General features: G+C 51.3%; 100 protein-coding genes, 3 tRNA genes, 1 rRNA gene and 9 pseudogenes (1 of these 113 running past the window's edge). 84 read left to right on the forward strand and 29 right to left on the reverse strand.

The window, feature by feature from the left end; genetic code table 11:
• The first annotated feature begins 249 nt into the window (after positions 1-249).
• The 3 genes from rrf to dkgB all read left to right on the forward strand — a co-directional run bounded on the left by rrf (position 250) and on the right by dkgB (position 1,464).
• Positions 250-365: ribosomal RNA gene (gene rrf, locus NA197_RS07950) — 5S ribosomal RNA — on the forward strand.
• A gap of 54 nt (positions 366-419) precedes the next feature.
• Positions 420-496: transfer RNA gene (locus tag NA197_RS07955), tRNA-Asp, on the forward strand.
• Positions 497-660: 164 nt separating this feature from the next.
• Positions 661-1,464 carry a 2,5-didehydrogluconate reductase DkgB gene (gene dkgB / locus NA197_RS07960; RefSeq protein ID WP_000154871.1) on the forward strand — a complete coding sequence of 268 codons (804 nt, stop codon included), beginning with the start codon at positions 661-663 and terminating at the stop codon, positions 1,462-1,464.
• Between the two features lie 20 nt (positions 1,465-1,484).
• Here dkgB and yafC read toward each other — a convergent pair whose 3' ends face one another.
• The gene (gene yafC / locus NA197_RS07965) at positions 1,485-2,399 is read right to left on the reverse strand and encodes a DNA-binding transcriptional regulator YafC (RefSeq protein WP_000648534.1); all 915 of its coding nucleotides are present in this window, start codon (positions 2,397-2,399) and stop codon (positions 1,485-1,487) included.
• A 104-nt stretch (positions 2,400-2,503) separates the two neighbouring features.
• Here yafC and NA197_RS07970 point away from each other — a divergent pair, with 104 nt between their 5' ends.
• The 3 genes from NA197_RS07970 (at position 2,504) to NA197_RS07980 (ending at position 5,459) form a co-directional block, all read left to right on the forward strand.
• The gene (locus tag NA197_RS07970) at positions 2,504-3,679 is read left to right on the forward strand and encodes an MFS transporter (protein ID WP_001127536.1); all 1,176 of its coding nucleotides are present in this window, start codon (positions 2,504-2,506) and stop codon (positions 3,677-3,679) included.
• 131 nt (positions 3,680-3,810) lie between these two features.
• Entirely contained in the window at positions 3,811-4,611 is an 801-nt protein-coding gene (locus tag NA197_RS07975) for an endonuclease/exonuclease/phosphatase family protein (RefSeq protein WP_064043495.1), read from the forward strand.
• Positions 4,612-4,688: 77 nt separating this feature from the next.
• Complete coding sequence (locus NA197_RS07980; protein WP_058115701.1) at positions 4,689-5,459, forward strand: class I SAM-dependent methyltransferase; 771 nt, start codon at positions 4,689-4,691, stop codon at positions 5,457-5,459.
• A gap of 55 nt (positions 5,460-5,514) precedes the next feature.
• Here the strand turns inward: NA197_RS07980 and mltD are convergent, their stop codons facing one another.
• Both mltD and gloB read right to left on the reverse strand, forming a co-directional pair.
• The gene (gene mltD / locus NA197_RS07985) at positions 5,515-6,882 is read right to left on the reverse strand and encodes a murein transglycosylase D (protein ID WP_000644706.1); all 1,368 of its coding nucleotides are present in this window, start codon (positions 6,880-6,882) and stop codon (positions 5,515-5,517) included.
• A 71-nt stretch (positions 6,883-6,953) separates the two neighbouring features.
• Positions 6,954-7,709: a hydroxyacylglutathione hydrolase gene (gene gloB / locus NA197_RS07990; protein ID WP_438796680.1), complete on the reverse strand. Its 756-nt coding sequence runs from the start codon at positions 7,707-7,709 to the stop codon at positions 6,954-6,956.
• A 34-nt stretch (positions 7,710-7,743) separates the two neighbouring features.
• Between gloB and NA197_RS07995 the strand changes: the two genes are divergently transcribed.
• Complete coding sequence (locus NA197_RS07995) at positions 7,744-8,466, forward strand: class I SAM-dependent methyltransferase (protein WP_000801238.1); 723 nt, start codon at positions 7,744-7,746, stop codon at positions 8,464-8,466.
• On the opposite strand, the gene rnhA is transcribed toward NA197_RS07995, so the two are convergent.
• A complete protein-coding gene (gene rnhA / locus NA197_RS08000) occupies positions 8,463-8,930 on the reverse strand; it encodes a ribonuclease HI (RefSeq protein ID WP_000917872.1) in 468 nt (155 codons plus the stop codon). The genes NA197_RS07995 and rnhA overlap by 4 nt on opposite strands.
• Before the next feature lie 63 nt (positions 8,931-8,993).
• Between rnhA and dnaQ the strand changes: the two genes are divergently transcribed.
• Both dnaQ and NA197_RS08010 read left to right on the forward strand, forming a co-directional pair.
• Positions 8,994-9,725 (forward strand): DNA polymerase III subunit epsilon, encoded by a 732-nt coding sequence (dnaQ, locus tag NA197_RS08005; protein ID WP_001670675.1) that lies wholly within the window; start codon positions 8,994-8,996, stop codon positions 9,723-9,725.
• A gap of 133 nt (positions 9,726-9,858) precedes the next feature.
• A tRNA-Asp gene (locus NA197_RS08010) sits at positions 9,859-9,935 on the forward strand.
• 320 nt (positions 9,936-10,255) lie between these two features.
• On the opposite strand, the gene NA197_RS08015 is transcribed toward NA197_RS08010, so the two are convergent.
• Genes NA197_RS08015 through tagK form a run of 6 tightly spaced genes read right to left on the reverse strand, consistent with a single transcriptional unit; the run spans position 10,256 to position 16,417 of the window.
• Entirely contained in the window at positions 10,256-11,311 is a 1,056-nt protein-coding gene (locus NA197_RS08015) for an ImpA family type VI secretion system protein (protein WP_064043071.1), read from the reverse strand.
• Between the two features lie 10 nt (positions 11,312-11,321).
• The gene (gene tssG / locus NA197_RS08020) at positions 11,322-12,317 is read right to left on the reverse strand and encodes a type VI secretion system baseplate subunit TssG (protein WP_024155099.1); all 996 of its coding nucleotides are present in this window, start codon (positions 12,315-12,317) and stop codon (positions 11,322-11,324) included.
• The gene (gene tssF / locus NA197_RS08025; RefSeq protein ID WP_438796681.1) at positions 12,314-14,197 is read right to left on the reverse strand and encodes a type VI secretion system baseplate subunit TssF; all 1,884 of its coding nucleotides are present in this window, start codon (positions 14,195-14,197) and stop codon (positions 12,314-12,316) included. The genes tssG and tssF overlap by 4 nt, the downstream gene beginning before the upstream one ends.
• Positions 14,198-14,212: 15 nt before the next feature.
• Positions 14,213-14,707: a type VI secretion system baseplate subunit TssE gene (gene tssE / locus NA197_RS08030; RefSeq protein ID WP_064043072.1), complete on the reverse strand. Its 495-nt coding sequence runs from the start codon at positions 14,705-14,707 to the stop codon at positions 14,213-14,215.
• On the reverse strand, positions 14,704-15,528 hold the full coding sequence (locus tag NA197_RS08035) for a type VI secretion system accessory protein TagJ (protein WP_064043073.1): 825 nt from the start codon (positions 15,526-15,528) through the stop codon (positions 14,704-14,706). The genes tssE and NA197_RS08035 overlap by 4 nt, the downstream gene beginning before the upstream one ends.
• Positions 15,515-16,417, reverse strand: coding sequence for a type VI secretion system-associated protein TagK (gene tagK / locus NA197_RS08040; RefSeq protein WP_064043074.1), 903 nt, complete (start codon positions 16,415-16,417; stop codon positions 15,515-15,517). The genes NA197_RS08035 and tagK overlap by 14 nt, the downstream gene beginning before the upstream one ends.
• 367 nt (positions 16,418-16,784) lie before the next feature.
• On the opposite strand from tagK, the gene tssH reads away from it, so the two are divergent.
• From tssH to NA197_RS08150, 22 genes and pseudogenes are all read left to right on the forward strand, one after another.
• A complete protein-coding gene (gene tssH / locus NA197_RS08045; RefSeq protein ID WP_064043075.1) occupies positions 16,785-19,424 on the forward strand; it encodes a type VI secretion system ATPase TssH in 2,640 nt (879 codons plus the stop codon).
• Between the two features lie 99 nt (positions 19,425-19,523).
• Entirely contained in the window at positions 19,524-20,066 is a 543-nt protein-coding gene (tssB, locus tag NA197_RS08050) for a type VI secretion system contractile sheath small subunit (protein ID WP_000996817.1), read from the forward strand.
• A 23-nt stretch (positions 20,067-20,089) separates the two neighbouring features.
• Complete coding sequence (tssC, locus tag NA197_RS08055; protein WP_000013881.1) at positions 20,090-21,598, forward strand: type VI secretion system contractile sheath large subunit; 1,509 nt, start codon at positions 20,090-20,092, stop codon at positions 21,596-21,598.
• A 16-nt stretch (positions 21,599-21,614) separates the two neighbouring features.
• On the forward strand, positions 21,615-21,773 hold the full coding sequence (locus NA197_RS08060; protein ID WP_001584850.1) for a BPSL0067 family protein: 159 nt from the start codon (positions 21,615-21,617) through the stop codon (positions 21,771-21,773).
• 12 nt (positions 21,774-21,785) lie between these two features.
• Positions 21,786-22,232 carry an STY0301 family protein gene (locus NA197_RS08065; RefSeq protein ID WP_001804665.1) on the forward strand — a complete coding sequence of 149 codons (447 nt, stop codon included), beginning with the start codon at positions 21,786-21,788 and terminating at the stop codon, positions 22,230-22,232.
• A 253-nt stretch (positions 22,233-22,485) separates the two neighbouring features.
• Positions 22,486-22,971, forward strand: coding sequence for an Hcp family type VI secretion system effector (locus NA197_RS08070; protein ID WP_000312802.1), 486 nt, complete (start codon positions 22,486-22,488; stop codon positions 22,969-22,971).
• A 67-nt stretch (positions 22,972-23,038) separates the two neighbouring features.
• Positions 23,039-23,575, forward strand: coding sequence for a type VI secretion system lipoprotein TssJ (tssJ, locus tag NA197_RS08075; protein WP_001007105.1), 537 nt, complete (start codon positions 23,039-23,041; stop codon positions 23,573-23,575).
• A gap of 3 nt (positions 23,576-23,578) precedes the next feature.
• The gene (tssK, locus tag NA197_RS08080; protein WP_000118732.1) at positions 23,579-24,922 is read left to right on the forward strand and encodes a type VI secretion system baseplate subunit TssK; all 1,344 of its coding nucleotides are present in this window, start codon (positions 23,579-23,581) and stop codon (positions 24,920-24,922) included.
• Positions 24,919-26,223, forward strand: coding sequence for a type VI secretion system protein TssL, long form (gene tssL / locus NA197_RS08085; protein WP_000132483.1), 1,305 nt, complete (start codon positions 24,919-24,921; stop codon positions 26,221-26,223). Before tssK ends, tssL begins: the two co-directional genes overlap by 4 nt.
• Positions 26,224-26,227: 4 nt before the next feature.
• The gene (locus tag NA197_RS08090) at positions 26,228-27,001 is read left to right on the forward strand and encodes a Rap1a/Tai family immunity protein (RefSeq protein ID WP_064043076.1); all 774 of its coding nucleotides are present in this window, start codon (positions 26,228-26,230) and stop codon (positions 26,999-27,001) included.
• 201 nt (positions 27,002-27,202) lie between these two features.
• The gene (gene sciR, locus NA197_RS08095; RefSeq protein ID WP_023166851.1) at positions 27,203-27,634 is read left to right on the forward strand and encodes a Shiga-like toxin A subunit SciR; all 432 of its coding nucleotides are present in this window, start codon (positions 27,203-27,205) and stop codon (positions 27,632-27,634) included.
• Positions 27,635-27,667: 33 nt separating this feature from the next.
• Entirely contained in the window at positions 27,668-31,537 is a 3,870-nt protein-coding gene (gene icmF / locus NA197_RS08100; protein ID WP_064043077.1) for a Type VI secretion protein IcmF, read from the forward strand.
• Positions 31,537-32,325, forward strand: a complete 789-nt coding sequence (locus tag NA197_RS08105; RefSeq protein WP_001254129.1) for a TagF domain-containing protein — start codon at positions 31,537-31,539, stop codon at positions 32,323-32,325. The genes icmF and NA197_RS08105 overlap by 1 nt, the downstream gene beginning before the upstream one ends.
• Positions 32,322-32,738 carry a DUF2195 family protein gene (locus NA197_RS08110; RefSeq protein WP_000759645.1) on the forward strand — a complete coding sequence of 139 codons (417 nt, stop codon included), beginning with the start codon at positions 32,322-32,324 and terminating at the stop codon, positions 32,736-32,738. Before NA197_RS08105 ends, NA197_RS08110 begins: the two co-directional genes overlap by 4 nt.
• A 23-nt stretch (positions 32,739-32,761) precedes the next feature.
• Complete coding sequence (locus tag NA197_RS08115) at positions 32,762-33,283, forward strand: DUF2778 domain-containing protein (protein WP_023994364.1); 522 nt, start codon at positions 32,762-32,764, stop codon at positions 33,281-33,283.
• Positions 33,284-33,679: 396 nt separating this feature from the next.
• Complete coding sequence (locus tag NA197_RS08120) at positions 33,680-35,914, forward strand: type VI secretion system Vgr family protein (RefSeq protein ID WP_064043078.1); 2,235 nt, start codon at positions 33,680-33,682, stop codon at positions 35,912-35,914.
• A gap of 59 nt (positions 35,915-35,973) precedes the next feature.
• Entirely contained in the window at positions 35,974-36,432 is a 459-nt protein-coding gene (locus NA197_RS08125; protein ID WP_064043079.1) for a DcrB-related protein, read from the forward strand.
• Positions 36,433-36,447: 15 nt separating this feature from the next.
• Positions 36,448-41,160, forward strand: coding sequence for an RHS repeat-associated core domain-containing protein (locus tag NA197_RS08130; RefSeq protein WP_064043080.1), 4,713 nt, complete (start codon positions 36,448-36,450; stop codon positions 41,158-41,160).
• A 19-nt stretch (positions 41,161-41,179) separates the two neighbouring features.
• Positions 41,180-41,491, forward strand: coding sequence for a DUF7716 domain-containing protein (locus NA197_RS08135; protein WP_001220174.1), 312 nt, complete (start codon positions 41,180-41,182; stop codon positions 41,489-41,491).
• A 266-nt stretch (positions 41,492-41,757) separates the two neighbouring features.
• Complete coding sequence (locus NA197_RS08140; RefSeq protein WP_023138333.1) at positions 41,758-42,096, forward strand: hypothetical protein; 339 nt, start codon at positions 41,758-41,760, stop codon at positions 42,094-42,096.
• A 169-nt stretch (positions 42,097-42,265) separates the two neighbouring features.
• A pseudogene (locus tag NA197_RS08145) lies at positions 42,266-42,778 on the forward strand (HNH endonuclease); the annotation flags it as partial.
• Between the two features lie 3 nt (positions 42,779-42,781).
• Positions 42,782-43,237: an SMI1/KNR4 family protein gene (locus NA197_RS08150; RefSeq protein ID WP_045900897.1), complete on the forward strand. Its 456-nt coding sequence runs from the start codon at positions 42,782-42,784 to the stop codon at positions 43,235-43,237.
• A gap of 32 nt (positions 43,238-43,269) precedes the next feature.
• Here NA197_RS08150 and NA197_RS08155 read toward each other — a convergent pair.
• Positions 43,270-43,516, reverse strand: a pseudogene (locus NA197_RS08155) (hypothetical protein).
• Between the two features lie 136 nt (positions 43,517-43,652).
• Here NA197_RS08155 and NA197_RS08160 point away from each other — a divergent pair.
• The 4 genes and pseudogenes from NA197_RS08160 to NA197_RS08175 all read left to right on the forward strand — a co-directional run.
• A pseudogene (locus tag NA197_RS08160) lies at positions 43,653-43,825 on the forward strand (RHS repeat-associated core domain-containing protein); the annotation flags it as partial.
• 1,126 nt (positions 43,826-44,951) lie between these two features.
• Entirely contained in the window at positions 44,952-45,419 is a 468-nt protein-coding gene (locus NA197_RS08165; RefSeq protein ID WP_000828178.1) for a sugar tyrosine-protein kinase, read from the forward strand.
• A 29-nt stretch (positions 45,420-45,448) separates the two neighbouring features.
• Positions 45,449-45,606 (forward strand): annotated as a pseudogene (locus NA197_RS08170) (RHS repeat-associated core domain-containing protein); the annotation flags it as partial.
• Positions 45,607-45,736: 130 nt separating this feature from the next.
• Positions 45,737-46,015, forward strand: a complete 279-nt coding sequence (locus tag NA197_RS08175; protein ID WP_077950661.1) for a hypothetical protein — start codon at positions 45,737-45,739, stop codon at positions 46,013-46,015.
• A gap of 66 nt (positions 46,016-46,081) precedes the next feature.
• Here NA197_RS08175 and NA197_RS08180 read toward each other — a convergent pair whose 3' ends face one another.
• Positions 46,082-46,396: a SymE family type I addiction module toxin gene (locus tag NA197_RS08180; protein ID WP_023892102.1), complete on the reverse strand. Its 315-nt coding sequence runs from the start codon at positions 46,394-46,396 to the stop codon at positions 46,082-46,084.
• Positions 46,397-46,487: 91 nt separating this feature from the next.
• On the opposite strand from NA197_RS08180, the gene NA197_RS08185 reads away from it, so the two are divergent.
• The 10 genes and pseudogenes from NA197_RS08185 to NA197_RS08230 all read left to right on the forward strand — a co-directional run bounded on the left by NA197_RS08185 (position 46,488) and on the right by NA197_RS08230 (position 55,582).
• Positions 46,488-46,646: a transposase gene (locus tag NA197_RS08185; protein ID WP_371063038.1), complete on the forward strand. Its 159-nt coding sequence runs from the start codon at positions 46,488-46,490 to the stop codon at positions 46,644-46,646.
• A pseudogene (locus tag NA197_RS08190) lies at positions 46,580-47,153 on the forward strand (integrase core domain-containing protein); the annotation flags it as partial. The gene NA197_RS08185 and the pseudogene NA197_RS08190, both read left to right, overlap by 67 nt.
• A 762-nt stretch (positions 47,154-47,915) precedes the next feature.
• A complete protein-coding gene (locus NA197_RS08195; RefSeq protein ID WP_064043453.1) occupies positions 47,916-48,413 on the forward strand; it encodes a Saf-pilin pilus formation protein SafA in 498 nt (165 codons plus the stop codon).
• A gap of 74 nt (positions 48,414-48,487) precedes the next feature.
• Complete coding sequence (gene safB, locus NA197_RS08200; RefSeq protein ID WP_024792644.1) at positions 48,488-49,228, forward strand: pili assembly chaperone SafB; 741 nt, start codon at positions 48,488-48,490, stop codon at positions 49,226-49,228.
• Between the two features lie 23 nt (positions 49,229-49,251).
• Positions 49,252-51,762 carry a fimbrial biogenesis outer membrane usher protein gene (locus NA197_RS08205; RefSeq protein ID WP_064043452.1) on the forward strand — a complete coding sequence of 837 codons (2,511 nt, stop codon included), beginning with the start codon at positions 49,252-49,254 and terminating at the stop codon, positions 51,760-51,762.
• Between the two features lie 21 nt (positions 51,763-51,783).
• On the forward strand, positions 51,784-52,254 hold the full coding sequence (gene afaD, locus NA197_RS08210; RefSeq protein ID WP_000266948.1) for an AfaD family invasin: 471 nt from the start codon (positions 51,784-51,786) through the stop codon (positions 52,252-52,254).
• Between the two features lie 407 nt (positions 52,255-52,661).
• Positions 52,662-53,483: a polysaccharide deacetylase family protein gene (locus NA197_RS08215; RefSeq protein WP_000119391.1), complete on the forward strand. Its 822-nt coding sequence runs from the start codon at positions 52,662-52,664 to the stop codon at positions 53,481-53,483.
• Between the two features lie 82 nt (positions 53,484-53,565).
• Positions 53,566-53,803: pseudogene (locus NA197_RS08220) on the forward strand (PerC family transcriptional regulator); the annotation flags it as partial.
• Positions 53,804-54,299: 496 nt separating this feature from the next.
• A complete protein-coding gene (locus tag NA197_RS08225; RefSeq protein WP_000970302.1) occupies positions 54,300-55,247 on the forward strand; it encodes a LysR family transcriptional regulator in 948 nt (315 codons plus the stop codon).
• A 119-nt stretch (positions 55,248-55,366) separates the two neighbouring features.
• Positions 55,367-55,582 (forward strand): hypothetical protein, encoded by a 216-nt coding sequence (locus NA197_RS08230; RefSeq protein WP_001575654.1) that lies wholly within the window; start codon positions 55,367-55,369, stop codon positions 55,580-55,582.
• A 3-nt stretch (positions 55,583-55,585) separates the two neighbouring features.
• Here NA197_RS08230 and pagN read toward each other — a convergent pair whose 3' ends face one another.
• The 4 genes from pagN to fadE all read right to left on the reverse strand — a co-directional run bounded on the left by pagN (position 55,586) and on the right by fadE (position 60,749).
• Positions 55,586-56,305, reverse strand: coding sequence for an adhesin/invasin protein PagN (gene pagN, locus NA197_RS08235; protein WP_000787603.1), 720 nt, complete (start codon positions 56,303-56,305; stop codon positions 55,586-55,588).
• A gap of 345 nt (positions 56,306-56,650) precedes the next feature.
• Positions 56,651-57,058, reverse strand: a complete 408-nt coding sequence (locus tag NA197_RS08240) for a Spy/CpxP family protein refolding chaperone (RefSeq protein ID WP_001622793.1) — start codon at positions 57,056-57,058, stop codon at positions 56,651-56,653.
• A gap of 370 nt (positions 57,059-57,428) precedes the next feature.
• Positions 57,429-58,196 (reverse strand): amidohydrolase, encoded by a 768-nt coding sequence (locus NA197_RS08245; protein ID WP_000015789.1) that lies wholly within the window; start codon positions 58,194-58,196, stop codon positions 57,429-57,431.
• A gap of 108 nt (positions 58,197-58,304) precedes the next feature.
• A complete protein-coding gene (fadE, locus tag NA197_RS08250; protein ID WP_000973040.1) occupies positions 58,305-60,749 on the reverse strand; it encodes an acyl-CoA dehydrogenase FadE in 2,445 nt (814 codons plus the stop codon).
• 239 nt (positions 60,750-60,988) lie between these two features.
• On the opposite strand from fadE, the gene lpcA reads away from it, so the two are divergent.
• A complete protein-coding gene (gene lpcA / locus NA197_RS08255; protein ID WP_000284051.1) occupies positions 60,989-61,567 on the forward strand; it encodes a D-sedoheptulose 7-phosphate isomerase in 579 nt (192 codons plus the stop codon).
• Positions 61,568-61,779: 212 nt separating this feature from the next.
• The gene (locus NA197_RS08260; RefSeq protein WP_000333387.1) at positions 61,780-62,547 is read left to right on the forward strand and encodes a class II glutamine amidotransferase; all 768 of its coding nucleotides are present in this window, start codon (positions 61,780-61,782) and stop codon (positions 62,545-62,547) included.
• Here the strand turns inward: NA197_RS08260 and dpaA are convergent.
• Positions 62,518-63,258 carry a peptidoglycan meso-diaminopimelic acid protein amidase gene (gene dpaA / locus NA197_RS08265; protein WP_001225658.1) on the reverse strand — a complete coding sequence of 247 codons (741 nt, stop codon included), beginning with the start codon at positions 63,256-63,258 and terminating at the stop codon, positions 62,518-62,520. The genes NA197_RS08260 and dpaA overlap by 30 nt on opposite strands.
• 249 nt (positions 63,259-63,507) lie before the next feature.
• On the opposite strand from dpaA, the gene dinB reads away from it, so the two are divergent.
• The 3 genes from dinB (at position 63,508) to prfH (ending at position 66,532) form a co-directional block, all read left to right on the forward strand.
• Positions 63,508-64,563 (forward strand): DNA polymerase IV, encoded by a 1,056-nt coding sequence (gene dinB, locus NA197_RS08270; RefSeq protein ID WP_001226200.1) that lies wholly within the window; start codon positions 63,508-63,510, stop codon positions 64,561-64,563.
• Positions 64,564-64,781: 218 nt separating this feature from the next.
• Complete coding sequence (locus NA197_RS08275) at positions 64,782-65,921, forward strand: RNA ligase RtcB family protein (RefSeq protein WP_000528898.1); 1,140 nt, start codon at positions 64,782-64,784, stop codon at positions 65,919-65,921.
• The gene (gene prfH / locus NA197_RS08280; RefSeq protein ID WP_000602086.1) at positions 65,918-66,532 is read left to right on the forward strand and encodes a peptide chain release factor H; all 615 of its coding nucleotides are present in this window, start codon (positions 65,918-65,920) and stop codon (positions 66,530-66,532) included. Before NA197_RS08275 ends, prfH begins: the two co-directional genes overlap by 4 nt.
• Before the next feature lie 155 nt (positions 66,533-66,687).
• On the opposite strand, the gene pepD is transcribed toward prfH, so the two are convergent.
• Entirely contained in the window at positions 66,688-68,145 is a 1,458-nt protein-coding gene (pepD, locus tag NA197_RS08285; protein ID WP_001292971.1) for a cytosol nonspecific dipeptidase, read from the reverse strand.
• A 248-nt stretch (positions 68,146-68,393) separates the two neighbouring features.
• Between pepD and gpt the strand changes: the two genes are divergently transcribed.
• From gpt to crl, 3 genes are all read left to right on the forward strand, one after another.
• On the forward strand, positions 68,394-68,852 hold the full coding sequence (gene gpt / locus NA197_RS08290; RefSeq protein WP_001292018.1) for a xanthine phosphoribosyltransferase: 459 nt from the start codon (positions 68,394-68,396) through the stop codon (positions 68,850-68,852).
• Positions 68,853-68,940: 88 nt separating this feature from the next.
• Positions 68,941-70,185, forward strand: a complete 1,245-nt coding sequence (gene frsA / locus NA197_RS08295; RefSeq protein ID WP_000189588.1) for an esterase FrsA — start codon at positions 68,941-68,943, stop codon at positions 70,183-70,185.
• Positions 70,186-70,242: 57 nt separating this feature from the next.
• A complete protein-coding gene (gene crl / locus NA197_RS08300) occupies positions 70,243-70,644 on the forward strand; it encodes a sigma factor-binding protein Crl (RefSeq protein WP_000174693.1) in 402 nt (133 codons plus the stop codon).
• 50 nt (positions 70,645-70,694) lie between these two features.
• Here crl and phoE read toward each other — a convergent pair whose 3' ends face one another.
• Positions 70,695-71,747 carry a phosphoporin PhoE gene (gene phoE, locus NA197_RS08305; RefSeq protein ID WP_023237819.1) on the reverse strand — a complete coding sequence of 351 codons (1,053 nt, stop codon included), beginning with the start codon at positions 71,745-71,747 and terminating at the stop codon, positions 70,695-70,697.
• Between the two features lie 282 nt (positions 71,748-72,029).
• Between phoE and proB the strand changes: the two genes are divergently transcribed.
• The 4 genes and pseudogenes from proB to NA197_RS08325 all read left to right on the forward strand — a co-directional run.
• Positions 72,030-73,133 carry a glutamate 5-kinase gene (gene proB, locus NA197_RS08310; protein ID WP_001285275.1) on the forward strand — a complete coding sequence of 368 codons (1,104 nt, stop codon included), beginning with the start codon at positions 72,030-72,032 and terminating at the stop codon, positions 73,131-73,133.
• A gap of 11 nt (positions 73,134-73,144) precedes the next feature.
• Complete coding sequence (proA, locus tag NA197_RS08315; RefSeq protein WP_064043183.1) at positions 73,145-74,395, forward strand: glutamate-5-semialdehyde dehydrogenase; 1,251 nt, start codon at positions 73,145-73,147, stop codon at positions 74,393-74,395.
• Positions 74,396-74,510: 115 nt separating this feature from the next.
• Positions 74,511-74,586: transfer RNA gene (locus NA197_RS08320), tRNA-Thr, on the forward strand.
• Positions 74,587-74,749: 163 nt separating this feature from the next.
• Positions 74,750-75,004 (forward strand): annotated as a pseudogene (locus NA197_RS08325) (Arm DNA-binding domain-containing protein); the annotation flags it as partial.
• Positions 75,005-75,021: 17 nt separating this feature from the next.
• On the opposite strand, the gene NA197_RS08330 reads toward NA197_RS08325, so the two are convergent.
• A protein-coding gene (locus NA197_RS08330) for an IS3 family transposase (RefSeq protein WP_139379246.1) occupies positions 75,022-76,184 on the reverse strand; the annotation gives its coding sequence in 2 pieces (ribosomal slippage) (positions 75,022-75,920 and positions 75,920-76,184; 1,164 coding nt in all).
• 60 nt (positions 76,185-76,244) lie between these two features.
• On the opposite strand from NA197_RS08330, the pseudogene NA197_RS08335 reads away from it, so the two are divergent.
• The 9 genes and pseudogenes from NA197_RS08335 to NA197_RS08375 form a co-directional block, all read left to right on the forward strand.
• Positions 76,245-76,616: pseudogene (locus tag NA197_RS08335) on the forward strand (diol dehydratase reactivase ATPase-like domain-containing protein); the annotation flags it as partial.
• Positions 76,585-76,692 carry a diol dehydratase reactivase ATPase-like domain-containing protein gene (locus NA197_RS08340; RefSeq protein WP_023262008.1) on the forward strand — a complete coding sequence of 36 codons (108 nt, stop codon included), beginning with the start codon at positions 76,585-76,587 and terminating at the stop codon, positions 76,690-76,692. The pseudogene NA197_RS08335 and the gene NA197_RS08340, both read left to right, overlap by 32 nt.
• Before the next feature lie 109 nt (positions 76,693-76,801).
• Positions 76,802-77,125 carry a DUF1889 family protein gene (locus NA197_RS08345; protein WP_001539227.1) on the forward strand — a complete coding sequence of 108 codons (324 nt, stop codon included), beginning with the start codon at positions 76,802-76,804 and terminating at the stop codon, positions 77,123-77,125.
• A 341-nt stretch (positions 77,126-77,466) separates the two neighbouring features.
• Positions 77,467-78,705 (forward strand): MFS transporter, encoded by a 1,239-nt coding sequence (locus NA197_RS08350; RefSeq protein WP_012543325.1) that lies wholly within the window; start codon positions 77,467-77,469, stop codon positions 78,703-78,705.
• Positions 78,706-78,836: 131 nt separating this feature from the next.
• Positions 78,837-80,258, forward strand: a complete 1,422-nt coding sequence (gene leuC, locus NA197_RS08355) for a 3-isopropylmalate dehydratase large subunit (RefSeq protein WP_001274854.1) — start codon at positions 78,837-78,839, stop codon at positions 80,256-80,258.
• A gap of 1 nt (position 80,259) precedes the next feature.
• Complete coding sequence (gene leuD, locus NA197_RS08360; RefSeq protein ID WP_000379343.1) at positions 80,260-80,886, forward strand: 3-isopropylmalate dehydratase small subunit; 627 nt, start codon at positions 80,260-80,262, stop codon at positions 80,884-80,886.
• 14 nt (positions 80,887-80,900) lie between these two features.
• Positions 80,901-81,779, forward strand: coding sequence for a fumarylacetoacetate hydrolase family protein (locus NA197_RS08365; protein ID WP_001577254.1), 879 nt, complete (start codon positions 80,901-80,903; stop codon positions 81,777-81,779).
• Entirely contained in the window at positions 81,779-82,693 is a 915-nt protein-coding gene (locus NA197_RS08370; protein ID WP_047373146.1) for an alpha/beta fold hydrolase, read from the forward strand. Before NA197_RS08365 ends, NA197_RS08370 begins: the two co-directional genes overlap by 1 nt.
• 33 nt (positions 82,694-82,726) lie before the next feature.
• On the forward strand, positions 82,727-83,692 hold the full coding sequence (locus NA197_RS08375; RefSeq protein ID WP_064043187.1) for a LysR family transcriptional regulator: 966 nt from the start codon (positions 82,727-82,729) through the stop codon (positions 83,690-83,692).
• Here the strand turns inward: NA197_RS08375 and NA197_RS08380 are convergent.
• The 6 genes from NA197_RS08380 to NA197_RS08405 all read right to left on the reverse strand — a co-directional run bounded on the left by NA197_RS08380 (position 83,637) and on the right by NA197_RS08405 (position 90,006).
• Positions 83,637-83,909 (reverse strand): hypothetical protein, encoded by a 273-nt coding sequence (locus tag NA197_RS08380; RefSeq protein ID WP_058115721.1) that lies wholly within the window; start codon positions 83,907-83,909, stop codon positions 83,637-83,639. The two genes, NA197_RS08375 and NA197_RS08380, sit on opposite strands and share 56 nt — an antisense overlap.
• 138 nt (positions 83,910-84,047) lie before the next feature.
• Entirely contained in the window at positions 84,048-84,806 is a 759-nt protein-coding gene (gene stbE / locus NA197_RS08385; RefSeq protein WP_023137643.1) for a fimbrial biogenesis chaperone StbE, read from the reverse strand.
• Positions 84,772-86,097: a fimbrial usher protein StbD gene (stbD, locus tag NA197_RS08390; RefSeq protein ID WP_064043189.1), complete on the reverse strand. Its 1,326-nt coding sequence runs from the start codon at positions 86,095-86,097 to the stop codon at positions 84,772-84,774. The genes stbE and stbD overlap by 35 nt, the downstream gene beginning before the upstream one ends.
• A gap of 4 nt (positions 86,098-86,101) precedes the next feature.
• A complete protein-coding gene (locus NA197_RS08395) occupies positions 86,102-88,663 on the reverse strand; it encodes a fimbrial outer membrane usher protein (RefSeq protein ID WP_064043190.1) in 2,562 nt (853 codons plus the stop codon).
• Positions 88,647-89,408, reverse strand: a complete 762-nt coding sequence (gene stbB / locus NA197_RS08400; RefSeq protein WP_000781486.1) for a fimbrial biogenesis chaperone StbB — start codon at positions 89,406-89,408, stop codon at positions 88,647-88,649. Before stbB ends, NA197_RS08395 begins: the two co-directional genes overlap by 17 nt.
• Before the next feature lie 61 nt (positions 89,409-89,469).
• Positions 89,470-90,006, reverse strand: coding sequence for a fimbrial protein (locus NA197_RS08405; RefSeq protein ID WP_000062033.1), 537 nt, complete (start codon positions 90,004-90,006; stop codon positions 89,470-89,472).
• Between the two features lie 663 nt (positions 90,007-90,669).
• Here NA197_RS08405 and NA197_RS08410 point away from each other — a divergent pair.
• The 9 genes and pseudogenes from NA197_RS08410 (at position 90,670) to NA197_RS08450 (ending at position 97,419) form a co-directional block, all read left to right on the forward strand.
• Positions 90,670-91,404, forward strand: coding sequence for a winged helix-turn-helix domain-containing protein (locus NA197_RS08410; RefSeq protein WP_001577310.1), 735 nt, complete (start codon positions 90,670-90,672; stop codon positions 91,402-91,404).
• Positions 91,377-91,677, forward strand: a pseudogene (locus tag NA197_RS08415) (hypothetical protein). The gene NA197_RS08410 and the pseudogene NA197_RS08415 overlap by 28 nt, the downstream one beginning before the upstream one ends.
• 501 nt (positions 91,678-92,178) lie before the next feature.
• The gene (locus NA197_RS08420; RefSeq protein ID WP_074181601.1) at positions 92,179-93,753 is read left to right on the forward strand and encodes an EAL domain-containing protein; all 1,575 of its coding nucleotides are present in this window, start codon (positions 92,179-92,181) and stop codon (positions 93,751-93,753) included.
• A 99-nt stretch (positions 93,754-93,852) separates the two neighbouring features.
• Positions 93,853-94,596: a winged helix-turn-helix domain-containing protein gene (locus tag NA197_RS08425; protein ID WP_064043192.1), complete on the forward strand. Its 744-nt coding sequence runs from the start codon at positions 93,853-93,855 to the stop codon at positions 94,594-94,596.
• The gene (locus NA197_RS08430) at positions 94,569-95,057 is read left to right on the forward strand and encodes a hypothetical protein (RefSeq protein WP_064043193.1); all 489 of its coding nucleotides are present in this window, start codon (positions 94,569-94,571) and stop codon (positions 95,055-95,057) included. Before NA197_RS08425 ends, NA197_RS08430 begins: the two co-directional genes overlap by 28 nt.
• A 400-nt stretch (positions 95,058-95,457) precedes the next feature.
• The gene (locus tag NA197_RS08435) at positions 95,458-95,982 is read left to right on the forward strand and encodes an Ail/Lom family outer membrane beta-barrel protein (RefSeq protein ID WP_064043194.1); all 525 of its coding nucleotides are present in this window, start codon (positions 95,458-95,460) and stop codon (positions 95,980-95,982) included.
• A gap of 143 nt (positions 95,983-96,125) precedes the next feature.
• Entirely contained in the window at positions 96,126-96,767 is a 642-nt protein-coding gene (locus tag NA197_RS08440) for a helix-turn-helix transcriptional regulator (protein ID WP_064043195.1), read from the forward strand.
• A gap of 10 nt (positions 96,768-96,777) precedes the next feature.
• On the forward strand, positions 96,778-97,002 hold the full coding sequence (locus tag NA197_RS08445; protein ID WP_000737127.1) for a membrane protein: 225 nt from the start codon (positions 96,778-96,780) through the stop codon (positions 97,000-97,002).
• Between the two features lie 57 nt (positions 97,003-97,059).
• Positions 97,060-97,419 carry a DUF4156 domain-containing protein gene (locus NA197_RS08450; RefSeq protein WP_000722978.1) on the forward strand — a complete coding sequence of 120 codons (360 nt, stop codon included), beginning with the start codon at positions 97,060-97,062 and terminating at the stop codon, positions 97,417-97,419.
• Positions 97,420-97,488: 69 nt separating this feature from the next.
• Here NA197_RS08450 and mdsC read toward each other — a convergent pair whose 3' ends face one another.
• From mdsC to mdsA, 3 genes are read right to left on the reverse strand one after another with little or no spacing between them, the layout of a single operon-like run.
• The gene (gene mdsC, locus NA197_RS08455) at positions 97,489-98,946 is read right to left on the reverse strand and encodes a multidrug efflux transporter outer membrane subunit MdsC (protein ID WP_001521068.1); all 1,458 of its coding nucleotides are present in this window, start codon (positions 98,944-98,946) and stop codon (positions 97,489-97,491) included.
• A gap of 16 nt (positions 98,947-98,962) precedes the next feature.
• On the reverse strand, positions 98,963-102,130 hold the full coding sequence (gene mdsB, locus NA197_RS08460; protein ID WP_000673153.1) for a multidrug efflux RND transporter permease subunit MdsB: 3,168 nt from the start codon (positions 102,128-102,130) through the stop codon (positions 98,963-98,965).
• Positions 102,127-103,353, reverse strand: a complete 1,227-nt coding sequence (mdsA, locus tag NA197_RS08465; protein ID WP_001254851.1) for a multidrug efflux RND transporter periplasmic adaptor subunit MdsA — start codon at positions 103,351-103,353, stop codon at positions 102,127-102,129. The genes mdsB and mdsA overlap by 4 nt, the downstream gene beginning before the upstream one ends.
• Positions 103,354-103,629: 276 nt before the next feature.
• Here mdsA and golT point away from each other — a divergent pair, with 276 nt between their 5' ends.
• The 9 genes from golT to cydB form a co-directional block, all read left to right on the forward strand.
• The gene (gene golT / locus NA197_RS08470) at positions 103,630-105,918 is read left to right on the forward strand and encodes a gold/copper-translocating P-type ATPase GolT (protein WP_064043196.1); all 2,289 of its coding nucleotides are present in this window, start codon (positions 103,630-103,632) and stop codon (positions 105,916-105,918) included.
• 11 nt (positions 105,919-105,929) lie between these two features.
• Entirely contained in the window at positions 105,930-106,394 is a 465-nt protein-coding gene (golS, locus tag NA197_RS08475; RefSeq protein ID WP_001020583.1) for an Au(I) sensor transcriptional regulator GolS, read from the forward strand.
• Between the two features lie 77 nt (positions 106,395-106,471).
• Positions 106,472-106,666, forward strand: a complete 195-nt coding sequence (gene golB / locus NA197_RS08480) for a gold resistance metallochaperone GolB (protein WP_001159469.1) — start codon at positions 106,472-106,474, stop codon at positions 106,664-106,666.
• A 290-nt stretch (positions 106,667-106,956) separates the two neighbouring features.
• On the forward strand, positions 106,957-108,210 hold the full coding sequence (locus NA197_RS08485; RefSeq protein ID WP_064043197.1) for an MFS transporter: 1,254 nt from the start codon (positions 106,957-106,959) through the stop codon (positions 108,208-108,210).
• A 188-nt stretch (positions 108,211-108,398) separates the two neighbouring features.
• Positions 108,399-110,357: a site-specific DNA-methyltransferase gene (locus NA197_RS08490; protein WP_023234266.1), complete on the forward strand. Its 1,959-nt coding sequence runs from the start codon at positions 108,399-108,401 to the stop codon at positions 110,355-110,357.
• A 9-nt stretch (positions 110,358-110,366) separates the two neighbouring features.
• A complete protein-coding gene (locus NA197_RS08495; RefSeq protein WP_077950666.1) occupies positions 110,367-113,339 on the forward strand; it encodes a type III restriction-modification system endonuclease in 2,973 nt (990 codons plus the stop codon).
• 276 nt (positions 113,340-113,615) lie between these two features.
• Positions 113,616-113,717, forward strand: coding sequence for a small effector SsaA (gene ssaA / locus NA197_RS08500; RefSeq protein ID WP_000934834.1), 102 nt, complete (start codon positions 113,616-113,618; stop codon positions 113,715-113,717).
• 116 nt (positions 113,718-113,833) lie between these two features.
• A complete protein-coding gene (locus NA197_RS08505) occupies positions 113,834-115,237 on the forward strand; it encodes a cytochrome ubiquinol oxidase subunit I (RefSeq protein WP_001749091.1) in 1,404 nt (467 codons plus the stop codon).
• A protein-coding gene (gene cydB / locus NA197_RS08510; RefSeq protein WP_000151049.1) for a cytochrome d ubiquinol oxidase subunit II crosses the window boundary here: on the forward strand, positions 115,234-115,343 show its 5' portion. It continues 901 nt past the right edge of the window; only the first 110 of its 1,011 coding nucleotides appear in the window; it begins with the start codon at positions 115,234-115,236; its stop codon lies beyond the right edge, outside the window. The genes NA197_RS08505 and cydB overlap by 4 nt, the downstream gene beginning before the upstream one ends.

A 115,343-nucleotide genomic window follows, 5' to 3' on the forward strand; every position in this document is an offset into this window, starting at 1 on the left:
CGCAGCGATGCGTTGAGCTAACCGGTACTAATGAACCGTGAGGCTTAACCTTACAACGCCGAAGATGTTTTGGCGGATGAGAAGACGATTTTCAGCAGTGATTCAGAGTTGAGTACGCAATAATTTGCGCAGCAGCAAGGCGGCAAGCGAAGGAAAGAAAGGAGCATACAGAAGTATGTGACTGAGTTTACGAGCGCAGGCAACGCCGCTGATGCGATAAAGAATTGCGTACAGAGCACAAAGAATTTGCCTGGCGGCACTAGCGCGGTGGTCCCACCTGACCCCATGCCGAACTCAGAAGTGAAACGCCGTAGCGCCGATGGTAGTGTGGGGTCTCCCCATGCGAGAGTAGGGAACTGCCAGGCATCAAATTAAGCAGTAAACTGATGTAAAAATCAGTGGTTGTAAAAGAATTCGGTGGAGCGGTAGTTCAGTTGGTTAGAATACCTGCCTGTCACGCAGGGGGTCGCGGGTTCGAGTCCCGTCCGTTCCGCCACTTATTAAGAGCCCTGAGCATTAGCTCAGGGCTTTTTCTTTGCCTGCGATTTAATTATTGCTCAATTCGCAAAAATCCTCTGCATTTCTCGCTCTTTTTCTACAAAGCGCTGAAGGTCATAATCCCCTCAGTTAACGAACATAGTGATTAAAAAGAGGAATTCTATGACTATCCCTGCATTCGGTTTAGGTACTTTTCGCCTGAAAGACGACGTGGTTATCGCTTCTGTTAAAACGGCGCTTGAACTAGGCTACCGTGCTGTCGACACTGCGCAAATCTATGATAATGAAGCGGCTGTTGGACAGGCGATTGCTGAGAGCGGCGTACCGCGTAATGAGCTGTACATCACCACCAAGATCTGGATTGAAAACCTTAGCAAAGACAAGCTAATCCCAAGCCTGAAAGAGAGCCTGAAAAAACTGCGTACCGATTATGTCGATCTGACGCTGATCCACTGGCCATCTCCGGGTGATGCCGTGTCTGTCGAAGAATTTATGCAGGCATTGCTGGAAGCTAAAAAACAAGGGCTGACTCGAGAAATTGGCATCTCAAACTTCACTATTCCGTTGATGGAAAAGGCTATTGCCGCGGTGGGCGCAGACAATATCGCCACCAACCAGATTGAGCTATCTCCGTATCTGCAGAATCGTAAGGTGGTTGACTGGGCGAAAGCGCACGGTATCCACATCACCTCTTATATGACGCTGGCATACGGTAAGGCGCTGAAAGATGAAGTGATTGCGCGCATTGCGGCTAAACATAATGCGACCCCGGCGCAGGTTATTCTGGCATGGGCAATGGGTGAAGGTTACTCCGTGATCCCTTCATCCACCAGGCGTGAAAATCTGGCAAGCAACCTGCTGGCGCAGGATCTGCATCTGGATGCCGAAGATAAAAATGCGATCGCGGCACTGGACTGCAACGATCGTCTGGTTAGCCCGGAAGGACTGGCTCCTGCCTGGGATTAATTACCCGATCCTTTGTACCTTTACCCCTCTTTCACAGCTCCTGCGGGAGCTGTTCTTATATATTCGCTCAAAAAGTCGATAAATGCCCGAATACGTGTGCTGACGGCGCGATCGCTGTAGTAAACGGCGCTGAAAGGCATTTCTACCGGCAGACGTTTATCGGCCAGCAGTTCCACCAGTTCTCCCCGCGCGATCTCTTTATCAATCATATAATCTGAAAGACATGCAATGCCGTTACCGTTCAGGCAAAGTTGTTTTAACGTTTCCCCGCTATTGGAAGAAATCCCACATTTGATCTCATGGAGCTGCCCGTCGCTACAGGCAATCGGCCAGGTATTGAGCGAAACAGGTTCTGAGAACCCCAGACACAGATGCCGTTTCAACTCTTCAACGGTCTCAGGCTTGCCAAAGCGGGCAATATAATCCGGCGAGGCGATAATCTTGCGATAGCTGGTAAATAACGGGCGCGCGCGCAGACTTGAATCTGTCAACGTGCCTGCGCGTATCGCAACATCCACTTTTCGTTCAATAAGATTGATGAACGTTTCTGAGGAGACAAGAGACAACGTTATTTCCGGATACCGTTCACGAAAAGGTTTAATCAGCGGCATCAGGAAATGCAGCATTACCGGCGTTGCCGCATCGATACGCAGTAAGCCGCGCGGGGTATTACGCGACTCCATGATTTCCGTTTCTGCGGCGGCCATTTCTTGCAGTATCTGCTGCACGCGCCTGAAGTATCGCTCTCCTTCTTCAGTCAGGCTCAGCTGTCGGGTCGTACGATTAAGCAGACTGACGCCGAGCTTCATCTCCAGCTTTTTAACTGCCCGGCTGACAGCGGAATTGGCCTGTCCAAGCTGCTCTGCCGCCCGGCTGAAGCTGCCGCTTTCCACGACAGCGACAAAAATTGCGAGTTCTTCGGAGGTGGCTTTCATTTTTGCTCCTGAAGCAAAATTAAATTGATATTTTGGCTATTTTTGTCATTAAAACATCCAGGCATACTGCGTGTCATCTGATTACTGCTGTTATGGAGTTATGTATGCCTCTCGCTTTATTTGCACTGACTATAAGTGCTTTCGCTATCGGTACGACTGAGTTTGTGATTGTCGGCCTGGTGCCGACCATTGCTCAACAACTGGCTATCTCGTTACCTTCCGCCGGAATGCTGGTTTCAATCTATGCGCTGGGTGTGGCTATTGGCGCGCCGGTGCTAACCGCGCTGACCGGACGCCTGCCGCGTAAACAGTTACTGGTCGCGCTGATGGTCTTGTTTACGGCGGGGAATTTGCTGGCATGGCAGGCACCGGGCTATATGACATTAATCGTCGCCCGTCTGCTGACGGGCCTGGCGCACGGCGTGTTCTTCTCGATTGGATCTACCATCGCGACAAGTCTGGTGCCAAAAGAGAAAGCGGCTTCTGCGATCGCTATTATGTTTGGTGGTTTAACGGTAGCTCTGGTCACGGGCGTGCCGCTGGGAACATTTATCGGTCAGCATTTTGGCTGGCGTGAGACCTTCCTTGCGGTATCACTGTTAGGCGTGATTGCGCTGATGAGCAGTCAACTGCTGATCCCGGCCAACATTCCCGGTCGGGCGGCCGCCAGCATTCGTGACCAGGTGAAAGTACTGACTCATCCTCGTCTGTTGCTGATTTACGCCGTTACGGCGCTTGGCTACGGCGGGGTATTCACGGCATTCACCTTCCTGGCGCCGATGATGCAGGATCTGGCGGGATTCTCCCCGGCAGCAGTAAGCTGGATCCTACTGGGTTATGGCGTATCTGTGGCTATCGGCAATATCTGGGGCGGTAAACTGGCGGATAAGCATGGTGCCGTGCCGGCTCTGAAATTCATTTTCGCCGCGCTGTTTGTTCTGCTGATGGTCTTCCAGGTGACGGCTTCCACGCAGTATGCCGCGCTGGCTACCATTCTGGTGATGGGGATCTTTGCTTTCGGTAACGTACCAGGGTTGCAGGTCTACGTGGTACAGAAAGCGGAACAATTCACGCCTAATGCGGTAGATGTGGCGTCAGGTCTGAACATTGCGGCGTTTAACATTGGTATTGCGCTGGGCTCCGTGATTGGCGGACAAACGGTGGAGCATTACGGTTTGGCGCAGACGCCGTGGATTGGCGCCCTCATTGTTCTGGTGGCTTTCCTGCTGATGGGTGTCAGCGGACGTCTTGATAAACCTGTACGCATTGCTCTGGAGTAAATTATTGATGTAAGCGCCTACTTACAAAACAAACTGCAATTGTTCGTTGAAAGTGAGTGCTAAAATCCCTATAACAGAAGAACCAGTCCGGTTGAGGACTGGTTGACGTTACAGAGGTTTGAAAGTCAAAAGTGCGAAAAAACACCTATGCGATGCGCTATGTTGCCGGACAGCCCGCCGAGCGGATTTTGCCGCCAGGGTCGTTTGCGAGCATTGGCCAGGCATTGCCCGCCGGGGAACCGCTAAGCAGTGAAGAGCGGATCCGTATCCTCGTGTGGAATATATTCAAGCAGCAGCGAGCCGAATGGTTATCGGTGCTGAAGAACTACGGCAAAGATGCGCATCTGGTCCTGTTGCAGGAGGCCCAGACGACGCCTGAACTGGTACAGTTTGCCACCGCTAACTATCTTGCCGCCGATCAGGTTCCCGCTTTTGTATTACCTCAGCATCCGTCTGGCGTCATGACGCTTTCTGCCGCCCATCCTGTTTACTGCTGCCCTTTACGGGAAAGAGAACCAATTTTACGTTTGGCGAAATCAGCCCTGGTGACGGTATATCCGTTGCCGGATACCCGTTTATTAATGGTAGTAAATGTTCATGCGGTAAATTTTAGTCTGGGCGTGGACGTGTACAGTAAGCAGTTACTTCCGATCGGCGACCAGATTGCGCACCATAGCGGCCCTGTCATTATGGCGGGGGATTTTAATGCCTGGAGCCGCCCACGTATGAATGCGTTGTACCGCTTTGCACGTGAGATGTCGCTGCGCCAGGTGCGTTTCACTGACGATCAGCGCCGTCGTGCGTTTGGACGACCGCTGGATTTTGTTTTTTATCGTGGTTTAAACGTAAATGAAGCCTCCGTACTGGTGACGCGCGCTTCCGATCACAATCCGCTACTCGTTGAATTCAGTTCCGGCAAACCTGAGCAATAAAGGTGCGTCAGGTCTGCCGTGGGGCAGGCCTCTGCGGGTGCTGCCCTCTATTTTTCTCATAACAGAAGGGCACTACCATGACAACGCATTCCCACCATGACAATGTTGAAAAGCAGTTTGGTTCACAGGCGAACGCCTATTTACATAGCGCCGTTCACGCAGCGGGTCGTGACTTAGCGCGGCTGGCGCAAAGGCTGTCTGATTTTTCCCACGCGAACGTACTGGATATGGGATGTGGGGCTGGACACGCGAGTTTTGTCGCTGCGCAACATGCCAACTCGGTCGTGGCATACGATTTATCCGCCAGCATGCTTGAGGTTGTCGCTGGAGCGGCGGAAGAAAGACATTTAAGTAATATTACTCTCCGCCAAGGCTATGCCGAAAAACTGCCCTTTGAAGATGCATCGTTTGAGGTGGTGATTAGCCGCTATTCCGCGCATCACTGGCACGACGTTGGTCAGGCATTGCGTGAGGTTTATCGTGTATTAAAACCCGGCGGCGTGCTGATTATCATGGATGTCATGTCGCCTGGACATCCTGTACGCGATATCTGGCTGCAAACGGTGGAGGCGTTACGCGACACGTCGCATGTCCGTAACTATTCCAGTGGCGAATGGCTGACGATGGTCAATAACGCGATGCTGGTAACGAATATCGTGATAACCGATCGTTTATCGCTGGAGTTTCGCTCATGGGTAACGCGGATGCGTACGCCAGCGCCGTTGGTTGAGGCGATTCGATTATATCAGGCGAGTGCCCCGGTAGAGGTGAAGCGTTATTTTGAGTTGCAGGATGACGGCTCGTTTAGCAGCGATACTATCATGCTGGAAGCGCATAAAGCGGTATAGCAATTTAAAAGGCGCCGGGGGAAGCGGCGCCTTTTGGCTTTTTCGTCGGACAATATCAGGAGTCTGGCGTGCTATTGTCCTTCACAAACAACGTAAGCTGATCGCCCGGTTGTAGATTATCCGTATCATGGTTCCAGCGCATCACATCTTTGATATTTACCCCGTGACGTCTGGCGATACTGGAAAGCGAATCGCCTTTACGGACACGATAGGTAATGCTATCGCTATTGTTTGCCAGTCGTTGTGCGCTGCTGCCAGCGCCTACGGTCAGGCTTTGCCCGATTTTCAGGCGCGAACCACGCAGGTTGTTCCACTGCTGCAAGTCCTTCGTGCTTACGCCAAGCCGCGAAGCAATACCGGAAAGCGTATCGCCAGATCGCACCTTATAGCTACGGCTATTCAACGGCGTATTGTCGGCGATCAGTTGGGACTGAACGGCGTCAATCTCACCGGAAGCCAGCGACTCACGCAACTGCTCGGCATGCTTTTTGGGCACCATAACATATTGCGGACCGCTTACGCCTAAGGTAGACCCTTTTACACCGGCATTAAACGTCTTCAGCTTGCTGATAGACATGCCCGCCATATCCGCAACCTGCGCCATTTCAACTGGACTGTTTAAACGAACTCGTGCCAGCGCTCGGCTTTCATCTGTTGTTGGCAGACGTACGCCGTAGCGTTTGCTGTTTTTGAGAATTTCACTCAATGCCAGCATCTTAGGTACGTAGAGTTTTGTTTCTCTGGGCAAAGAAAGCGACCAGAAATCCGTCGGTTTTCCACGCGCTTTGTTTGCTTTAATTGCCCGCATAACACGGCCTTCGCCGCTGTTATACGCTGCAACGGTTAACAGCCAGTCGCCGTCAAACATTTTGTTCAGACGCTGCATCATGTCTAACGCGGCGGTCGTAGAGGCTACAACATCGCGACGCGCGTCATAATTACGGGTCTGCTTTAAACCATAATTGCGCCCTGTGCTCGGTATGATCTGCCAGATGCCTGCGGCATTGGCGCCAGACGTTGCGTGAGGATCAAAAGCGCTCTCCACTATGGGTAGTAGTACCAGCTCCATAGGCATGTTACGTTTCTTAACCTGCCCCGCTATCCAGTACATATACGGCTCTGCCCGTAAAGTTACATCGTGGAGATAGCTCTTATTGCGTAAATACTTCTGTTTCTGTTCGCGAATCCGGCTGTTTTCCGGAATTCCCATCTTTAGCTCGTCGCCAATGAAAGCCCACAAGTCCTGATCTGGCGCGATAGACGTTCCGTCGTCCATCCATCGTGCCTGACTCGTAAACTTTCCTGCTTCCCCTTGACCAGCTGCAGAAAGGCTCTGTGCGTGCTGTTGGACGTTGCCAGTGTTCTGAGACGTCTGGCACCCCACAAGCAGGACAGAGGCGAGTAATATCGCTTTTGCCTTCATGTGTGTGTCAATAGTTGCTTAAAAGACGACCGATCATAACGGCGAAGTTAGCGAATGACAAGTAAGAATTATCAGAACGTGTCTTTCTTTGACCTTAACCATGCAAAACGCGCTTCTGGTTGTTGCAATATTGTTTCTTTGTTTATTTCGTTAATTAAATCAATACCTTCAGTTCTTAAAAAAAGATTAATCTTACGCTCATTTTTAAGAATAACGGGTAATGTCATTTGTTTTTTTACACGTAACTCTTTAACTTTACGATAATATTCATTTATGAACGAATCGTGCGGAAGTATGCTCAATGCGAACTTAATGTTAGCTAAAGTGTATTCGTGAGCGCAGCAAATGAGTGTGTCGTCAGGCAGAGAATTAATTTTCATAAGTGACTGATACATCTGTGATGGCGTGCCTTCAAACAGTCGACCACAGCCGCCAGAGAACAGCGTGTCGCCGCAGAATAAGTAAGGATGGCTAAAGTAACAGACGTGTCCTAACGTGTGGCCCGGCGTGGCAAAAAGAGTAAATTTCTCGCCTAAAACGCGAATAGTATCGCCATCGCCAACAAGATGGGTTGCTCCCTTGTCTTGCGTTTCCGCCGGTCCATAAACCGTCATTTGCGGGAAGTGTTGCAACAGCTCTTTGACTCCGCCAACATGGTCGTGATGGTGATGCGTCAGAAAAATCGCCTCCGGCATCCACTTATGTTCAGCAATGGCCTTTAAGACGGGGGCCGCTTCGCCGGGATCAACAATCACACAGCGGCTTTCATCATTGGTCAGCACCCAGATGTAATTATCCTGAAACGCGGGAATACTGTTAAGATTCATATATTACCTCTCAAATAATTAGCGGAAGGTTGCGATGAAACCGGCAAGGCTCTCTCAAACTGTCGTTGCGCCCGGATGTTGGGGTGAGTTGCCCTGGGGCAATTACTACCGTGAGGCGCTGGAACAGCAGCTCAATCCGTGGTTTGCAAAAATGTATGGTTTCCATTTGCTTAAAATCGGCAATTTAAGCGCAGAAATCAATTCCGAAGCGTGCGCGGTCTCCCATCAGGTGAATGTTTCGTCGCAGGGGTCGCCGATGCAGGTTCTGGCCGATCCGCTACACCTTCCTTTTGCGGATAAATCCGTCGATGTTTGTCTGCTGGCGCATACTTTGCCGTGGTGTACCGACCCGCACCGTTTATTGCGGGAAGCCGACCGCGTATTGATTGATGACGGTTGGCTGGTCATCAGTGGATTTAACCCGCTGAGTTTGATGGGGTTACGTAAACTGGTACCCGTTTTACGTAAAACACCGCCCTATAATAGTCGGATGTTTACCCTTATGCGGCAACTGGACTGGCTGTCTTTACTCAATTTCGAAGTGCTACATTATAGCCGTTTTCATGTCTTACCCTGGAAAAAACAGGGAGGGCGGCTTTTAAATACGCATATCCCGGCGCTGGGCTGTTTACAGCTTATTGTGGCCCGTAAGCGGACCATCCCGCTTACGCTTAATCCGCTGCGACATAATAAAAGTAAAACCCCTATCCGCCAGACCGTTGGCGCCACCCGGCAATATCGCAAACCGGATGGCTAAGCTTCCGCCTGGTAGCCACTATCTTCCTGCGTGGGATTCATTGCCGCGGCGCGCGCCAGTTCATCACAACGCTCGTTTTCGGGATGGCCTGCATGGCCTTTGACCCATACCCATTTGATCTGATGCTGACCTAACGCAGCATCGAGACGTTTCCAGAGATCGACATTTTTTACGGGTTTCTTTTCCGCTGTTTTCCAGCCGCGTTTCTTCCAGTTATGAATCCATTGGGTAATTCCTTGCCGCACATATTGGCTGTCGGTGCTCAATGTTACTTCGCAATGTTCTTTTAACGCTTCAAGCGCGACGATCGCCGCCATCAGTTCCATACGGTTATTGGTGGTCAGCGTGTAACCTTCACTAAACGTTTTTTCATGACCGCGATAGCGTAAGATAGCGCCATAACCACCAGGCCCTGGATTCCCCAGGCAAGAGCCATCGGTGAAAATTTCTACCTGTTTAAGCATCTCTGGTAGACTTCCTGTAATTGAAATCGATAACAAAACGCAAGTCTGACATAAATGACCGATATGAGCACTGCAATTACACGACAGATTGTCCTCGATACCGAAACCACCGGTATGAATCAGATAGGCGCGCACTATGAAGGTCACAAGATTATTGAGATCGGTGCGGTTGAGGTGATAAACCGTCGTCTGACCGGCAACAATTTTCATGTTTACCTGAAGCCGGATCGGCTGGTGGATCCGGAAGCGTTTGGCGTACACGGTATTGCCGATGAGTTTCTGCTGGATAAGCCGGTTTTTGCTGATGTGGTCGATGAGTTTCTTGATTATATCCGCGGCGCGGAGCTGGTCATCCATAACGCATCGTTCGATATCGGCTTTATGGATTATGAGTTTGGTCTGCTTAAACGCGATATTCCTAAAACCAATACTTTCTGCAAAGTTACCGACAGCCTGGCGTTGGCGCGGAAAATGTTCCCCGGCAAGCGTAACAGCCTTGATGCACTGTGTTCGCGTTATGAGATAGATAATAGCAAACGTACTTTGCACGGCGCATTGCTCGATGCCCAGATCCTTGCCGAAGTGTATCTGGCGATGACGGGCGGACAAACGTCCATGACGTTTGCGATGGAAGGAGAGACGCAACGGCAGCAAGGTGAAGCGACCATTCAGCGAATCGTTCGCCAGGCCAGCCGGTTACGGGTCGTTTTTGCCTCTGAGGAAGAGCTGGCTGCGCATGAATCGCGGCTTGATCTGGTGCAGAAAAAGGGCGGAAGTTGCCTTTGGCGGGCGTAATTTATTCCTTTTTAGGCTATAAAAATCATCCTTCGGGCGATTTTTGCAGCAACTGATTCAAAAGGTGAGAAAAAGCGTTGACGGGCGACACCGCAAACCGTAATATTCGCCTCGTTCCCAGCGGGAACATCACGGAGCGGTAGTTCAGTTGGTTAGAATACCTGCCTGTCACGCAGGGGGTCGCGGGTTCGAGTCCCGTCCGTTCCGCCAGATACAAATCTCAGGGTGTTTTTATACATCCTGTGAAGTAAAAAAACCGTATCACTGTAAAAGGGATACGGTTTTTTTTCGTCTTCAAGAAGTTCCACCGCCTATCGTGGAATCTAATGCAAATGGGCCTACGCCTGGATGACGAACAGGATATTACCGCCACTTCTTTCACTGTCATGGCTATTTTGATCCCACTGACATTTAAGGCGCGGCCTCATGGCGGTGCTTAACCGGGATCGGGACATGTTCAGCGCAGAAGCAGACTGCGTAATGTTGATATCACTCAGATAATCGCGGAGAACCGCCAGACATGCGCATCATCACTCCAGGGCATCCCACTTCTCCAGCAACTCCACCGGGATCTCATTGATCACCTCCGAGAACCGTTTTCCCACCAGTCTTTCAGCCTGGCGTAACAGTGGGATGGTCGGGCTACTGGGTTCACTGCTCTCAAACCAGCGACGAATGCACCGCAGGCGCTCCAGCGCATCATTACGATCGCGAATTGGCCCCGGTTCAGCATTGTGTGGGATAGATATACCGGGTGGCGCGTTGACAGGCGGCACATCCTCTGCCCGTGCCGGAACGGCATTATCCATAACCGTGCCTGCGGGGTCTGGCACTGGCGCTGGCGACGGAGGGATTTCCGGTGTGGTTGTCTGTACCACGTCAGGCAGCAGCGCTAACAACTGCCGCAGGCGTGAAAAATCTGGAGCCAGATCGCCTAATGTCTCACGCGCCCACACTTGCAGGCGTTCTGCGCTTTCCTGCGCTTCGCGAAACGCCGCCAGCGGTAATGCCCCACGGGCTTCGAGGTCGGCCAGTTGCTGGCGGACGGATTCGGGGGCCAGCGCATCAGCCGGGTGAGGGGCGGATAACGCTCGCTCCACATCCCGTACCTGCAGGCGCAGGGCGGCACTGTTTGACAGCGTGATACCGCGAATGTCTGCCATCACGCCTTCGTGATCCAGCAGCGCCGCCAGGGCATTACTGCGCGCCAGCGCCGCATCTTCAATAGATTCTGCGGATGCGCCTTCGCCGGTAAGCAGCTGTGGATGGAGTGCATCAGACCAGATTACGCTCAGTTCTGCCAGTTGTGTGAGCATTTCCGCCAGTCCCTGTGCGCCAGCCTGCTGGATGCGACTGCGCAGCAGCAGGATCAACACCCGGATATCCTTACTGCGCGTGAGCAGACGGCGCGCATCACGCTCAATTTCCGGCCAGTTCACGGCTTCCGGCGTACTGACAAAATCACCATATTGCGCCTCCGCCTGAGGGGCGGCGCGGCTGAACAGCAGCAGGTATTCCGGGTCGTACTCCGGATCGGGGCCGCAGGGTTGTTCCGCGCTTACCGGTTTAGTCAGGGACATATCCATATCATTACTCTCAGTGGGTTAAGCCGTGTTCAGGTTCAAAAATCATGCCGGTCACCGGACGGTCATGCATGGCTTTACCTGCCCAGGCCGTCCAGCCAAGCCGCTGCGCGCCGCCGATCACCGCAGGCGGTGCGGCATGAGGCTTCAACTGCAGCTCAATTTCCCAGCAATATTCAAAACCAATGAACGTACGCACCAGTTCTGTCAGCACGGGCAGATTGTTGCCGCCGGGCAGAAAACGCAGGTAATCCTCCAGCGTGAGCGGGCCGATAATTAGCCGGAATTTGTACTGCATATCCGGTACGGCCTGGCCGATAAGCGCCCCGTTGCCCAGCACCGAAGACTGCGCGGGCGTGCCCAGACGGGTGATTTCATCGTTCGCCACCGTTATCCAGTGCAGGGCGAACTCTTTCACCGCAAAAGGTACGCTGAAATAGTGCGCCAGCGTGGCGGCCAGCCCGTCAGGATTGCGCGATTCGCGTACCAGATGGGCGGAGGCTGCCAGGCGAACATGATCTGACAGCGGGCTTTCGGCGCTTTCCCGTAGATCCTGCCCGCTGAGACTGGCGATATAAAACGCAAAACGGTCGTGTTCCGGTTTGTCCAGCCCGCCACCAGCGGACTGGCCGCTGCGCCATGCCTGCCAGAACTGCGTCAGCCAGCGGTGGTGAAAAATATTGGAAAAATGAACCAGCGTCGGATCGTGACGACTCTCTGAGCGGTTCAGTGCCAGCTCGGTATAGTGCAGCGGCAACGGGCCGTTTGGCCCCCATAGTCCGAGGCTGTACAGGCTCAGGTGCAGGCGTCCATCCTGCCAGCTGACCTGGGCGATTTCCCGTGGCGCAAAGGTCATCGTCGGCGTCTGTCCCAGACGGAATTTTTCCATCCGTGGCTGCCAGATACTGCCTGCCGGAGTATCACAGAGCTGGGCATCCACGCGCCGCATCAGGTTCAGGAATCCGTAACGCCACGGGGTTTTCTGCGCCTGGTCGAGAGCGCCGGTCATACGCTCCCCCGTTGCCCGGTTCTGACCGGCCAGGTCATGACATGCCCGCGTTGCATCGAGTGCAGCGTCATCTGCGAGAAGGTATTAATGGAAACATGGCGGGCAATATAGTGTTCCAGCACCAGACCGAACAGGTAAGGACTGATACCGGAAAATCCTTCTTCGTCCACGGTCAGTTCGCAACTGACGCCCCGGCCATAGACCAACAGGCCGGAGCCGGGCAGGCGGCGGGTCACCGGGGTGGTTTTGCAGCCAATCAGGCTGCGCACCTGGCGCGACTGCGGGCTGTCGTGAGCCGGGATAAACAGATTCAGCAGATCGCGCAGCGCCTGGCCGCCGGTGCGGTGATCCAGATCGGCCAGCGGCAGATAATTAAACGACAACTGCCGGATCAGCCGCCAGGCCATTTCGCGTTCAGCCAGCGGCGGCTGCGGCGGGCGCGGCGGTCTGATAAGACCCACGCCCGCCACCGGAATCGCCGCATCTACGGTCAGATCATCCTGGCCATTACGTGGAATAAGGCAGGGCAGATCGCGGTTAGTCACCATTGCCGTGACGGTGATATGGCGCAGATTTTCCGGGTAGGGCGCTTCATGCTGATCAACCAGCGACAGGAAGACTTCCGAGCCGGTATAGGGGGTTCGGGTGCCATAGCGGCGGGCGTTTTCTGACGATCGGCGCGGCTCACGACGCAGTGAAAAATAACGCCCGTGGTTGCCTTCGTCATTATTACGGGTGTGATACAGCGGACGAAAAATCATCTTCCGTGTGGTTTCCGCTTCCAGGCCTTCGACTTCCTGAACAGAAAACACCTCGTAATCCAGCGGACGGGTACGATCCACCACCAGATGCTGTTCCGTCACGCTGTGAGTGACTTCAATCCGGGGGGGGGTGCGAGGAAACAGGTTGATCACCGGCGTACAGAACAGGCTGAACTGTGCAGCGTCCGTCTGATGAATCAGCCAGTCCGGCGGCAGGCGGTTAAGCAGTATGACAATTTCCGCCACATTGCCCTGCACCTTTTGTAACCCGGCAGACAATCCGGTCGGGGTGAAGAAGTAAAACCGTTCCGGACAGGCGAAAAATTCATGCAGCAGATTATGCCCATGAAACACGTTCCAGGCGAGCGGCAGCAGCCCCTGCCCTGGCTCCAGCCCTTCGTGCGCCACCGGGTGTTGAAGATTCACATTCAGTTCGCCGTCAAAGTGACCGGGTTCTCCGGCCAGTGTGGCGACGGCGCTGGTATGTAGCAGCTCAAACAGGTGTGACGCAATGCGTTCTTCGCCGCAGAGGTAAAAGGGCAGCCGTGCCGGACCGGCCAGCTCGCTGAAAGTCAGTTCCCCGAAGGTTCGCAGGGTGATGCGCAATGCCCCGGCGACATGAATATTAGGCGGCAGATAGCGGTGCAGGGCGGGCATATCCGGCGGCGCGGCGGTCAGGCGTACCTCCTCGATGGACAGCGGCCACAGCGTGACGTCCTGGCTGCTGCGAAACTGGCAGGCGGTATTTTCACCTTCCGGGATAGGGGAAACGAACGCGGTATCGCGCGGCACGGTGACCCCTTTCGCCAGGTCGCCTTCCTGCGTATCGGGATACAGCTTTACCACTGCCATCGATGGCGTGGGGGTGACGTAATTGGGGCTGACGACTTCCAGTAACCGCTGTGTGAAGCGGGGAAATTCGGCGTCAATTTTTAGCTGAGTGCGGGCGCTCAGAAAGCTGAACGCCTCGATCATGCGTTCCACATACGGGTCGGCAATATCGGTTCCCTGCATCCCCAGTCGGGCGGCAATTTTGGGATGGAGGGTGGCGAACTCAGCACCGGTCTCCCGCAGGTAGCTCAGTTCGCGGTTGTAATACTCCAGTAGCCGTGGATCCATGAATAATGCCCTGTATTAAAAGAACGTAATGCGGCTCAGCTCCATATCCAGCGCGCTGCGTACCAGAAACTCCGTGGGATACGGCTGCGTCAGAATTTGTCCGCGAATTTCAAACTGTAGCGTGTTATAGCTACCCTGCCGGGTTTTATCGAGTAATGGCGTGACCCTGAGTGTGGCGGCGTTCAGCCGGGGTTCGAAACGGATAATGGCGCGCCGGATCGCCTCGCTGATATCGTCCCACTTATGCTCATACATAAAGCTGCCCGCCAGCGGCGGCAGGCCATAGTTGAGCACTGACGCCGCCGCCTGCGGATAGCGCCGGGCGTCGATGTTACCCTCGTGGCTAATGGTATTGAGCAAAAAGGAGAGATCCCGACGAATGATCTCCTTCAGTTGTACCGGCGTGACGCTGATATCCCGGTCAATTTTCTGATACGGAGCATTGTCACACAGCCGATCAAACAGCGTAGGCAGCAGGTGGTTAGCGGGTGTAAAACGAGACGTGCTCATGCGCCATCGTTTTCCTGAGCATGAAAGGTACAATGGGCCATGTCCAGCAGGCTGATATCGCCGTGGCTGGTCAGCCACACTTTCTGCCCCAGCGCCCGCACGGTGGTTTCGCCGGGGCCGTCCTGCCAGGCGGTTTCCCGGCACAGACGCAGGGCGTCAGAGGCACTTTCCGAACCGCTGTAGCGGGTAAAGAGCCAGGCGCCGTGCGTATCGCCATTCATCAGGGTGATATTAACGGGTTTCCACAGCAGATCGGTCAGGCGCGTCGGTTGCGGCGATTCCAGCGAGCGTATTTGCGAAAACGGCAGCCAGATATACACGCCGCCGGTGACCAGCTCAAGTACCGGGCCAAGGCGGGAATCGCTGTCGCTCGCCCAGTCAAATGCGCCGCCGTTCCACTGGCCGCCATTATCTGTTATGGCTTCCAGCGCGGTATTACGGTGTTTATCAACCTCACCGGTATCGCCATGACAGGCGAGTGCCGCCAGCAGTGACTCCACCCAGACAGGCTGCGGCAGAAGAAAACCGGGTCGTTGTTCCCCCTGAAAAACGGTGCGGCGGAACATTTCGCAGCGAACCAGCTCCCGGTACAGCCGGGCCTCCTGGGTATAATTTGCCTCCATCCTGGCGCATAGCTGAAGCTGGTGTAGCGCCCGCGACCAGTCTCCGGCCACACACAGCAACTGAAACAGACTGTGGCGGCAGAGCGCCTTCGCCGGATTTTCCCGAACCTGCTGCTCCGCCATCTGAATCCCCTCCGCAATAGAGTATTCCTGTAGCAGCGCGGACAGGGTGGCAGGAAGCGTGTCAGTTTTTTTCATGGGCGGTATTTCCATTTTTCTGTGTCGGAGTGATTCGGTAGTGGCTGTCGATGCCAATAATACGATGCTCGCGGCGGGTCAGATCGGGCAGTATCTCGCTATGTGCGGTTTTCCCCGCCTGTTCCGGCGAGAGCAGTTGCAGAATATCGGGCATTGATTCCATTGCCAGCCAGTGCATTTCACCCTCACCGGTCGTGTCCAGCGTATCCAGAATGGCATCAATACCGGGCGCGCCTGCCACCATATCCTGTAACGTGTCGGTGTCGCCCTTTTTATCGTATAACGACGTCAAATCCTGGGTGACAGCGTCTTCATTTCGGGGAAACGGTTTAGCACGGAGGGGCTTTTCCTGCCCGGAGGGCCGCAATGCCTGCTGATATTCCTGGTAAAGCTGGTGTAGCGTGCTATCCGCTTCATGGCCGGTGTAAGAGGACGCGGTTTCCCGGACGGGAATAATATCGAACGGGTTCTGCGGATTGAGCTGTTGTTGTTTAAACCAGTCCAGATCCAGGTACTCAGCAACGGATTCAGATGACTGAACCAACTGAGGAAACGAAACATCGGGACGGGACTCATCATTGGTGCGGGCAAGGCACCAGGATGACAGACCCCATTCAATCGTATCTCCATCATTCAGCCGCATACGGTGATGAGGTTCCATCACCTGCTCATTGACGGCACAGCACAGTTCATCAGAGTGATTAACAATCCACCACGCCTCTTCGTGGCGAACAAGACTGAGCGCGATATCGTCTTTCCCATGTTGCTCAAAAAGCGGAATGTAGGGGGCGGCGGCAGTAAATACGATGTATGTCCCTGCGGGATACTGTGCGTTATCCGTTATACCCTGCGACTGTATTTTCCGTAATTTCCACATGTCTTGTTTCATTATGTCCCTTAAATGTATTTATTTTTCTGGAGGAAACGTTTAGGGAGTTTTAATTCATAAATAATTTTAACTAAATTCATAGGGAGTCATTATTGATGACACCCTTTTTATTATTTTTTTCGTGAATGCATTGTTGTATGCATAGATGTCTTTTTTGAAATATTATTTCTTTTAATTCTGCAATTGCGATTTTTATCTTGCTGTTCATTGATTATTTAATATTAACGGCTTAGTTGCTAATTAGTCCCTGATCTGTATCATTGTTTTGTTTCGATATTTTTTCGAGGCTATCAATAAAGAATTGTTTATATATTTATATGCATTGATGCATTATTTTTATGAATTTTTATGTCACAAGGCATAACACATGGAAACTCCTGTTTCACGCAGTGCGTTGTATGGAAAACTGGCCGGCCCACTATTCCGGTCGCTGGAATCGGCAACGGCATTTTGCAAACTACGCTCTAATCCCTGGGTTGAGCTGACTCACTGGCTGCACCAGTTAACACAGCAGCCCGATAACGATATTCTCCACGTTCTTCGGCATTACCAGATCCCTCTTTCTGATGTGGAGAAAGCGTTACTCCGGCAACTGGATATGCTGCCCGCCGGGGCCAGCGCCATTAGTGATTTTTCTCACCATATCGATCTCAGCGTTGAAAAGGCCTGGATGCTGGCGAGCGTCCGTTACGGCGATAACAAAATTCGCAGCGGCTGGTTGCTGCTGGCCTTGTTGACCACGCCAGAACTGCGTCGGGTACTGAGCAGTATCTGCGCGCCGCTGGCCACGCTTCCGGTTGATGAACTGACGGAAATACTGCCCTCGTTGATCGAAACATCGCCGGAAGCGCAGGAGCGCCCTTACGACGGCTCCGGCCTGGCATCAGCCATTCCCGGTGAAAGCAGTCAGGCGATTCCCAACGGCGGGCAGGACGGTAAATCCGCGCTGGCAAAATACTGTCAGGACATGACGGCACAGGCGCGCGACGGCAAAATCGACCCGGTGACGGGGCGTGAGCATGAAATCCGCACCATGACGGATATTCTGCTGCGCCGTCGCCAGAATAATCCACTACTGACTGGTGAGGCGGGCGTCGGGAAAACGGCGGTCGTCGAAGGTTTTGCCCTCGCGATTGCGCAGGGGGAAGTGCCGCCCGCGCTGCGGGAAGTACGGCTACTGGCGCTGGACGTTGGCGCTCTGTTGGCCGGAGCCAGCATGAAAGGCGAGTTTGAATCTCGTCTGAAAGGGTTACTGGAAGAGGCCGGGCGCTCGCCGCAGCCGGTTATTCTGTTTGTCGATGAAGTTCACACTCTGGTGGGCGCGGGCGGCGCATCCGGCACGGGCGATGCCGCTAACCTGCTGAAACCGGCGCTGGCGCGCGGCACCCTGCGGACTATCGGCGCCACCACCTGGAGCGAATACAAGCGCCATATTGAGAAAGATCCGGCGCTGACCCGTCGTTTTCAGGTGTTGCAGATTGCCGAGCCGGAAGAGATCCCCGCAATGGAAATGGTGCGTGGTCTGGTGGATACGCTGGAAAAACACCATAACGTACTGATTCTGGATGAGGCGGTACGTGCGGCGGTACAGCTTTCTCACCGCTACATTCCCGCCCGGCAGTTGCCGGATAAGGCCATCAGCCTACTGGATACCGCCGCGGCCCGCGTGGCGCTGACGCTGCACACGCCGCCTGCCAGCGTACAGTTCCTGCGCCAGCAGCTAAAAGCGGCGGAAATGGAACGGTCGCTGTTGCAGAAGCAGGAAAAAATGGGGATTCAGTCAGATGAGCGGCGCGATGCGCTGACGGCGCGAATTTTCTCGCTCAACAATGAACTGACTGCATCCGAATCCCGCTGGCAGCGGGAGCTGGAACTGGTACATACGTTGCAGGAACTGCGTCTCGCAGAGTCTGATGCTGATGACAAAACCACGCTGCAACTGGCCGAAACGGCGCTAAGGGAGTGGCAGGGCGACGCGCCGGTGGTGTTCCCGGAAGTCAGCGCGGCGGTTGTCGCGGCGATTGTCGCCGACTGGACCGGTATTCCTGCCGGGCGCATGGTGAAAGATGAGGCCAGCCAGGTGCTGGAACTGCCTGCCCGACTGGCGCAACGCGTTACCGGGCAAGACGGCGCGCTGGCGCAGATTGGTGAACGTATTCAGACCGCCAGGGCGGGACTGGGCGATCCACGCAAACCGGTGGGCGTGTTTATGCTGGCCGGGCCGTCCGGTGTCGGTAAAACCGAAACCGCGCTGGCGCTGGCGGAGGCTATCTACGGCGGTGAGCAGAACCTGGTAACCATCAATATGAGCGAGTTCCAGGAGGCTCACACCGTTTCCACGCTGAAAGGCGCGCCGCCCGGCTATGTGGGCTATGGCGAGGGTGGTGTGCTGACGGAAGCGGTGCGTCGCCACCCCTGGAGCGTAGTGCTGCTCGACGAGATCGAAAAAGCGCACCATGACGTCCATGAACTCTTCTATCAGGTGTTTGACAAGGGCGGGATGGAGGACGGTGAGGGAACACATGTCGATTTCAAAAACACCACGCTACTACTCACCACCAACGTGGGTTCCGACCTCATCAGCCAGATGTGTGAAGATCCGGCCTTAATGCCCGATGCTACGGGGCTTAAAGAGGCGCTAATGCCGGAATTGCGCAAGCATTTCCCAGCGGCATTTCTGGGCCGCGTGACGGTGATCCCTTACCTGCCGCTGGATGAAACGTCGCGTGGCGTGATTGCCCGTCTGCACCTTGACCGACTGGTGGCGCGGATGGGTGAACAGCACGGCGTGACGCTGACGTATAGTGAGGAACTGGTCGCACATATTGTGGCGTGCTGCCCAATGCATGAAACGGGCGCGCGGTTGCTGATTGGCTACATCGAACAGCACATTCTGCCACAACTGTCGCGCTACTGGTTGCAGGCCATGACGGAAAAAGCTGCTATCAGGCAAATTGATATCGGCGTTAATGGTGATGAGCAGATTGTTTTTGAGATCGTTTGCTGAAACCGGCCGTTCGAAGTGTCCGTAGTGCGATTTTAAAAACTGTACCGGTATACCGCTCCCCTTGCGGCAACCAGTTGACTAAAAAGGAAATGAAGGATTATGGCTATCAACAATAGCGCGCAGAAATTCATCGCGCGCAACCGCGCGCCGCGCGTGCAGATTGAATATGACGTAGAGATTTACGGCTCTGAGAAAAAAATCGAGCTGCCGTTCGTGATGGCGGTGCTGGCCGATCTGGCCGGGAAACCGCGTGAAGAACTGCCGCCGGTGACGGATCGCAAATTCCTCGATATTGATATTGATAACTTCAATGAGCGCATGAAAGCCATTGCGCCGCGCGTGGCGTTCGCCGTGCCGAATACGCTGACGGGTGAAGGTCAGTTGATGGTCGATATCACCCTGGAAAATATGGACGACTTTTCGCCGGCACAGATTGCCCGCAAGGTGGACGCCCTGAACCAGTTACTGGAAGCCCGCACTCAACTGGCGAACCTCCAGACCTACATGGATGGCAAGGCGGGGGCGGAAAATCTGGTCAATAAACTGTTGCAGGACCCGACTCTGCTGAAAACGCTGGCGAATGCGCCGAAATCGGCCGCTACCCAGCAAGATGTGTCAGCGGATAATGAATCAGCGGAATAACGTCGAATTTTTAAGGAATTTTCATGGCAAACAGTAATATGCAGGCAACCGACGCGGTTGCTCAGGATACCGCCTCCGCATCCGGTGAATTTGATGCGTTGCTGAATCAGGCCTTCCGACCCAAGACTACCCAGGCGGCAAAAGCCGTGGAAGCCGCGGTGCAGACGCTGGCGCAACAGGCGCTGGCGAACACGATCACCGTCAGCGATGACGCTTATAAAAGCATCAGCGCTATTATTGCGCAGATCGACTTTAAACTGACCGAACAGATCAAACTGATCCTGCAACATCCCGACTGGCAGAAGCTGGAATCCTCCTGGCGCGGTATGGAGCATCTGGTTTACAACACCGAGACCGACGAAAAGCTGAAAATTCGCTTCATGAATCTGTCAAAAGATGAATTGCGGCGCAACATGAAGCGTTACAAGGGCATCGCCTGGGATCAAAGCCCGATGTTCAAGAAACTGTATGAAGCCGAATACGGCCAGTTAGGTGGCGAACCTTATGGCTGTATCATTGCGGATTACTACTTCGACCATACACCGCCCGATGTGGATCTGCTTGGCTCTATCGCCAAAGTCGCCGCGTCGGCCCATGCGCCGTTTATTGCCGGGGCTTCCCCCTCGGTACTGCAAATGGACTCCTGGCAGGAGCTGGCGAATCCCCGCGACCTGACCAAAATCGTCACCCAGAACCTGGAATATGCGCCGTGGAACTCGCTGCGGGCTAGCGAAGACTCCCGTTATATTGGCCTGACGATGCCGCGTTTTCTTGCCCGCCTGCCGTATGGCGCAAAAACCAACCCGGTGGACGAGTTTGATTTTGAAGAAGATGCGGATGGTTCTGACCATACTAAATACGTCTGGAGCAACGCGGCCTACGCGATGGGCGTAAACATCAACCGTTCCTTCAAACACTACGGCTGGTGTACGTTGATTCGCGGTGTGGAATCAGGCGGTGCGGTGGAAAATCTTCCCTGCCATACCTTCCCGACTGACGATGGCGGCGTGGACATGAAATGCCCGACCGAAATTGCCATCTCTGACCGCCGCGAGGCTGAACTGGCGAAAAACGGTTTTATCCCGTTGATCCACCGTAAAAACTCAGACTATGCCGCCTTTATCGGCGCACAGTCGCTGCAAAAACCACAGGAATACTACGATCCGGACGCGACGGCCAACGCCAACCTGTCTGCCCGTCTGCCGTACCTGTTCGCCTGCTCGCGCTTCGCGCACTTTCTCAAATGTATCGTCCGCGACAAAATCGGTTCCTTTAAAGAGCGTGAGGATATGCAGCGCTGGCTAAATGAATGGATTATGAATTATGTCGACGCCGATCCGGTGAACTCCTCGCAAGAAACTAAAGCCCGTCGTCCGCTGGCTGCCGCAGAGGTAGTGGTGGAAGAGGTGGAAGGCAATCCAGGTTATTACGACGCGAAATTCTTCCTGCGTCCGCATTTCCAGCTTGAAGGGCTGACGGGATCGCTGCGCCTGGTGACAAAACTGCCGTCAGTGAAGCAGGGCAATGCCTGATATATATATTTTACGAATGTTTAAGCGAGTGAAGTCAGAGAAGATAGAGAATATAAAGAGGGATATGAAGAAAAGAATTTCGTCTCGCCCACGGTCTCGTAAAGGTGGGGTACGTAATGATGACACATATCCGAATGCCAGTAACAATGCCGAAGCTTTTTATATCATTGAGTAGGAAATACATATTATGACCATAAGCCCAACTTTTCATCTGTTACCTGGTATTGTTCTGCTCTTTTCACAATATGCTGTAGCCTGGGAAGTCAGTTGCCCGGCTGTTATTGATACTCAGTCTTCTGCTGTGAGCCTGAAGTCTGATGTCCCAGCGCCGTGGCAGCTTTCTCCTCGATATATGTCGCGTTTATGGTTAAGTAGTATTGGGGTAACGCAGGGTAAACCTGAAAACCTGATGGATCTCAAACCAGAGACTAAAAAAGTAAACGGTGAAAATTGGTCTGTATGGGAAACAGAACGTGTTAGCGATAAAGAAACCGATCGCTATTGGGTTTCGTGTATTTATGGTCATGAACAGATATGGTTGACGCAACCAATACCTGCTTCTTCTACTCGCTGTAAGACTCATAATTTTGAGGGATCGCCAGAAGACCAGTCTATATCTTTTATCTGTAATTAGCGATTTGAGACGTGAAAATTTCAGTACAGGTTATGGTTTTTATTATCGGAAGTTATGAAGCATTATTCATATGCATTAAATAATGCAAATTCATAAAATAACTAAATACATTATCGGTACCGGAAAAATATACAGTCTTCTGTTCTCCTGAAGTTATTGGAGAAGGATTCTGTACGGCAATGATTTATCTATAAACAAAAAGATATAGATAAAATCAGGTTTATTTTAAGTAAAACTTAATAAGGATATAAAAATGGCTTATGACATTTTTTTAAAAATTGACGGCATTGATGGCGAGTCAATGGATGACAAACACAAAAATGAAATTGAAGTACTGAGCTGGCGCTGGAATATTCATCAGGAATCCACCATGCACGCCGGTAGCGGCCTCGGCTCCGGTAAGGTCTCCGTCACCAACCTGGATTTTGATCACTATATCGACCGCGCCAGCCCGAACCTGTTCAAATACTGCGCCTCCGGCAAGCACATTCCACAGGCCATTCTGGTTATGCGTAAGGCTGGCGGCAATCCGCTGGAGTACCTCAAGTATACCTTCACCGACCTGATTGTCGCCGTGGTTTCCCCGAGCGGCAGCCACGATGGTGAAATCGCCTCCCGTGAAACAGTAGAGCTTTCTTTCAGCACCGTGAAGCAGGAATACGTGGTGCAGAACCAGCAGGGTGGCAGCGGCGGCACCATCACCGCAGGCTACGACTTCAAGGCCAACAAAGAAATTTAACGGCTGTTTTTCCGGCCAGATGTTATGTCTGGCTGGTTTTATTGTTTTGATTTTAAAGGAATTTACAGTGAATGAATGGCGTAACCCCACTCGGTGGTTATGTGCGGTAGCTATGCCTTTTGCACTGCTCCTGCTTTCCGGATGCGGCAGTAGCGATGCGTTACCTGACCTCGAATCACAGCGACTCGACCTGAGCGTGAAAGCCTCCGATAAGGTGAATCCTGACAATCAGAAGAAGGCCGCGCCCATTGAGATACGTGTTTATGAACTAAAAAATGACGCCGCTTTCACGACAGCTGATTACTGGTCGCTCCATGACAACGACAAATCCGTCCTTACCGACGATTTAGTGCGTCGCGACAGCTTTATTTTGCGTCCCGGCGAAGAGAAAAAACTGCGTCGCCCGCTGAATGCGCAGACCACGGCAATCGGCGTACTGGCCGGATACCGTAACCTGGCCAAATCGGTCTGGCGGGTAACCTACAAAATCCCGGAAGCCCCGGAAAAAGCCTGGTACAGCAGCTTCATACCGGGGAAAGGAAAAGTGCAGTTGGAGGCGGAACTGGAACAAAGCGCCATTGTAATTACGGAACGGGATAAATGAATTATGAGCTGGAATGACCGCGTAGTCTGGAGTGAAGGACAATTTTTACTGCCGCAGATGTTTCAGCAGCAAGAGCGTTATCTGGAACACGTCATGCATTACCGCAGCCTGCCGCTGACCCCCTTTTTCTGGGGATTCAGCCACTACAATATTGATGGCGAAGCGCTGAACATCGGTAAACTGATACTGAAAGAGGCATCAGGGATTTTTCCTGACGGCACGCCGTTTAACGCACCGGACCACACCCCGCTGCCGCCGCCGCTGACCATCCTGCCGGAGCACCTGAACCAGCAGATTTGTCTGGCGGTACCGGTACGCGCGCCGAACAGCGAAGAAACTACGTTTGACAATAACCCGGAATCATTGGCGCGTTTCTCGGTACATGAACACGACATCCGCGACGCCAACTCGCTGGGACGTGGCGCGCAGTTATTACAGCTCAGTCATCTGCGCCTGCGGCTGCTGCCGGAAAAGGCGGTGACGGGCGCCTGGATTGGCCTGCCGCTGACCCGCATCACCGGGCTGAACCCTGACGGGCGGATAGATATCGACCACGACCTGATCCCGCCCATCATTAATTATCAGGCCAGTTCACTGATGTGTACCTGGCTGTCGTGGATCAACGATCTCATCCGGATGCGGGCCGATTCGCTGGCGGAACGGCTGACCGGCAGCGACAACCACGGCCATGAAGCAGCAGAGGTCTCCGATTACCTGCTGCTGCAAATTCTCAATCGCTTTGAGCCGCTGCTGACTCACCTGGCGAAAACCCCGCTGGCCCCGGAAGTGTTGTATCGCTACCTGTCCGAACTGGCCGGGGAACTCTCCACCTATGTGCGTCCACAAACGCGACGGCCCGCTGAATATAAAGAGTACAAACACCTGACGCCCTATGCCGGGTTGAAATCACTGGTCGATGAGGTGCAGTTCCTGCTGAATGCAGTACTGATCCGGGGCGCGCAGCGCATCGAGCTGAAAGAGGGGACTTACGGCATCCTGAATGCGGTGGTGGCTCCTTCCGATCTTGCCGATTTCAGCACGCTGGTACTGGCGATAAAGGCTTCAATGCCGACCGATGTGCTACTGCAACATTTTGCCGCCCAGACCAAAATCGGGCCATCCGATCGCCTGCCGGAACTGATCCGCTCGCATCTGCCGGGGCTGGCTTTGCAGGTTCTGCCTGTACCACCGCGCCAAATCCCGTTTCAGGCCGGATACATCTATTACGACATCCGCCGCGAGGGAGCATTGTGGGAACACATTGCCCGTTACGGCGGGATGGCCATGCATACCGCCGGGGAATTTCCGGGGCTGGAGACAGAACTGTGGGGAGTGCGCGATAAATGACAGACAGTACCCTGACGCCGCCAGCGGCGGACATGATGTCCTTTTTGTCCACCACGCCGGAGCATAAGGACAGTGAATATGAAACGCCGGTACACACCAGCCAGCGCACGGAACTCAATGTCATCGTTGAAGACGGTCCGGACAGCAAACTCCGGCTGGCTGAAATCAGCGCGGCGGCTAACCCGTTGCTCGCCGCTGCCCGGCCTTTATTGTGCGCTCTCGCAGCCATGCCCGCTAAACTGGATGCGGCCCTGGTAGAGCCTTACCGTAATCTGCTGGTACGCGAGATGCATCTGTACCAGACATTATGCGATCAGGCGAACCTGCGGCGCGAGCACGTACTGGCGGTACGTTACTGCCTGTGTACGGCGCTTGATGAAGCCGCCAATAACACAACCTGGGGACGGCGCGGCGTCTGGGCCGGAAAAAGCCTGCTGGTAACATTTCATGGTGAAAGCGAAGGCGGGATAAAACTTTTCCAGATCATCGGGCGTCTGGCGGCCAGCTTCCAGGAACATGGCAACGTACTGGAGGTTATCTACCACCTGCTGGGGCTGGGATTTGAAGGCCGCTACAGCGTGCAGCCAGACGGGCGTAAGCAACTGGACAATATTCGTCAGCAACTGCTGACACAGCTTTCACAGCGTCGCGATCCGGTCATGCCCGCGCTCTCGCCTGACTTTCAGGGGGCGATAAGCGGACGACTGCGGCGGATGCGCCGGGTGCCGGTCTGGCTGAGCGCCGGGATAGCCCTGTTGGCGATGCTGACGCTGTTTGGCCTTTACAGCCACCGGATGGATGTGCAGACCGTCACCGTACAACAGCATATTGATGCGATTGGTATAAAACTGCCGCCGCCGCCCGTGCCGGTTCATAAGCTGCGGCTGAAAATCCTGCTGGCAAACGAAATCGCCCGTGGCCTGCTGACCGTGGACGAAGATGACCAGCACAGTAGGGTGGTCTTCCGTGGCGACGCCATGTTTGTACCGGGACAAAAAACGGTGAGTGACGCAATCCGGCCAGTGATTAACAAAGCGGCGCGGGAAATCGCCCGCGTGGGCGGCGCAGTCACTGTAACGGGTCACACTGACAGCCAGCCCATTCATTCGGCTGAATTCCCATCCAACCTGGTGCTGTCGGAAAAACGGGCGGCGGAAGTTGCGGCGTTGCTGACCTCCGGCGGCGTACCTGCCGGACGGGTACATATCGTCGGCAAGGGCGATACGGTGCCGGTGGCGGATAACGGCAGTAAAGCCGGGCGGGCGAAAAACCGTCGGGTGGAAATTCTGGTAGTGGAGTGAATGAATGATAAAAAAATCGACCTATGATGTGTCTCATCATTCGGCAATATGTGGCGTGACGGGGGATTATTATCGGATCTCAGCGACATATCACATAAAACGATCTATCCGTGTTTTTTTGATCATTTTATGTTGTTTATTACCCGGTGGCGTTTTTGCCGGGTCCCTGATTAACGCAGGATTAATTTCCCCCGATAATGTCAACCTCAGTACTCAGGATTTCCTGAAATTTTATGCCACTGACAACGTACAGAAAAAAGACAATGCACTGATGTATATGCTGGGGGTGGAGGATGCGACAGAAGGTAAAGCCTGGTGTGGATATGGTCAGGTTGACAGTATAACAATAAACCATACTGTGCTGGCCTGGCTTGATCGGTACTCTGTGAAAAAGCCTGATGCAAGAGCTTCGGTGCTGATAGAGGAAGCATTAGTTAAAAATTTCCCCTGTCAGGGGACTGAACCCTCCGTAAAAATTGCTTCCCGGTCATCTCCTGTGTTATCCCTGACGCCGGATGCGCTTAATCTTTCAGGTAATGACTTTTTTAAATTTTGGGTATCTGGTAATCAACTGGATAAACTCAGGGCGGGTATCTATCTGCTTGGCGTGGAGGATGCAACGGAGAAAAAACTATGGTGTGGATACGATTTATTTAAGACGCTAACATTAAATGAAATTGTCTATGTTTTTCTTAAAAATAAAACCAATGAGGAACTGAGTTCTCGCGCGGCTGAACTTATCATAAATAAATTAATAGAGTATCCCTGTAATATATAAAATCATTCAAGTTGCATCAAGGCGGCAAGGGAGTGAATCCCCAGGAACGTACATTAGTTCGTGACTGGGGTGAGCGAGGAAAGCCAACGCACATGCAGCCTGAAGTATGACAGGTATACCCTGTGATAATGTTATCGCTGCCAGTTCAGATAAGTATTGGTGGTAAAGTCTTGGTAGTAAGGGATTGATATGTTTAAGATAATGGTCTGTCTGTTGGTGGGTATTCCTGCCATTTCTTATGCGCACGATTATGGGTGTGCTACGGTTGGAGCATCAATGGAGTCATCATTATTTGATGCCATAAAAAATGACCTGAATATAGATGTCGCTACTATTATAAAGGATAAAACAAAGGTAGAGATTCTTGATATCTCGCCTGTATCTAAGGTCTATGCAGAATCTCTGGCCAGGATGGATTATGAAAAAGATAAGGCCAAAAATAAAGTGGCAATATTAGATAAAAAATCCTATTTCGATAGTTACTATGAAAATCAGGTTAAATCTATCGTGGCAAAATATACCTATATTAACAAAGATAAAGAAAAAGATATTTTCATTGCATCCAGCTTCATGAATGCTGATGAGTGTTCTGTAAGATTTAATGGTTATATTACTTTATCCAGGGAATTTTAAAATATTGATTATTGGGTGGCGAGTCGAAATATAATGCAAAAATTTCTCAGTCTGCTTTTTTCCCGGCGCGCGCTGGCGATTGTGGGCGTTCTGGTTCTGGCGCTGCTGGTCTGGTTTGTCGGGCCGCTGGTGTCATTTGATACCCTGCGCCCGCTGGCCTCCGTGGGCAGCCGGGTGGTGACCATTGCCCTGTTGCTGATGTTGCTGGTACTGTGGCTGGTCAACTGGTCGATGAGTATCATCGGCATCAGTGTCCTGTGCCTGGCGATTGGCTTCGTCACACCGCTGCTGGCCCTGGGCGATGTCCATCCGTTTGCGCCGCTGTGGGTCCGCCTGACCCTGATTGGTTTCATCCTGCTGATGTACGCGCTGTACGGCCTGTACCGGCTGTGGCGTGCGCTGCGTATGGATGAACAACTGCTGCGTCGCTTCCTGCATCCGCGCGGGGAAGAGGTACCGGTGGCTGGCGAGATCAAAGCCGACCTGCGCACCGTCAACTATATTGTCACGCAGGCCATCCGGCAACTGCGGCAGTTGCGGGTGGACATGCCCGGCTGGCGTAAAATCTTCGAGGGAAAACGCTTTCTGTATGAGCTGCCGTGGTTCATGGTGGTCGGCAGTCCCGGCGATGGCAAAACCACGGCCCTGCTGAACACCGGATTGCAGTTCCCGCTGGCGGAGCAAATGGAGCAGACCTCGCGTATCCTGACAGTACCGGGTGGCGGCACGCTACACTGCGACTGGTGGTTTACCAACGAAGCGGTGTTGATTGATACCGCCGGACGCTACGCCCGCCACGATGACGGCGGCGAAGCGAGCGCCGCGCAGCGTAACGCCGGAGAGTGGCAGGGGTTTCTCGGTCTGCTGCGTAAACATCGCCCCGGCGCGCCGCTTAACGGCGTGATCCTGACGCTAAACGTGGCGGATTTAACCGCACAGTCACCGGCGGAACGCCTGGCGGCCTGCGCCGCTCTGCGGGCGCGACTGGCAGAACTGCGCGAGACCCTGGGGATTCGCTTTCCGGTCTATCTGGTGGTCACCAAAATGGATTTGTTGCCGGGGTTCAGCGAGTATTTTCGCACGCTGACCAGCCATCTTCGCGCACAAATCTGGGGCTTTACGTTGCCGTACAGCCGCAGGCGAAAAACGGGCGACCCGCAGGCGCTGCATGCCGCCTGCGCGCAGGAGCTGGCGCGCCTGACGCTGCGGCTGGATCAGGGACTGGATACCCGGTTACAGGAAGAGTACGACCTTAAAAGCCGCCAGCGGCTGTATACCTTCCCGCGTGAGTTCGCCGCCCTCGGCGAGCCGTTGCTGGAGGCTATTGAACAGATCTTCCTCGATTCAAAATTCGATGCCACGCAACTGAATAACACGCTGCGCGGGGTGTTTTTCACCAGTGCCGCGCAGGCGCAGGCCGACGCCGTGGCCGACCAGTTGAGTATCTGGCAGCGCTTTGTCCGGGCGATAAAAACCGCCCGTGGCGAATCATCCGCCTCTCTCCCGCACGCTCTGCCGGACGGTAACCGCAGCTACTTTCTGCATGATCTGCTAACACAGTTTATTTTCCGTGAAGCGCACCTGGTGGAGCCAAACCTCCAGTGGGCCTGGCGTTACCGCCTGCTGCGCCTCGGCGGGCACCTGCTGGTACTGGTGCTGGCATTCCTGTTGTGGCAGGGGATGCAGACCAGCCAGCAGACCAACGGCGACTATCTGAATGAAATCAGCGCCCGCGCGACCCGGCTGGACGGCGAGGTGAAAGCCTACACCGGTAAACCGGCGATGGCTCCCGTCCCGGCACTGCTGGACAGCGCAAGGGAACTGTCCGCCTGGCCGGAACTGGACCCGGACGCGCCGCCGCTGACCTGGCGCTACGGCCTGTACAGCGTACCGCCGGTAACCGACAGCGTGGCGTCGCTGTACAACCGCCTGCTGGATCAACTGCTGCTGCCGCCGCTGGTGAAACGGATGGAGTATGTGCTGGCGGACGCCATTGCCCGTCAGGACAGTAAAGCGGCCTACGATGCCCTGCGCATCTATCTGCTACTGAATCTGGATAAAGATCACGAAGATAAATACAACGCGGCGGAGATCCAGTCGTGGGTGATTAACGATCTGGGGAACAGCGACAGCGTGGCCGGGTTCGGCGGGCGCGCCGCCGTGCTGACGCATATCGAAGCGCTGTTTGACGGCAGCCGGGTGGTGCATTCACCGTATGAGAAAAATGAGGCACTGATCCGCCAGGCGCGGGCATTCCTCGACGGTCACACCAGTACCGAGCGTATCTATGCGCGGGCGCTGGCGGCAATGGAGAGCGAAGCGCCGCAGGAGTTCACGCTGGTACGCGCTGTGGGCGCGGATGCGGGAACGGTGTTTGTGCGTAGCAACGGCGCGCCGCTGGATCGGGGCGTGCCGGGTATTTTTACCCGTGAAGGTTACCGGGAGCTGTTCGACAAACGATTACCGGAATTTGTGGCGGCGGCGAAGGCGAACGATGGCTGGGTGATGGGCCGGGAGAGTACGCCAAAAAAGCTGACTGACAGCCTGCGCAGCCAGATACCGGGGCAGGAGCAGTCTGTCGCCCGCGAAGTCCGCCGTTTGTACCTGACGGAATATGCCCGCCGCTGGCAGGATTTTCTGGACAGTATCCATAGTATCAACAGTGCCGGGGAAGAGGGCAGTTCCGGCCTGGCGTATGATTTACAGGTGCTGCGCACCCTGGCATCGCCGGACTCACCGCTGATGCGGCTGGGAAAAGCGGTGGTGGAGCAGACCACGCTGGTGCCGCCGCCGGACCCGCAGGCCAGACAGAAACAGCTGGCGCAGCGCGCATCCGGTAACGCGGGGAAAGTGGTACAGACGGCAAAACTGTTCCAGGATATTCACCCGGAAGAACGGCTGGAAAAAACGCTGGTGGATGACCGTTTCGCCGCGCTGCGCGAGGTCATTGCCGGGCGGACGGACGGCGGACAGAGCGGCGGTGGGACGATGCAGATCGCTTCGCTGCTGACCATGCTCAACGAGTATTACACCCAACTGACCATTGCTGATAGCGCGCTGGCGGCGGGGACGTTGCCAGCGCGCATTACTGCCGCAGACAAGTTGCAACTGGAGGCGGCGAAACTGCCTGCGCCGCTGAAAAACATCCTGCTGGATCTGACGAAGCAGGGAACGCGCAAAATCAACGCCGGGACCGGCGACGTGCTGAACACCCAGATGGAGGCGATGATGGGCGACGACTGCCGTGACGCCATCGACGGGCGTTATCCGTTCGCCGACAGCCCGCAGGAGGTCAGCGCCGAGGACTTTAACCGCATCTTCGCCAGCGGCGGCGTACTGGATGCTTTCTGGAGCAAACAACTGGCTCCGCTGGCGGACACCGCCAGCGACCCGTGGCGCTACAAACCGACCGAAGGCAACATGACGTTGCAGGGGCCGGATTTAACGCCGTTTCAGCAGGCGAAGCAGATCCGCAGCGTATTTTTTAACAGCGAGGGCGGGAAAAAATTTTCCTGGTCGATGCAGATTAGCGTGGTGGATATGGACCCGGCCATCACGGAACTGGTGATTGATATCGACGGTCAGGTGCTGCGCTACGCCCATGGTCCGGACCGGCCCCTGAAAGTGACCTGGCCGGGACCGCGCAACGGCTCGATGGCGGAAATCACCGCCAGCCCGCGTATTCGCCAGGACACCTCAACGCTACTGACCGGCGGGCCGTGGGCGCTGTTTCATCTGCTGGACGCCGGAATGGTACAGGAAACGGCGGTGCGGGGGCGCCAATTGGTGGAATATGATTTTGACGGTCGCCGGGTGGTGCTGGAAATCACCGCCGGGCGGGATTTTAACCCGGTCAGCCGGGAGCTGTTGCAGAACTTCAGTTGTCCGGCGAGGGCGTTGTAATGCGCCGGCCAGCGGTGGTATCAGCCCCGGCGATGTTCGGCAGGCTGCCGGACCAGCGCGACTATGTGCGCTGGCGGGTGGGCGCTGAAGAGGGACGAATATGGCAGGACTGGCTGAACCGCCAGACATGGGTGGGCAGCGGGCGGCATATCGTGTTGCCGGAAGGCCAGACGACCGATGAAGAGCGTGACGGCTGGATGCACCTGTCGCCGCGTGGCGAACATGATATGCCCGCGCCGGAACACCATCCGCTGCCGTGGAGCTTTGTGATGTCGCCGGGATTTTTGCCGATGGGGGGGACGACTGACTGGCTGACCGGAGTGCTGATGGCGTCACGGGATAGCGTGGGACGCCCGTGGCCGCTGGTGATTTACCAGCGCTGTGGTCGGGAGTGGCTGGACGAGAGTCTGCAGGAGACGCAGGGCTGGCTGTACTGGCTGGCGAGGCTGGCGGCGCAGCATATCACGCCGGACACGATGCGGCGCGGGCGGCTGACGGAGCAGGTGGACCAGCTATGGGCGATGTGGCAGCCGGGGCCGTGGTGGGCGCAGTGGCTGCGCGGGTTACGACGTACATCGCAGCGCAGCCGGGAATTGACCGGGCTGCCGGATGAAGCACCGGTAGTAGAACTGCCGGGCGTGCGTTATCTGCCGTGGCCGGGCTGGCCGGGTAAGACGCTGGGGCAGGCAACACCGGGGCAAGGCTGGTTCTGGCAGCAGAACAGTGAAGGGCGGTATGTGGATGCGCTGCGGTTGGTGGATGAAAAAAATAGAGGTCAGATGCTGTGAAAAAGTACGCTGTAGAGGTTCTGTTTATGTCTGCCTGTGCAGGAATGTTCCTGCCCGTATTTGCCTGGGGCGGAACAGATGTAAACATTGATAACCCGCTGGCGGAGTGTGTGGATATCCATCCCGTTCATCGTCAGGAAATGGATAACCTTACCATTCTGAAAACAACGGTCACACTGAAAAAAAGTACCGGTGAATGTGGCTGTTTCTCAGCATTAATCAGCTATACCAGCTTACTGGCGCAGGATGTTGAGGGTTACGGACGCGGAAGTGCATATTCCCTTCAGGAGGGGAATATCTCACTGGCGAAGATGCAGGGACGTTATCCTTTCAGCTTTGTATTATCGGTGGATAACCAGTCTGTACGGGATCAGAAGCTGGCGCTAATGATACGTTGTACACCACCGCTGTAATACACAAAATAGTCAGAGAGAAGATGATGGCAGTAAGACTGACTTTTGACGGACAAAAGCTGACATGGCCTGGTATCGGGATATTTAAGGCGACCACGGGGTTACCGGATTTACAGTGGCCAGATAAACAGTGTGTGCCGGATGCGGCGATACCGGAAGGGAATTATAAATTGTTTATTCAGTTTCAGGGGGAGGCACCGATAAGAAATGCTGCGGATTGTGATCTGGGACCATCATGGGGCTGGAGTACCATTCCGCGAGGCCAGGCTGCCGGAACATGTGAGATGTACTGGGCTAACTGGGGATATAACCGTATCCGGCTGGAATCAGCGGATGAGAAGACCCGAAAAGCCTGTGGGGGCAAGCGGGGTGGTTTTTATATCCATGATTCCACCAAAGGTTACAGTCATGGTTGTATTGAAGTGGAACCGGTGTTTTTCCGTATTCTGAAACAGGAGACGGAAAAAGAAAATGGTGAAAAGACATTTACGGTTAATGTTAAGTATGTTTCTGGTCAGCAAACGAATGGTGGAACAAAACAATAATACCGTTAAAACCGGATGAAATTATCGTGTCTGGACGTGCTGTGGTTGACAATGATTACAATGGTGGCCAGATAAGTAATGAGCACCAATGATAAAGTATATGACTGGCGGTGTGCTGGTTATTAATCAAATTTCTATAAAATGCAATGCGAATCTGGTAAGCGTAATAAAAATAAAATCATAATATTGTTATGTTCATTTCCTTATTTATGTAATTCAGTATTTATGTTATGTGCTAATTTTTGTGTTTTTATTTTCATGGCTCTTGTCAGCAATATACCCTGATCTTCTGGTAAATATTTAAATATAACAGGCTGGTTGCATTATAAAGTGCGGGGCACTGTTTCCTGACGGTGAGTCTATTTATTTTAATCCGGTATTAAAGGAGTCACTACCATGAGTTTTGTATCCACAAATAATAAATCCGGTATGGGAGGGCTGACGACAACCACGCCACCGATAACCGGAGAAAGTGGCGGTGTCACCGCAGATTCAGTCGCCGGAAGCGTGGCAGATGCGGCGGAAGCCGCTGTGGAACAGGCTGCGGGATCGCTGTTTGGCGCATTGCCGGAGCCATCAGGACTGGTGAAAGCCGCGGTGGCAGCGGCGCAGGCTGCCGCCGCCGCAGGTATGGCGCAGGATGCGGTATCGGCCATCGTCTCCGCTGTTGCAGGCGGGCCGGGGGCGCATAATGTGACGGTCAGCGGCAGCGCCGTACCGCCGGGCGCATTACTGTTCGCCAGCCTGGACGGCGGCGAAACATTAAGTGAACTGTTCAGCTATGTGGTACAGCTAAAAACGCCCGACACCCTGAATCTGGGCTATGTCTCCCCGGCGGCCAACCTGCCGCTCAAACCGATGGTGGGCAAAGATCTATGCGTCAACATCGAACTGGATGGTGGCGGTAAACGGCATATCAGCGGGCTGGTCACGGCGGCGCGGGTGGTGGGCCATGAAGGGCGTTCGGTTACCTATGAGCTGCGTATGGAGCCGTGGGTAAAACTGCTGACCCATACCAGCGACTACAAAGCATTCCAGAATAAAACCGTGGTGGATATTCTGGATGAAGTGCTGGCGGAATACCCCTACCCGGTGGAAAAGCGGCTGGTGGAAAGCTACCCGGTACGTACCTGGCAGGTGCAGTACGGTGAAACTGATTTTGATTTTCTTCAGCGACTGATGCAGGAGTGGGGCATCTACTGGTGGTTTGAGCACTGCGAGGACAGCCACACGCTGGTGCTGGCGGATGCCATCAGCGCCCACAAAGCATGTCCGGACTCGCCGCTGGTCGAGTGGCACCAGGAAGGACTGAAGCTGGACAAGGAGTTTATCCACACTATCACGGCAAACGAGAGCCTGCGGACTGGACAGTGGGTGCTGGATGATTTCGATTTTACGAAGCCACGTTCATTGCTGGCAAACACCGTGGCAAACCCGCGTGAAACCGGTCATGCCACCTACGAGCATTATGAGTGGCCGGGAGACTACTTCGACAAGAGTGAAGGCGAGATGCTGACGCGCATTCGTATGGAAGCGCAGCGCAGCCCCGGCAGTCGGGTGCTGGGGGGAGGGAATATCCGCACACTCATGACCGGTTATACCTTCACGCTGGAAAACTATCCCACCGCCGAAGTCAATCAGGAATACCTGTTGATGCAGACCTTGCTGTTTGTGCAGGACAATGCGCAGCACAGCGGGCAGGACCAGCACTTTACCTTTTCCACCCGTTTTGAACTGCACCCGACCCGTGAGGTGTTCCGCCCGCAGCGGACGGTGAGCAAACCCCACACCAAAGGGCCGCAGAGCGCCATCGTCACCGGCCCGGCGGGCCAGGAAATCTGGACGGATCAGTACGGGCGGGTAAAGGTACAGTTTGGTTGGGATCGCTACGGCAAAATGGATGAAAACAGCTCCTGCTGGATACGCGTCAGCTACCCGTGGGCGGGCAAAGGCTTCGGGATGATCCAGATCCCGCGTATCGGCCAGGAAGTGCTGGTGGATTTCAAAAACGGCGATCCGGATCTGCCGATCATCGTGGGGCGTACCTACAACCAGGACACCATGCCGCCGTGGGGACTGCCGGGCGCGGCAACACAGAGCGGGATATACAGCCACACTATCGGCGGCGGACCGACCAATGCCAACGCTCTGCGTTTTGAAGATAAACCCGGTAGTGAAGAGGTCTGGCTACATGCTGAAAAAGATCAGCGTATTGAAGTTAATAATAATGAAAGTCACTGGGTGGGGAATAATCGGGTTAAGGTCATTGATCAGTCAGAAATAGCCACTATTGGCGCTGTCCGCGACCATAAAGTTCAGTATGACGATACCTCTCTGGCCGGAGGAAATAAAACCATTCAGACGGTAAAAGAGTTATATCTGGCAGCGGGTGATTCTATTACTCTGAGTTGTGGTGACACCGTTCTGTACATGAGCAGTAAGGGGGAATTTTACGTAACCTGTAAAACGTTCAATATTACTGCAACAGATGCCGATGGTCAGATTAATACTATAAAAGGGCAGCTGGATTTAAATATGGATAAAAGAGAACCCAAAGTGGGAACATTTGGTGAGTCAGAAAAAACAGCAATGGCAGCAGTAATTAAGGAAACTTTCCCACCCAAAGAATAGTTTTTATTTTAGTGCCGGACTTATCAACACTTTCAGACCAAAAAGGATTTTATATAATCATGACGAACTATTATATCAACGAAGCCATCTTGAGTTTCTCCGGTAATATATCCCAGGACAGCACCCTCAATATGATCCGCCTGAGCGATCCGGATGCGGCGCTGATTATCAGCCGCGGCAAAATGCAGGACGGTGATGAGCTGGCGTCCCAGGTTGAACAACAGATGAAAAAACTGGAAAAGCAGGTTAAGGAACTGCGTTATACGCCAGCACAGGTTGTCCGGCTGGGTATTGACGGGAAAATGGAAGGGCTGGAAATACAGAGTCAGTTCATCCGGGGTAATGAGCAGGTATATCAGTACCAGGCGGTATTTGTGCTACAGAGCAGCCGGGTAATGATGGCCCTGACCTATGCCCGCTCAACAGCGTTAACCGAAGCGGATAGGGGGCGCTGGGCGGATATCAAAAAGAATCTGCGTTTCAGGTTGGACCCGGAAAACACGGCAACCGGACAATAACACAGGGAGTGTGGTATGGGAGAAGCATTCTGGGCGGCAAGGGAAGGCGACGCGCTGCTGCATACGTCCTTTCTGGCAGATCTGGTGGGCAGTGCGCTGGAATTCGCCATCAATGCGGTTATTGATTTTGCGGCACTGGCTGTTGTGGCGCTGGCGACGGGGGCTACGGTGGCAACGCTGGGATGCAGCGCCGTATTACTTGTGGGGACCGTGGTCGGCGCGACGATGTTACTGAGTGGTGCCGGGGAGAAAATCAGTAAAGCCTGTGAAGACATAGCCAACAGCCTTTTTCCGCCGAAAATTGAGGGATATATCCTGACCGGCTCAGGCGATACCCGGATTAACAGCAAACGGGCGGCGCGGGCGGCGGCAACGGCATTATCACGCCATGATGTAGAAACCCTGGATGCGCAGGCGCAGGCAGAGGCAGAAGAAGAAAAACGCAGGCAGGACGCCAAATCAATGTGGGATGTGGCCGGGGAATATCTGGATGCAGTAAAAGGCCGGGCAGAGAATATGGCTAAGGGCGTCGTTTCCGTGGTGAGCCGGATGGGATCAGCGGAAGGATGGGCCTCGCTGGGAAATGATGCTCTGGCAGAGGCGGGCGATATGCTTTCCGACACGGGCCACTTTATTTCAGAGATGTGGCAGCCCACGGTGGCAACGGCATATCCGGGGTCTGACCCGAAACAGGATGATAAAATCGACTGCCACAAACATCCCTCTTCATTCACCCAGTTTATGGCGCAGAAACTGCAGGCGCTGACGGATGACCCGGTGGGGACGGTACTGGGGGCGATGAACACTTTCGATGTGCTGGAAGCCGGTTTTCAGGCGGCAAGCGCGCTTATCGGCAGCGTGTCGAACCTGTTCAAAGGCGACGATGAGCCGCCCGCAGCAGAATATATCGCCGAAGGGACGCGGGATGTGCGTATCAACAGTCAGCCTGCGGCGCGCAGCGGGGTACGCTGTACCTGCGAGGCAAAAGTGGTGGATGAGCCTGAGAACGGCGTACATGTATCCGGTGATGTACGTATCGGCGGGCCGCTTCTGGTGGTACGGGATATCAAAAGCGGTAAGTCACAAATAACCCTGGTGACCACCATTGCGCTGACGTTCATGCAGCCCGGACGGGCGTCAGCTAAAAGTGCCTGCTTTATGATGGGATTGGGCATTAACATGATGGTTCAGAAGGCGGGGAGTGCGCTGAACCGCCCGGTAAACGCCGCCACCGGAGCCAAGTACCTGGCAGGCGATGATGACGTTGATTTCAGTCTGCCCGGCCACTTCCCGCTGGAGTGGCAGCGGACCTACAGCAGCCGTGATGAACGGACGGAGGGGATGTTCGGGCGGGGCTGGAGCGTGCTGTATGAAGTGTGCCTGGAGCGTACGCCGGACAACCCGGATGAAAACTGCATGACGTATGTGGCCCCGATGGGACGGCGAATTGACCTGCAGGCGGTGGAGCCGGGGAGTGGTTTTTACAGCCCCGGCGAGGGGCTGGCAGTGCGGCGCAGCGAACAGGGCCACTGGCTTATCAGCAGTGATGACGGCGTGTACAGGCTGTTTGAAGCGGACCCGTTCAGCCCACAGCGTCGGCGGCTGAAAATGCTGGGCGACCGCAACAGTAACTGCCAGCACCTGACCTACGACAACCACGGGCGTCTGGTGGAAATCAGCGGCGATCGGCAGCGCCCCTGCATCCGGCTGCACTATGAGCTGACAGCGCACCCGCAGCGCGTGACGCGCATCTTCCGCCATTACCCGGAAGGGGAGCCGGAGCTGCTGCGGCGTTACCGCTACGATGAGGCGGGGCGGCTGAACGGGGTAGTGGACAACGCAGGTCAGTATCAGCGCGAGTTTGCGTACGACGACAACGACTGCATGACGATGCACCGGGAGCCGGGCGGCGAACGGTATTACTACACCTGGGCGTGGTTTGAAGGCCCGGACGATGCGGCGTGGCGGGTGACGGGCCATCATACGGACAGCGGCGAGCAGTACCGTCTGGACTGGAATCTGGCAGAACGTTCGCTGTGCGTGACGGATAGTCTGGGGCGTACGCGCTGCCACTGGTGGGATGCGCAGGGCCTGGTGACGGCGTACCGGGACGAGGCCGGGCAGATGACCACTTTCCGCTGGAGCGATGAAGAGCGGTTACTGCTGGGGATGACGGACGCGCAGGGCGGCAAATGGCGTTATGTCTATGACCGTCTCGGCCACCTGACGGAGACGCATGACCCGCTGGGCCGGGTTGAGCAGACGCAGTGGCATCCGGTGTGGCACCAGCCGGAAACGGAGGTGGATGCCGCGGGGGCGGCGTGGCGTTATGAGTATGATGAGCGGGGCAACCTGCAGGCGGTCATCGACCCGCTGCACCAGCGCACGGTATACGGGTATGACCGGCACGGCCAGGTGGTGCGGATAACCGACGCGCGGGGCGGAGATAAATACCTGCAGTGGAACGAAGACGGGCAGCTTATGCGCCACACGGACTGTTCTGGCTCGCAGACGGCATGGTTTTATGATGAACGCACGCGGCTGGAAAGGGTGACGGACGCGGAGAGTAACAGTACGCGTTACAGCTATGACGGCAACGGACATCTGACGGAGGTCATGTTCGCGGACGGGCGTACGGAGCGTTACCAGCCGGATGCGGCGGGACGGCTGGTGAAATACACCAGCCCGGCGGGGCAGATAACACGCTGGCAGCGGGACGGCCAGGGGCGGGTGCGCAGGCAGACGGATGCGACGGGTCGCAGGACGGCGTATGAGTACGACGCTTACGGGCGGCTGACCACGCTCACGAACGAGAACGGGGAAAGCTACCGGTTCCGGTACGATGTTCTGGACCGGGTGACGGAACAGACGGACCCCGGCGGCAGCCGCCGGGCATACGGGTATAACGCGCTGAATGCGGTGACGGCGGTGATATACGGCGGGGAGCGCGGGGGAGAAATCCGTCACGGTCTGGAGCGTGATGCGGCGGGGAGGCTGACGGCGAAAATCACGCCGGAGACGCGCACGGAATACCGGTACGACGCGGCGGACCGTCTGCTGGAAATCCGCCGCAGGCAGCATGATGCGGCGGAAGGCGGAGAGCCGGAAGTTATCCGGTTCAGCTACGACAGTGCGGGTAATCTGCTGAGCGAGGAGACGGCGCAGGGCGTGCTGCAGCACCGGTACGATGTTCAGGGCAACCGCACAGAAACGCAGATGCCGGACGGGCGGACGCTGCGGTACCTGTACTACGGGAGCGGCCATCTCCAGCAAATCAACCTGGGGCGTGATGTCATCAGCGAGTTCACGCGCGACCACCTGCACCGTGAGGTGCAGCGGAGCCAGGGGCGGCTGGACACGCGGCGGATGTACGACCGGACGGGCCGGTTAACGCGGAAACTGACCTGTAAAGGAATGCGCGGTGTGGTGCCGGAGACGTTTATTGACCGGGAATATGCGTATAGTGGCCAGGACGAGTTGCTGAAAAAGCGGCACAGCCGGCAGGGGGTGACGGATTATTTTTACGACACGACGGGGCGCATCACGGCGTGCCGGAATGAGGCATACCTGGACAGCTGGCAGTACGACGCGGCGGCGAACCTGCTGGACAGGCGGCAGGGAGAGACCGCGCAGGCGGGTGCAGGCAGCGTGGTGCCGTTCAACCGGATAACGTCATACCGTGGGCTGCATTACCGTTACGATGAATATGGCCGGGTGGTGGAAAAGCGGGGCCGCAACGGCACGCAGCACTACCGCTGGGATGCGGAGCACCGGCTGACGGAAGTGGCGGTCATCCGGGGGAGCACCGTACGGCGTTACGGGTACGTGTACGACGCGCCGGGCAGGCGGGTGGAGAAGCACGAACTGGACGCGGAAGGAAAGCCGTATAACCGGACGACGTTTTTATGGGACGGAATGCGGCTGGCGCAGGAGTGCAGGCTGGGAAGAAGCAGCAGCCTGTATATCTACAGCGACCAGGGGAGCCACGAGCCGCTGGCGCGGGTGGACAGGGCGGCGCCGGGCGAAGCGGATGAGGTGCTGTATTACCATACGGACGTAAACGGCGCGCCGGAGGAGATGACGGACGGCGGGGGCAATATTGTCTGGGAAGCGGGCTATCAGGTATGGGGGAACCTGACGCATGAAAAAGAAACCCGGCCCGTACAGCAGAACCTGCGTTTCCAGGGGCAATATCTGGACAGGGAAACGGGGCTGCATTACAATTTGTACAGATTTTATGATCCGGATATCGGGAAGTTTATATCGGGTGACCCTATTTCGATCCGGGGCGGGATAAATCTTTATCAGTATGCGCCTAATCCGATTAAATGGATAGATCCACTTGGCTTATATAACGGTGAAGGTCAACGTGAACTTGGCAAATATCATGTATTTCATGAACACAATCTAGATATTACTGAATATGGATTATCAGATGCGGAACATTTTAGCCGTGGAAATCAGGCTATTTATGAACGGATGAAAAATGATCCTGCGTTCAGACGAGAAATGCAAACTAAGTATCCGGGTGTTGTTGAGCATGTACAACCAAGTTCAGGCGGAAAATTCAGTACGGAATCACCTCCAGGTTTGACGTGGCATCACGAAAATAAACCTGGGGTATTAAGTTTAGTTGATCGCTTGGATCATAAAACTTACCACAAGATTTATCACCCTGATGGTTCAGGTGGGCGTAAGAAATGGGGGGGAGGTACTGGATGTCGTTAACCACAATTGGAGATATTCAATGAGAATAATTAAAGGGTTTGATAGTTTATTATCTGAAGTTAAGACATTGCCGGATGTTGGCTGGCTATATGTGGATAAGGAATTTAATTTAAAATCTAAAATGGATATTTTAAATAAAGATTATTATCTCGCTGAAAATCGTGATGAGTCTTTTGATATGGCAGAAAATGATAAGATTAGAACATTTTTAGAATCTCCAACATTTTGTGACATTATTGATAATAGACTTAATCATCATCCCAATTCCAATAGAGATGAACTTTTAGAAGCAGTGATTTATTATCTGGAAGAAGATGACTTTATGGATTAATCCCTGACTCTCCTGAAAAGAGCCGGTAAGTGTTAAATTTTCCCGGCTCATTTATTATTTAAGTTCTGTTTCAGTATTCGCCTGATTCCCTTTCTTGGCTCGACCCATTAGGGGGGTGAAATAGATATAATAATGGTAAGTATAATATATTGTTTGATCATTTGGTTGATCCGTTAAATAGGTGTTAAAGCGATGCTGTTCAATTTAAAAGAGCCAATGATGCCTTAATTGAAAGTATGAATAATGACCCTGTATTTTGACATGATATGGATAAAATTATATTTAGAGCCGAGTCTGATAGAGTGAATGCAAAGTCAAGTGGCACTGAAGCTATTTGGTATACGGTAGTGAGCGAACTTAATGAATCAGAAGTACTGGCCAGTATAAATCCATGGAATAGGGATGAAGCAGTTTTAAAGAAGAAACTTTATTTATTAGATGATTGTGTCATTGCTATACGGTCGGCAAGATCCGAAGATCGAATAGAAAAAAGAGATTATAATAAGGGATATTATTTTATTGAAATAATGAACCAAGATGAATCTATAAAACTTAGTTCGCATAGGATATATTCGTGGGAGCAAGCTATAGAATATTCTTTCTAACTTAAGTGATTGTCTTTTTTAGCTGCACAAAGGATATGGAAAGTGAAAAAAATATAATGATATGGAATTTAAATAAGGAATGCTACGAGATATTCCATAATACCCAGCGACTGGGAATATAATAATTTCTTATTATATTTTCAGGATTGATGCTTGATCTTGCAATTTTGGATTGCACTACAATCTGTTCAGGTGTTACGACTCGGGCTATGGATTATTCTCACAGCCAGATCCTATTTCGATCCGGGGCGGGATAAATCTTTATCAGTATGCGCCTAATCCGATAAGCTGGATCGATCCACTTGGGCTGAGTTGTGGCCCAATGGTGAAGAAAATCAATGGACGTAATCCTAGCAATAGTTCATTTGCAGGAAAAATCTATCCGGCCAGCAAATTACCAGTAGATATAAGAGGAAAATATCCTCATGGTGTACCATTTAATCATGCAGGATTCCCTGATTTTTCACGTTATTCAATTAAAAATACTCGCATTGAATTGGGTGCGTCAAGGAATGTGGATTTTGGCAGGGCTGATCGTGCTGTGGGATATGGTCCCGGAAATCCTCGTCCTGAAGGATATACTTGGCATCACCATCAGGATTCTGGATATATGCAATTAGTTCCTACTGATTTACATGATGCAATAAGGCATTCAGGTGGGATTTCCACAAGTAAGAGGTAATTTGTGATCAATATCATTTATTCTAAAAAACCGGCAACATTAGAGGATATCTCTGATTTTGAGAGAGAGATAAAGGGGGGTTTACCAATTGATTATAAAAATTTTTTGATGAAACATAATGGAGGGCAACCTCAGCCTGACTCGTTCAAATTTTTTTCTGATAGAAATGATGCATCTTCAGTTGATCGGTTTCTTAGCTTAGGTAAAGAGAAAAATAGTAACCTTCTTAAATATTACAATAATTATAAAGATAGAATCCCATCAGGCTTTATCCCTATTGCTCATGATGCGGGAGGTAACCTTATTATTATGGAGCTGAAAGATAACGAAAATAAAATTTATTTTTGGGATCATGAGGTTGAAGTTGATGAAGGAGAGACTCCTGATATGAGTAATGTTTATTTAATCAATGAATCTTTTTCTGATTTTATAAATAATCTTTATGAAGAAGTTATCTAGGTAAAATTAAGGCCGAGTTACCGGCCTTTTTATTAAACAATCACGTCCCGCATCCCCTTAACCACCAGTTCAGCCTTGTAAAGCTGCTCGCGCAGCTCCTGCACCTCGTTACCGTCCGCCATTAGCACAATACACCCGTCCGAAATCTTCACCGTCACGCCGCTCCCCGGTCTCAAATCCCGCTTCTTCCTGGCAGTCGCCGCTGGGGATTTGTGAGTAACAGGTGGTCATGCAGGTTTCGCTGTTGATGTGGCGGACGCTGGCGCCGGAGGCATTCATATTTGCTGACTAAATAAATTCTTAATTCTCCGCCGGATGCTGGCTGATTGTGGAGCTCAGGGTGAGCGAGTATGGGCGCGACATCATGGCACTGAGCCCCCCTCTCCCCGGCCAGCTCCGGGCGGTGATGAGCAACCGGCTGCCGGGGCCGTATTTTGACGATGAAACGGGCCTGCATTAAAATCTGTTCAGATATTATGCACCGGAGTGTGGCAGGTTCGTCAGTCAGGCCCGACAGGGCTGAAAGGGGGATTAAATCCTTACCACTATCCGTTGAATCCCGTCACAGATACAGATCCGCTGGGATTGTTTACATGTGAATTATGTTGCATGATAGATGAGACTAATAATAGTCTGGATAATCTTCCATTTAATCCGGCAAAAATGTTAACGGCTAGTTTAAATACGGCTAATTCTGCAAGATTGCACACAAGTGGGGTAGCCAAACTCGGGATAGGTATTGCTGCTGATGGATTTATTATATTGTCTCCAGTGGGCAATGTCTCTCTGGCATGGGGGGAATATCAAATTAGCAACTGCTTCATATAACAGGGCAAATTTATGATTATCAGAATCACTTAATGAAACCGACAAGGATAGGTGCTGCAAAAATTTATTAGGTGTATTGCCTTATAGTGAACAGTTTGACGCCCAGGTAAGCCATCAATTAGCGATGTGTGTAAAGAGAAACTCCATAACATGATGGATTCTCCAATGAATTTCATCAAAAAGATAGGGACATTGATGTTTGATGAATATGATTAATAAAATATCCATATTGATCTTTATTATTGGAAGTATAATCGCGATAATATGGGTATTATATGCCACTTTATCGAAAAGAGGGATGTTTAGAGATAATCTTAAAAAATAATCAAGATAATATGTGATTTATTTTGGGGGATAGGCTGATAACTCTGAGTAAAGAATATCAGAGACTGTACATGAAATTATTAATCCTTCGTTGAATAAAAGCCGGGAAATCATTATGGGCGGATAACCGCATCACGGAAGATATGCAGTAACTGTACCGGTATGATTGTTACGTGAGGCTGACGCCAGAGCAGATGGCGGGGCAATTGGAGCCGGAGTACACACCCCAAAGGAAAGAGAGGTTTGTGCGTATTATTCATTGTGTGATCATAGCGGTACAGGTACTTCTGCTGGTTTGTTATTCACAATATCAGCCCCTGATGCTGATTTATTACCAGGAATATCAGAGTCTGGAGGGGATTCTTATGGAGGCACTTCTTGCGGGAATGGCTTATACAGATGCTTGTGATCAAACTGATAGTTATAAATATACAAAAGGTGTGAGTATGGGACCCGGATTTGGAGACTAGGGGGAACTCACATGCTCCCGGCATTCGAGGTGTCTATCGGAGATTTTCGATCTGATGGATAAGGGATATGATTGGTTATCAGGTGAATTCAAGTGAAAAGAAATAGATTTTTTCTATCGTTACTATTTATGGTGTTGATTGTGTTGTTCGTTATTCTATTTTTTACATGGTTAGGTAGAGAGAATATTAAAAATGATAGCGCTATTCGAGAAGTTGCGAAAGAAGAAGTTGATAAGCTTTTTTCTCTTTATAATGAAGGGGAGTATGCTGAGATATATGATTTGTCATGTGACTCTTTCAAAAATGCCACTGCGAGAAAAGATTTTTTAACAGTTATGGGAACTAAAATGAAAATACTCGGTGAATTTAAAGGGCGAAAACTTCAATATAGCAATGTCATTAATTCAAAATCCGTGGAGTTATATTATAGAGTGGACTATATTAACTATTCTTTAATTGAAGAATTTAATTATATTAAAAATGATGGACAAAAAATATGCTTGCAAGCAATGTATACGGATGATGCGGGGAAACATGGGGAGGTAATTAAATTACATTAATGTGTGATAACTCCAGTTAGAACCTATCCCAATGCGATGAAGAATCGGGGCTGTATTATAACTAGCGCCGTTTCTATAATCCGGGACTGGGAAGGTATATTACGTAGATCCAATAGGGCTGAAAGGGGGATGGAGCCGATATCATTATCCTCTGAATCCTATTACAGATAGTGATCCTCTTGGCCTTATTACTTGTGGTACTGATAGAGATGATCCTGGCAAGTTATTAAGATGAAAAATGGTTGAAAATAATTGCGTTAGTGAATGCTCATTTATGTCTTTACCTACAAAAAGTAACGGATTTGCTTGCTGGAATTGTGTTAACGAATGCAAATAAAATCAATGCTGTTGATGTTTTTACTACAGGAATAAGTATGGTTAACGATAAGGATACAGCTATATTAATTAGTGATTTAATGTTGAGATTCGGTAAGGAACTTGATGAATCTGTTGCTGTTGTTCAGTCCCGTTGTGATGAGGATGAATTTAAGGTATATCGAGAAGCGGTTGGTTTGATCATGGGTGAAATGCTTATTAAAATAATGAATCCATTATATGAAAAATATCCCGAAATAAAACCAAAAGGATTGAAATAAAACATCTGGAGCCGGAGGAATAATGTGTAAAAGCCGGAGGGGTTATCTTTTCCCGGCTTTTTATTATCAATTACTCATTAACTCCTGTTCCGTTCTTTTGCGTTTAATCACCGGAATATCTCCGGTATTGTTCAGCGCCCCCAGAAATTTTTTTAACCACTGTTCTGCACTCCGTTTATTAATGCGGGTTACGCCCATCCCTTCAATACAGACAAAGAGTCCGTGGGTATGCTGCGGCGTGATCACGATGCAATCCCTCATTACCCGCACCTTGACGGGCATCCCGTTAATAAACCCCGCCTGCGGCATCCATTCACCGTACAAACGAACTGAAAGTCTCTCAATGCGTGAGTATGTAAGTATCCCGCATAATCGAGCCATTCACATTTAGAGATCATCCGACATAATCAATCTGCCAACGCAGGAGATCGCTGTGCGTAAAGCCCGTATTACTGCGCACCAGATCATCGCTGTGATTAGATCAGTCGAATCCGGACGGACTGTTAAAGATGTCTGCCGGGAGATCGGTATTTCTGAAGCCACCAGGGACAACTGGAAGTCTGGATACGGCGGCAGGGATACGCGTGGAATCACAAAAGGCTCCACCGTATTTACTGTCTGCTCAAGCTGAATTTTCGCCGTAAGGGTAAACAACGGCTGCCGGTACGCAATCCCTCGCCACTGGTCACGCCGGAAGCGCTGAACCAGAGCTGGTCTGTGGGCGTCGTTTTCGCACGTTCAATGTTGTTGATGACTGTAATCGTAAAGCGTTGTCGATAGAAATCGATCTGAATCTGCCAGCTCTGCGAGTGGTCCGTGTACTCGACAGGATTACAGCAACCGCGGTTATCCGGCCATGCTGCGTATGGATAAGGGACCGGAATTTATCTCGCTGGCACTGGCTGAATGGGCAAAGAAACATGTAGTAAAGCTGGCGTTTATCCAGCCGGGTAAGCCGAAGAAAAACGTTTTCATCGAGCGTTTTAACCGGACATACCGTACAGAAATACTCAATTCTTATCTGTTCAGAACGCTGAATGAGGTGCGGTAAATTACGGATAAAGGGTTATCAGAATATAACTGCGAACGTCCACATGAATCGCGGAACAATATGATACCCAAGGAATACCGCCAATAACGTTATCTGGCCGGAATCTTAAAAATGCATGGAACTAAAACGGGTCTATTTACAGGGGCACCTGCGATGAATTTCGCTGCACTGAAAAGCGATACCGGATGAGAGCTGCTTCAAATTAATGTGCCATGTTCACGGGGAGGTGGTGCGACGTTTGCATAATCCAGCAAGAACTGAAAGGAAGGGGAGAGCTTTTTCATGCCTGTATAATCAGTCTGGCCTGTGTCAGTCAGCTCTTAGTGTTGAGACTCTCGTTGGAGCGTTATAATTGCTTTTCCGTTTCGGAAAACAAGATTTTCCATTAAAGATCTTCCCTGCGAGGAAAAGTTAACTAATAATCTTACCGTCGAGTTCGGAGATGTATGTTTAAATATAAACAATGTTGCAACGATGCCTGATAATTATCCTCTCTTCGAAGATAAGTTTCCCACACACCAGTGTGGTGGGTGTCATTGTAATGTTATCACTTGAATGTAAATGGAAGGTATAATTGCTTTTTGACTAGTATTCTATTCCACCCTGACAACACGATGTTAACATCAACACTGTTTATATTGGCAATAACGCATTTTTTTTCAGATTGAGAGGTGCTCTGATATATAGATTTTTATGACATTACTTATTTGAATTGGTAACAAATACCAATAAGTACAAGCTGTTATTACCAGCCACGGATTTTTACATACGGTAAGATTTGGTATGGCGTTATGTATTATGGATGTGCTGGACTATTTTAATTTGGTCAAAAAAAAAGGTGGTTTTTCGATGAAAAACGTAAAAAATTTAATTATCGCAAGTGCATTAAGCATTATGGCTGCTAGTTGTTATGCCGGCTCGCTCGTGCCGAATACAAGCACTGGCGTGTCGGCGGATGTAAATTTCAGTAATCCTGGACAACTACATGCACAGCTTACTCCAGTGTCTGGCTTGGTGGCAGGGCCTCATAAGGGTGATGAGGTTATTGCTATGCTTTCGGTAAGCGGTTCGAGCAAACAATACGCGGCAACGGGAGATTATTCTAAACCTGAAACAGTGGGCAACGACAGCGATGTGTGGACGGTAAGTGGTAAAAGTGGTAATACCATTAAAGTTACCTTTGGGGGGGTAGGCTGTGCCAATAAAGGTTCATTAGTGGATGGTGCTTCGCATAAGTGGTGGGTATATAACATGACAGATAAAGTCGCTGTGAAATTGTCTGGATCACAAACGATAAAGGCTGATACTTATCCAGTGACGCTACACATAGCGGAGTATCAAGCTTAATAGTAAACAACTTTTATTGCGCCTTATTAAGGCGCAATAAATATCAAGTCATACATTTTTTTATAACTTGTAATATGAAAATTATTAGTTTTGGTGTAATGGCGGCTGTTTTATTCGTCTCTAATTCTATAACTCCTCCAGTGTATGCCTCTGAGCAGAAATTAAATTTAAACACTAAATCATTCAGCGTGAAGCTGGGGGCTACACGGGTGATTTATCACGCTGGTACAGCTGGAGCCACGCTTTCGGTGAGCAACCCGCAGAATTACCCTATTTTGGTTCAGTCTTCAGTCAAAGCAGCAGACAAAAGTTCGCCTGCTCCCTTTTTGGTGATGCCGCCTCTATTTCGTTTAGAAGCGAACCAGCAGAGTCAACTGCGTATTGTCCGTACTGGTGGTGACATGCCAACGGATCGTGAAACTTTACAGTGGGTCTGTGTAAAGGCGGTACCACCCGAAAATGAACCGTCGGATACACAGGCTAAGGGCGCGACCCTTGACCTCAATTTGTCCATCAACGTCTGTGATAAGCTGATTTTCCGCCCGGATGCCGTGAAGGGGACGCCGGAAGATGTTGCAGGAAATTTAAGATGGGTGGAGACGGGCAACAAACTTAAGGTGGAGAACCCCACCCCGTTTTACATGAATTTAGCCTCCGTCACAGTAGGGGGAAAGCCCATTACAGGGCTTGAGTATATCCCCCCCTTTGCTGACAAAACACTAAATATGCCAGGTGGCACTCGTGGTGATATCGAGTGGAGAGTTATTACAGACTTTGGTGGTGAAAGTCATCCGTTCCACTACGTCCTTAAATAAATCCAGGGGCTTAGCGGCAGAATATGAAGTTCAAACATCCTGCCTTGCTACTGTTTATCGCGGGAGTAGTTCACTGCGCAAATGCGCACGCTTACACATTCGATGCATCGATGTTGGGCGATGCAGCGAAAGGGGTTGATATGTCGCTCTTTAACCAGGGGGTACAACAGCCAGGGACTTATCGCGTGGACGTGATGGTGAATGGTAAACGTGTCGACACCCGTGATGTGGTGTTCAAATTGGAAAAGGATGGGCAAGGAACGCCTTTTCTGGCTCCTTGTTTGACGGTCAGTCAGCTTTCACGCTACGGCGTAAAAACGGAAGATTACCCTCAGTTGTGGAAAGCAGCAAAGCCCCCAGATGAGTGTGCGGATCTGACCGCCATTCCACAGGCTAAAGCGGTACTGGATATCAATAATCAGCAACTGCAACTGAGTATTCCGCAGTTGGCGTTGCGTCCGGAATTTAAGGGGATCGCTCCTGAAGATCTCTGGGATGATGGTATTCCGGCGTTTCTGATGAACTACAGTGCGAGGACAATGCAGACGGATTACAAAATGGATATGGAGAGGCGTGACAACTCTTCCTGGGTACAACTGCAACCGGGAATCAATATAGGTGCGTGGCGTGTCCGCAATGCGACCAGCTGGCAGCGGAGTAGTCAACTGTCGGGGAAGTGGCTGGCAGCATATACCTATGCTGAGCGTGGACTGTACTCACTAAAAAGTCGTCTGACTCTGGGGCAAAAGACTTCGCAGGGGGAGATATTTGATAGTGTGCCATTTACCGGTGTGATGTTGGCATCGGATGGCAACATGGTGCCCTACAGTGAGCGGCAGTTTGCTCCGGTAGTGCGTGGGATTGCCCGCACGCAGGCTCGGGTGGAGGTCAAACAGAATGGTTACACCATTTACAACACCACTGTGGCGCCCGGACCGTTTGCACTGCGGGATCTGTCGGTAACAGACAGTAGTGGTGATCTGCATGTCACCGTGTGGGAGGCCGATGGCAGTACACAAATGTTTGTGGTGCCGTATCAGACCCCGGCGATAGCACTGCACCAGGGATATTTGAAGTACAGCCTGTTGGCGGGCCGATACCGATCGTCAGACTCTGCAACGGATAAGGCGCAGATCGCGCAGGCTACGTTGATGTATGGTCTGCCGTGGAATCTCACTGCATACGGCGGTATACAGAGTGCAACGCACTATCAAGCTGCATTGCTTGGTTTGGGGGGATCTCTCGGGCGGTGGGGGAGTTTATCTGTCGATGGAAGCGATACACACAGTCAGCGTCAGGGGGAGGCGGTACAGCAAGGAGCCTCCTGGCGACTGCGTTACAGCAACCAGCTGACTGCGACGGGGACAAATTTTTTTCTGACGAGATGGCAGTATGCCTCGCAGGGCTATAACACCCTATCCGATGTGCTCGACAGTTATCGACATGATGGTAACCGTCTATGGTCGTGGCGGGAAAATTTGCAGCCGAGCTCGCGTACCACCCTGATGTTGAGTCAGTCATGGGGGAGGCATTTGGGCAATCTGAGTTTAACCGGTTCCCGTACCGACTGGCGTAATCGCCCCGGTCATGATGACAGCTACGGACTGAGTTGGGGAACCTCTATCGGAGGGGGCTCGCTGTCATTGAACTGGAATCAAAACAGAACGCTGTGGCGCAATGGCGCGCACCGTAAAGAGAACATAACCAGCCTGTGGTTCAGTATGCCATTAAGCCGCTGGACGGGGAATAATGTAAGTGCTAGTTGGCAGATGACTTCACCATCACACGGTGGTCAGACGCAACAAGTGGGGGTCAACGGAGAGGCATTCAGTCAGCAACTGGATTGGGAGGTGCGTCAGAGTTACCGTGCCGATGCCCCGCCAGGTGGTGGTAATAACAGCGCATTGCACTTGGCATGGAATGGGGCTTACGGCCTGTTAGGTGGTGACTATAGCTACAGCCGGGCGATGCGCCAGATGGGAGTCAATATCGCGGGAGGTATAGTTATCCACCATCATGGTGTGACGCTGGGGCAACCTTTGCAAGGCTCAGTGGCGCTGGTTGAAGCGCCAGGGGCCTCGGGGGTGCCAGTTGGCGGCTGGCCTGGCGTTAAGACGGATTTTCGTGGCGACACTACAGTGGGCAACCTGAGCGTCTATCAGGAGAATACAGTCAGCCTCGATCCGTCGCGACTACCGGATGACGCAGAGGTCACACAAACCGATGTGCGCGTGGTGCCAACCGAAGGGGCGGTGGTGGAAGCGAAGTTTCACACTCGCATCGGGGCCAGGGCACTGATGACGCTGAAACGGGAAGATGGTAGCGCCATTCCTTTCGGGGCGCAGGTTACAGTCAATGGGCAGGATGGCAGTGCTGATCTGGTGGATACTGATAGCCAGGTTTATCTCACTGGTCTGGCGGATAAGGGCGAACTGACGGTGAAATGGGGAGCACAGCAATGTCGGGTTAACTACCACCTACCTGCCCACAAGGGAATCGCGGGCTTGTATCAAATGAGCGGTCTCTGCAGATAGCCGATTCTGAAGGAGAGAATAATGTGGATGAAAATACAGCGAGTGAAAACGGTTATCTATAGCGTAACCTTACTGGTCGCTGCCAGTAGCTTGATGCCGATAGCGAACGCCGCAGAAAAACTTCAGACAACGCTACGTGTAGGGACTTACTTTCGGGCTGGGCACGTGCCAGATGGGATGGTGCTTGCGCAAGGCTGGGTGACTTATCACGGCAGTCACAGCGGGTTTCGGGTATGGAGCGATGAGCAAAAGGCGGGTAATACGCCTGCCGTATTGTTGCTGAGCGGGCAACAGGATCCTCGCCATCACATTCAGGTTCGCCTGGAGGGCGAGGGATGGCAACCAGATACGGTGAGTGGTCGTGGCGCCATTTTAAGAACCGCTGCAGATAACGCCAGTTTCAGTGTGGTCGTTGATGGTAATCAGGAAGTGCCAGCGGACACCTGGACGCTGGATTTTAAGGCCTGTGCATTGACACACGAGGAGGCGTAGACATCTGTTCCACTCATACTTCCTGTATCAGTGAATAAGGCGAATACTGTATATCAGGTTCGAGGATGTATTGAAAATTTACTCAAGGCAAATATGGTTAGCAATCTTCATTGCAGAAAAATCAATTGCTGATTGATTTTAAAATCTGAAATTCACCTTTTTTTGTAGGGAGAGGAATATTATGTTTCGTAAAATAATTTAACGGACACTGATGCCTTTATTATTTTCTGTTTTGTGGATTTGTTTGATTCACTCTTTTGTGAGCGGGGCTTTATAAGCCCCTGGTATAAGGTTTGTTTATCTGTCAGGTATTCATATGTGATATTTAAGATTTTATGTTTAGAGGGCTTTTTCTTGTCCCCTCAGGCGTAAAAATAATTTATTTTTTATATAAAGGAATAAAACATATGTCTTATGCACGACATTTACCGGTATTAATGTATCACCATGTCAGTGATAAACCCGGACAGATAACCTTATCTCCCCGTACGTTCCGGGCGCAGATGAAATGGCTGGCTGAATCTGGCTGGAAAACCGTTACCGCTGCAGAGGTGGAAGCTTTTTATCATGGTGCAAGATTGCCTCGTAAAAGCGTCATGCTGACCTTTGATGGCGGCTGGCTGGATAACTGGTTGCAGGTTTTTCCGGTGCTGCAGGAGTTTAATCTGCATGCGCATCTCTTTCTTGTGACCAGTTTGATCAGTGACGGACCGGTCCGTATTCCTGCAGGCGAACCGGTGTACTCTCATGATGAGTGTCAGATGCTGGTTAAACAAGGCCGGGCTGATGAGGTCATGCTGCGCTGGTCAGAGGTCCGGGAGATGCACCTCAGTGGCCTTGTTGAGTTTCACTCGCACACGCACACCCACCGACGCTGGGACCAGAAACCTGTGTCCCGTAATCCGTCGGATTTGCTTCGTGTCGATATTCTTCTTAGTCGTAAGCGGATGAGGGAGATGCTGGGTTACTGCAGTCAGCATCTGTGCTGGCCTGAGGGCTGGTATTGTTCTGATTATATTCATGTGGCTGAAGAGCTGGGGTTCACATACCTGTATACCACAGAAAGGCGTATGAACAATCCAGTCATCGGTTCACAGCGTATTGGTCGTATCAACACAAAGGAGCGAAAGAATGTGGGCTGGCTGAAACGTCGTCTGTTTTATCACACCACGCCCGGATTTTCTTCGCTGCTGGCCCGGCATAAGGGGGCACGTCGGATAGCTGACTGAGCCGGAGACCAGGATGAAAGTGCTGCATACCGAATCCTCCCCCATCATCGGCGGGCAGGGGTTGTAGGCTATATCCCAAATGATGGTGCTGATTTTGAGCAGAAATAAGGTAACACCGGAGGCCGTGATAGACCCGGTTGCGCAGAATCTGGAGGCAGCAGGTCACTGGCGCAGGGCTTCTACCCGCTGGCTTTTGGTCATGGGAGATTTTGAATGTACAGAGGCCCAGCGGGAGTGGTTGTTGTTGCGCCGGAATTATTGCCTTGCGCAGATATCTTCCCCTGGCGCCAGTAAAGCTGGATATCAGCGACGTGACGAAATGAGAGGAGCCTGCACATAGGTTTATGTTTTGAGTAAGCGTCTTATTTAAACCGTCTGTTCTGTTTCCTCCACTTTCACAAATAATGTCGAACCGGGTGGGGGGGACTCAAGTAAGAATAATCTGGCGATGTTTTGCTTGTTTCCACGGGATACTTTGTTAGGTGAACGATACAATTAATGCGTTCCAGACTGCGTCACAGAAAAGGACAATGCCTTTGCAGAACGGGCGCATGACAATGAACCACTTTATTATTGGTATCTGGTTCGGCGACAACCTTGACGATCGCTTCTGAGATAGGGTATTTACACTGAGTGGTAAACAGGTTCAATTAGTAACCGGAGATGGATGCAAAATCATGATCGATTCAGATGCTATTTTGCAGCCAATAGATTTTTTATTATGATGATATCAAGGACATTGAGGCACACAATGACGCATCGGTAAGTCGTTGATAGCTCCTTTAATATAAGAATTTCTTTTATCAACGGAAGATAATGATGGAACTGATCAATAATCGTGGTATGCGAGACTGGATGATATTTATTAAAGTGGCGGAAGTAGGGAATCTTTCCCGGGCTGCGCGGGAATTAGATATTAGCATTTCTGCTGTCAGTAAATCGCTTAGTCGCCTTGAGAATTCTATTGAGGTTACTTTACTTCGGCGCGATTCACATCACTTAGAGCTGACTGGAGCTGGTCAGACAGCCTATGCAAGCATGAAAAGGATAACATCTTCCTTTCAGTCCTTGCTGGATGAATTGCGAAATCCGGATAAAATAATCAGAGGGAGTATAAAATTTTCGGCTCCGGCTATTGTCTGTGAGTTTCTTGCCAATAAGTGGATATGGGAATTTACAGCTAGCTATCCGGATACAAAAATCTACCTGGATTCACGAGAGCGTAGCGATTTTTTTAGTAAATCCCTGGAGTTTGATGAGCTGGTTTTTAAAAGTGGCATAATCGAAAGTGAGGATCTCGTGTATCGAAAGATAAGCCCTTTAAAGTTGGTTCTTTGTGCGAGTCCGAAATATATCAGAAAATATGGCAGGATCTCACACCCTGGCGATTTGGAAAATCACATTATTGTGGGTCTTCACAATCATGGTCTTTCCGGACCTCTTACTCTTTTCCGTCAAGATGAATCATACACTATTAGTGGCGCTGTTAATGTTCATTTATCTTCCAATAATCTTTTGAGTGTTCTTAATTTGGTTTTAGAAGGAAAGGGTATCAACCTCATGACTCCGGCCTGGCTTGCCACCAAATACTTAAAAAATAATGAACTTGAAATTATACTTCCTGAATGGAGGGTTCCAGATCTCCCCATTTATCTTGTATGGCGTCATCGTCAGTATTATTCTCCTTTATTTCAACGCTTTCTGTCTTTTATTGAAGATAAATGGAATAATCGCCCACAAATTGATTTTCTGAATGATGATTAACCCGTTTGGAATGGTTTTGACACGTTCCTGACTTAAACCCACATGATGATGACTGAATTGAGGCATCGAGATATGCGACTGGTCAGCCAGTCGTCTTTTGACGATGCCCAATACAAAACATGATGCCGACTGACGGAAATGATAATACCCGGAAACAGGACGGGGCTGTTTTTGGGCAGCCGGAAGTTAAGCCCATACCAGAAACGTTGCAGTGTACTGAAAAATGGCGCCAGGTTGCACCTGTTCAACGATTTTCTGAAGGCGCAGGAGTATTCATTACTGATATCCTCCATTGCGCCTTCGGGAACCCACAGGACCAGCTATTTTACCGATAGTGTTTAAAAGGCGTAAGTAATGCCGAGCATGAAGTCATTGGAGGCAGCCTTTGTGTCTGCATCATAAGCGGTATGTTCATCACCAGCATAGTGATTTTTTGAAATGCTTACTTTGCCAGCATTAATGTATTTATAACTGGCGTCAATCATAATATTATCTGTTACAGCATATTTTGCACCGATACCTGCGCCCCAGGCAAAGTTATTTTTTGAAGCAGACAGAGTTTCATTAATACCAAAACCAACAGGAATGGTGTTATTACTTAGCTTCACATGAGCGAGGCCAACGCCTGCGCTGATATAGGGAGTAAATGCCGTACTATTGTGAAAATCATAATAGCCATTAACCATGTAAGTGGTCATTCGGACCTGATTTTTTACATTTATGTGTACTGGATCACCAAATGCAATAATATCCTGCCCGCCTTTAGCATCCGTCTCACCTCTGAAAGTGGTATCCAGTTCTAAACGTACTGGAAGCTGGAATGGATCATAAAAGTCATAACCGATAGCAACCCCGCCGCCAAAAACGCCTTTGGTACGGTCAGGTAACGTTGCATGACCATTAACTATCTCATCCTGGCTGAAGGTTGAGTTGATTCCATAGACATTGACTACGGATGTCCCCGCTTTCCCGGTGATATAGATCCCTTCTTTTGCTGATGCAGTAGCGGACCAGGCTACCACAAGGGGAATGATGCAGACTGCGAAAAAGTTTTTCATTTCAGAACCTGCCTTAATATTGGGCTAAAAGACAAGTTTCACGGTATAGGGTGTGATATAACGATTACATAAACGAAGCCCAAAAAACGGTCTATTGTAACGCTGGGTTTTCTGTAAGCGGGTAAAACATGAGATGAAAATATTAAATAACAATACGATAATCGTCGGTATGGAAATCCATCTCCTCGCCAAATTGCCCAACGTATGCCAGCCCCACGTACGGTTTCACTTCTATGTTATATAACGGGTAGTGTGAGATGGTGCGATGCTGTAAGAAAAAGATGAAGATGAATTTGTACCTGTCCTGGATAAAGCCCGTTATCCAGGAATAACGGGCAAAAATATTTACTCAAGTGCCTGGGCGAGATCTTGTTGTACCTGTTGACGCTGTTCTGGTGTTAAGACTTTGCTTAAATCAAAATAATATTTAACCCGATAATAGCGAGCCTGTTGTTCTATGTTACTGAAGGCTGCAAGCTGCTCTTTTACGGCGGCGTCATCCCATTTACCGGATTTAATCACCTCTATCAGCGCACCGTCTTTAATTCCCTTCATAGAAATCTGACTGACGTCGGTTTCCAGTTGTTGGTGAAGTTTTTTGATCCGGGTAATCTGATCGTTTGTCAGCTTCAGATGCTGGACAATAGGATCCTGGGCGGGCAGGGGAGGATTGGGGACAGCGGTGGCGAAAGCGCCAAAAGAAACGCCCGCCAGAGTCGCTGCCAGTAAAGTTGTGCGTACAAAGTTTTTCATGAAGATATCCTGATAAGGGAGTGATTAACCGTTTTTATTACCCACGAATGGCGAGCAATTATCTTAGAGCCTATCCCAGTAGGGCTATTTTACTTGCCATTTTGGACCTGGGCAGTGCTCGCCAAAACGCGTTAGCGTTTTGAACGCCGCTTGCGGCGGCCCGAAGGGCGAGCGTAGCGAGTCAAACCTCACGTACTACGTGTACGCTCCGGTTTTTGCGCGCTGTCCGTGTCCAAACTGGCTGCGCCAATAACGCCTGGTGGGATAGGCTCTTAGTCAGAATACGTTGCCTGCCACATTACGCCACGCGAATTTGTTTTACGGAGAGTTACGGAGTGAAACAATCCCGCCGCGGTGAGCGGCAGGTTGCTTACAAGGTGAATGGATCGGCATCGCGCCAGGCTGGAAATTTTTCGCGATAGTCCTGCAAGGCGACGAGAGAAAGATCGGCATCAATACGTGTCGCTTGGTGTGGTTCGGCGGTGGCGATAATGTCGCCCTGGGGATTAATGATCCGGCTATCGCCGCGATAATGTAACCCGTTGCCATCGGTGCCAACCCGGTTGCAGCCTGCGACATAAGCCTGATTTTCAATAGCGCGCGCCGTCAGTAATGTTTGCCAGTGTAGCGAGCGCGGCGCGGGCCAGTTCGCTACATACAGCGCCAGATCGTAATCATTGCGGTTGCGCGACCATATCGGAAAGCGCAGATCGTAACAGATCAGCGGCAGAATGCGCCAACCGCGCCACTGCACGATGATGCGTTTATCGCCTGCGGCATAATGTTGATGTTCATCCGCCATACGAAACAGATGGCGCTTATCATAGAGATGAACCTTGCCTTCCGGTTCAACCAGTAAGAAGCGATTTACGGCGCCGCGCTCAGTTTGTAGCGCCGCGCTGCCGGCAATCAGAGCGTCAGTTTGTCGGGCTTTGGCCTGCATCCACGTAATCACGCTATCTTGTGAAAGTGAGTTATTAGCGGCCTCCATCGCAAAGCCGGTGGTAAACATTTCAGGCAGAACAATCACATCCCGGCCAGATACGAGCTCTAGCTGTCTGTCAAAATGACGCAGGTTTGCCGGGCCGTCCATCCAGACTAAAGGTTGTTGCAACAGAGTAATTTTCAAACCAGACACGATCGGAGCTCCTCATTGAACAGCGTCTTTACACTGTAGCATGAGCAATAATAAAAAAGCGGCAAGAAAAAGCCCCGCGAAAGCGGGGCAGGAAAGACGCGAGGCTGATTATGCGGCTTCGACTTTACGCACTTTCTCCGGCAGCTTTACCGGTTTGGTCGCCAGCGCTTCAGGCTCAAAATCATCAACGTTGATACTGCGCAGGCGGCTCTCTTCCGCTTTCGCCAGGATGGCGGCTTCATCTTTATCTATAAGCCCTTTCGCCAGCGCATTGCGCGCCAGTTCATCCAGACGAGTAAACGGCAGATTTTTACCCAGTTCTTTGCAGATGCGCTGGTGGATAGGGTCGGCAGCGATGACATCACGCAGCGCTTCTTCCAGTAAACCGACCGGATTATGTTCGGCGGGCGTCAGATACTGACCGCGCCCAATGCGTGAACGTGTGGCGTTCGGCACCTGCAGGATCTTCGCCACGGCGTGATCCAGCTTATCAGACGGCGCCAGATAATGACGGCCAGTCGGGAAGATCATCGCGGTGAGCAATCCGGCCACGACGCGGTTCGGGAAGTTCTGCAGCAGATCGTCCATCGCTTGTTCAGCACGATACAGCGCATCCTGTACGCCCCAGTGCACCAGCGGCAGGTCGGCTTCGTGGCGACCTTCGTCGTCGTAACGCTTCAGTACGGCTGAGGCCAGATAAAGCTGACTCAACACATCGCCCAGACGCGCGGAGATACGCTCGCGGCGTTTCAGGCTGCCGCCCAGTACCGCCATTGACACGTCGGACAGCAGCGCCAGGTTTGCGCTCAGTCGGTTCAGATGCTGGTAATAACGCTTCGTGGCGTCGCCGGTTGGCGTATGGCTCGTTAATCCGCGGGTCAGGCCAAGCCAGAAACTGCGAACGGTATTGCTGCCGACATGGCCAATATGTTTAAACAACAGTTTATCAAAGGCATTCACATCATTATTCTGCGCTGCGGCCATCTCTTCCAGTACATAAGGATGGCAGCGAATGGCGCCCTGACCAAAGATCATCATGCTACGGGTCAGGATATTCGCGCCTTCCACGGTGATCGCGATAGGCGCGCCCTGGTAAGCACGCGCCAGGAAGTTGCCTTCGCCGAGCATAATGCCTTTACCCCCAGTGATATCCATCGCGTCTATAATGGACTGCTGGCCGCGGTGGGTGCAGTGGTACTTCACGATAGCCGACAGTACCGCCGGTTTTTCGCCCAGCATAATGCCGTAGGTGATTAACGATGCGGCGGCATCCATCACATAAGCGTTACCTGCAATACGCGCCAGCGGTTCTTCAATACCTTCCATCTTGCCGATAGAAATTTTGAACTGACGACGAATGTGAGCATAGGCGCCGGTTGCCAGCGCGACGGATTTCACCCCGCCAGTGGAGTTGGACGGCAGGGTAATACCGCGTCCTACCGACAAACATTCCACCAGCATACGCCAGCCCTGTCCGGCCATTTTGGGGCCGCCGATAATATAATCAATAGGCACGAAAATATCGTTACCGCGGGTTGGGCCATTCTGGAACGGAACGTTAAGCGGGAAGTGACGACGACCAATTTCCACACCCGGCGTTGAGGTAGGGATCAGGGCGCAGGTAATACCCAGCTCTTCTTCTCCGCCTAACAATCTATCCGGATCGGAAAGCTTAAACGCCAGGCCCAACACGGTAGCTATCGGCGCCAGCGTAATGTAACGCTTGTTCCAGGTCAGGCGCATACCCAGCACCTGCTGGCCCTGCCATTCGCCCATGCAAACCACGCCGGTATCCGGAATGGCGCCTGCATCAGAACCTGCTTCCGGGCTGGTCAGCGCAAAGCAGGGGATCTCCTGGCCGCGCGCCAGTCGCGGCAGATAGTGATTCTTCTGCTCTTCCGTACCATAGTGCTGCAACAGCTCGCCAGGGCCGAGTGAGTTTGGAACGCCGACGGTGATAGCCAGAATTCCGGAGACGCCGGACAGTTTTTGCAGTACACGGGACTGCGCATAAGCGGAGAACTCCAGCCCGCCATACTCTTTTTTAATGATCATCGCAAAAAAACGATGCTCTTTCAGATAAGCCCACAGTTCCGGCGGCAGATCCGCCAGTTCATGGGTAATCTGGAAATCGTTCGCCATCCGGCACGCTTCTTCTACCGGGCCGTCGAGAAACGCTTGCTCTTCGGCAGTGAGTTGCGGTTGCGGATAGTTGTGCAGTTTTTTCCAGTCAGGCTTGCCCTGGAACAGATCGCCTTCCCACCAAGTTGTACCGGCATCAATCGCTTCTTTCTCAGTGCGCGACATCGGCGGCATGACCTTACGGAAGCCGCGGAACACCGGTGCGGAAATCATTGATTTTCGCATCGGTGTGAGGTTAAACGGCACGAGGATAATGGCCAGAGGAACCAACAGCCAGATGGACCACAGGCCAGCGACGCCAAGTGCGGCGGTCCAGGCGAGCAGAATCAGGCTGCTGAGAAATAAACTCACGCGGTGATAGAACAATGCGCCGAGCAGAACAACCGTAGCGATAATACTCAAAATCATCATAACGAAAAGCTCCCTTGCTTGTAGGAGGTCTGACCACTTGTGATGATTAGGTTGTAGTGGATGTAAAATTTTTTAGCAATGTGTTTACAAAATAATTACAACAAAGCTCACATTGTTGCCGTTTTTGGGGGCACGAAAAATCAAAAGCGTGAGGCGTTAATTCGGCTTATGCTTCTCGCCTGTACTGCTATCCGGTACACTGCATACTGTCATTTACATTCATGCTGAAGGATATCCTCATGTACCAGGATCTTATTCGTAACGAACTGAACGAAGCGGCGGAAACGCTGGCTAATTTTTTAAAAGATGACGCCAATATTCACGCTATTCAGCGCGCGGCGGTCCTGTTGGCTGACAGTTTTAAAGCGGGTGGTAAGGTACTTTCCTGCGGTAACGGCGGCTCCCATTGCGATGCGATGCACTTTGCTGAAGAGCTGACAGGTCGTTATCGTGAAAATCGTCCGGGCTACCCGGCAATTGCGATTTCTGATGTTAGCCATATATCCTGCGTCAGTAATGATTTTGGCTATGACTATATTTTCTCTCGTTACGTTGAGGCGGTAGGGCGCGAAGGCGATGTCCTGTTAGGGATCTCGACGTCGGGTAACTCTGGTAACGTGATTAAAGCGATTGCCGCGGCCCGTGAAAAAGGCATGAAAGTGATTACGTTGACCGGCAAAGACGGCGGCAAAATGGCGGGAACGGCGGATATTGAAATTCGCGTACCGCACTTCGGTTATGCCGATCGTATTCAGGAAATTCATATCAAAGTAATTCATATCCTGATTCAACTGATCGAAAAAGAGATGGTTAAATAACTATACCCGTCATACTTCAAGCTGCAGGTGCGTTGGTTGCGCTCAGAAACCCCAGTCACATAGTTATCTATGTTCCTGGGGATTTCCTCCCTTACCGCCTTCCTGCAACTCGAATTATTTAGGGTATAGCATATTGTTTTCTTTGATATTTTGAGATTTGATTGGCTGTAAAAATTACGCCTTCCCGCTTAAGGCGTTTGTGGAGGTGATGTATGTGCGAACTGCTTGGGATGAGCGCCAATGTGCCGACGGATATCTGCTTTAGCTTCACCGGACTGGTGCAGCGTGGCGGCGGAACCGGGCCGCATAAAGACGGCTGGGGAATTACCTTTTACGAAGGAAAGGGCTGTCGCACGTTTAAAGATCCGCAACCGAGCTACCATTCGCCGATTGCGAAACTGGTACAGAATTACCCGATCAAGTCCTGCTCGGTTATCGCTCATATCCGTCAGGCTAATCGCGGTGAAGTGGCGCTGGAAAATACACACCCTTTTACCCGGGAATTATGGGGACGCAACTGGACTTATGCTCATAACGGTCAGCTCAACGGTTATAAGTCGCTGGAAACCGGTAATTTTCGTCCGGTGGGGGAAACCGACAGCGAAAAAGCGTTTTGCTGGCTATTGCATAAATTAACGCAGCGTTATCCCCGCACGCCGGGCAACATGACAGCGGTATTTAAATATATTGCGACACTGGCGACGGTATTACGTGAAAAAGGCGTTTTTAACATGCTGCTGTCAGATGGGCGATATGTGATGGCGTTTTGCTCAACCCATTTGCACTGGATCACTCGCCGGGCGCCGTTTGGCGTAGCCACGCTGGTGGATCAGGATATGGAAATTGATTTCAGCTCACAGACCACGCCAAATGACGTGGTTACCGTGATTGCTACCCAGCCGCTAACGGGGAATGAAACCTGGCAAAAGATTATGCCAGGCGAATGGGCGTTATTTTGCCTCGGAGAGCGTATAATTTGAGGCCAGCTGTGGCTGAACGACTTCGTGACTCAACGGTTTGCTCACGACGTAACGTCCATCAACGATAGAAACAGTTGGCGGCTTATGCGTCTGTTCAAAATAATCGTAGCCGGGTTTTAGCTGCGCCCAGAAATCTTTGTAATATGAATATTTATGACGCTGCATATTGGCGTCGGTCATCCGGAACGGATAAATACTCACCTGCACGCTCGGCTGACCAAAGACCAGCGCGGCGGTGACAAACTGGAAAATCTCATCAATGCCGCTGTCGGTCATGGCATAGCAGCCGACGGAAACACAGGCGCCGTGAATCATCAGATATTTACCATCATAGCCATGCGCGCGATCGTAGGCATTGGGAAAACCAATGTTGATGGCCTTATAAAAACGGCTGTCTGGCTTGAGTTGATTGCGCTGAACGCTGTAAAACCCTTCCGGACTTTTAAAATCGCCCTGACGGCGTTTCGGGCCTAACCCACCGGAATAGTTGCAAATTTTGTAGCTATCAAGCAACTGGTATTGCTCACCCATTTTGACGTAGAGATCAAGAGTGCGCTCTTCTTTAAAAATCTGAATATAGACCGGTGAGCCCATTAACTGCTGCTTATACTCTTTACTGACCGGCGTGACGGGGCTGCTGCTGCTCAGCAAACCGGCAAATGAGACGCACGGCATCAGAAGCATCGCAAGAAAAAATGCGATTTTACGCATACTGCTTGTTCCTTGATAAAACGGTTACACACGCCAGAACGGCAAAAGAGTCCCCAAATCGGAGTAATCTGGATTTGGAGCGCTCACATTAGCACCACGGCAGTTTTTCGCAAGTCCCCGTGTGTACGTTTACAATTTTCCCGCCGCTTTCGTCGTCATACCTTCGAATATGTCGCATTTTTAACGCGAATGTCTCTTTGCGCGCAATAAAACATACTGTACACTTAAACAGTATTGTGGGGGCGAGCGATGCGCAAAATCATACATGTTGATATGGACTGTTTTTTTGCCGCGGTAGAGATGCGTGATAATCCGGCGTTACGCGATATTCCCATTGCCATTGGCGGGAGTCGTGAGCGAAGAGGCGTTATCAGTACCGCCAACTATCCTGCGCGCCAGTTTGGCGTACGTAGCGCGATGCCGACCGCCATGGCGCTAAAGCTGTGCCCCCATCTCACCCTATTGCCTGGCCGCTTTGACGCCTATAAAGAGGCTTCGCGGCATGTACGTGACATCTTTTCCCGCTACACTTCACTGATTGAACCGCTCTCGCTGGATGAAGCCTGGCTGGATGTGACTGACAGCCCGCACTGTTATGGATCGGCAACTCTGATCGCCAGGGAGATTCGTCAGACTATTTTCAATGAACTGCAACTCACCGCCTCCGCTGGCGTTGCGCCAGTGAAATTTCTGGCGAAGATCGCCTCCGATCTCAATAAACCGAACGGACAATATGTTATTACGCCAGCCGATGTACCCGACTTTCTTAAAACGTTGCCGTTAGCCAAAATTCCAGGCGTGGGGAAAGTTTCCGCCGCCAAACTGGAAAATATGGGGTTAAGAACCTGCGGGGATATTCAACAGTGCGATCTGGCGATGCTTCTCAAACGCTTTGGTAAATTTGGCCGGGTATTATGGGAGCGTAGTCAGGGTATTGACGAGCGTGATGTTAACAGCGAAAGGCTGCGTAAATCGGTAGGCGTTGAGCGTACTCTGGCGGAGGATATTCATGAGTGGTCGGACTGCGAGGCCATTATTGAACATTTATATCCGGAACTGGAGCGTCGTCTGGCTATAGTAAAGCCCGATTTACTGATTGCCCGACAGGGCGTTAAATTAAAATTTAATGATTTTCAGCAAACCACTCAGGAACATGTCTGGCCGCAATTAAATAAAGAAGACTTAATTACCACCGCCCGTAAAACCTGGACCGAGCGTCGCGGCGAGCGCGGCGTACGGCTGGTGGGGCTACACGTAACGCTGCTCGACCCTCAGTTGGAACGACAGTTGGTGTTAGGGTTATAAGTCAGGCCATTAAGATTTTATCACTATTACGATTGCGCCATCTAAATTTCAGTATTACTATACCCACGTTTTCTCATTCTCAATAACTGCAAAGGAGGTTCATCATGACACTTTATTCTCTGAACGCACTTTGCAGACCTTTCCAGGATTAATTTTCTTTTATTGCCCTGGATTCGTCTGCCATTTCCTGATTTTTTAATTCATATATGGAATGGTATATGGGCAATTATATTCGTCCTTTATCAGATGTGGTATTTTCTATCGCATCAGATAACCTGTGGATCGAAGATTCCGCGATCCAACAATTATATACGACGGCTAAGTTAACCGGTATGAAACGCGTTATCGGGATGCCAGATCTGCATCCGGGGCGCGGCTACCCTATTGGCGCAGCCTTTTTCTCGCGTGGACGCTTTTATCCGGCGCTGGTCGGCAACGATATCGGCTGCGGCATGGCGTTATGGCAAACGGATATTTTAGGGCGTAAATATAACGCCGATAAACTGGAGAAGCGGCTGGCGTCGCTGACTGACGTGGCGGACGCGCAGTGGCTGGAGGAGAATGTCCCCGCCGCAATGCAGCATCATTCGTGGCGCTCTGCGCTGGGTTCCATTGGCGGCGGCAATCATTTTGCCGAGCTGCAACAGGTCGATCGCATCGTCGATGCTGATTCGTTCGCTTTGTCGGGGTTGCAAAAAGCGCAGTTATTACTGTTGGTACACAGTGGTTCACGCGGTCTGGGGCAAGCTATCCTGCGTCGTCATGTGGAGGCGTTTTCGCATAACGGTTTGCCGGAAGATAGCGACGATGCGCGCCGCTACCTTGCAGAACATGACGATGCGCTGGCATTTGCCCGCAGTAATCGCGCGCTGATTGCCCGCCGGATACTGCAACAACTCAAGGCTGAGGGCGAACCGCGGCTGGATGTGGCGCATAACTTCGTTGAACCCTGTACTGTCGCGGGTGAGGCGGGGTGGCTGCACCGTAAAGGCGCTACGCCAGATGGGCAGGGACTGGTGATTATCCCCGGCTCGCGCGGCGATTATAGCTGGCTGGTGAAACCCGTCGTCAGCGAGGAGAGCCTCTTCTCCCTGGCGCACGGTGCGGGGCGCAAATGGATGCGTACCGAGTGTAAAGACCGGTTATCGGCAAAATTTACCCCGCGACAGCTCTGCCGTACCGGGATGGGTAGCCGGGTGATTTGCCGCGATCGCCAGCTCATTTATGAAGAAGCGCCGCAGGCGTATAAATCCATCGATAGCGTTGTGGATTGTCTGGCAGACGCCGGACTGATTACGCCAGTTGCCTGCCTGCGTCCGGTGCTGACGCTGAAAACCTCAGGGGAGAAAAGCGCATGATCTTACTGCAACTTTCTTCTGCGCAGGGACCGGACGAGTGTTGTCTGGCGGTAAAAAAAGCGCTGGATTGTCTGACGAAAGAAGCCGCCAGAGAAAAGGTATCGCTGACACGGCTTGAAACAGAGCCGGGACGATTACCAGACACGCTGCGTTCCGCGCTGGTCTCGCTGGACGGCGAAAAAGCCATGGCTTTCAGTGAACGTTGGTGCGGCACGTTACTGTGGATTTGTACCAGCCCGTATCGCCCGCACCATGGGCGAAAAAACTGGTACGTCGGCATTGGGCGCTTTTCCGCCGACGAACACATACAGTCTGATGAGATTCGTTTCGAGACTCTGCGCTCTTCCGGCCCGGGTGGGCAGCACGTTAATAAAACCGACTCGGCAGTGCGGGCCACGCACCTGGCGAGCGGGATTAGCGTGAAGGTTCAGTCGGAGCGCAGTCAACATGCGAATAAGCGTCTGGCCCGGCTGCTGATTGCCTGGCGGCTGGAACAGCAACGGCAAAATGAGTGTGCGGCGTTGAAGTCTGAAAGGCGTCTGTTCCATCATCAGATTGAGCGCGGCAATCCGCTGCGGATATTTAAAGGAATGGCGTTTACGCCACAATAATTCGGTGTTACCGGCGCTGTTATAGGGCTGTCCGGCTATTCGCGTGTAGCCGCAGCGCTATTCAGCGCATCCAGGAGAGTTTATCTGGCAATAGATACCCGATATTCCATATTGATAGCCCGTTCCAGAAATGGGACGGGCATTTTAGCGCTTTCTTACTTCGCAGGAATCGCTTTCAGCAATTCGGTCAGCAGAGTCCAGTAGTGGCCGACGCTTTCGATATGTACCTGCTCATCCGGAGAGTGAGGTCCGGTAATGGTAGGCCCAATAGAAACCATGTCCATATCCGGATAGGGTTTCTTAAACAGACCGCATTCCAGGCCGGCGTGGATAATCTGGATGTTCGGTGTCTTGTTGAACAGACGCTGATAGGTTTCCCGCACCAGGTGCATGACCGGCGAGTTCGCATCGGGCTGCCAGCCAGGATAGCTGCCTTTTGCTTCGGTTTTCGCGCCAGCCAGCTTGCCCAGCGAATCCAGCATACTCACCACATAATCTTTACCGCTGTCGATAAGAGAGCGAATCAGGCAGTGAATTTCGACATTCGCATCGGACATTGTGACCACGCCAACGTTCAGCGATGTTTCCACTACGCCTTTCGCCACGTCTGAATTGCGGATCACGCCGTTCGGCGTTGCGTTCAGCAGGCGCACAAAGGTATCGCGTGACGGCGCGGTCAATGCGGCTTTATCACTGGCAACCTCATTGAGTTGCAGCGTCAGGTTTTTCTCTTTTTCCGCCAGTTCGTTTTTCAGAATATCCTGGTAAGCGTTCACTAACGTTTTCAGAGCGTCTACGTTGTCTGCGGCAACGGCGAGGGTAGCGAACGCTTCGCGCGGAATCGCGTTACGCAGCGTGCCGCCGTTGAAATCGATCAGACGCAGATCCAGTTCTTCTGCGTGCCCGGCCAGAAAACGCGCCAGCAATTTGTTGGCATTGCCAAGACCGAGGTGAATTTCACCACCGGAGTGGCCGCCTTTCAGGCCTTTCAGGGTTAGCTTAAAGCACGCAAATCCTGCGGGTACAGCTTCACGGGTCAACGGCAGATTAGAGGTAAAATCAATACCGCCTGCGCAGCCCATATAGATCTCACCTTCTTCTTCAGAGTCGGTGTTGATCAGGATGTCGGCCTGCAACCAGCCGGACTGGAGGCCGAACGCGCCATCCATGCCCGCTTCTTCGGTCATGGTCAGCAGCACTTCCAGCGGGCCGTGGACGACATTATCGTCAGCCAGTACCGCTAACGCAGAAGCCATTCCAATACCATTGTCGGCGCCGAGCGTAGTACCGCGCGCTTTAACCCATTCGCCATCAATATAAGGCTGGATAGGATCTGTAGTGAAGTCGTGAACGGTGTCGCTATTTTTTTGCGGCACCATATCCAGATGCGCCTGTAAAACGACCGGCTTGCGATTTTCCATACCTGCAGTGGCGGGCTTACGGATCAGAATATTACCGACCTGGTCGCGATCCACGTAAAGGCCTTTCTCTTTGGCCCAACTCACAATATGTTCCGCGAGTTGCTCTTCGTGATAGGACGGGTGAGGGATAGAACAGATTTTGGCAAAAATATCCCACAAAGGTTGTGGGGATAACTGAGACAGTTCAGACACGATAAGTCTCCTTGGCGATGGTCTGAAAAACGTTCTTACAGGCCACAGGGTTAGCGGAATTGATAACTCTTACGAGATGCGACTGAGAATACCACTTTCTCCGCCTGCGGGTAGTATAAAGCATACAAAAAGAGGCGTGGATTCCGCTAAACACTGGTTTTTAGCGCGTCAGGTCTCTATAATCTCGCGCAACTATTTCCCCCTCGAACACTTTTTAAGCCGTAGATAAACAGGCTGGGACACTTCACATGAGCGAAAAATACGTCGTCACCTGGGACATGTTGCAGATTCACGCACGCAAACTGGCGAGCCGCCTCATGCCTTCAGAACAATGGAAAGGCATTATTGCCGTAAGTCGTGGCGGCCTTGTACCGGGCGCACTACTGGCGCGTGAATTGGGCATTCGTCATGTCGATACCGTATGCATCTCCAGCTACGATCACGATAACCAGCGCGAACTGAAAGTGCTGAAACGTGCAGAAGGCGACGGCGAAGGCTTTATCGTCATCGACGATCTGGTCGATACCGGCGGTACCGCCGTCGCGATTCGCGAAATGTACCCTAAAGCGCATTTCGTCACGATTTTCGCTAAACCGGCGGGCCGTCCGCTGGTTGATGATTATGTTATTGATATTCCTCAGAACACCTGGATTGAACAGCCCTGGGATATGGGTGTGGTATTTGTACCGCCGATTTCAGGTCGTTAATCAGCAGCTTTTCAGAGCGCCCGGCAATGCCGGGCGCTGTTTTATTGGTTACAATAAGCCTCTATGAGTATCCAAGGAGGCTGCACGAATGACACAGGCTAACCTCAGCGAAACCCTGTTCAAACCCCGCTTTAAACATACTGAAACGTCTACCCTTGTCCGTCGGTTCAATCGTGGGTCGCAGCCGCCCATGCAATCCGCGCTGGACGGTAAGAACGTCCCGCACTGGTATCGCATGATAAACCGCCTGATGTGGATTTGGCGCGGCGTTGACCCACGAGAAATCCTTGATGTGCAGGCGCGCATTGTGATGAGCGACGCAGAGCGAACGGATGATGATTTATACGATACGGTCATCGGTTACCGCGGCGGCAACTGGATTTATGAGTGGGCAAAGCAGGCGATGGACTGGCAGCAGAAAGCCTGTCAGGAACAGGACGCCATGCGCAGCGGACGCTACTGGCTTCATGCCTCAACGCTCTATAACATTGCCGCCTACCCGCATTTGAAGGGCGATGAGCTGGCGGAGCAGGCGCAGGCGCTGGCGAATCGCGCCTATGAAGAGGCCGCGCAGCGGTTGCCAGGCTCGTTACGTGAAATGGAATTTGCCGTTCCTGGCGGTTCGCCTGTCACCGCGTTTTTACATATGCCGAAAGGGGATGGCCCGTTTCCGACGGTGCTCATGTGCGGCGGCCTGGACGCCATGCAAACCGACTATTACACCCTGTATGAACGCTATTTCGCGCCGCGCGGTATCGCGATGTTAACGCTTGATATGCCTTCGGTTGGATTTTCATCAAAGTGGAAATTAACCCAGGATTCCAGCTTGCTCCATCAGCATGTGTTAAAAGCGCTTCCTAATGTCCCTTGGGTGGATCATACCCGTGTTGCGGCGTTTGGTTTCCGTTTTGGCGCCAACGTTGCGGTGCGTCTGGCCTATCTGGAAGCGCCGCGTTTGAAAGCGGTGGCTTGCCTGGGGCCGGTGGTCCATGCGCTACTTAGCGATCCGCAACGACAGAGCACGGTGCCGGAGATGTATCTGGATGTGCTGGCCAGCCGTCTGGGTATGCATGATGCTTCGGATGAGGCGCTGCGTGTGGAGCTCAATCGCTATTCGTTGAAAGTACAGGGGCTACTGGGCAGACGTTGTCCTACGCCAATGCTTTCCGGCTTCTGGAAAAACGATCCTTTCAGCCCGGAAGAAGAGTCTCGCTTAATTACAACATCATCTTCAGACGGTAAGCTGATAGAGATCCCTTTTAACCCGGTGTACCGCAATTTTGACCGCGCGCTGCAAGAAATTACCGACTGGATTAATCATAGATTGTGTTAATAGATTGATAAATTCTATTGATTTGGTAAAACAGTTGCTTCATTAAAGGAGATCGCAATGACGTTACCGAGTGGACACCCGAAAAGTAGATTGATCAAGAAATTTACCGCGCTTGGCCCCTATATCCGGGAAGGGCAGTGCGAAGACAATCGTTTTTTTTTCGATTGCCTGGCAGTTTGCGTCAACGTGAAGCCCGCGCCAGAGAAGCGTGAATTTTGGGGCTGGTGGATGGAGCTGGAAGCACAAGAGAAACGCTTCACTTATCGTTATCAGTTTGGTTTGTTTGATAAAGAGGGCAACTGGACCGCAGTGCCGATTAACGAAACCGAAGTGGTGGAGCGACTGGAATACACGCTACGCGAGTTTCATGAAAAGCTACGCGACCTGCTGATTTCTATGGAGCTGGCGCTGGAGCCGTCTGACGATTTCAACGACGAGCCGGTAAAACTGTCGGCATAACCCTGCTGTCATGCCTGATGGCGCAGCGCCATCAGGCACAATGCGACTTATCAGAACTGGTAGGTCAACCCTATTGCCACAATATCATCGTCATTAATGCCTAACGTGTTATCGCTATCAAGCTGATTGATTTTGTAATCTACAAACGCGGACATATTTTTGTTGAAGTAATAGGTTGCGCCAACGTCAATGTAATTCACCAAATCCTCACTGCCGACGCCCTCAATATCTTTGCCTTTTGACAGCACATAGCCTAATGACGGACGCAGACCAAAATCAAACTGATACTGGATAACCGCTTCGAAGTTTTGAGTTTTATTGGCAAATCCGCCGGAAACTGGCGTCATGTTGCGGGTTTCTGAATAGAAAGTCGCCATATAAATATCATTCGCGTCATACTTAACACCCGTAGCCCAGGCTTCGGCTTTATCGCCCGTACCGCGGCGCTGCAGATTTTGCTCCCTGGTGCGATCGGAGAGAGTATAAGCGCCGCTGACGGCAAAATCACTGCCGCCGAAATCATAGCTCACGGAAGTGCCGAAGCCGTCGCCGTTTTGCTTTTTCACATCGCGATCTTCGTTTTTCCCCTGATACTGTAAGGTAAGATCCAGTCCATCAACGATGCCGAAGAAATCGGTATTGCGGTAAGTCGCCAGCCCGCTGGCGCGTTTAGTCATAAAATTATCGGTCTGGGCGGAAGAGTCGCCGCCGAATTCGGGAAACATATCCGTCCAGGCCTCAACATCGTACAGCGCGCCCAGGTTACGTCCATAGTCAAAAGAACCGATATCTTTTAATTTCAGGCCTGCAAAGGCCAGGCGGGTTTTTTGCTGGGACGAATCACTTTCGGCTTTATTACCGGCAAACTCAGCTTCCCAGCGCCCGTAGCCGGTCAATTGATCGTTAATTTGCGTTTCGCCTTTAAAACCAAAACGAACGTAGCTTTGATCGCCATCTTTGCTGTCATAATCGCTCATATAGTGCATGGCTTTAACTTTTCCATACACATCAAGCTTATTACCGTTTTTATTGTAAACCTCGGCGGCGTGAACAGAGGCTGATGCGATGATACTCACCACTATTGCCAGAGTGCTCTTATTCATTTCCATTCCTGTTTTAATTACGCGCTATGATTTGTCGGGAAACCCGGTAAAAAACAGGAAGGTTTTTAACGTTCGGTAATGAAAGATTTATGACAAAGTGAGAATTTTTTTAAAAAAATATGTTTAATTGTTGCGGTAATAAAATGGTCAAATTCTGCCGCTACGCTTGCTGATCCTGCGCAACAAAATTTCACGCTACGCGTACAGGTTGTTGGCAACCGGAGCCAGTCCTGCTAAAACGTTCATTTGGTCTTTATTTCTTATTTTGAACGGCAGAGAATCATGAGTGACAGCCAGACGCTGGTCGTAAAACTCGGCACCAGCGTGCTAACAGGCGGATCGCGCCGCCTGAACCGTGCCCATATCGTAGAACTTGTCCGCCAGTGCGCGCAGCTACACGCCGCAGGACATCGTATTGTTATTGTTACCTCTGGCGCGATTGCCGCCGGGCGTGAACATCTCGGCTACCCGGAACTGCCGGCAACGATCGCCTCTAAACAGCTTCTGGCGGCGGTAGGGCAAAGCCGTCTGATTCAACTGTGGGAGCAGTTGTTTTCAATTTACGGTATCCATATCGGGCAGATGCTGTTGACGCGTGCGGATATGGAAGACAGAGAGCGCTTTCTGAACGCCCGCGATACGCTGCGTGCATTACTGGATAACCATATTGTGCCGGTTATCAATGAAAATGATGCCGTTGCGACAGCGGAAATTAAAGTGGGCGATAACGATAACCTCTCCGCGCTGGCGGCGATCCTGGCAGGCGCGGATAAACTGCTGCTGCTGACCGATCAGCAAGGATTATTTACCGCCGATCCGCGTAGCAATCCGCAGGCGGAGCTTATCAAAGATGTGTATGGCGTTGACGATGCGCTGCGCTCTATCGCGGGAGACAGCGTTTCCGGGCTGGGAACCGGTGGTATGAGCACTAAGCTTCAGGCGGCAGACGTGGCCTGTCGCGCGGGTATTGATACGATTATTGCCTCAGGCAGTAAACCGGGCGTTATCGGCGATGTGATGGAGGGGATTTCCGTCGGCACCCGTTTTCATGCGCAAGCCTCGCCGCTGGAGAACCGCAAACGTTGGATCTTCGGCGCGCCGCCGGCAGGCGAAATTACGGTTGATGAAGGCGCAACCGCGGCAATGCTGGAACGTGGCAGTTCACTTCTGCCAAAAGGCATCAAAAGCGTGACGGGCAATTTCTCGCGGGGGGAGGTCATCAGAATTTGTAACCTGCAAGGGCGTGATATCGCTCATGGCGTCAGCCGTTATAACAGTGATGCTCTGCGGCGGATAGCCGGTCACCACTCTCAACAAATCGATGCGATTCTTGGCTATGAATATGGCCCGGTCGCTGTTCATCGTGATGACATGATTACTCGATAAGGAACAGGCATATGCTGGAACAAATGGGCATTGCTGCTAAAGCGGCGTCGTATAAGCTGGCGCTGCTCTCCAGCGGCGAAAAAAATCGCGTGCTGGAAAAAATAGCCGATGAACTGGAAGCGCAAATGGAAAGTATCCTCAGCGCGAACGTACAAGATGTTGAGCAGGCGCGAGCCAACGGCCTGAGCGAAGCGATGCTGGACCGCCTGGCGCTGACCCCTGCGCGTCTGAAAGCGATTGCTGACGATGTGCGCCAGGTCTGTAATCTCGCCGACCCGGTCGGGCAGGTGATCGACGGCGGTCTGCTGGACAGCGGGCTACGTCTGGAGCGCCGCCGCGTGCCGTTGGGCGTGGTTGGCGTTATCTATGAGGCGCGTCCGAATGTTACCGTTGATGTGGCTTCTTTGTGTCTGAAAACCGGTAATGCGGTGATTCTACGCGGTGGGAAAGAGACGCATCGCACGAATGCCGCAACCGTTCGTGTCATTCAGAAGGCGCTGAAAGCTTGCGGTTTACCGGAGGCGGCGGTTCAGGCGATTGATAATCCGGACCGTTCGCTGGTCAATGAAATGCTGCGTATGGATAAGTACATCGATATGCTGATCCCGCGCGGCGGCGCAGGCTTGCATAAACTGTGTCGCGAGCAATCCACCATTCCGGTGATTACCGGCGGGATTGGCGTGTGCCATATTTTTGTCGATAGCAGCGCAGACATCGCCCCAGCGCTGAAGATTATCGTCAACGCTAAAACCCAGCGCCCGAGCACCTGTAACACGGTGGAAACCTTGCTGGTGCATCAGGACATCGCAGAACGCTTTTTGCCTGCGCTGAGCAAGCAGATGGCGGAGAGCGGCGTGACGTTGCATGGGGATGAAACCGTCATGCAGGAGCTGCATGGCCCTGCCAAACTGGTGCCGCTGAAACCGGAAGAGCTGGATAACGAGTTTCTGTCTCTGGATCTGAACGTTGTGGTGGTCGAAAATATGGATGGCGCTATCGCCCACATTCGCGAACATGGCACTCAGCACTCCGATGCGATTTTGACGTGCGATATGCGTAATGCTGCGCGTTTCGTGAACGAAGTGGATTCCGCTGCGGTTTATGTCAACGCCTCTACCCGTTTTACCGACGGCGGGCAGTTTGGGCTTGGCGCAGAAGTGGCGGTCAGCACGCAGAAATTACATGCCCGCGGTCCGATGGGGCTTGAAGCGCTTACCACCTATAAGTGGATAGGCTTTGGCGATGGTACGATTCGTGCGTAATTAATGACGAGCGGTGCAAAAATAGCCGGTTGAGTAGCAAGGCTATTGACGCACCGCCCGGTTAGTTTTAACCTTCTACCCCGTGATTCACCCGCGTGAACACACCCTTCTCAGGGCCGATATAGCTCAGTTGGTAGAGCAGCGCATTCGTAATGCGAAGGTCGTAGGTTCGACTCCTATTATCGGCACCATATCAAGTTCCTCAAACGTCCGTATTCATCCATAAATACACTGATTCATAACGACTTTATTGCTTTTTTGTCCATCACCGTCCGTAACCATCCAGTAGAATCCGACACTGAATGTGTATAGGATTGTGTATATGTTCCTGTTCGGTCTTGGATTCCTATCCACATGCCTTTAAACGATATGCAGATTCGCCGCGCTAAGCCTGAAACTAAAGCCTATACACTCGGAGATGGGCAAGGGTTGTCATTGCTAATTGAACCTAATGGAAGCAAGAGCTGGCGGTTCCGTTATCGTTTTGCCGGTAAGCCAAAAATGATCTCGCTGGGTGTGTATCCGACGATCACACTTGCAGATGCCAGTTCTCGTCGTGATGATGCCCGAAAACTTGTGGCAGAAGGAAAGAGCTGTGATCCTACCCGCGTAATATGGGCACAACCCTAAGCGAGGTTCTGGTTTTCAAATTGTTCCGGACTGAGACCGCCACAGGCACTGTGACGACGCCACCGATTGTAATCACACTCACTATAATTAAACACTGCTGTCCGCATTATTTCCCGGCTGACAAAGTCCTCTCCGTGGATACATTCCACCTTCAGCGTATGGAAGAAGCTTTCCGCACAGGCATTGTCGTAACAACAACCTCTGGCGCTCATACTTCCCCGCAGATTATGGCGTTTCAGTAAGCTCTGATAATCCGTTGAACAGTACTGACCGCCTCTGTCTGTATGCACGATGACATTTTCCGGACATTTACGCCGCCACAGCGCCATCTGTAACGCATCGCAGGCAAGCTGTGCTGTCATCCGCGAAGACATCGACCAGCCAATGACTGACCGCGACCACAGATCGATAACCACGGCCAGATAAAGCCAGCCTTCACCAGTGCGAAGATACGTGATGTCACCCACCCACTTCTGATTCGGGCCGCTGGCGTAAAAGTCCTGCTTCAGCAGATTCTCTGAGACTGGCAGACCATGTTTGCGGTAACTGACCGGACGGAACCGGCGCGAGGCTTTCGCCCGCAGCCCCTGCCGACGCAGGCTGGCCGCCACGGTTTTCACGTTGAACTGGTAACCCTGAGCACGAAGCTCATCCGTCAGGTGTGGCGCACCATAGCGTTGTTTTGCGTCACTGAATGCTTCCCGGACGACGTTATCACAGACAAGGCGGAACCGCTGACGCCGGTTTATCTGATGACGACGCTGATGCCAGACGTACCAGCCGCTACGGGCAATCTGAAGTACACGGCACATGGCTTTGATATTGAACTCAGCCTGATGTTTTTCGATGAAGACATACTTCATTTCAGGCGCTTCGCGAAGTATGTCGCGGCCTTCTGGAGAATGGCCAGTTCCTCATCCCGTTCTGCCAGTTGACGTTTCAGACGGGCGATCTCAGCGGACATCTCCTGCTCGCGTTCAGAAGAAGAGAGCTGATTTTGCTGTTTGCTTCGCCAGTTGTGGAGCTGTGATTCATACAGGTTAAGTTCGCGGGCGGCAGCGGCCCCCCCAATGCGTTCAGCCAGTTTCAGGGCTTCCTGACGAAATTCAGGCGTGTGCTGCTTGCGTGGCTTTTTGGTGGTTGATGCTGGTTTTGTCATGTGAGTCACCTCTTACTTGTGAGTTTACTCACTTAGTCGCGTGTCCACTATTGCTGGGTAAGAGCAATGGCCTCGCTGACCGGTCACGACATGAACGCCGTGCATATTCAGGATCTTCTGGCGGTAGATACGTTTATTCCCCGCGCGGTACAGGGTGGCATTGCCGGGGAATGTTCAATGGAAAACGCCGTTGGCATTGCGGCGATGGTGAAATCCGATCGCTTACAGATGCAGGCTATCGCCAGAGAGCTAAGCGCCCGGTTAAATACCCCAGTTGAAGTCGGTGGCGTGGAAGCCAACATGGCTGTGGCTGGCGCGTTAACGACGCCTGGATGCGCCGTGCCGCTGGCGATCCTCCATTTAGGCGCAGGATCCACCGATGCCGCCATTATCAATAACGATGGCGCAGTACGGCGTTGTCGCCGGGCAGGGTAATATCTGTGGTACTGAAGGCCCGCGCAATGCGGTAGCGACCGGGCTGGTTTTAGCCGGAGAAGCCAAAAAATAGTGCAGAAAACAGCCGCGCAAGCGTTTAGCTGCGGGGTAAGTCAAAGAAAGGCGATGTTCTCTTTGATATCCCGGCGGAGTTGGGTACATAGTATCAAGGTGTCTCTCACGTGGTTAATTTTAAGGATAAGAGCATGCCAACAGCAATTGAGAAAGCCTTGGATTTTATTGGTGGTATGAACACATCGGCGTCAGTACCCCATTCAATGGATGAAAGTACCGCTAAGGGAATTTTAAAGTATTTGCATGATTTAGGCGTGCCAGTAAGCCCGGAAGTTGTGGTGGCACGGGGTGAGCAGGAGGGATGGAATCCTGAGTTCACGAAAAAAGTGGCCGGATGGGCAGAAAAAGTCGCCTCCGGTAACCGCATCCTTATCAAAAACCCAGAGTATTTTTCGACCTATATGCAGGAGCAGCTCAAAGAACTCGTGTGAGCTGACTATCGAATAAAACGCTAACGGACGTTTCCATCTAAGGATGGCGGCGTCCAGAAGGGGTTGCCAGTGACAGTTTTGGACTGCCGATTCATTTCTTTTCGTCAAATTAATGTCTATATATTTATTGAATAAATATATAGTTCATAACTTACTACGTTGCCATTACCGCGTCATTCTTAGATGATCTACATTTCATAAAACACGTGATTCCATTTCGTCTCTATTAAGAAAAATAAAATGTGAACGCTGTCAATTCTGTAAACGTAAAAGATAAATATTGTATACACGGATGTTTGTTGGCAAACAGGCAGATGGCAATCAGGATCTTTTACGGAACATTGTGTATGAAAAATAATATTGAAGAGACAATAGGTAAGTACTTGCCTATTTTAATGATATTACCTCTGGCGGGTTTGGCAGAGTTAGCTTCTTTATATTCAATCCAGGCTTTATTACCAAAGTTAAGTGAGGTTTATAATATTCCATTGAATCAGGTAGGGATGATTTTGTCTGCTGAGGTGGGGTTTCTGGCATTAGCCATGTTATTTAGCGGCACGTTATCTGACCGTTTTGGGCGAAAGCCAATCATTTTTTATTCGTTGCTGGCAGGAGGTATTTTAACTCTATTGTGCGCAACAGCATCATCATGGCCGATGCTGGTGGTATACCGCGCTTTGCTCGGCATTGCAGTAAGTGGTATTACGGCGGCCGTTACAGTCTATATCAGTGAAGAAGTCTCTCCTGCTTTGGCAGGGATTGTTACTGGATATTTTATTTTTGGCAATTCGCTAGGGAGTATGTCTGGTCGTGTGTTTGCAACTTTGATGATGGAGCATGTATCTATAGATACGATTTTCTTTATCTTCGGTGGTGTTCTGATTGCTATGGCACTTGCGGTGAAGTTGTTTCTCCCGACATCCCGACAGTTTGTTCCTACGCCTTCACTACAGCTTGGTGCAGTGTTGAAAGGCGGGTTGGAACATTTTAAGAATATCCGCGTATCATTATGTTTTGTCATTGGATTTATTCTTTTCGGCTCTTTTACTTCCATCTTTAATTTTCTGGCGTTTTACCTGCATCGACCGCCTTATGAGCTGAGCTACACCTGGATAGGTTTGATTCCAGTTAGCTTCTCATTAACTTTTTTTCTTGCGCCATATGCTGCCCGTGTCGCGTTGAATATTGGGTCGATGAATGCGCTCAGTATGCTGATCATCTGTATGATGGTCGGTGCATTTCTCACGCTAATCGCCCCTTCTCTGTGGGTTTTCATTTCAGGTATCGTTTTACTGTCAGTCGCATTTTTCTCTGCTCATTCCACCGTATTAGCCTGGGTCAGTTCACGGAGTCCAAACGCAAAAGGACAGGCGACATCGTTTTATCTGCTTTGCTACTACTCTGGCGGTGCAGTAATGGGGTATTTAAACGGGTATCTTTTCTCCTGGCAGGGATGGAATGCTATTGCGGCATCATGTCTGATGATGCTGGGGATAGGATTATTTATCTGCCGGTTTATTTTCGCAAAATATGAGAAACAACCGCAAATCAAAAAACAGTCAGTTCAGGAGAGTTTCTGATTATAGACACGAAGTGTGTTTTTATACTTTCCATAATGGAATCATCATTTTTTCATTAATGTGTCACTATAGCTAAAAGCTTAAATTGTGAATATTTGGCTACCCGGATATTCGTTGCCCCAGGAATATATATGTCTGCTAAAACGCTGTATGAAAAATTAGTTGAGTCACATACCATTCGTGAACTTGATAACGAAGGACATGTTTTACTTTATATTGATCGTTCAATACTGAATGAATATACCAGCCCGCAGGCATTTAGCGGGTTAAGAGAACGCGGCCGCACCGTTCGGCACCCCGACACGTTTTTATTGAATATTGACCATGTTAATCCCACGCGGTCGCAACGGGATGACTTAATGACCGATCCGGGAGGACAGCTACAGGTTGATTACTTTCGGGAAAATGCCGCTGACTTTGGCATCACATTATTTGATGTGCTGGATCCGCGTCAGGGGATTGAACACGTGGTTGCTCATGAACAAGGGCTAGTGATGCCTGGCATGGTGATCGCCGCCGGGGATAGTCACACGACAACCTACGGTGCATTTGGCGCGCTGGGCTTTGGTATCGGGACGTCGGAAATTGAACATCTGCTGGCCACGCAGACGCTGGTTTACCGCAAGCTCAAAACCATGCGCGTAAGTGTTCAGGGAGAGCTACCTTTCGCCTGTTCCGCAAAAGATATTGTTCTTGAATTGCTTGAACGTATTGGCGCTGATGGCGCGACGGGATATGCCATTGAATTTGTGGGTGAGGCCATCAGCGCGTTGAGCGTTGAAGGACGAATGACGCTCTGCAACATGGCGGTAGAAGCGGGGGCGCGTGGTGCCATTATTGCGCCAGATAAAAAGGTTTTTGACTATATCTACGGTAAACCGCAAATGCCTGTAGGTGAACTCTGGCAGCAGGCATTGCTGGAATGGTCACAGTTGAGCAGCGATGCTGATGCGGTATTTGATAAGACGGTGGCGATCAACTGCCATGATCTTGAGCCTAAAGTCACCTGGGGAATCAGTCCGGATCAAACAGGTTCCATCACCGGACGTGTCCCTTTCCCGGAACAGGAAACCAATCCGCTTAAGCGCCTGGCGCTTGAGAAGGCCCTTCATTACATGGGATTAACGGCTGGCATGTTGCTGAAAGATATTCGTATCTCTCACGCTTTTATTGGTTCATGCACAAATGGTCGCATTGAGGATTTGCGTGCCGTTGCGAAGGTGCTTGAAGGGCGCAAAATCGCCAGCCATGTTCGCGGGATCATTGTGCCTGGTTCAACAATGGTAAGACGCCAGGCGGAAGAAGAAGGACTGGCGAAAATCTTTATTGCTGCCGGTTTTGAATGGCGGCAGTCGGGTTGCTCAATGTGCCTTGCGATGAATGAAGATGTGTTGTCGCCCGGCGATCGCTGTGCATCAGGTACGAACCGTAATTTCCCTGGACGACAGGGCGCTGGAGCAAGAACGCATTTGATGAGCCCGGCGATGGTTGCGGCGGCGGCGGTAGCGGGGCATCTGGTCGATGTTCGGTCATTACTTCAGGCAGGGGAATAAGATGGATACGTTTAAGCAAATCAGCGGGCGAATTGCGCCGATGCTGGAACCGAATATCGACACTGATGTGATTATGCCAAAACAGTTCCTGAAAGGGATCGATCGCCAGGGGCTGGATAAAGGGGTGTTTTTCGATCGTCGCTTTATGGCTGGCGGCCAACCAAATCCTGATTTTATTCTGAACATGCCGGGCTGGCAGAGCGCGACATTCCTGCTGGTTGGCCCCAATTTTGGCTGTGGATCGAGTCGTGAACACGCCGTATGGGGATTAAAACAACTGGGAGTACGGGGGCTGATAGGTAGCACATTTGCAGGCATTTTCGATGATAACTGCCAACGCAACGGGATCCTCACGGTCTCATTAGATGAACCTGCTTTGGCGCGCCTGGCGCAGCTTGCCGCGAGTGCTGATACCAATTCTATCACTGTTTCACTCGATCGCTGCGAAATTACGACGGCAGAGGAAACGATCTCCTTTGTGATCAGTGAACTCAAACGGGCGATGCTGGCCGCAGGCGAAGATGCGATAGCCTGGACATTGCAATACTTGCCGGAGATTGAAAATTTTGAGGTTGCGCATTATTCACGGCGGCCGTGGTTAAAACGCCCTGCATCCCCGCGCGGTTAAGGAAGAAGACTGCAATGAAACTGGTTCAATATCTTGTGAACGGTGGCAAACGCTACGGCATTATGCAGGAAACCGGAATAATTGATCTCTCGCAGCGGCTTGGCGACAAATATCCCACTTTGAAATCTCTCCTGTGCGCTAATGCGCTGACGGATGCGGCGTTATGGTGTGATGAGCCGGCGGATTATTACTACCAGGAAGTCACTTTTCTGCCGGTGATTGACGATCCGCAGAAGATCATCTGTGTCGGAATGAATTACGCCGATAAGCGTATTGAGTTTAATGAAACCAACCCGGCCCCAACCCTTTTTGTCCGCTTTGCGGATTCTCAGACCGGGCATAATGGCCTGCTGCTGAAGCCTGAAAATACCAATGAGTTCGACTACGAAGGTGAATTAGCCGTAGTGATTGGGCGGCCATGCTCCCGGGTCAGCGCTGAGGATGCTTTAGATTATGTCGCCGGATACAGCTGCTATATGGATGGTTCAGTGAGGGACTGGCAGCATAGCTGGTTTACGGCTGGAAAAAACTGGCCTTCGACAGGATCATTCGGTCCGTGTCTGGTGACCACAGACGACATTCCCGATCCCCAGATGCTACGTTTACTGACACGACTAAACGGGCGGGAGGTGCAGAACGAATCTACGGCAAATATGATCCATCCTATCGCTTCACTCATTGCTTATATAAGCACCTTTACTCTGCTTTCCCCTGGCGACACGATCCTCACAGGGTCGCCTGGTGGAGTAGGCAAAAAACGCGTTCCACCGCTGTTTTTACACGATGGTGATGTTATTGAAGTTGAGATTGAACATATTGGAACCCTGCGCAATATCGTCCGGGATAGCCGTTATTTAACATCCTCTGTTAGCTGGCATGACGGGAGAAAGTGATGAGTACACTGATTGAATGCGGCGCCTCTCCGTTTATTCCGGGGTTTGCGCTCAAGGATGTTCGTCTGGAAAATGGTCTGACGGTAAGAGTGGCTATTGGAGGCAGCGGTTCACCTTTGGTACTGCTACATGGGCATCCGCAGAATCATACAACATGGCGGAAAGTTGCACCGACATTGGCGCAAAATCATACAGTCATTTTGCCGGATTTGCGTGGCTATGGCGACAGCGATAAACCAACGAGCGATCCGGCGCACCGTACCTATTCAAAGCGCACCATGGCGCAGGATATCGTCATGTTAATGGACGCGCTCGGCTTTTCCCGTTTTGCCTTCGTAGGGCATGATCGTGGCGGACGCGTAGGACACAGGCTCGCGCTGGATTATCCGGATCGTGTGACCTGTTGTACTTTTATCGACATTGCTCCAACCGCGACGATGTACGCCTTGACCGATAAATCCTTTGCCACGCGTTACTTTTGGTGGTTTTTCCTGATTCAACCTTTCCCGTTACCCGAAACGATGATTGCGCACGATCCGGCATTTTTTCTGCGTAAGCATATTTCGGGTCAGCTAAAAATAGAGGGCGCGACCTCGCAGGAAGCATTCAATGAATATCTGCGCTGTTACCAGAACCCTGAAATGATCCACGCGATCTGTGAGGACTACCGGGCTGCTGCGACCATTGATTTGGACGATGATGCCGCAGATACGTCGGCGCGTATCCGGTGCCCGTTGCAGCTGCTGTGGGGCGGACTGGGAACGGTAGGGCAACTGTATGATGTGGTTGATACCTGGAAAGAAAAGGCGCTAAACGTTCAGGGGGAAGCATTGCCTTGCGGACACTCCCCGCAGGAAGAGTGTCCTGAGTACTTTATCCAGAAACTTCAGTCCTTTTTACATTCAGTGTTATAACTCGGTCATCCTTTGCAACTTCGCACTGATGCTATGAAAACGACGCCTGTAGGAAAAAAACATCGCCAGCCCCTTGAGGGCTGGCCTTCTGTTGAAGATCTTTTCGTTTTTGTCACCGTTGCCCGCAACGGTGGATTTGCCCGGGCAGCGCTGGAGCTGGGGCTATCTCCCTCCTATATCAGCAAACGTATCGCTATCCTTGAAAAATGTCTCAACACCCGGCTTTTTTTTCGTAATAACAGAGTGATGCGTCTCACACCGGAAGGCGAAAATGCGCTGGGTGGAGCGATGCTGGTCGTCAGTGAAATGGATGGTTTTGTCAGTCGTCTGGATAATCAACGTGGCGTGTTGGCGGGTAATATCACCATCAACTGCTCATTTGGTTTTGGGCATAAATATGTCGCAGAGGCGCTGTCGTCATTTATGATCGCCTATCCTGATATTACGGTAAAACTCACGCTAACGGATCGTGAAGTGGATCTGGTGGAAGAGGGAGTCGATATTGAAATTCGCGTTGGGGATGATATCAACGAATTGTATATCGCACGGCAGTTAGCCACAAATCGACGGATCCTGTGTGCTTCCCCTGAATACCTCGAACGCCACGGCAAGCCAGAGTCTGTTAGTGCGCTTGTGCAGCACGATTGCCTAATGATTCAGGAAAAAAACTCGGCATTTGGCAATTGGATATTAACGGACGGTAAGCAGCAGACACATTGCCGACTAAACGGTTTTCATTCTTCCAACAGCGGCAGTGTGGTGCTTATTTGGGCCTTGAAAGGCCATGGCATTACATTGCGGTCGGAATGGGATGTTGCGCAGTATATTGAACGAGGTGAGCTGGTTCGTGTGTTGCCTCAGTGGTATCAGGAAGCGAATATCTGGGCTGTATATACCCGGCGTTCATCAAGTTCTGATCGTATCAAAATCTGCATCGATTTCCTCACGGAGCATCTTGCACAATGCTTGCCAGGCGGTAAAGCACCGGGCGTACTGTGATCAGTCGGCGCCAACTGTCGTGGCGCCAGATGCCCTGACTTACGTTTACTGTTAGGTGTTCTTTTTGCCAGCACCCAGTAGCTTTTAGGGCGTTGCGTTGGTGGCGCGGTTTTGTTTCCGCTATCGTGGCGAAGTTATCTTTTATCCCACCACGCGGCCCAACCTCCACATAGATACCTCCATTATTACCGGATTTCTCACCTGGTTTTAACGTCATATTTTATCTCCTGATTTTTGGGTGACGATTATCGGAGGTTGAGAATTCTATTGGTATCGGCTGGATGGCATTGTAAGTATCACACACTCACTCCATAACAATCCTCAGGGATACGATCGTATCCCTGAATATTTCCCATCAAAACTCAGGAGTAAAATCACTCTCACTAATATATTTTTCCAGTATGGCGGTATATTGTCGCCAGTTCCCGGAGTCATTGATTACTGCATAATTTATCGATGCTCCCGGCGTTGGCGAGCGTGTTAGCGGCACATCAAGTGCTGTTTTCGGCGCAACCATGATATCGCCGATACTTTTCTTGTTATCCATCGTTAACGTTAAACTCATATACCACGAGGTGGGGTTAACTATCCGTATAGTATTCTCTTTAGCAATAAAGCGTAATTTTTTCTCCTCCGCTTCCGTGGGCGCTTTTAGCCCAGTCGGGCGAATTAAAATTTTTAGCCTCAAACGAAGTGGTAACACCAGTTTTCGCGGGTGGTTTTTAATGTCCTGGGTGACTGGCGGTATCTGATAAATGTTTAGCCAGAAGAGACTCTCCCGGTCCGTTGCCAGCTGCTGGCGGGAACTCAGGAGCAGGCGAAGCGTTCTCAGTTCTCCTGGCTGCATTTTAAATACCGGCGGCAGCGCCACCAGCGGCGTTTTGCTGTTATCCGGAGAGGCGTCAATGTTTCCGGCGTCGGTCCATACCTGTAACAGCATCGGCGTTGTATTATCGTTGGATAATGTCAACGATTGAGCGACATCATCTGAAGCAAAAATAATTCGGGTTCTGTCAATATTAACGGCGGCTTGTGCCGGGCCATACCATCCCGTCAACCCAAGTAGCGTTAATATGACTTTACTGAAAACTAACCACTGCCTGTAATTGCGCATTCACGCTTCCTGCCGTTACTGTTTGTCCGCCGATCGCCTCAAGCGAGGCAGTAAAATCACCGCTGTAGGTTTCTACTGAACCGGATGATACCCGTGTGGTTAAATCTTTATAGCCATACCAGCCTCGGGCGTTGCCAGTGCCTGTCTTGATCCGATCGGGTAACAGGTTAATCGGCGTACCGGCATCGTTATAGATGCGGATACCCACTCCGGAAGCTACGCCAGGTTCGCCATAATGGGTGTCCAGTAGCCACGACAGACCGCCTGCGGATGTGGTTAGCCCCAGGCGACGCGCCGCCGCCACGGCGGTGGGTTGATTAACGACAAACCCCATTGCGACATTAGCGGCGCTGGTGGACGGGAGGGCACTGGACACGGCACCGGACTCACATTCCAGGCTGACGTGGAAAGGCGCCTGACTATTGCCTCCGGCGGCTAATATGCCGACGGCGACAGGGGGAATTTTCACGATCGCAGGATAATCTTTGATTTTACATAACGCGCCGCGAACATAGGTGACGCTATTATATGTACTCCATGCCCCGGGCCAATAGCTGGGCCAGCCATAATAATCGCTGGCATGATCCAGTCCCGCTTTGATCCGCTCGGTAATCAAGCCTGGGCCTTTAAACGCGATATAACCCCGAGGCTGCGTCCAGGTATCTCGGTCCATTGGATTCTGGTAGGCAAAATATTTTCTTGAGTCAATTTTAAACATCTCATATAACACGTTGCTAAACGCGCTGGCAGGAATATAAATATATTTGTCATCCTGAAACCAACTGTCTGCGGTAAGTTGGCGTTCTTTCCAGAAGCGGCTGTAATATTCGCCGGTACTGAGGTTTGTCATACGGACAGCAACATTACGCTCCACATCATAATAAGCGCCTTCTACTTCGGGAGTAAAAAATGCCCCCGCAAAAGCGCTATCGCCATTTGTCGAATACATCTCATAGAGCTTCCCGGCATCGGCGGAATCGCAGCGGTAAAGTACCTGTTTACTGGAATAGGGCGTGCCGGTGGCGGCCGTCAGGAAGTTACCGATCCCACTGGCCAATAGTGTGCCGGAGGGTTGAAAAGTTTCACTATTACTGACGCTAATCACCGTTGGCAAACCGATATTACCCGTATTTGTGTCAGTTGCGCCGATCCAGTTTTGCGCCGTGTAGCCCGCTTTTATCGCCGCGGCAGAGAGCGCGCTCTTATCGGTGACTTTGATACATGACGACCATGTTCCGGCGCTGACGAACAGGCTGGTGATAAACAATAGCGTTCGGAAACTAAAAAGCATTGTGCTATTCCTTCTCGCAGATTTTGTTCAGATAGAGAAACGGTTCTTTGGTGTGAAGATCGAGTTGGTAGGCAACCCGGCAACGCTGGTTTGCTTCTTTTCCCCAGCGCACCAGTAGAGAACCCGACGGATGGGCGATACGGGCATAAATCTGCCCACTCTGGCCGACCATGCCGATGTTTGTGCCTTCACCGTTGAAAACATCAGCGCCCATTGGCGGTATGCCGCCATCCGGCATCTTCACGGAGATCAGCACTGCTTTGCCGCTGATAGTGGCGAAATTGACACGCGCGATGGCGCCAGCATACGGCACAATCTGCTGACTTCCTCCCGTCAGTTCGGCATCGCTGCGCATCTTACGGGTATCGAGCGTAACGTTATTGACGCGGTAAGGAGATAACGAAGGCAGAATGGCGTAACCAAAGCGATCAACCACAGCGCCCTGGCCATTTTGTACGATCGCGCCCTGCGCGCCATCGGCATGAATAAGCGCAAAGGTATCGCTGGTATAGGGGCCAGCCGTCAGACCGCCAGGGTGAAGTACCAGGGTGCCGGACGCGCCCAGCCCTTCCTGACGATAGTTATCACCCTGGTCATAGTTGGCGCGAAGTGCGCCAAACCGGGTGTTCTGTTGTAGATTACCGCCAAACGTCGTTGGCGCGCTGCTATCGCTATTACTATTGCGATAACGCTCGTAGCCGCCATAAACCGACCATGACAGGTCGCTGTTTTCACCGCTACTGCCGGTCATAGATACGGTTGAGGAACGGCTTTGACTGGACTGGTTATAATTCATGGCGACAGACGTTCTGTTTTCGCCCCAATCCAGCGGTATAGAGACATTAAACGACATTGTGGTTTCGGTATATTTTTGTCGGCTACTCACGTCCAGTGGTTCGTTAACGCCGTGATAAAAGCGATCGTAATCCCAGGTGGTGCGCTGTCGTGCGATATTCACCCCGTAGCTTATATTCCGCCACTGGTTGCTATACCCCATTTGTAGCTGTGTTATACGCGATTGGTTATTGTAGTAGTCTGCGGTGCTGGCGCTGAGGTTAAGCGTGCCAAGCCGTCCTAACGGCTGGCTTACCGTCGCGGACAGGCGATTGCGCTGATGCAGCGTGTCGGAGTAGTAATCAATCCCCGTTTTTGCTTCCCGGCGTACGCCGAGCACGTCCTGAAGATCGCGAAAGCCGTTGGTTGAATAACGATAAGCCGCCAGCACCAGGTTAGTGCCGGTGGTAAACGTTTTGCTGTAACTGAGTTCCGCGCGCCAGCCTTGCTGGCGCTCGTTATGCTCTGCGCGTGCATTCGACCAGGTGGCGTTAAGGCCGAACGCGCCCATACCGGTGGCCCAGACGCCGCCCGCCAGCCATGCCTGGTAACGCTGCGCAATTCGTGAACCGAGGTTGAGGGTAATGGTGTTATTAACGCCGTGCTGGAACGTTCCCTCAAAGAAACGATTTTCAATATCGTAGTACTGACGAACCCTGCCGAAGGCCAGCGAATAGTGCCAGTTACCGGGACGTACCGAATCCGGCACGGAAGAATAAGGCACGGTGAAACGTGAGGTTTTACCGCTGGCCTCGATAACCTCTACCTCCAGATCGCCTTGATAACGGGTGTTGTACAGATCGTCAATATAAAATGGGCCCGGCGGAACGTTGGTTTCATAAATCACTTTCCCCAGTTGTTTTACTACCACGTGCGCGCTACTGGCCGCTACGCCCCGAACTTCCGGCGCATAACCGCGTTTGCCCTGCGGGCGCATCCGCTCGTCGGTGACAAGTTTAGCCCCGTTAAAAGACAGACTGCCGAATAAGCTGGAGTCCGTATAGCTATCGCCCAGCGACAGGATACTGTTAATAGACGCGACAGGTCTTTGCACCCAGGTTCGAACGCTATTATAGCGCCAGGCGCTTCCGCTCTGGTTGCTATTGGCATAGCGCAGATTACTTTGATGACGGACCTGCCAAAGTCCGAGGTTAACGCCCATGTTTAAACCGCTCCATAAGTATTGGTAGCGATAATGGCTGTCGGTATTTTCGGTGTGGGTCCAGTTTGTGTTATGGCGTAAAAACAGCGCCAGCGCGCCGCTATCCCACTCTGAAGGGGAGATATAACCGCGCGGTTTGTGCGTAAGTTCGGTCATTGGAATCGTTAGCAACAGGCGAAGCGTGGCGCTATCAAATTGCCAACCGGCATGAGGCACCCACTCCCTGAGCGGGCGACACTCGGTCGCAGCGTCGGTCGCGGGGAGTAATTTTATCTGTGCTGCTTTCATCACCGATAAGGGCAGGCAGGGTTCAGTCTGTTGACCCTCTTTTACAGCATTAAATCGAATATTAGTGCTCGAGGTTACCAGCGTGCCATTAACGTAAACGTCGGCAAGATAGTCTCCGGAAGGCGTTTGCTGTTCATTAAAACGGGCAATATTTTGTCCGTAAGTGGCCCCCTGAAGTAGCGCAGGATCAAAATAATACTCTTCACCCTGCGCGGAGCCTGAGCAAACTATGGCGATCAATAGCGCAAGGCTTTTGCGGTTCAAATTAATGGTGGGGGACATCGTAGCTCTCGCTTATCCTTGCGCCCAGGTCGTTAACCAAAGTAACGGTGACTGTACCGGAGAAGGATTTGAGTGACCGTTTGCCCGGCAGCCACCAGGTTTGACTGGAGAAAGGGGCAATCATGTCTGCATCCAGGTTATATGAAGCGCCGTTCACTTTTACATTCAAATTACTTAAAGAGGCAAACCAGGGCTGCGGATTAACAATAACAATACCGCTTTTTCCGGAACCCTTATTTACCGTTTTAATCTGTAATTTTTTCGCCAGACTATCAGGTTTACCTAGCCCGTCAGGACGATAGAAAAGTTTTATTCTTGAGCGCAGCATCACCAACATTTTATTTTGCCCGCTGTCGCTGCCAATATTCGTTGGTGGTACCTGTAATACGTTAAACCAGAATACTGACTCACGATCCTGCGGCAATTTTTTCGTGTTGTTATAAATTACGCGTACCACCTGGCCTGCTTTGGGTTGAATACGAAATACCGGCGGCGTGGCAATGAACGGCATCGCGCTGCTATTTTCCGGGCTGGTATTCATATCGCCATCGTCAAACCAGGTTTGTACGATATAAGGTATTGCATCATTATTTTTTAACTGCACATCTACGGAGGAGGCTGTTGATGGGTAAATTATTCGGCTACCCAAAATAGTAACGCTCGCCCACGATGCTGTGGCGGGTAGGGCCAGGAATAGAAAAACTATTAAGTAATATAATGCGGAATGTCGGGTATCCATTTTCATCTCAACAACTCCCTGGCGATTGAAAATGGTCTGGCGTTTCAACGCCAGACCGTAGCGACAATTATTTATACGAAACGGCGTATTGAAGGGTGGCAGCGACTGTCCCAGCCTCTGCTTTCCCGGTAGAGTAATACCGCGCGGTATAAGTCGCGCTCGCTTCAGAAGCATTTGGTTCCAGCTGTAGGTCGCCGTCGCCAGTAAAGCCGCCGGTCAGATTGATTGGCTCCCCTGAAGTGTCGAGTAATTGGACTTCAACATTTTTCGCGCTGCCAGTATTACCCAGGTTACCGTTACTGGTGACCTGATTACCGACAAAGACAGTGGAAATTTTTGTTGTTTTGTCCTTAGAGCCGGTACACCCGGACAGCCCAATATCAAACGTTATTGGCCCCGCAGTTTTCCCTTGTTCTGATAAATCTTTAGTACTTACTGTTGGCAATAACACGACGGGTTTAGCCTGATTACCATTAATCACGACAGAGCATGTTTCATCAGAGACTTCCCCTTGAAAGGTGATGGTGTTATCAGAAACAGCCATCGCGCTGCTGGAGACAAGAAGTGAGCCTGTGATCATTGCTAAATACTTTTTCATAGACATATGATAATGTTCCTGTATTAATCTTTACTTTTTCAGGACGAGTGCAACTCGCCCGAATGTTTCGTGCTTATGGAGGAGTGGTAAAAATAACGATCATTAACTCTATTTTTGGATGTGAGCTATACCCTCCTGACTATTGATAATGCGATATAAAACAAACAGACTTATTTCTCTTATCATGAAATAGAGCGATAAGCGCTTTCGTCCATACATCTCATTAGTACAACTGATAGTGTTATCATTTGATTGAGTGTAATCCGATAACAATTCTCTCCGCGTCTGAATAGATAGACTATGTTGCAATACAAACCTGCACATTTTTGCTATGTAAAATCCGTATCAGTTAAACCTCCCGATGGATAATACGATGGTGAGATTAAGGTAAATTTTCTGAAATGTGCTTCTGAAACAGTATAATTAGTCTTACTTTTTTCTTACTTTTGGCCTTTCAGAAGTTTCCTGAGTTTGCGTTAAGGTAAAGAAAAGTGTTCAGATTTACCTATAACTGTTTGATTTGTAATGTGCAGGTAATACTTGTGTCAATTATTGTTTACTATAAGTGAGACTTATAAGTTAAACTCGGGTTAATTAGGGGGCTGAATTCTTTTTTGAGCATGATAATATGTCGTCTGAATGATGGATGCAGTTACCTTTAGGATTGTCATGAATGAAAGCATATTTTTACTTGATAAGCGTGTTGTATTTGATAGTACGAAGATGACCTTATCGCATGGTAATGAGATAATCAGAATATCAGAAGCTGAGACCCATCTGCTTCTGGCTTTTTGGCATGGTCTTTACAAAAAAGAAGATATTATTCATTTTGTTTGGGAAAATCGTGGAGGCTGCGTCTCAGAATCAAGTTACTATAAACTCATTAATCAAATGAGAAATGATTTTAGTAGCATCGGTCTACAGTCATCTGATATCGTAACTCGCCCTCGGGTGGGGGTATCGCTGTCTGTTGCCATTGAACCTATAAAAAAAATCACCTCCCTAAAGGTGAGTGATGAAAACGTTAAAGGCACCCCGACTCGGGAGAACATATTTTACAAAATTAAACGTCACAGCGTATTTGTGGTATTAACAGGAGCCATTCTTCTGGCATTGCTCTATGGTGTATTTGCTATATATAAAGCGCCTGTTCGTAACAGCCCTGATAGTTTTTTTACATATCTTGGCGAATATAACGATTATGCAATCTATAAAACAAAAGAGGATAAGGTTACATTAAGTGAAATAGTTTTTGCTTTTAACTCTCTAAAAATTAAAATTTACCGGCAAAATGGACGCCATCTTTATTATATCAGGGAGCCTAATATGAATATTTTTCTGCAATGCTTAAATCCTGTTGAAATGGCGGTGCCAAAATGTATTACAGTAAAAGAACGTTACTGATTATATTTGTAATATTTATCGCCATTGTCGCAATCGGATCGGTAATAGCGCTTGAGTGGGTAAATCGTGACTCTTATAGAACCAATAATCTTATATGCACGACAAAATCAGAAGCGTATATTGCGCCACGAAAATTGTACATGGATGGTGGACTTGTGCTGGATCTTAAATCCGGCAGGATTACCCTACACTACGATGTTACTACCGATACGAAAGAGAAGCGGCTTTTTTTTCGTGACATCTGCATCAGCAAACTGCGCAGAACAGGTATGAAAACATTTACTTTTAAAGTTAATTCAGTTAAGACCTTTGAGTCTGATACTGCTGGCGATTTGTTTTCCTGGTTGAGACTGTTACAGCCTGGTACGATTAATGAGTTAAAGATGGTCAAAATTGGGAAAAATACCTACATGTTTTCGCTTAATCGACATTTGTATAATGTGTGTACCACCAGTAGTAACGTTGAGTTGTAGCCAATAATCCCTGTATTGATGGGAATTCGTTCCGTGATGGTTATGCCTCATCAGGCAGCGAACCTGGTATCAGGCTAACATATTGAATTTAGATATCTGCTATCGCTTATTCTAACGATAGTATCCTGCACCTGTTGGGTATTGATATTTTCTTGTCTATTTTCGGCACAGGGAGTGCCATCTTGCTATCATTAAGAACGTATAACCTATCTCTCAATATTGCTTTTCTATATTAATGTTACTTTAGTTATCCTATAAAAGCGTACAGTGGCAAAAGGAAGGCCGATAAGAGGGCAATGTTTTGAAAGTAAGAAAGCTATTTCTGATGTTGTTTGTTGCCGTTCCACTGATCGTAATGATATTGGTGGGATTACTCGCGGGTATCTTCCAGCTAAAACGAGATATCGCCGTCAGCGCCAATACGCTGCTGCGGTTTAGCGCGGATATATCTGCCGCCTCCTGGCAAGTCGCCGGAAAAGCCGCCAGACTGGCTGAGAGTTCCTGTACTGACACGCTGAAAGAACTGTCCAGAACGCGGGCCTTCACTCCTTATGTCCGTGACATTGGGTTTCTGGAAAATGGTGATATCACTTGCTCCTTTGTCACAGGAACCGAACGCTATCATTTTTCCCGGCTGGCAGGGCTTTCCTTACCTGCTTCTTATCCGGAACGGTGGTTGCGATCTATCGGTAGTATGGCCGAAGGACCCGATCGCCTTGTTGTGGTTTATGTGAAAAAAGTAGCAGCGAATAAAGCGGCCTTCGTCATTGTGGATTCGCAGTATGTCCAGGAGCTCATAGAGATATTGGCAGCAGAGAGAGCATCAGCCTTTAGCCTGACATTCGGCGCAGGGGAGGCGATTACCAGCGCTGCGACGTTGCGCGGTAAGGCGTTTTTAACGCAGCGGTTCACCTCAACCGATCACACTATCCAGCTGATGGTGCGAACCCCTTTCTCAACGTTATCGGCATACTGGTTACAAAACCTTTTTATTTTTATTCCGCTGTCATTATGTCTTTCTGTAGGGATGATGTTGTTCTACAGGCGCTGGTATTTAAAACGTTTATCTCTGGCCCGGGAGATTGCCAGGGGAATAACGCACAATGAGTTTACGGTACATTATCAGCCTGTTTTTAATGTTAAACACGGTAGTTGCGGCGGCGTGGAGGCGCTAATGCGCTGGCCGCAACCGGATGGCCGTTTTATAACCCCGGATATTTTTATTACCGCCGCAGAAAATGAAGGCATGATTATTCCACTCTCTCGTCATCTGTTCGAACTGATTGCTCATGACGTGATAAACTGGACTGTACCGGATGATTTCTATATCAGCGTAAATATATCGCCTGCTCATCTTATGGATGACGGTTTTATACAAGATATAGAGGCGCTCAGGACTCGTTTGGGAACGATAACGCTTATGTTGGAGCTCACCGAGCGTAGCCTGATTGTAGAACCTTCACAGGTCGCAGAAAAACTTTCAACGCTCCGTGAAAAAGGCGTGTTAATAGCGATTGATGATTTTGGGACCGGCTATTGCTCACTCTCCTATCTCCAGCAATTACCTGTAGACTCTCTTAAAATAGACAGAACGTTTATCGATACCATTGATACCAGCAGCGATGATGTTCCTGTCCTGGATACTATCATTACGCTGAGTCAGCGACTGGGACTCAATGTGGTTGCCGAAGGGGTCAGTACCCAGCACCAATTGCGTTACATCTTAAGCCACGGGGTAGGATTCGTTCAGGGATTTCTTTATGCCAGGCCGATGGGGACTAATGACTTTATGAGTTGGCTTGGCAAGTCAGCCCAGCGGCAAAATGGTTTGCTCAAGGGGGAAAACGAATCTGCGAGTGGCCTGGTGGCTGAATAATGCAGGAACTCGCTACGGAAAAAAATTCAATAGCACGATATATCCTGGTAATATGTTTATGCCGTGAAGAAACGTGATAGCACTGGGGCGGATATTTTTATGAGTCAGAACAATTATCTGATTGACAAAAGAGTTATTCTTGATTGTGAACGAATGACGCTTTCCTGCGCCGGAGAGTCGATAACGATATCTGAATCGGAACGCAGTTTGCTTATCGCTTTTTATGAAGGCCTTTTTAAAAAAGATGATTTAATTAACTATGTCTGGGGGCGCAAAGGTGTCGTGGTCTCTGATGCCAGTTATTATAAACTGATTAACCAGCTACGAGGATCATTTGATAAAATTGGTCTTAAGGGGGCATCTGTTGTGACTCGCCCTCGCGTGGGTGTTTTACTCTCAGTTTCCATTGAACCGTTGAGTGATGAGGCGCAAAATACGCCGTTGCCTGCTGTTGCTGAAACAGAAGTATCGACGGTTGAAGTGCGGCGCGATGACACTATTATTCCCCCAATACCGGGCGCTGTGAATAGAAAAGATTGGCTCTACTTTTGCCTGGCCGCGCTTCTGATGTTTTTCATGATTTATAAAGTTAAGGGTGAAAATATTGATTATTTTACCCTCAATGGTTCGTATGATGGATACACTTTTTATAGTGTCGGGCATGATAAAACCCATCTGGCGGATATCATTGAAGCGTACTCTGAGATGAGTAATGAAATACATAAACAAAACGGAAAAATCATTTATTACATTCGCGTTCCTAATACAAATATTTTTGTCCAGTGTCTTAACCAACTTGATATAGCGGAGCCGAAATGCATTTCCATAAAAGAACGTTATTAAGAGTGGCGACGCTTGGTATGCTGGCTGTTTCAGTCGTACTGATGGTAGTTTGGGTACGAAACAGTAACCATAGTTCTATTAATACTAATGAATTTTTATGTACGACAAGAACGGTAACGACGATACAGCCTAAAGATATCCATGCCGATGGCAGTCTTGTTCTTGATTTTAAGATGAAGAGAATTACGCTTCAATATGAAATAAAAACAAAAGATAACGGTGTAAAAATATTATACCGGGACGTGTATATGAAAAATTTACATCGAACAGCGCCTGGTGTTTATACGTTCGAAGTATCCCAGGTAAAAGTCTTTGCCACGGACACGGCTGGCGATCTGTTATCATATTTACGGGTTCTGCATCCGGAAGCGGCTAATGAGATTCGAATATCTAAAGTGGGTGAGAAAACCTTTTTTTATTCTCTTAATCGGCAGCTTTATAACGTTTGTACCGCGCAGTAGATCTGAATGTTGTCTGAATGCGTCAGAAAGCGAGTTGCGAAATTGCCCTCCGCAAGGGTAAAGGTTAACTCAATAATCAATAAAATACATGAAAAACAATGAGTTATGATTTTTTGACTCTTCAAGGAGGTGACTGATACTCGCTGATAACCTCTCGCTGTCCGCCTGACGGATGCGATGCCAGGATCGGGTCTGAAGCAACTATGAATCCGCCATTAATAAAAAAGTAAGAACTCTGTAAGACTGATTTCATATCCATTATCGAATATATCAGGTTATATTACCTCCGCAGTTGGCATGACTGGTAATAAGCGCATTAGGTGCTCTTAATCTAAATGCTATTCGTGTGCCATAAGTTCCGGTACCGCCTTAATTATATATCAAAAATGGAGTGGTTTTAATGAAAAGACGGTCTTCGTTCCTTGTTTTTTTAGGTTTATTATTAGCGTCACCTTTAGCTTTGGCTAACGATCAGCACACCGTATCGTTTGGTTATGCACAAACTCATCTCAGTTCATTGAAAAATAGCGATAGCAAAGATCTGCGAGGCTTTAATTTGAAATATCGTTACGAGTTCAATGAGACCTGGGGGATGTTAGGCTCATTCACTGCGACGCGCAATGAAATGGAGAACTACACCTGGAAAGAGGGGAAATTGCATAAAAATGGTTCCGATTCTGTAGACTATGGTTCTTTGATGTTTGGACCAACATATCGTTTTAATGACTATGTGAGCCTGTACGGCAATGCGGGTATAGCGACGATGAAATTTAATAAACACTCAAAAGAAGACTCCTTTGCCTACGGCGCTGGCGTAATATTTAATCCAGTTAAGAGTATATCTATCGATGCATCATGGGAAGCCAGTCGTTTCTTCGCTGTGGATACCAATACATTTGGTGTCAGCGTAGGTTATCGCTTCTGATATTAAAAGTATAAGCGTTACGTTTATGGCAAGGAATTAAAAATAATATGGCGCTGCTACAGAATAGGGATGGTTATGAGCGCTCAGGTAATCTTAAGAGGAAGATAAAACACTCACCGTAGCGTTATTCTATTGATGAAATTATGATAAATTCACTATCGGAACAACTTCCGTTAAAAACGATAGGTATAGTTTTAACGGATGATTATTATACTTATTTAGGCATCGCTTCACTCTTTGAGGATGGGAAGTGCTTTATGTTCCCACTCAATGGAGAATATAATTCGTGTCAGATATCAGCTAGCGAAGATATCATAATTATTATTGATGGACGAGTTTTGATTCAGGGGGTCTGGAAAGGTTTTAAGGCGCTCATGCAGCATTATCCACATGCTCGTCGAATCTGGCTCACGCGCAGAGATATTGGAAAACTTTATCCACATGGCTGCGATAGAGATCCTGATATCGATCCCGATTTGGCAAAGCCTGTTTTTATTGAGCATTTCATTAAATACGCTTGTGCAAACGAAGTAGCGGTCGGTGAACTTGCGCCGTTGACAAAAAAGGAGGAGGAGTTGTTATGGCACTTTTTATATAAAAAGTCGATGAGTCAGATCGCCAGTAGCTATGGCATGAGTCGTAAGACTTTGTACATTCATAGATTGCGTATCTGTCGTAAATATGGCTTCAAACGCTTTTTCCATTTGCTATTTATTTACCAAAGAAGTCGCCATGTCTTCGCATCTAAAATTTGCCGTGTAGACAAAAACGCCGATCAGGCTTGAAGCAAACAAGATGAAAAAGTTAACGATGAGAGAGTGTGAAAGCATCAATCCTACTATGCTGCTTGCCATTAAGATACTTATCTCGGCGCTTGACGAAAAAACAAAAATAAGACTCAGAGAGCATATTGAAAAAACTGAACAAGAAATAGCCTCAAGCATACATGATAGCATCATGACAGAGACTTTTCTTCAGCAAATGAAAGACATTCGTTACATCTTAAATATAGTTCCTTGACGGCGTTCAGAAGCAAGAACGCGTTATTATTTAATGATTAATAGACCAGGTATTAGTATGAAAAAGATCTTAGTATGTTTCGTCGGCTTGGCTTTAACCGCATGTAGCGCTAATTCGTTGAATTATGGCGCTGAACAGGTACGGGTGATGACCAGCGAGCCAGGTAAGGAATGCAGCTACTTAGGGGATATCACGGGCAGCCAGGGGAATTTCTTTACCGGTGGCTGGACTTCCAACAGTAACCTGGAAACGGGTGCCCGTAACGATCTGAAAAACAAAGCTTATAAAATGGGCGGCAATACGGTAGTCCTGTTAACCCAGCGTGCAGGCCAGACAGGAAGTTCATGGCACGGTTCGGGCTCAAGCAAACAAACGAATGTCACGTTAAGCGGGAACGTTTATCGTTGCCCTCGTTAACCTTATTTTGCAGGTAATATATGCCTGTTTAGCGCGCGCGCCGCACTGGCGACGCGGGCGCTATTTGGGCTAACCTTGCTTTTTCTCACTGTATTCCCGCCAACCGCCGCCTAATGCTTTATACAGGTTAATGATATTTAACTGTTGCATGAGACGTGTGCGTACCAGGCGCTGTTGTGCGCCATAAAGCATACGATGGGTATCAAGCAGCGTAAGGTAGTCATCGACGCCTTCCTGAAAACGGAGTCCGGCCAGCTCATAGGCGATTTGACTGGCTTCAACCGCGCGTTGTTCTGATTGCACCTGGTCATTCAGCGTACGCTGTCCCGCCAGACCATCCGCCACGTCGCGAAAGGCTTGCTGAATAACGTTTTCATACCTGGCGATTTCAATCTGTTTTTGGACATGCGCCCTATCCAGGTCAGCGCGTAATGCGCCGCCGTGAAAGAGAGGCAAGGTGATTTGCGGTAGAAAACGCCAGCTTCCCGATCCCGGTTCAAAGAGTCCGCTAAGAGACGCGCTGGCCGTTCCCGCCGAGCCTGTCAGGCTGATGGTCGGGAAGAAGGCGGCGCGCGCTGCGCCTATCCGGGCGTTTGCGCCGCGCAGCCTGTACTCGGCGGCGCGAATATCCGGGCGGCGTACCAGCAGATCTGACGGTAATCCGCCTGGCAGTGTGGTCGGGATCGCGCCTTCTGTAAGCGTGACCGCTTCGTTTAGTCGACGCGACAGTTCAGGCGTGAGCGGCTGGCCCAACAGCAATTCCAGCGCGTTACGATCCCGCGCCAACTGTCGCGTATACGCCGCGCGATTGATTTCCGCAGAACGCAGCGCGATCTCCGCCATACGCAGATCGAGCTGTGTGGCGTTACCTGTCCGGGCAAGCTGGGTCGTCAATGTGTATGAACTTTTTTGCGCGGCCAGCGTATCCTCGGTTAAGCGCAGCAGCTCCCGGTCAGCCCGTAGCGTCAGCCAGGCGCTGGCGACTTCGGAAACCAGGCTCATTCGCGCCGCAATGTACGTCTCATCAAGCGCCATATAGGCGGCTAATGCCTGGTCGCTAAGGCTTCGCACTCGCCCCCAGAGATCCAGTTCCCAGGCCGTCGTCGCCCCAGCCGCCTCGTAGCGTCGGTTAATCTCAGACTCGTCCATGACGCTGAGATCGGCGGGAGTGCGACTGGCGTCCATGGCGGTGGCGATGCCGAGCGTCGGCAGCATCTCCGCGCGCTGAATGCGGTATAACGCCCGGGCGGCTTCAACATTGAGCCCTGCCTTGCGTAAATCCCGATTATTGCGTAACGCGATCGCGATCAGTTCCTGTAGAAGCGGATCGTGGAAGAAATCACGCCAGCCAATGTCAGCGGCATCCGGCGCGCCAGAAACGGTTGACGTTGCGTAGGGATAGACCATCGCAGTCGGCGATGCGGGGCGTTCGTGCTTCGGCGCCATCGTACAGCCAGCAAGCGTGGTGACGAAAGCAAGCGTCGCCAGCGTGGCGGTCTGCCGATAGCCTGTAAAAGTGATCTTCATTATGCCATTCCCATCATTATGCTTGCTGATCATGTGAATCAACGCGGTTCTCACGCTTTAATGCCATCCTGCGAACCACCACGTAAAATACAGGCGTCAATAACAGGCCGAAGAGCGTGACGCCCAACATGCCGGCAAACACGGCGATGCCCATCGCATGTCGCATTTCCGCGCCGGCACCCGTCGCGAGTACCAGTGGTACTACGCCTGCGATAAAGGCGAATGAGGTCATCAGGATAGGACGTAGGCGCAGGCGGGACGCTTCCAGTACGGCGGTCAGCGGGTCTGCGCCGTCGTGTTCTTTGGCGCGGGCAAACTCGACAATCAAAATGGCGTTCTTGGCCGCCAGGCCGACTAGCACCACGAAACCAATCTGCGTAAAGATATTGTTATCTCCGCCAGATACCCACACGCCGACAATGGCTGAGAGTAATGACATAGGCGCAATAAGCAGGACGGCGAAGGGCAGCGACCAACTGTTGTACTGCGCCGCCAGGATCAGGAAGGCCAACAGCACCGCCAGCGCAAAGATAGCAAGCGCAGAATTGCCGGCCTGTTTTTCCTGATAAACCAGATCGGTCCATTCGAAGACCATCCCTTCCGGCAACGTTTCACGCACGATCTTTTCAATCGCGTCCGTCGCCTGTCCGGAGGAGAAACCCGGAGCCGGTCCACCGCTAATATCTACCGAGGGGAAGCCGTTGTAATGGATGATTCTGTCCGGCCCCGACTGGCGCATAATCGTGACGAAAGCGCTAAGCGGGATCATCTCGCCCTTCGCATTGCGGACTTTAAGCAGGCCGATATCCTCTTGTTGCATACGGAATGGCGCATCGGCCTGCGCCATCACCCGCCAGGTACGGCCAAATCGGTTGAAATCGTTGACGTAAAGCGAGCCGAGGTTAATTTGCAACGTTTCAAAGATGTCGGTGAGCGATACCCCCATTGATTTCGCCTTTACCCGGTCGATATCCACCTGTAATTGCGGGGCGTTTGTCTGGAAACTGGCCAGCATATTGGCCAGTTCGGGCGTCTGCATCGCCTTAGACATAATCTCGCTTTGCACCTTTGTCATCGCTTCAAATCCCAGTTCCGCACGATCTTCAATCTGCAATTTAAAGCCGCCCGTCGCGCCAAGCCCTGGAACCGGCGGTGGCGGGAAGATGCCAATAAATCCGTCGGGAATGTGGCTAAATTTGTGCATTAGCTTTCCGGCGATAGCGTTAGCGGAAAGCGAAGGATCTTCACGCTCGTCAAAGGGTTTCAGCATGGCGAACATCAGCGCCGAATTTGGCACATTTACCGGGCCGTTAACCGACAGACCGGGGAAGACGACGACGCTTTCAACGCCGGGTTCCGCCAGCGCGATAGCGGACATCTGTTTCACGACCGCCTCTGTGCGATCCAACGATGCGCCGCTTGGGAGCTGGGCGATGCCGACGAGATAGTATTTATCCTGCGCAGGCACAAACCCGTTCGGCACCTGATGGAAGCCAAGCCAGGTCAGCCCCACAAAGCCAGCATAGAGCACCATCACAATGACGCTGCCGCGCACGGCCCGACGGACGGCGCTAACATAGCGGTTCGACGCGCTGTCGAAGAAACGGTTAAAGCGATGGAAAAAACCGCCAGTGACCGTGCCCATCAACCGCGTTAGCCAGTCAGCCTTCGCAGTATCGTGGTGCGGTCTTAGCAAAATGGCAGCCAGCGCAGGGGAGAGCGTCAGCGAGTTAATGGCCGAAAGGATGGTCGAAATAGCGATGGTCAACGCGAACTGACGATAAAACTCACCCTGCAGGCCCGCCAGGAATGCGGAAGGGATAAAGACCGCCGTTAGCACCGAGGTAATAGAAAGAATGGGACCAGTGACTTCATCCATCGCCTTCTTTGCCGCCTCTCCGGGGCTTTTGCCCTGCGAGATATGCCGTTCCACGTTTTCGACCACAACGATGGCGTCATCAACAACGATACCTATCGACAGGACCAAACCAAACAGCGAAAGCGTATTCAGCGAAAAGCCAAACAGGTGCATCAAGGCAAAGGTGCCGACCAGCGAAACGGGAACCGCCACCAGAGGAATAATGGACGCCCGCCAGGTTTGCAGGAACAGCACCACGACAAGGACGACCAGCACGAGGGCTTCCAGCAACGTAATCGCCACCGATTGTAGCGATGCGCGCACGAAGACCGTAGGATCATAGGCAATCCGGTATTCGATATCCTGCGGGAAGTTTTGCTGCAACTCATCCATTTTGCCGCGAATCGCGTTAGAAACGTCAATCGCATTGGCGCCCGGACTTTGAATAATCTGTAACGCTGGCGCCGCTTCGCCATTCAGTAAACTGCGCAGCGTATAGGCATCTGCGCCCAGCGTGACGCGGGCGACATCACGCAGACGCGTCACCTCGCCGTCAGCGCCGATTTTTACCACAATCTCGCCGAACTGTTCTTCGCTGGTCAGGCGGCCCAGCGTGTTCACCGTCATCTGAAAAGCGGCGGAGGCCTCCGGCTGTTGCCCGACGGAACCGGCGGCGACCTGTACGTTTTGTTCCCGCAACGCCGTAACGATATCACTGGCGGTAAGACCGCGGTTGGCGATTTTCGCCGGGTCCAGCCAGACGCGCATGGCGTACTCGCCCGCGCCCCAGACGAGAACATCACCGACGCCGGGTAAACGGGCCAGCTCGTCGCGAACCTGCCGGATGGCGAAGTTAGACAGGTAAAGCGAGTCATAGCGTTTTTGCGGCGAGACAAGATGAACCACCATCAACATATCGGGGGACGTTTTCTCCGTTACAACGCCAATTCGCTGGACTTCTTCGGGCAGGCGAGGCAGCGCACGGGATACCCGGTTTTGCACCTGAATTTGCGCCATATCAGGATCGGTTCCCTGTTCGAAGGCGATAGAGATAACCATGCGACCATCAATGGCCATCTGGGTATTCATATACAACATGCCGTCAACGCCGTTGATCACCTGTTCCAGCGGCGCGGCTACCGTATCGGCAATCACTTGCGGGTTAGCGCCGGGGTAGCTGGCGCTAACCTGTACCGTGGGCGGCGTAACGGCCGGATATTCACTCAGCGGCAGTTTTAAAAAGGCGATAGCGCCAGCCAGCAGCATTAACAGCGACAGGACGATGGCGAAGATGGGCCGTGCGATGAAAAAGTGGGTGAATTTCATTGGCGCACCGCCTTCGACGCACTGTCGCCGTCCGCTTTAGTCAATGTCGCGGTCTGTTTATCGGTCACATTCTGCCGCATCGGCACCAGACGCGGCGCAACGGTCATGCCAGGACGCACCAGCCCCTTGAGGATGATTTTTTCTCCCGGCTGTACTCCTTGTGTAACGACGCGGAGTCCATCGACCATTTGTCCCAGCTCAACCGGACGATACTCCACCTGATTCTCCTTGCCGACGATCAGCACATAGTTTTTGCCCTGATCGGCGCTCACCGCCAGATCGTCAATCAGCACGGTTTCCCGCGGCTCGCCGATGGGCAAACTGATTCGGGCAAACAGGCCGGGAGAAAGCATTCCGTCGGGGTCAGGAATCACGGCGCGCGCCCGGATAGTGCCGGTGCTGCGGTTCATCTGATTGCCCATAAAGTCGAGTACGCCCTGATAAGGCAGCCCGTTATCGGTGGTTAACCCCATGTTGACTACCGGTGGATTTTTGTCGGAGCGGGTATGCCGTAACGCCTTCAGCCAGGTGGCTTCGTCAATATCGAAATACACATACATGGGATTGTGAGACACGATAGTCGTCAGAAGCGTGGCGTTACCCGCTACGCCGCCGCTGACCAGATTGCCCCGGGTCACCAGTATGCGGTCAACGCGTCCGGCAATGGGCGCGGTAATACGGGTCCAGGAGAGTTCAAGGCGCGCTGCGGCGACGGCGGCTTTGGCCGATTGCATCTGCGCCTGTCGCGCATTACGCGTGGCGGTGACATCGTCAGCGTTTTTACGTGATACGGCGCCGCTGGCGACCAGTCGTTGAATGCGATCGAAATCCGCCTGCGCCTGGCGGGCCAGTACTTCAGCCTGACGTAATTGCGCGACGGCGGTGTCGAGGGCGACCTCGAACGGGCGCGGATCGATCTGGAACAGCAGTTGTCCGCGGCTTACCAGACGTCCTTCCGGAACGCTGACGGCGTCAAGGGTTCCTCCCACGCGCGAACGCAGCTCCACGGTCTCCGGCGCGGCCAGAAAACCGGTGAATTCCGCCGTAGGCGCGAGTGTGCGGCTAAGGGCTTTAGCAACCGGTACCGACGGTGGAGGCGGCGCGCTGGCCGGTGGTCCGACGGCGTTGTCTTTATCCCATAGTGCTTCGCCGGCCATGTAAATCACGCCCCCGATGGCGGCGATGACGCCGGCTATCAACATAATTTTGAATGTTCTACGCATGTCGTTTCCCTCTTTACCGCAGCGTGTCGGCCATTCCGCAACGCTGCAGCAGAATTTTTGGCAAAGGCTAGGCGTTACAACGAAGGAAAGGTCAAGCGTTCCTGACGGGTTTTTACGGGGCGTGGGTCGGCATCGTGGCGTAAATGTCTCGCATCATCCTCTTTTATGAGCCATCTCACATTCTCGCCGAACCGTGCAGCCTGAATACGCTTGACCTTCCCACAATGGCAAGCTTTAGGCTTTCTGATACCGAATAGTCAGGATGGGGAACTCGTCATGAGTCAGTCAGAAAATCGTCACGACACGATAAGCTTGCTTATTGAAGGTATGACCTGCGCGTCGTGCGTCGCTCGCGTTGAAAAAGGTATTAAGGCTGTGCCTGGCGTAACGGACGCTACGGTGAATCTGGCGACGGAGCGCGCCACCGTCCGCGGGACGGCGTCGGCGGAGGCGGTGATCGCGGCGATTGAAAAAACGGGGTATGAGGCGCGACCGATAGAGACGGCGGGGCAGGGCGAAGACGACTCTGAAGAGAAAAAAGAGGCCGAGCGCGTCAGGCTGAAGCGCGATCTGATTCTCGCCAGCGTGCTGGCGCTCCCCGTTTTTGTGCTTGAAATGGGCTCGCACCTTATTCCTGGTATGCACGAGTGGGTGATAAAAACGATTGGCCTGCAACAAAGCTGGTACTGGCAATTTGCACTGACCCTGTTGGTGCTGACGATCCCCGGTCGCCGTTTTTACCTTAAAGGGTTCCCGGCGCTGGCGCGTCTGGCGCCGGACATGAACTCGCTGGTCGCCGTGGGAACCGCAGCGGCATTCGGCTACTCGCTGGTGGCGACCTTTACGCCCGACCTGTTGCCTGAAGGGACGGTAAACGTCTATTACGAGGCCGCCGCAGTGATTGTCGCGCTTATTCTGCTGGGGCGCTTTCTGGAGGCAAGGGCGAAGGGGCGGACTTCCGAAGCGATTAAACGTCTGGTGGGGCTACAGGCGCGGGTCGCGCATGTGTTACGCGAGGGCCGCATCGTGGATATCCCTGTCGACGAGGTTGTGCTGGGAGACTGTGTGGAGGTTCGGCCAGGCGAGCGGATACCGGTTGACGGCGAAGTGACCGAAGGCCGCAGCTTCGTTGACGAGTCGATGATTACCGGCGAACCGATACCGGTTGAGAAATCCGCAGGAAGCGCGGTGGTGGGCGGTACCGTCAACCAAAAAGGCGCGCTCACGGTGCGGGCGACCGCCGTCGGCGGACAGACCATGCTGGCGCAAATCATTCGTCTGGTGGAACAGGCGCAGGGTTCAAAACTGCCGATTCAGGCCGTCGTGGATAAAGTGACGCTGTGGTTTGTCCCGATGGTGATGCTTATTGCTGCGCTGACCTTTGTGGTATGGCTGGCGTTTGGGCCGTCGCCTGCGCTGACTTTCGCTCTGATCAATGGTGTTGCGGTTCTGATTATCGCCTGTCCTTGCGCGATGGGCCTGGCGACGCCGACCTCCATTATGGTGGGAACCGGTCGTGGGGCGGAAATGGGCGTGCTGTTCCGTAAGGGGGAGGCGTTACAGCTACTCAAAGACGCTAAGGTGGTGGCCGTAGACAAAACCGGGACGCTTACCGAAGGCCGCCCGGTACTGACCGATCTCGACGTGGCCAGCGGCTTTGAGCGCCGTGAGGTGCTGGCGAAAGTCGCGGCGGTAGAATCGCGTTCAGAGCATCCGATTGCCCGTGCGATTGTCGTGTCGGCAGAAGAGGAAGGGATCGCGCTACCAGGCATGAACGGCTTCGAATCGGTGACCGGGATGGGCGTATACGCTACCGTTGACGGTACGCGTGTTGACGTGGGGGCCGATCGCTATATGCGCGAAATTGGCGTGGATATTAGCGGCTTCGCCACCACCGCCGAACGGTTAGGGCAGGAAGGGAAATCGCCGCTCTATGCGGCTATTGACGGTCAACTGGCGGCGATTATCGCCGTGGCCGATCCGATCAAACCCAGTACGCCCGCCGCAATTAACGCTTTACATCAGCTCGGCATTAAGGTCGCCATGATCACTGGCGATAATGCCCGCACGGCACAGGCTATCGCCAGACAGTTAGGGATTGATGACGTGGTCGCCGAGGTATTGCCAGAAGGGAAAGTCGAGGCGATACGGCGCCTGAAAGCGGCGTATGGGCAGGTGGCGTTTGTCGGCGATGGCATCAACGATGCGCCAGCGCTGGCGGAGTCCGACGTGGGGCTGGCGATTGGCACCGGCACCGATGTGGCGGTGGAATCCGCCGACGTTGTACTAATGTCCGGCAACTTGCAAGGCGTGCCGAATGCTATCGCGCTGTCTAAAGCGACCATCCGCAATATCCACCAGAATCTGTTCTGGGCCTTTGCTTACAATACGGCGCTGATTCCTGTCGCGGCAGGCGCGCTATTTCCGGTCTGGGGCATATTATTGTCACCGGTATTCGCCGCAGGGGCGATGGCGATGTCGAGCGTGTTCGTGCTGGGCAACGCTTTGCGGCTGCGCCGTTTCCGGGCGCCGATGGCAACCCCATCCGACACATCCACGACCTGAGGAGGAGCGTCATGAACATCGGTAAAGCAGCTAAAGCATCGAAAGTTTCGGCCAAAATGATTCGCTACTATGAACAGATTGGTCTGATTCCCGCGGCAAGTCGGACGGATTCCGGCTATCGGGCCTATACCCAGGCTGATGTTAATCAATTGCATTTTATACGCCGCGCGCGCGACCTCGGTTTTTCAGTTGCTGAAATCAGCGACTTACTGAATCTTTGGAATAACCAGTCGCGGCAAAGCGCTGACGTCAAACGCCTGGCGCAGACGCACATTGATGAACTGGACAGACGTATCCAGAACATGCAGCACATGGCGCAAACCCTCAAAGCGCTGATTCACTGCTGCGCCGGCGACGCGCTGCCAGATTGCCCCATTCTGCATACGCTTGGACAACCTGACGATAGCGAGCCGGAGGCGCGTACCGGAGCGGTATTGCGCCGTCCGCGTCGCCACGGACTGGCAAAGCGTCTGTAAGTCCTGAGATTACGCTTGACCTTCCAACACTGACAAGGCCCAGACTGGCAACAGTTCCCACACAAAAGGAGTTCACTATGCAGTTCCATATTGATGACATGACCTGCGGCGGCTGCGCCAGTACGGTAAAAAAGACGATTCTGACTCTCGATGCTAATGCGACGGTGAGAACCGACCCGGCGACGCGTCTGGTTGACATTGAAACGTCGCTATCCGCGGAGCAGATTGCCGCCGCCCTGCAAAAGGCCGGTTTCCCGCCGCGCGAAAGGTAATCGTCAATGGCGATCGGTCTGGCGACAGGCCGGTTGCGATACGCTAGCCACGCTTCGCTTTTCTTTGCGTGAGATAATCCCCATAAAAAATGTGACAAATCATGTGCCAGTAAGCTTTGTTAATAATATGTAATGATTTGTCTATTTTTGCTAACATTTTACCTGCTATATACAAAAAGATAACAAATAAGTAGCGCAACGCTACCTTGTTACGTCGCTTTGGCGACGGGAGCGCTCCAGCGTTTCGCCGCTTCAAAGCTTGATGTTATTTTTGATGCAGGACACTACCTATGTACACCCCCCTGAACTGGACGACGACACAACGACATGTGGCGTTTGCCAGCTTTACCAGTTGGATGCTGGATGCGTTTGATTTCTTTATCCTTGTCTTTGTACTTAGCGATCTCGCCGAATGGTTTCACGCTTCCGTATCGGACGTTTCCATTGCGATTATGCTGACCCTGGCGGTACGTCCCATTGGCGCGCTGCTATTTGGCCGAATGGCGGAAAAGTACGGACGTCGACCGATACTGATGCTCAATATTCTGTTCTTTACGGTGTTTGAACTGCTTTCCGCCTGGTCGCCCACCTTCATGGCATTTCTGATTTTTCGGGTCATGTACGGCGTGGCGATGGGCGGGATATGGGGCGTCGCGTCATCACTGGCGATGGAAACCATTCCCGATCGTTCGCGTGGCCTGATGTCGGGCATTTTTCAGGCGGGCTATCCCTGCGGCTATCTGTTCGCCTCGGTTATTTTTGGCCTCTTCTACAGTATGGTAGGCTGGCGCGGTATGTTCCTGATTGGCGCCGTGCCAGTTGTCTTACTGCCTTATATCTGGTTTAAAGTGCCGGAATCCCCCGTCTGGCTGGCGGCCAGAGCGCGTAAAGAGAATACCGCGCTGCTTCCTGTTCTGCGCAAACAGTGGAAGTTGTGTCTGTATCTGGTGCTGGTCATGGCGTTCTTTAATTTTTTCAGCCACGGCACGCAGGATCTCTATCCTACCTTCCTGAAGATGCAGCATGGTTTTGATCCGCATCTGATCAGTATCATTGCAATTTTTTATAACATTGCCGCCATGCTCGGCGGTATTTTCTACGGTACGCTATCGGAACGTATTGGGCGTAAAAAAGCGATCATGATCGCCGCCTTTCTTGCGCTTCCGGTACTCCCGCTATGGGCATTTTCCAGCGGATCATTCACGATTGGCCTGGGCGCGTTCCTGATGCAGTTTATGGTGCAGGGCGCCTGGGGAGTCGTGCCGACCTGGCTAAACGAGCTGGTTCCGGCGAATGCGCGCGCCGTGCTGCCAGGGTTTGTTTACCAACTCGGTAATTTACTGGCGTCGGTTAATGCGACGTTACAGGCCCGCATCGCGGAAACGCATGGTGGCAATTACGGGTTGGCAATGGCGATCGTGGCTGGCGCGGTGGCTATTTTAATCTGTGTATTTGTGGCATTTGGTCGCGAGACCCGGGGAGTCGTCATCTCCGGTACAGATAGCGACGCCCTCCCGGAGTCGGCCATCAGTCATCGTACGTAAACACTACGCTCCTGGCGCATACTGTCGCCGGGAGCACGCCTTCCTTCCGTGGTTTTCACGCCCTTTCAACGAACAACAAAGGTTAATGATGGCATCTGCCGTTCGTGACCATTACAATCATCGCTTACTTTTTTCTTTATAAGAAATTGATTGCTGCACCTTAAAATTATCAACGGAGCGAAGATATCATGTTGAAAGATAACCAAAAACACAACGAGTCTGTTGCCCCGAATAGCGCCTTTCTGTCTGAGTTACAACGTGCATTACCGGAATTTTTTACCGCCGATCGCTATAACGAGCAGGGCGAACTGATCGCGAAAGGCGGATTTGATCTCGCCAGATTTGAGCGCGCGCTGAAAGCGCGTAATATTGATGAGCTGACTAGCGGTTATCAGATTGATTTTATTGGCAAAGATTACGCAAAAAAACAGGCGGGTGAAAAATCCGTTACCGTTATCGTTCCTGACGTGGAACACAATACTCTGGCAGAAAACAAAAACAGCCATAATCTTTTTCTGACCGGGGATAATCTGGATGTTTTACGCCATCTGCAAAATAATTACGCCGATACCGTCGATATGATCTATATCGATCCCCCTTATAACACCGGATCGGACGGGTTTGTTTATCCCGATCATTTTGAATATAGCGATCGGGCGTTGCAGGATATGTTTGGTCTTAATGATACTGAACTAGCACGTTTAAAATCCATTCAGGGTAAATCGACGCACTCCGCGTGGTTATCTTTCATGTATCCGCGTCTTTTCCTGGCCAGGAAGCTCCTGAAAGATACCGGATTTATTTTTATCTCTATCGACGATAATGAGTACGCCAATCTTAAATTAATGATGGATGAGATTTTTGGCGAAGGCGGATTTGTCACCAATGTGATGTGGAAGCGCAAAAAAGAGATTTCTAACGACTCTGATAACGTTTCCATCCAGGGGGAATACATTCTTGTTTACGCCAAAACCGGTCAGGGCGCTTTACGTTTAGAACCGCTTTCTAAAGAGTATATTCAGAAATCCTATAAAGAACCGACCGAACAGTTTCCAGAAGGGAAATGGCGGCCGGTGCCGTTAACGGTGTCAAAAGGGCTGAGCGGCGGCGGCTATACCTATAAAATTACCACGCCGAACGGTACGGTACACGAAAGACTATGGGCTTATCCTGAAGCCAGTTACCAAAAACTGGTGGCCGATAATCTGGTCTATTTTGGCAAAGATAACGGCGGTATTCCCCAGCGAGTCATGTACGCGCATCACAGTAAGGGGCAGCCAACGACCAATTACTGGGATAACGTAGCGTCGAATAAAGAGGGGAAAAAGGAGATTCTGGATCTCTTCGGCGACAACGTTTTTGATACGCCGAAACCGACCGCATTATTGAAGAAAATCATCAAGCTCGCTATCGATAAAGACGGCGTCGTCCTGGACTTTTTTGCCGGTTCCGGCACCACGGCCCATGCGGTAATGGCGCTGAATGAAGAAGATGGGGGGCAGCGCACGTTTATTCTGTGTACTATCGATCAGGCATTAAGCAATAACACTATCGCGAAAAAAGCAGGTTATAACACTATTGATGAAATCAGCCGCGAGCGAATTACACGCGTTGCGGCGAAGATCCGCGCCAACAATCCCGCGACCAATAGCGATCTCGGTTTTAAACATTATCGTTTTGCCACTCCGACACAGCAGACGCTGGACGATCTGGATAGCTTCGATATTGCTACCGGCCATTTTATCAATACCAGCGGTCAACTGGCCGCTTTCACCGAGTCAGGATTTACCGACATGATCAATCCTTTTTCCGCCAGAGGATTGGGCGTGCCGGGCGGCGCAAGCGGCGAAGAGACCTTATTAACGACATGGCTGGTCGCCGATGGTTATAAAATGGATATTGACGTACAGGCCATTGATTTTTCCGGCTATTGCGCCAGGTATGTTGATAATACGCGCCTGTATCTGATTGATGAACGATGGGGAACAGAGCAGACCCGCGATCTTCTCAACCACATTGGTACGCATCAGCTTCCGGTTCAGACTATTGTCATTTACGGCTACTCTTTCGACCTTGAATCCATTCGTGAACTGGAAATCGGCTTAAAACAGCTTGATCAAAAAGTGAACCTGGTGAAGCGTTATTAAGAGGGGATGATGATGAATATTTTACTGGAAGAACTTCCCCATCAGGAACAGGCGTTAGCGGCGATTCTGGCGAGTTTCACCGGTATCGATCACGCGCAGGCCGATCATAATCACTATGCTAATCCGCTGATTAAGGAACGTTACGACGATAAGGCCAATATTGACGTTAAAATGGAGACCGGGACGGGCAAAACCTATGTCTATACCCGATTGATGTATGAACTGCATCAGAACTACGGGCTCTTCAAATTTGTGCTGGTGGTGCCGACGCCAGCCATTAAAGAAGGCGCGCGGAACTTTATCACCAGCGATTACGCCAGACAGCATTTTTCACAGTTCTACGAAAATACGCGGATGGAACTTTGCACCATTAACGCCGGTGATTTTAAAGTAAAGTCGGGGCGTAAAAATTTTCCGGCCCAGCTATTAAGTTTTACTGATGCCAGCCGTCGTGATAGCCATACGATTCAGGTTTTGCTGATCAATGCGCAAATGCTCAATTCCGCCAGTATGACGCGAGACGATTACGATCAAACGCTACTGGGCGGGCTGACGTCGCCTGTTAAAGGGCTGCAAATGACGCGACCGGTGGTCATTATTGATGAACCGCATCGTTTTGCGCGAGATAACAAATTTTATCGAGCGATTCAGGCCATTCAGCCGCAAATGATCGTCCGCTTTGGCGCTACCTTCCCGGATATTGTCGAAGGTAAGGGTAAAAATAAATGTGTACGTAAAGATTACTATCGCCGGCAACCGCAGTTTGATCTCAACGCGGTGGACAGTTTTAACGATGGTTTGGTGAAAGGTATTGATATTTATTACCCGAATCTCCCCGAAGAACAGGCCAACAATCGTTATATCGTTGACAGCGTCACGGCAAAGAAATTAATCCTCCGACGGGGGAGCAAAATTGCCGAGGTTGGCGTGGGCGAAAATCTCGCCGATGTCGATGCAGGATTTGAAGGCAGTATCGAATATGCCGGCAGTAAAATGTTGTCGAACGATCTGGAGCTGGAGGCAGGGATGGCGCTGGTGCCAGGAACCTTTGGCGCGAGCTACCAGGAACTGATTATTCAGGACGCCATTGATAAGCATTTTGATACCGAGCAGGCAAATTTCTTACGCAGCAATGAGCCAGAAAATAATGCCCCGCGTATTAAGACCTTAAGCCTTTTCTTTATTGACAGTATTAAAAGCTATCGTGATGACGAAGGCTGGTTGAAAGTCACTTTTGAGCGTTTGCTGAAAAAGAAACTGACGCAACTGATTGACGATTATCAGCGCAAGATCCTGCCGCGAGAAGTGGAGTATCTGTCGTTTCTGCAGGCCACGCTCGCCAGCCTGCACTCGGATAACCAAAACGTCCACGCTGGTTACTTTGGCGAAGACCGCGGAAGCGGCGATGAGGCGATCCAGGCTGAGGTAGATGATATTCTGAAAAATAAAGAGAAGTTGCTCAGTTTTTCAGACCATCACGGCAACTGGGAAACGCGCCGCTTTCTGTTTTCAAAATGGACGCTTCGCGAAGGCTGGGATAACCCGAATGTTTTTGTCATTGCTAAATTACGTTCTTCCGGTAGCGAGTCGAGCAAAATTCAGGAAGTGGGGCGCGGCCTGCGGCTACCGGTAGATGAAAACGGTCATCGCGTTCATCAGGAAGAGTGGCCGTCCCGACTGTCGTTTCTGATTGGTTATGATGAAAAAGCGTTTGCCAGTATGCTGGTTGATGAGATTAATCGCGACAGCAAAGTTCAGCTTAACGAGCAGAAACTGGATGAGGCGATGATCACACTCATCGTCACCGAGCGGCAAAAAGTCGATCCTGCGTTTACGGAGCTTCGTTTGCTGGAAGATCTGGATGATAAAAAACTGATCAACCGGAGTAATGAGTTTAAACCCAGCGTCACGCTTAACGGGGAAACCAAAAGTGGCTTTGCGTGGCTACTGGAGTTCTACCCTGAGCTGACGCAGGCGCGGGTGCGAGCGGATCGCATTCGTGACAATAAGCCCGCCTCCCGACTGCGAGTCAGGTTACGCAAAGAGAATTGGGAACAACTTAGCAGTATCTGGGAGCAGTTTTCCCGCCGTTATATGCTGCAATTCGAGCGTAGCGGCGCGTCTCTGGAACAGATTGCCGCCGAGGTGCTGCGCGATCCGGCGCTGTATATACGCCAGAAGCCAAGCCAGGTTCAACAACGGCTGGTATCGAATGAAGATAATGGCCGTTTTGAAGTGGCGCAGCGGGAAAGCGAATTAGCCGCCAGCGAATTTATGGCGGGCATGAAATATGGCCATTTTCTTAAGCAACTGGCGTTACGCACCAGTCTGCCGGTTAACGTCCTGCACCCGGTGTTAATGGCGATGCTGCGTGATGTTTTGCACGGAGATTCACGTTATTTAAGCGAGATCTCGTTGGACAATATGACCCGCGCATTACAGGCGCGGATTAATGCGCATTTTGCGCAGCGCCACGATTATCTGCCTCTCGATTTTCAGGCTTCAACGTCGGTATTTGATTCCACGGCACGGCAGTTCAGAGAGGAGATTAGCGCTGAAATTGTGGGGAAAAATGTGGATGAGAATGCGATAGACGATCCCCGTTCTCTCTATCAAATACCGCCGTTGCGTTATGACAGCGTCGATCCAGAATTGCCGCTATTAAAATACGATTATCCGCAACAGGTTTCTGTGTTTGGCAAACTGCCTAAGCGGGCCATTCAGATCCCCAAATATACGGGGGGCTCTACTACGCCGGATTTTGTGTACCGTATTGAGCGTCAGGACGCCGACAGCGTTTATTTACTGGTTGAAACTAAAGCAGAAAATATGCGCGTAGGCGATCAGGTTATTCTTGATGCGCAACGTAAATTCTTCGATATGCTGCGTCGGCAAAATATCAATGTCGAGTTTGCGGAAGCGACCAGCGCGCCGGCGGTATTTTCTACGATCAATGGCTTGATTGAGGGGAAGGCAAACTAACGGGTTTGAATGGACCTTAACGGTTATCTTTTTGATAGACCATATAAAATGGCCGCCGCGCAGCGAGCGTTGCGGTCATTCTCCCTGTGCTAATCCCCCGTCCCGTAAACCGCGTTGACTTGAAGGTTATCGTTTTACGTCTATTCTTAACTTTCAGCTAAGCGTATTTTGCTGAAATTGCAAATAGTCTTGAGGACGCTGTTTTTTTGTTTTGCCGTTATTTTTATAACGGCCAGGTAGATATTACCAAGTGAATGTAACTAAGGGAGACATGTTATGCTAAATAGATACTACCGTTTCGCTGTCGAAAAAGACGACCCCTCCGAAGCGCCAGAGTCGGGCGATAAGCCTGACAGCCAGCCGCAAAAAAAATCGTAATTTATCTGGATATTCCCCGACGTTTTTACGTTTGGGGAAAATAACCGTTTCGTTTCAACCTGGTTGCGAACAGTGAATATTTTACACGAAGTGACTATATATAAACGGGAGGGAACATGGAGTTTGATGCCTTCTTTTTAGCGAGACTCCAGTTTGCCTTTACCGTCTCTTTTCATATTATTTTCCCCGCGATTACGATTGGCTTAGCCAGTTACCTGGTGGTACTGGAAGGTCTATGGCTAAAAACGCGTAATCCTGTCTGGCGCTCGCTCTATCAGTTCTGGCTCAAAATTTTTGCCGTCAACTTCGGGATGGGCGTGGTCTCCGGTCTGGTCATGGCTTACCAGTTCGGAACGAACTGGAGCGGTTTCTCCCAGTTCGCCGGCAGTATCACCGGGCCTTTATTAACCTATGAAGTGCTCACCGCATTCTTCCTGGAAGCGGGATTCTTAGGCGTGATGCTTTTTGGCTGGAACAAAGTCGGGCCGGGCCTGCATTTCTTGTCTACCTGTATGGTGGCGTTGGGCACGTTAATGTCGACGTTCTGGATTCTGGCGTCTAACAGCTGGATGCATACCCCGCAGGGATTTGAAATTCACAACGGTCAGGTGGTCCCGGTGGACTGGTTCGCGGTGATTTTCAACCCGTCGTTCCCGTATCGCCTGTTGCATATGTCCGTTGCGGCGTTTTTAAGTAGCGCGATGTTTGTCGGCGCGTCCGCAGCCTGGCATTTACTGAAAGGTAACGATACGCCGGCTATCCGCCGTATGTTCTCGATGGCGTTATGGATGGCGGTCGTGGTGGCGCCCGTTCAGGCATTGATTGGCGATATGCATGGCCTTAACACCCTGAAGTATCAGCCGGTCAAAATTGCCGCGATTGAGGGGCACTGGGAAAATACGCCCGGCGAGCCAACGCCGCTTACGCTGGTAGGCTGGCCGGATATGGAGGCGGAACGGACCCGCTATGCGCTTGAGATCCCGGCGTTGGGCAGTCTGATCCTGACGCATAGCCTGGACAAACAGGTGCCTGCGCTAAAAGATTATCCCAAAGAGGATCGCCCCAACTCTACCGTGGTGTTCTGGTCTTTCCGTCTGATGGTGGGCATGGGCGTACTGATGATCTTCCTGGGGCTGGCCAGCCTGTGGCTACGCTACCGACGCCGCCTGTATCATTCGCGGCCCTTTATGCACTTTGCGCTGTGGATGGGGCCGTCCGGGCTTATCGCCATCCTTGCCGGATGGGTGACGACTGAAGTAGGACGTCAGCCGTGGGTGGTCTATGGCCTGCTGCGAACGCGTGATGCGGTTTCCGCGCACAGTACCTTGCAGATGAGCATCAGTTTGCTGGCCTTCTTTGTGGTCTATTCCCTGGTCTTTGGGGTTGGCTATATTTATATGATTCGCCTTATCCAGAAAGGGCCGCAGCCGGCGGAGACACCGACCGCTGAAACCGATGGCAGACCCGCGCGTCCTATCTCTGCCGTGGGAGAATCGCTTGAGCAGGAGAAACGCGAATGACCATCGATCTTCCGGTTATCTGGTTTGCTATTATCGTGTTCGCCACGCTGATGTATATCGTAATGGATGGGTTCGATCTGGGCGTCGGTATCCTGTTTCCGTTTAT

This window comes from Salmonella sp. NW884, assembly GCF_051700745.1.
GTDB lineage: Bacteria > Pseudomonadota > Gammaproteobacteria > Enterobacterales > Enterobacteriaceae > Salmonella > Salmonella enterica.

Excerpts from the sequence above, each read along its gene's own strand:
- dkgB (WP_000154871.1), top strand. The coding sequence starts at position 661 with ATGACTATCCCTGCATTCGGTTTAGGTACTTTTCGCCTGAAAGACGAC.
- yafC (WP_000648534.1), bottom strand. The coding sequence starts at position 2,399 with ATGAAAGCCACCTCCGAAGAACTCGCAATTTTTGTCGCTGTCGTGGAA.
- NA197_RS07970 (WP_001127536.1), top strand. The coding sequence starts at position 2,504 with ATGCCTCTCGCTTTATTTGCACTGACTATAAGTGCTTTCGCTATCGGT.
- NA197_RS07980 (WP_058115701.1), top strand. The coding sequence starts at position 4,689 with ATGACAACGCATTCCCACCATGACAATGTTGAAAAGCAGTTTGGTTCA.
- mltD (WP_000644706.1), bottom strand. The coding sequence starts at position 6,882 with ATGAAGGCAAAAGCGATATTACTCGCCTCTGTCCTGCTTGTGGGGTGC.
- gloB (WP_438796680.1), bottom strand. The coding sequence starts at position 7,709 with ATGAATCTTAACAGTATTCCCGCGTTTCAGGATAATTACATCTGGGTG.
- NA197_RS07995 (WP_000801238.1), top strand. The coding sequence starts at position 7,744 with ATGAAACCGGCAAGGCTCTCTCAAACTGTCGTTGCGCCCGGATGTTGG.
- rnhA (WP_000917872.1), bottom strand. The coding sequence starts at position 8,930 with ATGCTTAAACAGGTAGAAATTTTCACCGATGGCTCTTGCCTGGGGAAT.
- dnaQ (WP_001670675.1), top strand. The coding sequence starts at position 8,994 with ATGAGCACTGCAATTACACGACAGATTGTCCTCGATACCGAAACCACC.
- NA197_RS08015 (WP_064043071.1), bottom strand. The coding sequence starts at position 11,311 with ATGGATATGTCCCTGACTAAACCGGTAAGCGCGGAACAACCCTGCGGC.
- tssG (WP_024155099.1), bottom strand. The coding sequence starts at position 12,317 with ATGACCGGCGCTCTCGACCAGGCGCAGAAAACCCCGTGGCGTTACGGA.
- tssF (WP_438796681.1), bottom strand. The coding sequence starts at position 14,197 with ATGGATCCACGGCTACTGGAGTATTACAACCGCGAACTGAGCTACCTG.
- tssE (WP_064043072.1), bottom strand. The coding sequence starts at position 14,707 with ATGAGCACGTCTCGTTTTACACCCGCTAACCACCTGCTGCCTACGCTG.
- NA197_RS08035 (WP_064043073.1), bottom strand. The coding sequence starts at position 15,528 with ATGAAAAAAACTGACACGCTTCCTGCCACCCTGTCCGCGCTGCTACAG.
- tagK (WP_064043074.1), bottom strand. The coding sequence starts at position 16,417 with ATGAAACAAGACATGTGGAAATTACGGAAAATACAGTCGCAGGGTATA.
- tssH (WP_064043075.1), top strand. The coding sequence starts at position 16,785 with ATGGAAACTCCTGTTTCACGCAGTGCGTTGTATGGAAAACTGGCCGGC.
- tssB (WP_000996817.1), top strand. The coding sequence starts at position 19,524 with ATGGCTATCAACAATAGCGCGCAGAAATTCATCGCGCGCAACCGCGCG.
- tssC (WP_000013881.1), top strand. The coding sequence starts at position 20,090 with ATGGCAAACAGTAATATGCAGGCAACCGACGCGGTTGCTCAGGATACC.
- NA197_RS08060 (WP_001584850.1), top strand. The coding sequence starts at position 21,615 with ATGTTTAAGCGAGTGAAGTCAGAGAAGATAGAGAATATAAAGAGGGAT.
- NA197_RS08065 (WP_001804665.1), top strand. The coding sequence starts at position 21,786 with ATGACCATAAGCCCAACTTTTCATCTGTTACCTGGTATTGTTCTGCTC.
- NA197_RS08070 (WP_000312802.1), top strand. The coding sequence starts at position 22,486 with ATGGCTTATGACATTTTTTTAAAAATTGACGGCATTGATGGCGAGTCA.
- tssK (WP_000118732.1), top strand. The coding sequence starts at position 23,579 with ATGAGCTGGAATGACCGCGTAGTCTGGAGTGAAGGACAATTTTTACTG.
- tssL (WP_000132483.1), top strand. The coding sequence starts at position 24,919 with ATGACAGACAGTACCCTGACGCCGCCAGCGGCGGACATGATGTCCTTT.
- NA197_RS08090 (WP_064043076.1), top strand. The coding sequence starts at position 26,228 with ATGATAAAAAAATCGACCTATGATGTGTCTCATCATTCGGCAATATGT.
- sciR (WP_023166851.1), top strand. The coding sequence starts at position 27,203 with ATGGTCTGTCTGTTGGTGGGTATTCCTGCCATTTCTTATGCGCACGAT.
- icmF (WP_064043077.1), top strand. The coding sequence starts at position 27,668 with ATGCAAAAATTTCTCAGTCTGCTTTTTTCCCGGCGCGCGCTGGCGATT.
- NA197_RS08105 (WP_001254129.1), top strand. The coding sequence starts at position 31,537 with ATGCGCCGGCCAGCGGTGGTATCAGCCCCGGCGATGTTCGGCAGGCTG.
- NA197_RS08115 (WP_023994364.1), top strand. The coding sequence starts at position 32,762 with ATGATGGCAGTAAGACTGACTTTTGACGGACAAAAGCTGACATGGCCT.
- NA197_RS08120 (WP_064043078.1), top strand. The coding sequence starts at position 33,680 with ATGAGTTTTGTATCCACAAATAATAAATCCGGTATGGGAGGGCTGACG.
- NA197_RS08125 (WP_064043079.1), top strand. The coding sequence starts at position 35,974 with ATGACGAACTATTATATCAACGAAGCCATCTTGAGTTTCTCCGGTAAT.
- NA197_RS08130 (WP_064043080.1), top strand. The coding sequence starts at position 36,448 with ATGGGAGAAGCATTCTGGGCGGCAAGGGAAGGCGACGCGCTGCTGCAT.
- NA197_RS08135 (WP_001220174.1), top strand. The coding sequence starts at position 41,180 with ATGAGAATAATTAAAGGGTTTGATAGTTTATTATCTGAAGTTAAGACA.
- NA197_RS08140 (WP_023138333.1), top strand. The coding sequence starts at position 41,758 with ATGGATAAAATTATATTTAGAGCCGAGTCTGATAGAGTGAATGCAAAG.
- NA197_RS08180 (WP_023892102.1), bottom strand. The coding sequence starts at position 46,396 with ATGGCTCGATTATGCGGGATACTTACATACTCACGCATTGAGAGACTT.
- NA197_RS08195 (WP_064043453.1), top strand. The coding sequence starts at position 47,916 with ATGAAAAACGTAAAAAATTTAATTATCGCAAGTGCATTAAGCATTATG.
- safB (WP_024792644.1), top strand. The coding sequence starts at position 48,488 with ATGAAAATTATTAGTTTTGGTGTAATGGCGGCTGTTTTATTCGTCTCT.
- NA197_RS08205 (WP_064043452.1), top strand. The coding sequence starts at position 49,252 with ATGAAGTTCAAACATCCTGCCTTGCTACTGTTTATCGCGGGAGTAGTT.
- afaD (WP_000266948.1), top strand. The coding sequence starts at position 51,784 with ATGTGGATGAAAATACAGCGAGTGAAAACGGTTATCTATAGCGTAACC.
- NA197_RS08215 (WP_000119391.1), top strand. The coding sequence starts at position 52,662 with ATGTCTTATGCACGACATTTACCGGTATTAATGTATCACCATGTCAGT.
- NA197_RS08225 (WP_000970302.1), top strand. The coding sequence starts at position 54,300 with ATGATGGAACTGATCAATAATCGTGGTATGCGAGACTGGATGATATTT.
- NA197_RS08230 (WP_001575654.1), top strand. The coding sequence starts at position 55,367 with ATGATGCCGACTGACGGAAATGATAATACCCGGAAACAGGACGGGGCT.
- pagN (WP_000787603.1), bottom strand. The coding sequence starts at position 56,305 with ATGAAAAACTTTTTCGCAGTCTGCATCATTCCCCTTGTGGTAGCCTGG.
- NA197_RS08240 (WP_001622793.1), bottom strand. The coding sequence starts at position 57,058 with ATGAAAAACTTTGTACGCACAACTTTACTGGCAGCGACTCTGGCGGGC.
- fadE (WP_000973040.1), bottom strand. The coding sequence starts at position 60,749 with ATGATGATTTTGAGTATTATCGCTACGGTTGTTCTGCTCGGCGCATTG.
- lpcA (WP_000284051.1), top strand. The coding sequence starts at position 60,989 with ATGTACCAGGATCTTATTCGTAACGAACTGAACGAAGCGGCGGAAACG.
- NA197_RS08260 (WP_000333387.1), top strand. The coding sequence starts at position 61,780 with ATGTGCGAACTGCTTGGGATGAGCGCCAATGTGCCGACGGATATCTGC.
- dpaA (WP_001225658.1), bottom strand. The coding sequence starts at position 63,258 with ATGCGTAAAATCGCATTTTTTCTTGCGATGCTTCTGATGCCGTGCGTC.
- dinB (WP_001226200.1), top strand. The coding sequence starts at position 63,508 with ATGCGCAAAATCATACATGTTGATATGGACTGTTTTTTTGCCGCGGTA.
- NA197_RS08275 (WP_000528898.1), top strand. The coding sequence starts at position 64,782 with ATGGGCAATTATATTCGTCCTTTATCAGATGTGGTATTTTCTATCGCA.
- prfH (WP_000602086.1), top strand. The coding sequence starts at position 65,918 with ATGATCTTACTGCAACTTTCTTCTGCGCAGGGACCGGACGAGTGTTGT.
- gpt (WP_001292018.1), top strand. The coding sequence starts at position 68,394 with ATGAGCGAAAAATACGTCGTCACCTGGGACATGTTGCAGATTCACGCA.
- frsA (WP_000189588.1), top strand. The coding sequence starts at position 68,941 with ATGACACAGGCTAACCTCAGCGAAACCCTGTTCAAACCCCGCTTTAAA.
- crl (WP_000174693.1), top strand. The coding sequence starts at position 70,243 with ATGACGTTACCGAGTGGACACCCGAAAAGTAGATTGATCAAGAAATTT.
- phoE (WP_023237819.1), bottom strand. The coding sequence starts at position 71,747 with ATGAATAAGAGCACTCTGGCAATAGTGGTGAGTATCATCGCATCAGCC.
- proB (WP_001285275.1), top strand. The coding sequence starts at position 72,030 with ATGAGTGACAGCCAGACGCTGGTCGTAAAACTCGGCACCAGCGTGCTA.
- proA (WP_064043183.1), top strand. The coding sequence starts at position 73,145 with ATGCTGGAACAAATGGGCATTGCTGCTAAAGCGGCGTCGTATAAGCTG.
- NA197_RS08340 (WP_023262008.1), top strand. The coding sequence starts at position 76,585 with ATGGCGCAGTACGGCGTTGTCGCCGGGCAGGGTAATATCTGTGGTACT.
- leuC (WP_001274854.1), top strand. The coding sequence starts at position 78,837 with ATGTCTGCTAAAACGCTGTATGAAAAATTAGTTGAGTCACATACCATT.
- leuD (WP_000379343.1), top strand. The coding sequence starts at position 80,260 with ATGGATACGTTTAAGCAAATCAGCGGGCGAATTGCGCCGATGCTGGAA.
- NA197_RS08365 (WP_001577254.1), top strand. The coding sequence starts at position 80,901 with ATGAAACTGGTTCAATATCTTGTGAACGGTGGCAAACGCTACGGCATT.
- NA197_RS08370 (WP_047373146.1), top strand. The coding sequence starts at position 81,779 with ATGAGTACACTGATTGAATGCGGCGCCTCTCCGTTTATTCCGGGGTTT.
- NA197_RS08375 (WP_064043187.1), top strand. The coding sequence starts at position 82,727 with ATGAAAACGACGCCTGTAGGAAAAAAACATCGCCAGCCCCTTGAGGGC.
- NA197_RS08380 (WP_058115721.1), bottom strand. The coding sequence starts at position 83,909 with ATGACGTTAAAACCAGGTGAGAAATCCGGTAATAATGGAGGTATCTAT.
- stbE (WP_023137643.1), bottom strand. The coding sequence starts at position 84,806 with ATGCGCAATTACAGGCAGTGGTTAGTTTTCAGTAAAGTCATATTAACG.
- stbD (WP_064043189.1), bottom strand. The coding sequence starts at position 86,097 with ATGCTTTTTAGTTTCCGAACGCTATTGTTTATCACCAGCCTGTTCGTC.
- NA197_RS08395 (WP_064043190.1), bottom strand. The coding sequence starts at position 88,663 with ATGTCCCCCACCATTAATTTGAACCGCAAAAGCCTTGCGCTATTGATC.
- stbB (WP_000781486.1), bottom strand. The coding sequence starts at position 89,408 with ATGAAAATGGATACCCGACATTCCGCATTATATTACTTAATAGTTTTT.
- NA197_RS08405 (WP_000062033.1), bottom strand. The coding sequence starts at position 90,006 with ATGTCTATGAAAAAGTATTTAGCAATGATCACAGGCTCACTTCTTGTC.
- NA197_RS08410 (WP_001577310.1), top strand. The coding sequence starts at position 90,670 with ATGAATGAAAGCATATTTTTACTTGATAAGCGTGTTGTATTTGATAGT.
- NA197_RS08425 (WP_064043192.1), top strand. The coding sequence starts at position 93,853 with ATGAGTCAGAACAATTATCTGATTGACAAAAGAGTTATTCTTGATTGT.
- NA197_RS08430 (WP_064043193.1), top strand. The coding sequence starts at position 94,569 with ATGCATTTCCATAAAAGAACGTTATTAAGAGTGGCGACGCTTGGTATG.
- NA197_RS08435 (WP_064043194.1), top strand. The coding sequence starts at position 95,458 with ATGAAAAGACGGTCTTCGTTCCTTGTTTTTTTAGGTTTATTATTAGCG.
- NA197_RS08440 (WP_064043195.1), top strand. The coding sequence starts at position 96,126 with ATGATAAATTCACTATCGGAACAACTTCCGTTAAAAACGATAGGTATA.
- NA197_RS08445 (WP_000737127.1), top strand. The coding sequence starts at position 96,778 with ATGAAAAAGTTAACGATGAGAGAGTGTGAAAGCATCAATCCTACTATG.
- NA197_RS08450 (WP_000722978.1), top strand. The coding sequence starts at position 97,060 with ATGAAAAAGATCTTAGTATGTTTCGTCGGCTTGGCTTTAACCGCATGT.
- mdsC (WP_001521068.1), bottom strand. The coding sequence starts at position 98,946 with ATGAAGATCACTTTTACAGGCTATCGGCAGACCGCCACGCTGGCGACG.
- mdsB (WP_000673153.1), bottom strand. The coding sequence starts at position 102,130 with ATGAAATTCACCCACTTTTTCATCGCACGGCCCATCTTCGCCATCGTC.
- mdsA (WP_001254851.1), bottom strand. The coding sequence starts at position 103,353 with ATGCGTAGAACATTCAAAATTATGTTGATAGCCGGCGTCATCGCCGCC.
- golT (WP_064043196.1), top strand. The coding sequence starts at position 103,630 with ATGAGTCAGTCAGAAAATCGTCACGACACGATAAGCTTGCTTATTGAA.
- golS (WP_001020583.1), top strand. The coding sequence starts at position 105,930 with ATGAACATCGGTAAAGCAGCTAAAGCATCGAAAGTTTCGGCCAAAATG.
- golB (WP_001159469.1), top strand. The coding sequence starts at position 106,472 with ATGCAGTTCCATATTGATGACATGACCTGCGGCGGCTGCGCCAGTACG.
- NA197_RS08485 (WP_064043197.1), top strand. The coding sequence starts at position 106,957 with ATGTACACCCCCCTGAACTGGACGACGACACAACGACATGTGGCGTTT.
- NA197_RS08490 (WP_023234266.1), top strand. The coding sequence starts at position 108,399 with ATGTTGAAAGATAACCAAAAACACAACGAGTCTGTTGCCCCGAATAGC.
- NA197_RS08495 (WP_077950666.1), top strand. The coding sequence starts at position 110,367 with ATGATGAATATTTTACTGGAAGAACTTCCCCATCAGGAACAGGCGTTA.
- ssaA (WP_000934834.1), top strand. The coding sequence starts at position 113,616 with ATGCTAAATAGATACTACCGTTTCGCTGTCGAAAAAGACGACCCCTCC.
- NA197_RS08505 (WP_001749091.1), top strand. The coding sequence starts at position 113,834 with ATGGAGTTTGATGCCTTCTTTTTAGCGAGACTCCAGTTTGCCTTTACC.